This is a genomic window from Pseudoalteromonas sp. 2CM28B (assembly GCF_023161935.1).
The window spans coordinates 1-115,343 of sequence record NZ_JALNTH010000023.1; the positions used below are offsets into that span (position 1 = coordinate 1).

The following is a 115,343-nucleotide window of genomic DNA, read 5'->3' on the forward strand; positions in this document are numbered from 1 at the left end:
TGATGTATAGCGATTTGATTTTTTCATAGTTCCAGTTTCTCAAGTTATTGAGTCTCTGGCAAACACGGGGCGATTCAACTCGCCCACCACGCTGTATCACGACTATGCAATCAGCCCTACCCTGTTTCATTGGCAAACGCAAAACAGCGCCCGCCCAGAACACGGCCGCGGCCTAAGTTATATTCAGCACCAACAAACTGGCAAAACCATCCTGTTATTTGTGCGCGAACAAGGCAAAGACGAAAACGGCCGAACCATGGGGTTTGTAAACTATGGCGAGGTTAAATACCAAAGCCACAATGGCAGCCAGCCGATGAATATAATGTGGGAGTTAACCAACCCCATGCCAAGTGAAATGTGGCATGAGGCTGGGAAATTAGCGGTTGGGTGATAGATTTAATGGACTAATAGAATCATTATTTGGTGATTAAAATTTACCTAATTTGCACATGACTGATAATGTTTGAAGTCAAGATTTACCTTTTAATTACCCTTAATTGATAAAATTACACATCAACTGATGTCCTTTCATTATATGCTGATGCGTATATCACTCAAATCAAACTTGTTGATCAAACTCTCTATCTCTATTGGGTTCGTGGTAGAAGCTCTATATTCAGCATCTTCTAGATAAGAGTTATTTAAAAGGATACTTATATATTTGGATAAATTCACTAAATTTTCATCTTTTTCCAAGAGTAAAAAATCAAAGTTAACATCTTTTAATTTTTTAAAAATTGCTGATAGTATCATTGAAATAGAAACTTGAAATTTCTTGCCCCTCTCAGAAACGCCATAAACTTCTCTTGAGAATGGATATTCGGTTATTTTAGTTAATTTGGTAATAAACTCATTAAATTCTAATAGGCTTGACTTAGATATCTCATAAGATTCATTGGATTTATCCTCCGATTTTATCTTCATATAAGTTTCAGCAAACTGTGGTGATTTACTAACCTTTTGAGTTTTACCTTGGTCGTTTATAAATTCTTGGTTTATGCCAAACTCAATAATACTCAGAATTACAAAAATATTTTCCTGTATGGCTTTTTTCTGAAAGCGATCTTTTGATATCGCATAAGCTTTTGCTAATGGTGACTTAAGATCTTTCACAAGTTTAGAGCAAAATAAATTTACTAAATCGTTAGTTTTAGAATCATAAACTGCATGCCTAATTTCCTGAGGAGTTAATGGCTTTGTTCCCTTGTTATAGCGACTAAAAATTTCAAGCTCAAACTCTTTTCCTGGAAAATCACGAAATGTAATACAGGTTATACCTTTACTCATTAATGAGGTTTTGTGATCCATATCTAGATCGCTAAATGACTTATCCATGAAGTCAGGTAATAATTTCAACCCTTTAAGTGAGTACATATTATTTATATACCGATAAAATGCTCTTAATCTATGTTGACCATCAACAACATTTAAAACTTGCACTCCGCGGTACTTTTGAGTTGCTAAAAATATAGGAGGAATAGGTATTTCCAGTAAAGCAGATTCTATTAAAGAGCTTTCATCAGCAATTGAAGATCTATATTCGCGTTGATAATCCGGATCAATAACTATCGCATCATTAAACTCAAGAATATTCTCAGATGTTAATTCACCTTCAATTTCTTGTAGCTTGAATCCCAACTTAATTCTTTGTGTTACTGTTTGCCATGTTAGAGTTTCATCTTTCCTATTAATATTGAAATTACCAGCCATTACTCTTCCTCCCTTAGAAAGTCATCAATATCTTGTTGTAATAAAATATCCTTAGAAACAGAGGATAATTCAGGGTATATATGAGAAAAGCTTATACCCATAGAAAAAAGAGAAGAAAGAATTTCTTTAGTCGCGTCCCCGGGGATTAATATTTTTCTTAATATACTTTCATCTGCTGTTATATCTAAAGGTTCATCGTCATCTTGAAAAAGAACAAAAAGCCCCTTTTGAGCATTTATCCTCGAATTTATTTTTCGCCCTTGTACAGCTATGGGACCATCGTACCCTTCTGCACTAACACTATCTGAACCAGACACATTCACGACAGTAGATTGCTCCATATTTTTTTTATTTAATTCTGTTGGGTTTAAAAAGTAAACAACTGCATCTTTATCAGTATCTGTTTGAAATGCTTTTTCAACCGCAAACAAAAGTGATGTTATATGTGAAATCGTAAAATCCATTAGTTTTGTTGGAAGCCCATAATGTTGAGCGTACAACATCCATTCCACATCATTTTTAATATCCCAGGGCGCATCCATATATTGATAGGAATTTATTTTAAATTGCGTAAGAAAATTTCTAATTGCTCGCTTGGGGAATTTACGAGTTTTAGTCTCATTATCTTTTCTCAGGGCGCTAGGAAGAAGAGGATAATCCCCTGACTGGCCTCTTGACAGGCAGAAATCCTTAGGTAATTCTTCTACAAAAGAAGTGTATTCACTCAGTTTACTAATTTCCATCAATTATCAATCCTAACTTTCTATATTTTTAGTAAAAAATTATTTAGCATATTGCCTCAGATGCTTGCTAAACCTGTGTGGTCATATGTTCTTCTTTCAATTATTGCTTAGACTTCTTTAAATTTCTAAACACTAATTTGAGAAGTGGTTATTATCTTTGTAATTAAATTTTTAGCATCAATCATATAAGTATTAGTCAGGTTGTATCAGTGATACTTTCGCCTCAAGTAAAAGCTGTTACCTAATATATTTTCTTTTGATTAACACCCATAATCACTTATTTGAATATCATAAAAGGTAAATCCTATCTTTTATCGCTAGCAAACTTCGAACTTAGAGCAACTTAAAGCACGAGATAAAATCCCGCCACACTCATAAACACCAATCTACCAACACACTCCAACTCCCCGTGATCACACCCGAAAGGTATAAATTGATGAGTAATCACTTGCATGGATGCAAGTAAAGCCGTGACTTCGCCATGGACGGCGAATACACGGCGTTTACGTTCACATCAATTTGTAGCTTGAGGACATAGTGTGATCCTCGGGTGCGCCGTGGGATTCCAAAGGGCGGTCGGCGGCAGCCGCCCTTTGGTTGCCATCGCCAACGCGATAAAACCTCGAATAGAGGTTATTAAATCCCTAAACTCTCACGTAAAACCTATTCAAAAAGCGGTGCTTTTCGCGCCAGCAAGCTCTGCGCCTATAAGTAATAGCGCGATATAAAATCGCGACTACAAAACCACTTGTTTAAACCGTGCGAACGTTCGCATGCTTTCATCAGCAATCATTACTTCGTAATCGGGGTTTTGAGCGATTAGCTCATATTGCCCGTTTGGTAATTTATTTACTTTGCGCAGTAAATACTGTCCATCTCCGCTTATATCATCTCGCTCTATCGCGACTATTTGGCCGCGAAGTGATCCGGCTCTATCGGAAGTTATAAGCTCAAGTAACAATAAGTCGCCATCAAGTATTGGGTGTTTACCGCCGTTCATAGAGTTACCCGATGCGCGTGCTAAAAAATGTATTTGCGGGTCGAGCTTGCCCGCGCCAAATGGCGCGTCCATTAATTCCATATCGCTTTCATCCCCAGTTTTAAAATGCCCACAGGCAATTTTAATATTGGGAAAGTACGGCAGTTTTAATGCGCTATTTTGCTCGTTTGCTGTATCGGCAAGATCTTTGAACGCTAATTGAGTTACATTGTCAGCTTTTTGCTCTGTATTTTGTTTCGTAGTTGGCGTTTTTACTTTTAGGCGCTGGTTGTATTTGGCTAAGGTGTACTCAACCAGTTCTAACACGGCGCTGTTTAGTAATTCGCGTTTTTCTGCGGGTACGTCAAACGTGGCTTTTACGGTGTTGTTTTGTAAGGTAAACCATTGTGTGCCGTCTTTATTTTTATTGGTATAGGCTTTAATTGGATTTTTACACCAGTAGCTTTGCCATGTTTGGGAATCTGCAGCTGCTTGCTGTTCTTTAATAGGTAAATCATGTTGCTTTAAATTTGGATGGCGCGCTAAAACCTTTGCGCTCATGGCTGCAAGTTCTGCAACTGTTGGGGGGTTAGCAAAACCGTTTAAAGCGACATACGCCTCAAGCAAAATAGCTTTGAAGCATTTGTTCATACTGGTTGTTTGTATGCCTTTGTATAAAAAGTCGTAAAACGGTGCTAATTGCTTGGCACTTTGTTGTGCTTCATCATCAATATTTTGTGTTTTAGCAATTAGCTCAAACCAGCTTGTGTAATTAGTGTTTACTTTTTTTATATCGCCATAGTGGTAGTAAAACTCACTTAACGTGGGTAAGTGCCCAAGTTGCTCAGCCAGCTGCGTTATATCTTCTAACGCCGTAGTACGCTGTATTTTGGCTAGCTGCTGCCAAAAATCGGTAACTTTTAAATCAATATTTATAAAGCAGCCATCTGCAAGGTTGGGCTTTTTAAGCTTTTTAACTACACCACTTGGCGTGGTTTCATGTAGTAGTGCATAGGGTTTATTTAAAAAGCTGTGGTGGTTACCAATAAAATCGAGCACCACTAAATGTGTTTTACCTTCGAGGGTGCGTAAACCACGGCCTAATTGCTGTAAAAATAGTATTTTAGAGTCGCTTGGGCGCAGCATTAATATGGTATCAATACTTGGTAAATCAGTGCCTTCGTTAAATAGGTCAACAGTAAATAATACTTCAACTTGGCGCTGTTCTAATTGTTTAAGCGCCTCATTGCGGCGTACTTTTGATTGGCTATGCACTGATAGCGCTTTTACACCCGCTTTATTAAATGCAGCTGCCATATAATCAGCATGTTTGGTAGATATGCAAAAGCCTAATGTGCGCTGCTGCTTGTATTGCTGCCACTGTAAAAGTGCGTGGTCTGCTCGTTTTTGGGTCGCAAATTTGTTTTCTAGTGCTGTTGGGTCAAATCGACCATTACGCCACGGAATAGCTTGATAGTTTACGTTTTCATCCCAAATCCCGTAGTAATGAAATGGCACTAACGTTTTTTGATCTATCCCCTGTGTTAAATTTCGTTCAAACACTAAATTGTTGTCGCATAGCCCTAAAATATCAGCTTGGTCGGTACGTTCTGGTGTAGCTGTTAAACCAAGTAAAAACTGGGGTTCAAAGTAGTTTAAAAGCTGACGATATACACGCGCACTTGCATGGTGAAATTCGTCAACAATAATGTAATCAAACGCTGTTGGCGCAAATTGTTTTAAGTGATTACTACGACCAATGGTTTGAATAGAGGCAAATAAACACTCAGCGTTTTTGTCTCGCTGTTTACCATTATAAAACCCAGTTGATAAAGTAAGTAATTCAGAAAATGTACGCTGTGCTTGCAAAAGTATTTCTTCTCGATGTGCTACAAATAAAACACGATTAGCTTTGAATTGTTTTACATCAAATGCACTTAACCATGTTTTACCCATGCCTGTTGCCAATACCACTAAGCCACGTTTGAAACCCTCAGTACGGGTTTGTGCTAGGGCATTTAGCGCTTCAACTTGAGCTGGCCTTGGTGTTTTAGCTTCATTTTTTTCAATAACTTGCTCAGCTGTATCGGTATGGTTTACCGCTACAAACTGCTGTACTTTACGCCTAGCAATGTAGCTATTAATCCACTCATGGCTTAAATGAGTAACAAATTTGTGATTAAAAATATTTTCAAAAGCTGTGCGTATACTTAAAAACTGCTTCGCTGCTTGGCTTGTTTTTGGCTGTGTATAATCATGTCTAAAATTCCACTCGTGCCCTTTGGTCAATGCGCTGGCACTAATATTACTCGAGCCAATAAAGGCGCAGCCACCAGTAATCTCGTTTTGGTCGTTTGTTTTAACAAAAATATACGACTTCATATGAAAACTTTGATTACTGTGCGTTTGATAAATACGCACATCGGCGCCCCGATCTACTAATGCCATGAGTTCTCTCAATGCATTAGGATGAGTAATATCGAGGTAGTCTGAGGTAAGTAGCTTAAGCGTTGCGCCGCTTTGTAACGCTTCGCTTAGTGGGTCGAACAAGAGTGCTAAGCCACTTGGCTGAATAAATGAAACTGTAATTTCAATCTCAGTCGCGTTGTTTATGGCATGCACAAGATTAGGTAATAACGGGTCATTATCACCCGTAATAAGTTGTTGGTTATTATTTTGCAGGTGTTGATGTTCGCTAAAACTATTCACTTATAATTTCGCTTTGCTATGCGTTATCAATGCATTTAGCCACACTTCGCTTTCACGCCCTGGGCGCTGATCAACACTTTGCCAGTGCTTAATTATGCTTAATTGCGTGTGTTGATTTAATAAATTACTTAATAACTGCTCGGTTAAATCGGTGAACTCACGGCCATTATGTACACGCTCTTGCGTGCCATATTTAAACGATACATATAAAACGCCATTGGGTTTAAGCGCATTTTGTAGGTTTAAAAATACTTGAGGAAGCTCGGCCTTTGGCACATGTAACAAACTAGCGCAGCACCAAATGCCGTCGTATTTATTAACACACTCAAGCTCTTGAAAGGTTTTAACCTCTACTGGTTGTTGTAAGTAATTACTGGCTAACTTTGCAAGCGCTGGGCTTGCATCAAAAGCCGACACACTAAACCCTTGGCTTTTAAAATAGGCAGCATCGCGAGCTGAGCCACAACCTGCATCTAGCACATGGCCATTTTGGACAACATAAGGTAAAAACTCACGGTAAAGCGCCGACATATCAACATTAAGTGTTGAGTCGCTAAAGGTTTGTGCATGTTGGTTATAATAATTTAGTGTGGTATTGGGCACTGCTTATACCGCTCCTTGGCTTTTGCGAGTTTGCAACGTTAATGCTGCATTTATGTTTGTTTAATCTACAGGAACAAGCCGATAAATTAAAGAACTTATAAGTAGGTTTTTTTAGCTTAATACGCTGTTTGTATTGAATTTAGCAATAATTATCTCCTTAAAGCCTTAACCCTCTCCTTTTTAGATACATTTTTTTACAACTTTAATGATTCCTTCACCATTATATTATTTTGCTAGGTTATACTGTTTTAATAACGTACAAAAAAAGCTTACCTCAGAGTCTTAATGAATAAATTAATAACCTTATTATTGTGTGTGTTGTTTAGTACCTCTTGGGGTGTGTTTGCCTGCGATAGAACGCTTAGCGTTGCCTCGCATGATGCTTTTTGGCCGCCGTATGTAATGGGCATTAGCGGCCAGTTACAGGGTAAAGAGGTAGATGCATTAAATATAATTTTTAAAGACTCGCCTTTTTGTTTTGAAGTAAAAATGCTGCCTAATTCTAAACGGGCTTTTACCGAGCTGCGCCATGGCCGAATAGATATAGGCTGGGCGGCAAGTTACACCAATGAGCGGGCTAAATACGTTCACTATACAAAGGCCTACCGCACTGAGGTAATGCGTTTATACGAAAACAAAAACAATCAACACAAGGTTAAAGACTTAGCTGATATTTTTAACCAAGGTTTAACCATAGGCGCTAACTTTGGTAGTTATTATGGCGAAGAGTTTGAGCAGTATAAAAAAAGCCATAAAAAACAAATAGAATACACCAGCGCAACCAGTAAGCGCTTTGAATTACTTAATAAGCAGCGTATAGATTACGCAATAGAAGACGAGCTAGTAGGCAATTACTTTAGTAAGCGTGGTAAAAATTTAATGGAGGCGCCTACCATACCCGCTATTAATAAAGACCAAATACACCTAATGCTAAGCAAAAGAACAGTTACGCCTGATGAGGTTAAAATTATTAACGCGCATATAACTAAAAATAAAGCGGCCCTTAAGGCGCTGTTTGAATGAATGTTTTGAGCTGTACACGTGTATTTTTATTGGTGTGGGTAACGTGTTTGGGGTTATTTAGCGTTAAAGCCCAAGCATGCGATAAAACAATTAATGTAAGCACCAACGAGCGCTACTGGCCGCCGTATGTGGTACTAAAAAACAATACGTTAACGGGTGTTGAAATAGATATAATTAAAACCATTTTTAAAGACTCCCCTTTTTGTGTAAATTTTACGTTATTACCTAACTCCTTACGCGCCTTAGAAGAGCTAAAACACGGCCGTGTAGATTTAATGTTTGCAGCAAGTAAAACCCGCGAGCGCCAAGCTTATGCCCATTTTAGTTTGCCTTATCGCGAAGAAGTAATGTTGTTGTATAAACATGCAGGCTCGGCAAATATTAGTTCGTTAGAGCAGTTATTTAAAAAGGGCTTAACAGCCGGCGTTAATCGCGGCAGCTTTTTAGGGCACACGTTTAAAGCGTTAAGCGATAAATATAGCAAGCAAATAGTACTTACCAGCGATGCCGATAAACGCTTTGCTTTATTAAATAAAAAGCGGGTAGATTTTGTAGTAGACGATTCGTTAGTGGCGCACCATTTTGCTAAAAAATACACGGCTATTTTACCCGTTGAGCAAGTAGCGCCTATTAACGTAAATAATGTGCATTTTATGATGAGCAAAAAAACGATTACTTTAGAAGAAGTTAACACTATTAATGCGCATATTGTAAAAAATAAAGCGGCGCTTAAGGCGTTATTTAAGTAATAATACCAACCCACATTAATACCTAATCATTTTCAGGGGCTAAATGTGTCGCTATCTGCGTTAAAAAATTCTCATTTAGAATAACTAAATAGCGAATTTTTTGCCTTGCTATCAACACGTTTATCCATCCTCAAAATAGATCACTTAATTATGCGGATTGGTATAAAAGGACGTTTTATGAAGATGTTTCTGTTAGCGCTTATATTTTTAGTTGCGCAATTTAATGTGCTGGCATGCACTAAAACGTTAAAAATGGGCACCAACGAAACCAACTGGGTGCCCTATTTAATTAAACAAGGTAATGCCTTTGTAGGCGCAGAGGTAGATACGGTTAACGCTGTTTTTAAAAATTCGCCTTTTTGTATTGAGTGGGTTTATTTTCCGAGCTTATTGCGGGTTCAGCAAGAGCTAAAAACAGGCCATATTGATATTACCTTTGCGGCAAGTTATACAAAAGAACGCGCCGAGTACTCTTATTTTACTGATGTTTATCGCGATGAAGTTATGCTGCTTTATAAGCATAAAAACGCCAAAGATGTAATTAATTTGACGGCGCTTTTTGAACGTGGCTTTATTGTTGGCGTTAACAGAGGCAGCTTTTTTGGCGCTGAGTTTGAAAAAATAAGAAAACACTACCCCAACCAAATAGTACTTACCGCAGATGCAAATACGCGCTTTGGTATGCTTAACAAAAAACGAGTTGATTACGTGATTGACGACTCTGTTGTCGCAAAATATTTTGCTAAGCGATACAGCACCATTTTGCCGGTAAAAACGGCGCCAGCTATTAATGTTAATGGCGTACATTTTATGATGAGTAAACAGTCGGTCACGCTTGACGAAGTAGCTGTAATTAATCGCCTTATTAAAAATAATAAAGCGGCCATAGAGCGTATTTACAAACCCTATTAACCCGCGGCTTTACACTTATATAGATTCATAGCCCAACGTGCTGCCAGTTTAGGTATGTATCTTTTACCTTTCATTACCATGGGGGGATCTGTATAATTCGCCAGCTAATTTACCCTATTGCTTGGTCTTGTTTGTGGCGTTTTGCTGCAGTTGGCCCCTGTCAGTACTCATTCTAGGACTAACTTTTTGATCTCCACCGCAAATATTACGATGCAGTTTGGCGCAGAGCCGTTGTTTGAAAACATTTCAGCTAAATTTGGTAACGGTAACCGTTACGGTTTAATTGGCGCTAACGGCTGTGGTAAGTCGACCTTCATGAAAATTTTAAGCGGTGCGCTTGTGCCAAGTGCGGGTAATGTGTCGATTACGCCAGGGCTTAAAGTAGGTAACCTAAGCCAAGACCAGTTTGCGTTTGAACAATACAGCGTTGTAGATGCCGTAATTATGGGCGACGTAGAGCTTTGGAAAGTAAAGCAAGAGCGCGACCGTATTTACTCATTACCCGAAATGAGCGAAGAAGACGGCATGAAAGTAGCCGACCTTGAAAGCGTTTTTGCCGAAATGGATGGTTACACAGCCGAAAGCCGCGCTGAAGAAATACTATTAGAAGCGGGTATAGATAAAGAGTTTCATTATGGGTTAATGGCAAACGTTGCCCCAGGTTGGAAATTACGTGTGCTTTTAGCGCAGGCGCTGTTTGCAAACCCAGACATACTGCTACTTGATGAGCCTACCAATAACTTGGATATTCATACCATTACGTGGTTAGCTAATGAGCTTAATAAACGTAAATGCACCATGATTATTATTTCGCATGACCGCCACTTTTTAAATTCGGTATGTACTCACATGGCCGACATTGATTACGGTGAGCTGCGTATTTACCCAGGTAACTACGAAAAGTTTTTAGAAGCCGCAGGCTTACAGCGCGAGCAATTATTAGCCGAAAATGCTAAAAAGAGCGCCGAGATTGACGAGCTTCAAGACTTTGTTAACCGTTTTGGTGCTAACGCCTCTAAAGCTAAACAAGCCAGTTCGCGTGCTAAAAAAATGGATAAAATTAAGCTTGATGAAGTTAAAGCGTCAAGCCGTATGAGCCCATCGTTAAGTTTTGACGAAGGCAAAAAAATGTACCGCCAAGCGCTTGAAGTTAATAAACTTGGCCACGGTTTTGATGGTGAAACATTATTTAGCGGCGGCGACTTTTTACTAGAAGCGGGCGCAAAGCTTGCGGTTATTGGCGAAAACGGTGTGGGTAAAACCACCTTTTTACGCTGTTTAGTAAACGAGCTTAAAAGTAATGAAGGCGAAATTAAGTGGTCTGAAAATGCGACCTTTGGCTACTGCCCGCAAGACAGCACAAAAGATTTTGATAACGATTTAACGTTATTTGATTGGATGTCGCAATGGCGTACAGCCAAGCATAACGATTTAATGGTTCGCGGCATGTTAGGGCGTTTGTTGTTTACCGCCGACGATTCAAACAAAAAAGCGCGTAACTGTTCTGGTGGTGAAAAAAACCGTTTGTTGTTTGGTAAGCTAATGATGCAAGACGTAAACGTACTTGTAATGGACGAGCCAACCAACCACATGGATATGGAAGCCATTGAAGCGCTAAACAATGCACTTAAAGACTTTGCGGGTACGCTTATTTTTGTAAGCCACGACCGCGAGTTTGTATCGTCTTTAGCAACACGTATTATTGATATTAAAGACAAGCAGGTCATTGATTTTCAGGGTACGTTTGACGAATACCTAGCAAGCATAGAAGAGAAAAAGATCGCTTAAGTTGTAGCTGCGATTTTATATCGCGTTTGTTTTAGGTTTAAGTTATTAGGTTTAAGTTTTTAGGTTTCAAAAACTAAAAATAGAGCCTAAATCATTTTAAAAAGGTGCTGTTTAGCGCTTTTTTTTGTGGGTGTTTAAATAGGTGGGTGCGCATTGTTTTAGCCATAATAAGCTAAACCCTGCTCTGTAGACGCACAGCTTGCTGGCGTTTTAAAAGCAACGCTTTTACCTAAGTGTAACCACCTTTTCCAAAGCCATGAGAAGCTACGTTTCTAACGTGAGCAAGCTCAACGTCTACAAGTCAAACTAACGCCGGAGCTAACCTCTACCTTGTAGACGCACAGCTTGCTGGCGTTTAAAAGCAACGCTTTTACCTAAGTGTTACCACCTTTGCTAAGGCCATGAGAAGCTGCGCTTCTAACGTGAGCAAGCTCAACGTCTACAAGTCAAATTAACGCCAGAGCTAAGCCCAATCCTGTAGACGCGCAGCTTGTTGGCGTTTAAAAGCAGCGCTTTTACATAAGTGTAACCACCTTTGCTAAGGCCATGAGAAGCTACGTTTCTAACGTGAGCAAGCTCAACGTCTACAAGTCAAACTAACGCCGGAGCTAACCTCTACCTTGTAGACGCACAGCTTGCTGGCGTTTAAAAGCAACGCTTTTACCTAAGTGTTACCACCTTTGCTAAGGCCATGAGAAGCTGCGCTTCTAACGTGAGCAGGCTCAACGTCTAAAAGTTAAACTAATAACGCCGGAGCTAAACCTTGCTCTGTAGACGCGCAGCTTGCTGGCGTCTTAAAAGCAACGCTTTTACCTAAGTGTAACAACCTTTGCTAAAGCCATGAGAAGCTGCGCTTCTAACGTGAGCAAGCTCAACGTCTACAAGTCAAATTAACGCCAGAGCTAAGCCCAATCCTGTAGACGCGCAGCTTGTTGGCGTTTAAAAGCAGCGCTTTTACATAAGTGTAACCACCTTTGCTAAGGCCATGAGAAGCTACGTTTCTAACGTGAGCAAGCTCAACGTCTACAAGTCAAACTAACGCCGGAGCTAACCTCTACCTTGTAGACGCACAGCTTGCTGGCGTTTAAAAGCAACGCTTTACCCTGATGTTAAACCCCTTCGCTAAAGCCATGAGAAGCTACGCTTCTAACGTGAGCAAGCTCAACGTCTACAAGTCAGATTAACTACTGTTTTAAAAACTTGCCTTGTGTAATAAACAGGTTTTCCTATATTTATTAAAATATATTAAGAAATGGCTCTCATGGTTTCTTCAACAAAACTATTAAAAGGTCGCTGCTCGTCTGCAAATAAATATTATTCAGTCACCATATGCTGCGTGCAAAGAGCCGATTTATTTGAAAACTTTGAGAATGCCTGTATAGCCGCTCGCGCGATCTTTTATATGCAAAAAAATGTTAATACTATTTGCTATACCGTAATGCCAGATCACCTTCATTGGCTTTTTCAGGTTAAGGCGCTCTCACTATCTGAGGTAGTTAGGCAGTTTAAAAGCTTAACAACCGTGAAGATTAATGCGCTTAGTGGTGATAAAGGTCCAATTTGGCAACAAAATTATTTTGATCATCAAATCCGCAATGAAAGAGATTTAATAATTCAGGCTCGTTATATTGTTGCAAACCCATTAAGAGCTGGGATTGTGCAAAAGATTGAACAATACCCTTTTTGGGATTGTATATATTTGAACGGCGGCGGTTGAGGGTATTATTTTTCGTGAACAAGCAACGCATACCAACGCTGGAGCTTAGCCCTACTCTGTAAACGCGCAGCTTGCTGGCGTTTAAAAGCAAGGCATTTACCTAAGTGTAAACCCCTTTGCTAAAGCCATGAGAAGCTGCGCTTCTAACGTGAGCAAGCTCAACGTCTACAAGTCAAATTAACCCCGGAGCTAAGCCCTGTTCTGTAAACGCGCAGCTTGCTGGCGTTTAAAAGCAGCGCTTTTACCTAAGTGTAAGCCCCTTTGCTAAAACCATGAGAAGCTACGCTTCTAACGTGAGCAAGCTCTACGTCTACAAGACAAACTAACGCCGAAGCTAAGCTCTGTGCCTACAGGCCACGAACTAAAATTTAGACAATAAAAAAGGGAGCTATGTTGCTCCCCTTTGTGCCTATAATTTTGATTTATTTAAGGTCAAATCTGTCGGCGTTCATTACTTTTACCCATGCATTTACGAAATCATTTACAAAACGTTCGTTGTTGTCGTCTTGTGCGTAAAATTCGCTTAGTGCACGTAATATAGAGTTTGAACCAAACACTAAATCTATACGTGTTGCGGTCCATTTTATGGTGCCTGTTTTACGTTCAACAATGTTGTAAACACCTGGCTCAGACGGTTTCCAGTTATTGGCCATGTCGGTTAAGTTTACAAAAAAGTCGGTAGAAAGCGCACCTACGTTGTCGGTAAATACGCCGTGTTTGCTGCCTGCGTAGTTTGTGCCTAAAACACGCATTCCGCCAAACAGTACGGTCATTTCTGGTGCTGTTAGGCCCATTAACTGGCTACGCTCTAAAAGTAGCTCTTCTGGCGATACGCTAAAATCGCCTTTAAGGTAGTTTCTAAAGCCGTCGTGTACTGGCTCTAACGGTTCGAACGACTCGGCATCGGTCATTTCGTCGGTTGCATCGCCGCGCCCTGGCGCAAACGGTACTGTTACATCAACACCAGCTTGTTTTGCAGCTTGCTCTACAGCTGCTGTGCCACCTAATACGATTAAATCTGCAATACTGATAGGCTTAGCTAAACCTGCTTTAAATTTTTCAAGGGCGCTAAGTACGCTTGCTAAGCGCTCTGGCTCATTGCCTTGCCAATCTTTTTGCGGAGCTAAGCGAATACGCGCGCCATTTGCACCACCACGGCGGTCTGAGCCACGGTACGTACGTGCGCTATCCCACGCTGTAGTAATTAAATCAGTTGCGCTTACGCCACAATCAAGAATTTGTGCTTTTAGCTCGCTAATTTCATCATCAGATAGGGTGTAGTCAACCGCTGGAATTGGGTCTTGCCAAATTAGGTCTTCGCTTGGTACATCTTTACCTAAGTAACACGCTTTAGGGCCTAAGTCGCGGTGCGTAAGTTTAAACCACGCGCGGGCAAACACATCAGAAAAATACTCAAAGTCGTTGTTAAAACGTTCAATAATTTTACGGTAGATTGGGTCTACCTTCATGGCCATATCGGCGTCGGTCATCATTGGGTTTAAACGAATTGATGGGTCTTCTACATCTACCGGCTTGTCTTCTTCTTTAATGTTTACAGGCTCCCATTGGTGCGCGCCTGCTGGGCTTTTAGTTAGTTCCCACTCGTAGTTTAATAGTAAGTGGCAGTAGCCGTTATCCCATTTTGTTGGATGGGTAGTCCACGCGCCTTCTAGCCCCGACGTTACGGTATTGCGACCAAAGCCGCCTTCTTTAGTGCTGTTCCAGCCTAGGCCTTGCTCGTGTACGTCGGCCGCTTCTGGCTCTGGGCCTAAGTGCTCAGCTTTACCGTTACCGTGGGTTTTACCTACCGTGTGACCGCCTACAGTAAGCGCTGCGGTTTCTTCGTCGTTCATTGCCATGCGAGCAAATGTTTCACGTACGTGCTGCGCGGTTTTTTGCGGATCGGGTATCCCATTAACGCCTTCTGGGTTTACGTAAATTAAGCCCATTTGTACCGCAGCTAATGGGTTTTCCATGGTGTCGGGTTTTTCTACGTTGTCGTAACGCTCATCACTCGGTGCTAGCCATTCTTTTTCTGCGCCCCAGTAAATGTCTTTTTCTGGATGCCAAATGTCTTCACGGCCACCGGCAAAGCCATAAATTTTTAAGCCCATTGATTCGTATGCCATGTTACCGGCTAAAATAAATAGGTCGGCCCACGATAGTTTGTTACCGTATTTTTTCTTGATTGGCCACAATAGGCGGCGCGCTTTATCTAGGCTTGCGTTGTCTGGCCACGAATTTAGCGGCGAAAAACGCTGGTTACCGGTACTTGCGCCACCACGACCGTCTGATAATCGGTACGTACCCGCAGAGTGCCATGCCATGCGGATCATTAAGCCGCCGTAATGGCCCCAATCGGCAGGCCACCAATCTTGGCTATCGGTCATAAAGGCTTTTAGGTCTGCTTTTACTGCGTCTAAATCGAGAGATTTGAATGCTTCGGCGTAGTCAAAGTCTGTGCCGTAGGGGTTTGATTTTGTGTCGTGCTGATGAAGAATGTCTAAATTTAGAGTATTTGGCCACCAATCTGTGTTTACTTTAGAAATAACTGAGTTACTACCGTGCATTACGGGACATTGACCCGATTTAGTGCTGCTCATTTTCAGCTCCTTACTTTAAATGAAGAGTTTAACTATTTTACTCAAGCCCCAGCGCTTACATTTAAAGTAACACGCTAAGGTTTATTAATTTTGTGCATAATTTTTATTTACTGCTCAAACAATATAGACCCCTAATATTACATTCGCCAGCGTATTAACTTGAATTAAATCGATTGAAACCATTGGTTTAATGAATACAGTTTAAACTCCACAATTAGTGTGATCGGATTAAATAAATAACGCGTAATGGTATGTGAAGGGTTTGAAAGTGGCTTTTAATTGACCGCACATTGGAATACCCCCCTTCACCATGAAATTAAAGTTGTTTATAAAGGTGCATTACTAAGCCCAATGCACCTTTACTTTATAACTTATTGAAATCTATTTTGAATAATTAAGTAAATGTTCAGATTAACTTGATTATTATGACCACTCACTCCTGTTATTTCCCTGCGACAATTTATTGTTGTTTTAAGCAGTTTTGCCAGCCCACATTGGGCTGGCTTTTTTTTGCCTAAAATTTAGAATCCTTTAAGGCTGTGTGAACAGTTGTATGATTTTGTTAACTTGTTTAATGTTCAAAGCCAACACGCCCTAGTGCCAATAAGCCTTGCATGTTAAAGTGCGATTAGTCACTAATAATTAACTAGGCGTACCCATGCGTTTTTATATAACTATTTTATTTGTTTGTTTTGTTTCGCTTTTAAATACTGTTAATGCCCAAGAATCTGCTGCACCAACAGAAGAGCAACAGCAACAAGCGTTAGCGCAATTAAATGAGCCCATGTATAAACCGCTTTTAGAACGCTATATTCTTGATGAGTTAAAAGCCGTTCGCCAAGACCAACAACAATTACGCGAAGATGTAACAAAACAAGTTACACACGCCCAGTTAGATACCGCAGACAGAGCGCTTATTTACACCACCGACACTATTAATAACGTGTTTTTTATTATTACTGCTACGGCCTCTATTTTGGTTTTAGTAGGCTGGAACTCGCTGCGCGATGTTAAAAATAAAGTAGAAGACATTGTAAATACGCGTGTCAGTGTGATCACTGACGAGTACGAAGATCGCTTAAAAATTCTTGAAGAAAAACTGCGTGTACGCTCAGAAGAAATACTCAGTAACCAAGAGCGTATATCGGTCACTAACGAGGTGCACTCGTTATGGATGCGCGCAAACCTAGAAAGCGACTTTGCAAACAAAATAGAAATATTTGACGAAATTTTAAAACGTAAGCCAGAGGATGTAGAGGCCATTGCCTATAAAGCCGATGCATTATTAGAGCTAAACGAAACCGCCAAAGCCATTGAGTTATGTAACCAAGCCATTGATATAGATAGCGACTACGGCTATGCCTACTGGCAGCGTGCGTGTGCGTATGCACTTACACACAAACATGCCGATGCATTAGCCGATATAAAAATGGCCCTTGAATACTCGCCAAACTTACGTAATGAGCTACTACACGAAAGTGCATTTGCTAGCCTACACGACAACGACAGCTTTAATACCATAGTAGCGGGTAGCTAGAGTTTTGTGGGCGCGTTATTGGCGTAAAGTGCGAAGCCCACAATAGAAGTAGCAGCGGCTTTATGCCGCGAAAAAATTCAATATAAAACGCGAGGTAAACTCGCTGCTACGTAGTTAGCTCATGCTTTCGTTTAAAAGTGATTATGGCACCACCGAGAAGTGAAGGAGGAGAGCAGGAGAAAAACTGAAGAAATAAATCACCAATACCTGTGTTTTCTCTGTGTAGCGCGAAGCGCCTCTGTGCCCTCTGTGGTGCAATTAATGAGTAGCAGCGGCTTTATGCCGCGAAAAAAATTCAATATAAAACGCGAGGTAAACTCGCTGCTACACGATAAACCCTATTCTGTAGACACGTCTTAAAAGTGATTATGTCTCCACAGAGAAGAGAAGCAGGAGAACAGAAGAAATTACTCACCAACCCCCATTGTTTCCTCTGTATCTCTGTGCCCTCTGTGGTGAAATTAATGAGTAGCAGCGGCTTTATGCCGCGAAAAAATTCAATATAAAACGCGAGGTAAACTCGCTGCTACGTAGTTAGCTCATGCTTTCGTTTAAAAGTGATTATGTCTCCACCGAGAAGTGAAGGAGGAGAGCAGGAGAAAAACTGAAGAAATAAATCACCAATACCTGTGCTTTCTCTGTGTAGCGCGAAGCGCCTCTGTGCCCTCTGTGGTGCAATTAATGAGTAGCAGCGGCTTTATGCCGCGAAAAAGTTTAATATAAAACGCGAGGTAAACTCACTGCTACGTGGTTAGCTCATGCTTTCGTTTGAAAGTGATTATGTCACCACCGAAAAATGAAGGAGGAGAGCAGGAGAAATTACTCACCAACCCCAATTGTTTCCTCTGTGTCTCTGTTTCCTCTGTGGTGAAATTAATGAGTAGCAGCGGCTTTATGCCGCGAAAAAGTTTAATATAAAACGCGAGGTAAACTCGCTGCTACGTAGTTAGCTCATGCTTTCGTTTAAAAGTGATTATGTCACCACCGAGAAGTGAAGGAGGAGAGTAGGAGAAAAACTGGAGAAATAAATCACCAATACCTGTGTTTTCTCTGTGTAGCGCGAAGCGCCTCTGTGGTGCAATTAATGAGTAGCAGCGGCTTTATGCCGCGAAAAAGTTTAAAATAAAACGCGAGGTAAACTCGCTGCTACACGATAAACCCTATTCTGTAGACACGTCTTAAAAGTGATTATCTCACCACAAAGAAGTAACTCACCAATGCCTATTTTCTCTGTGTAGCGCAAAATGCCCTCTGTGGGGCAATTAATGAGAAAATACGCATCTCCCTGAGCAAACTAGGCGTCTACAGGCAAAATTAGCTACAGGGTAAAACTTGTATTCAGGCGTTTATAATTATCGTTTAAAGTATAAATCGATGGCTTTGGTGAGGAGTTCGTCGAGTTGCTCTTCGAAGGTATCTATATCAATTTCAAAATGGTTTAAATAGGCTTTGGCTTGCACTCGCGATAGGTTGCGGTTTTTTACGCTGTATTGACGCTCATCTTTTTGTTTGTCAAAACGTGGTAAAAACAAAAATTGCCCGTAATAAGGTGATTTAATATGCTTATTAGCATAACGACAAAAGTCTTCTATGTGATCTGCGCCCTGCGGCCCTAAACACCCTGGCTCAACGCGATACATTAAGCGAATTTTTTTGTCGTCTGCTAACTGCATAGTGTGCCTTTTATAATTATCTAAAAAATAATACGCGGATTATTTTTCCGTCTTTTATTTGGTAGCTCGATACTAACTCAGAGCGTTTATCTACCACGTTTTCGTCTGTTGAACAGGTTTCTGATAGCTCATGGTCTATTACTATGTCGCCGTGCACGATACGCTTTATTGGCGAGCTATTAATGCACTTTAATTTTTTAAACATTAAGCCATAACGGGCTATTAGTTTTTCTTTTCCTTTAAATAATAGCTCATTAGGAAAAATATAAAACTCTACACCTTCATCGTACATACGAATAAATTGTTCAATATTACGTGCGTTATAGGCTTCTACTAGTTGCTCTACAACAGCAAGCGACTCGCGAGATTGTTTAGCTTTAGCTTGCTGCTTAGCGGTTAATGCCTCTTTGGCTTGCGTTACCGCTTTTTCTGCCTCGGCCACAGCTGCTGCTTTTTCTACTTTGTTTTTTGGTTTTTCTACCGGTTTGGGGGTTTCGCTACCCAGTACTTTTGAGTCGTCAGGTTTAGTAGTATCTACTGTTGGCGTTTTAAGCTCTGGGGCTTGGTACTCAAGCGTGTTTAACTTTTCATCTTTTGCTTTTGTTGGTGAATTGCTGGCTTGAGTAGAGCTTGACGCTTGCTCGGTACTTTTTTGCTCTTCTTGAGTCTCTTCGGTTTGCTCTGCTGCATAACTGATCAGGGCAACAGTGGCAATAAGCGAGGCAAAAATAATAGATAACGATTTCATAACTTTCCTAATATGAACATATAACGCTGTTAATGCTGCAACATAACAAATTTGAGCGTTTTCGGGTAGCAATTAAATGATTGTTATACACTTTACCAATACTGCTCAACCGTTATGTGCCCTGGGTCTCTGCGACGATTTCGTTTAAAGTTTTTGTCTAAAAGTAACTGTGTGGTGTCTTTTACCATTTGTGGGTTACCGCAAATCATAAATTGCGAATTACTCGGGCTTGGGGTTTTAGAGGCTTTGCTAAATAGCTCGCCGTTTTGAATTACTGTAGTTATACGCCCTTTTAGGCCTTGTTGTGGCTCCTCACGGCTTACAACCGGAATGTAGTTAAGTTGTGTAGGGTGTGCGTTTATTAGGGCGTGTATTAGATTTTGATAGCTTAAATCGGCATTAAAACGTACGCCGTGCACTAAATTAATCTGTGTGTATTTTTGCCATACCTCTTGTTGCTGCAAAATAGATAAAAACGGCCCTATTGCAGTGCCTGTACTTAGCATCCATAACTGCTCGCTTGGCGGTATTTCGTCTAAGGTAAAAAAGCCCGTGGCACGTTGCTCTATTAATACAGTGTCGCCTGGTTTTAATTGCGCCAACCTAGGCGATAATAAGCCGTCCTCTACATTGATAAGGTAAAATTCTAAATCGGGGTTATTAGGCGCGTTTACATAAGAGTATGCCCGAGCAATACGTTTATCGCCCTCCATAATCGAGAGCTTAGTAAACTGCCCTGCTTTAAATGGCTCTACGCTTGCGTTTACTACCAGGCTGAAAAGTGTATCGCTCCACCATGTTACTTTTTTTACGGTTGCATCTACCCAGTTAGACATAGTCAACTCCATAGCTTAACGGTTAAACAACAAAAACAATAAATGGTTGTAATTTATACACTAGCATTAACTTAATAAGAGTGACACTGGGTGTAGTGACTTTTTAAACGTAGTGCTTTTACTTTGGGTAACATTGGTTTGATTAAAAAGATGAGTAGCAGCGGCTTTATGCCACGATGAAATTAATACCCCACGCGAGGTGAACTCCAGCTACGTGGTTAGCTCGTGCTGTACAGACGCGCGTTGTTTTCGTTCATGAGTGATTTTTTCACCACAGAGGAGTGAAGGAGAAGAGCAGGAGAAATGACTTACCAACCCCCATTGTTTCCTTTGTGTCTCTGTGCCCTCTGCGGTGCAATTAATGAGTAGCAGCGGCTTTATGCCGCGAAAAAATTAATACCAAACGCGAGGTGAACTCCAGCTACGCGGTTAGCTCGTGCTTTGTAGACGCGCGTTGTTTTCGTTCATGAGTGATTTTGTTACCACAGAGAAGTGAAGGAGAAGAGCAGGAGAAATGTTACCACCCCCCATTGTTTCTTCTGTGTAGCGCTAAGCGCCTCTGTGTCCTCTGTGGTGAAAAACAAGTTAAGCCAATTATTCACAAAGAGGTTAAGACACGCTGCGCTTTTAGAGGTAGAGAATAAGTGATTTAAAAAGTGATGAGCCAATCCCCGTGCTCTCTGTGTAACGCTAAGCGCCTCTGTGTACTTTGTAGTGGAATTCATGAGTAGCAGCGGCTTTATGCCGCGAAAAAAATTAATACCAAACGCGAGGTGAACTCCAGCTACGCGGTTAACTCATGCTTTGAATGCGCGCATTGCTTTTGTTTAAAAGTGATTATGTCACCACCGAGGAGTGAAGGAAAAGAACAGGAAAAATGCCCCCCATTGTTTCCTCTGTGTCCTCTGTGGTGTAATCAATGAGTAGCAGCGGCTTTATGCCGCGAAAAAATTTAATACCATACGCGAGGTAAACTCGCTGCTACACGATAAACCCTATTCTCTAAACACGTCTTAAAAGTGGTTATGTCACCACCGAGAAACCATAAGAAGTAATATAACCAGCCCCCATGTTTCTCTGCGTAGCGCAGAATGCTTTCTGTGGTTAAATTAATGAGAAAATACGCATCAACCCTCAGCAACCTAGGCATCTGCAATGTTTACATTAATCTTAGAGCTAACCCAACTCTATACAGCTTGCTGGCATTTTAAAAGCAACGCTTTTACCTAGGGGTTACATAATTCTTATTAAACTTTAATTAAACGAAGTAAATTTCTGTAAACTTATTTAGCTTTAACTATAAACAATAGATTAGGATTAATATTTCTCAAATGCATTAAACATTAGGTGAATATAAAATTTAAACGCTTAAAGACTTAAAATATTTGGTTCTGTTCGTAATACGATTTTGGAGAAGACAATAAGAATGGAGTTATTATAGAATGAGAGGGGCCATACGCTGTTAAATTATAACTCTAACTCCTGAAAAGTGTAAAACTTAAATAATCACTACAAGCACTATATAAACTAAATAAACATTATATAAATTAATTTATACTCACTTAAACAATAAAATTAAAATTACTTTTATTAATATAAAAAGCAAAAAAAGAAGTGATAAATAGAGTTTATAAAGACTATTTTGTAGACAACTCAACTTCTACGTTTATATGCTCGCCTAGGCTAGAAAGATCTTTACTTACTAAATATTTAACTAATAGAAGAGTATTTTTGAAGTCTATCTCACGAAATTTTAGCATATGTTTTACCATTAATTTAAAATAAACATAGCAATGAGAGTTGAAAGTTTTCTTTAAAATTTTTCTTTGCTCTGAATCTAATGGAATATTCTCTAAAATCATCGCTGTTGCCAGAGCTTTACTTCCCATAATGTTACATGAACCTACAAGGTCCCAGCTTATGTTCGAAAAAAACATATTTACACCCTTGCCGCATTTTGTGATGTCACAAGGGTAGTACGCAACTTTATCAGCATTAGAACACAACAATAGCCACATTAGTTCATCTTCACCTGCAAACCTTAGTTGGTCGCAAAATAATACCTCAGGAAATTTACTCAGCCTGTACATAACTGTCGATGTTTGCGATAAATATTTATTGTACATTGACTGGATAATAACAGGTGAATCTATTAAAAATTTAGACTCGCCTACTAAAAAGTGGCTTAAATCGCGCTCCATTTCAGGAATATCAGTATTCCAATTAGAATCATAGAAGCCATCTCGATCTGTATTGCCAAAATAAAAGCTAGCACCTAAGTCGAAGGCCTCTAATGCTAAAGTGCTATGGCTTACACCCCATTGATCATCCGAGTCTAAAAATGCAACATAATCAACTATATTGCAAAGCTTAGTTTGAATATATTTTAATGCTGTATTTCTAGCTATAGCTGGTCCAGAATTAGTTTTGTGGTAAAGGCTAATTAAATGTATATTTTTTGGTAAAGTAGGCAGGAGTGCCAATTCTTCAGAAAGTGAAAGAGGAGAACAATCATCAACAATAACAACATAGTAAGTTATTTTACTTAAGCTTTCTTGCTCAATTATAGACTTGAGAGATTTTAACAATATTCCTTTATCTCGTTGATAAAATGGTATTACGACCCCTATACTATGCATAATAATTCCTATAAATCATCCATGTATTTAATCAATTCACTTAATTATTTGCACAAAGCCAAATTAATTATTTTTGTATGAACTAATTAATATTTTTATATTAAGTTTGTTATTTAAACCTTTAACGATTAAAAATAATACTAATTTTTAACCGTTGAAGCAATAAAACATTGCTAAAATAGCGATAGTTTTTAATTTATTGCTAGCAATCAGTAAAAAATGATTAGCTTAATAAGAATAAAAATTATTTTATATTTATTCTTATTAACTTTAATTTCGGTACAGCCACCCAATAAAGTAAGCAACTAAACTGAAAACTTACGAATAAAAGCTATTGTTCCCTATACTAACTACTAGCTAATTTATCCATTGCAGTTAACGGCATAATAGTAAAACCGTGGGGACTAAATACCTATAAATTATTTTCCCATTCTTACAAAGGGACACCATCATGAGCTTAGTGGTTATTTGGGGTATAATTTTAACCCACAGCCCCCTGCTGCTTGTAAATTTATAAAGATTATTAATAATACCTAGAATCAAATGGTCTATCAAAGAACTTCTTGGATAATTTTTTATAGGTTGCTCAAATTCCTTACTGTCAATAAGTATCTATTAGCTTAGTTGCTTGTATCCCCTCTTCTTTCCTCCTACAAACGTATATTAGAAGCTGCAAAGTTTTATTGTTACGCTTCAGCGAGTGTTAGGCATGACTGTGACAGACCTGAAGCGATACTTTTTACTATTAGTGGGCTTATACGATATAAATTTGTTGTGATGCTTACAATGCAATCATTGAAAAAGTGAAGATGCTCAGACAAATGGTAGTAGTGCAAATCAACTCTGAGCAAGCTCTACGTTTACAATATCAACATTAACACCTAAGCTGAGCCTTCCCCAATATCCGCAAAGCTTGCTGGCGTTTTAAAAGCAACGCTTTTACCCTAGTGTAAGCCCCTTTGCTAAAGCCATGAGGGACTACCCTTCTAGCGTGAGCAAGCTCAACGACTTGTATCTCTCATTGATAAATGATTAGCTATCATTTATCACATCGAGTTCAGTGAGCTTGCCTCGACGTCTACAAGTCAAGTTAACGTCGAAGCTACCCCCTGTAGACGTGCATTGCTTTTGTTTAAAAGTGATTATGTCACCACTGAGAACACCGAGAAGATAATGAGAAGTGATGAACCAAACCCCGAATTTTCTAATATGTAGCGCAAATCGCCTCTGTGTACTTTATGGTGGAGTTAATGAGTAGCAGCCGGCTCTATGCCGCGAAAAAAAAAATTAATACCAAACGCGAGGTGAACTCGCTGCTAAGCGGTTAGCTCGTGCTGTGCAGACGCGCAGCTTGCTGGCGCTTTAAAAGTAGCGCTTTTATAGGCATAAAAAAAGCCGCATAAAATGCGGCTTTGGGGGTTTAGTCTCACTTCACTTTGGGCGTGTCTCCAAAACTTAGTGAATACGTTACCAAGGAACTGTTTGCAAATTTAATAAAATTTCGTTTATTAAATAGACTCTAAAGCGATTTTAACCATTTCGTTAAATGTGCTTTGGCGCTCATCTGCAGGTGTTGCTTCACCGGTGATCACGTGGTCACTTACGGTAAATAGTGCCATTGCGTTAGCACCATACTCTGCAGCTACACCGTATAAACCTGCTGTTTCCATATCTACAGCTAGTACACCTAGTTTATCTAGGTCTTTGTAGAATGTGTCGTCAGCTTGGTAGAAGGTATCGGTAGTAAATACGTTACCTACTTTTGCTTTAATGCCTAGGTCTTTAGCGGCGTTAACACCGTTTAAAAGTAGGTCAAAGTTAGCAATTGCTGAAAAATCGTAACCACGAACGCGTGCACGGTTTACGTTTGAGTCGGTGCTTGCGCCTTGTGCAAAAATTACGTCGCGAATTTTAATATCTGTACCAATACCACCACAGGTACCAATGCGAATAATATTTTTAACGCCAAAGCTTACAATTAACTCACGCGCATAAATAGACATAGATGGTATGCCCATGCCCGAACCCATAATACTGACAGGTTTACCTTTATATGTGCCTGTAAAGCCGTACATGTTACGTACGCCTGTTACTTGTACTGCATCATCTAAAAAGTTTTCAGCAATGTATTGTGCACGAAGCGGATCGCCCGGCATTAATACTGTTTCAGCGAAGTCACCAACGTTTGCACTAATATGCGGAGTACTCATTAATTGTTTTCCTTTTTATTTAGGCGCGTTTAGCTTATTTAAAAAGCCGTCACCGTATTCAAGTGCAGGTAAGTTAAACCACTGTGCAAGGGTTTGGCCTATATCTGCAAAGCTATTGCGCTCGCCAAGCGGGGTATTTTGCATGCCCGGTTGATAAGCTATAACTGGTACATATTCGCGGGTGTGCTCTGAACCTGGAAAGGTTGGGTCACAGCCGTGATCTGCAGTGATCATTAACACGTCATCTGCATTTAATTGGTTTAGTATAGTTGGTAAGTAATCGTCAAATTCTTTTAACGCTTTTGCATAACCAACTGGGTTGCGACGGTGGCCAAACTTTTCGTCAAAATCTACTAAATTAGTAAAAATTAAGCTGTTATCTGGCGCACTTGCTAATACTTCGCTGCTTTTTTCAAGCAAATTCATCAGCCCTGGGGCTTTGTGCTTTTGGGTAATGCCTTGGTGTGCATATATATCTGCAATTTTACCAATGCTTATTACTTCACCGCCGTGTTTAGATAGCACATCTAATAGGGTCGGTGCTGGCGGCAATACTGAATAATCGCGACGATTACCAGTACGGGCGAAATCTGCGTTGCTTGTGCCTAAAAATGGCCTAGCAATAACACGGCCTATATTTAGTTTATCAAGTAATTCGCGGGCAATTTCGCACACTTCGTAAAGGCGCTCGAGGCCAAAAGACTCTTCGTGTGCGGCAATTTGAAACACGCTATCTGCTGAGGTGTAACAAATTGGTTTGCCTGATTTTACATGCTCTTCGCCTAGCTGCTCTAATATGGTGGTGCCTGATGCATGGCAGTTGCCTAAAATGCCAGGTATACCGGTAGCGGCTATAAATTCGTCTACAAATTCTTGTGGAAAACTCGGCTGTGTTTTAGGGAAGTAGCCCCAATCAAATAACACAGGTACGCCGGCCATTTCCCAGTGCCCTGATGGCGTATCTTTACCGCTTGAAAGCTCTTTTGCATAACCCCATGCACCTTGTGATGCTTGACGCTCAGAAACTAAACACGTTTCACCGCCCGCGGCTTCACAGGCATCGATTAAACCTAATTTAGATAAATTAGGTAACGATAACGCTTTACCCGTTTCGTCGTGGTATGCTTTTAATAAGTGGGCGAGTGTATTTGCTCCAACATCACCAAATTTGTCTGCATCGGGTGCTGCGCCTATACCTAGGCTGTCTGCCATTAAGATGATTGCTCTTGCCATGTTGACCTCACTTTGCTTCTAGATGGTTACTTTATCCGCTGATCGAATTTTCCGTACAGGACATAAGTCCTGTTTCATAAAAGCTAAACATTATAAATTTGCGTTCTTAAGCAAAGCAAAAGAGATTATTCGTGTCTTTTTTGCTATTGTGATCAACCAAACAACTTTTCCTTTCTGTGTGGGTGAGAACTTTAGTGACACGAACTATTATAGCTATTGCTGGCGCATCAGCGTCGGGCAAATCTCTTTTTAGCCAAACTATTTACAATGAGTTGGTTAATGAGCTTGAACCAGGCGCTATCGCCATTATTGAAGAAGATGCTTATTACAAGGATCAGTCGCATTTGCCTATGGAACACCGTACGCAAACTAACTACGACCATCCTGATGCATTTGAACATGAGTTAATGCTTGAACATTTAACTCAACTTCGTAGTGGTAACTCTGTCGAAGTACCTACTTATGATTATGCACAACACACACGAAGCGATGAAACTCGTCGCGTTGCTGCAGCTAAAATTTTAATAGTAGAAGGTATTTTATTATTAAGTGATAAAGCACTTAATAAAGAATTTGATATTAAGGTATTTATAGATACACCCCTTGATATTTGCTTAATGCGTCGTATGCAACGAGACATGGAAAAAAGAGGCAGAACATTACAATCTGTTGTTGAGCAATATCAAGCAACTGTTAGACCGATGTTTTATCAATTTATTGAGCCTTCAAAGCATAACGCTGATTTGGTTGTGACTCGAGGCGGAATGAACCGCGTTGCGATTGATATTATTAAAAGTAAAATTAAGTATTTACTACAAGAATAATAACGGGAAACATCTGTATGACAACATTTATGAGCTTAGTAGGCATGTTTGTACTACTAAGTATTGCTTTTGCGGCTTCGACTAATCGTAAAGCAATAAACTTACGCACCGTAGCGATAGCCTTTGCTATGCAAGTAGTTATTGGTGGGTTTGTACTGTTTTTTGAAGCAGGTAAAAATGTGTTAGCAAGTATGTCTAGTGCCGTCTCTTCGGTAATTAGCTTTGCAAACGACGGGATTGGGTTTTTATTTGGCCCACTTGCTTCGCAAGATACACTCGGTTTTATTTTTGCTATTCAAGTTTTACCGGTCATTGTGTTTTTCTCAGCACTTGTTGCTGTGCTTTACCACATTGGCATTATGGATTGGATAATTAAAATTCTGGGCGGCGGTTTACAAAAACTATTGAAAACCTCTCGCACAGAGTCGCTCTCAGCAACGGCTAATATATTTGTAGGCCAAACTGAAGCACCCTTAATTGTTAAGCCGTTTATAGCAACCATGACTAAGTCTGAGTTGTTTGCAGTAATGGTAGGTGGCTTAGCCACGGTAGCAGGCTCTGTAATGGCAGGTTACGTAATTATTGGTGTAGAGCTTAAGTATTTAATTGCCGCTAGCTTTATGGCTGCACCAGGTGGGTTTTTAATGGCCAAAATGATTGTGCCAGAGACCGAAACACCTAAAGATACGCTTGCTGATTTAGACACCGATGAAGACAAGCCAGTTAATGTTATTGATGCAGCAGCATCAGGCGCAGCTAACGGCATGCATTTAGCGCTAAATGTAGGCGCAATGCTATTAGCTTTCGTAGCATTAATAGCGTTATTAAACGGTTTACTAGGCGGTATTGGTGGGTGGTTTGATTACCCTACTTTAACGCTACAAGAAATTTTAGGTTATGTATTTGCTCCTGTTGCATGGTTACTTGGCGTACCGTGGGATGAGGCAATCATAGCAGGTAGTTTTATTGGTCAAAAGTTAGTAGTAAATGAATTTGTTGCTTACTTAGACTTTATAAATTATCGCGATACGTTAAGTGCGCACACTCAAGCAATTGTAACATTTGCGTTATGTGGGTTTGCTAATCTATCGTCGATAGCTATTTTACTAGGTGGATTAGGCGGTATGGCGCCTAGTCGGCGAAAGGATATCGCACGCTTAGGGCTCAGAGCAGTGTTAGCAGGATCTATGGCTAACCTTATGAGCGCAGCAATTGCTGGGTTTTTCCTCTCGCTAGCTTAGAAACTTAATGAGATGAACACCGGTGTTGCAAAACAAGAAGATAGTACTTTAAGGGGTTAAAGCACTATCTGACTTGAACGATACTTCACCAAGGGCCGCAAGGCCCTTTTATCGTTTTAGGGCCCTTATAAATATATTCTTCCTGTTAAAAACAACTTTCTCTTTCTTACCTTTAAGTACATATACGCACATGGTTTTTTATATTTTTGCGATAAATTTGCATTATTGAAAAGTGGTAAATTATAAATTTTAGGCCACACTTAAGTTTATCCTAATGTAACCTACTGTTTTATTGATGCTCTACCTTTAAGCACACTCATAAAATAGCCGCTGTTGATAAGTCGATTTATATAAATGCGTAAACTTTTATTAGTATTGTTGTTTGTTTTTTTTAATAGCTACGCAAGCTCAGACCCTCTTTTAGTTGTCACGGAACTCTCGCCGCCCGATCAAATACTCGTTGATGGAAAAGTGACAGGCAAAGGCACTGAGTTTATAAGGGCTATTTTTGCAAAGGCGAACCTAACGCCCGATATACAAATGTACCCATGGGCGCGAGCATTTAGACTTGCCAGTACTATTCAAAACACCTTTATTTACACCATAGCGCGCACCAAAGGGCGAGAAAACAACTTTCATTGGATAGGCCCAGTTTCGCATTTTGAGCTTGCTTTTGTTGCGCTTAAAGAGCGTGACGACATAATTATTAACAATACTGAGGAAGCAAAAAAATACAAAATAGCGATGCAACGTAACGACTTTTCTACTGATATATTAACCAACTTGGGGTTTGAAGTTGTGCTAACCACCGATATACAAAAATCGTATGCGTTATTGGTTGCCAAAAAAGTAGACTTAATTGTTGATGACCCCGAACTAATACATCAAATAAGTCAGTATTTGCCCACCCCTGACGCTGAATTTAAAGCCATATATAATGTAGAAGAACTCAAGGTAGATGCCTATTTGGCAGCAAATAAAAACACCGATATGCGCTATATAAACGCGCTACAAAAAGCCTTTTACACACTTAAAAATACCCAAGGGCTACCCTAGCACCTAAGCTAAACCTTGCTTATTTAAGCGCAATTTTAACGCTTAGTTACGTTAATTAGTGCCTAAGTAATAAAGTCTAAAATAGGGGCTTAGTGATTAATTATTGCTATATGGCGCTATGAACGAATCGAGACTGCGCTCTTGTTTTAGCGCTTTAAAGGCACGTTGAAAGCGATCTACTATGTGCTGCGGCACCGCTTTATTAAACGCTAAATAATTATCTTTAAGGTCGTTACTTACAGGTAGCTCAGTAAGTTGCTCTACATCAAGTAAGCTCACGTTATAAGGCTTTAATTGGTTATAAATAACGTGTTCGGAGCCTAAAATAAGATCTATTTTATTGTTTATAAAAAGCTGAATATATTGTTGCTCTTCACCAAACGTCATTAAGTTTTGCCCATTTACAAACCCTATTTTTTTGACCAATGATTGATATATATCTCCCCTTACCATGCCTAACGAATAAAGAGTGGTGTCGTTAAGGGTATTTACAGTGACATCAGGACGGCTTTTTAACTTATAAAAATAAGTTCGTGCAGTAGTTAACGGACCAAGCCAATTAAATAAAGGAATTCGGTTAGTATGTTGCGCCATTGAAAAAATGGCTGAATAAGGCTTTTTATGCACAAGCATTGCGGCACGCTTCCAAGGCATGACTTTAAAGTCGCACTCTACTTCTGCTTTAATACACAGTGCGTTGACTATATCGTAGTTAGCGCCAACAAGTTGACCGTGCTCGTTTATAAAATTATAAGGTGCAAACTGATCTGTATAAATAACTAACTTAAAATGGTTTGCATAAGTAAACGTGCTAAAGAAGAAACAAGCAATAAAAGGAAAGAGTTTTAGAATAACCGCACCACTACATTAATTTATATTATTAAATGATAGATGGCGCTATTTTACAGTCAAATTTTAGACACAAAAAAAGCGCCTTAAGCGCTTTTTTTTATTTTTACTTTAAAAGTAAAAATTATAACGGAGTGATGTTATCCGCTTGAGGACCTTTTTGACCTTGTGAAAGAGTGAACTCTACACGTTGGCCTTCAGCTAAAGTTTTGAAACCTTCGCTTTTGATTGCTGAGAAATGTGCGAAAACGTCTGGGCCGTTTTCTTGCTCGATGAAACCAAAACCTTTAGACTCGTTGAACCACTTAACTGTACCTGATACGATGTTAGACATTGTAATATCCTGATATAAAAATAAAAAATATGCTCATAAGAGCGGGTGTAGCAAAAAATGAGATGGTACTTAAAAACTTCAGGACGGTACTACAAGTATTACTTATACAACAACGAAATAAAGATTTATAAATTACATGCTTTCTTTCTAGCTGCGGCCTACTATATAGAGTTAACTATTTATGTCAAGCCTTTATAGTAATGCAGGCAATAAATAGTGTTTGTGCTTAGCCTTTAATAACTCCCGTGGCTAGCCTATAGCTTAACCCCTGCGCGGCTTTAATAGTTAACTGGCCAATTAAAACAATGAACTATTTAATCTTTAGTTTTTAAAACGGCGGCAATGAGTACAGCTAATTTAACACCTACTCACCATTTAGATAAAACGTATTCAGCCATGATACACGCCTTACAATTTACCCTGTGTGTACAAACAGCTGCACTTTGCAGTTGTACACAAAAATAGATAAGCTACTGCCACTTATCTATTTAGCGTTGGAGTGTGTTTTGCTAAATAAATGCTTTATTTCGTCTGTTGTTTTTTTATCTGGGTGTTTAATGCCATTACAATCTTCCTTTGCTAAGCCTACACTGTCTCTTGAACAACAATTGGGGCAAAAACTAATACTCGATTTACGCTATTTTTGTCAGCAAGGGTCAAGCAAACAATGCAGAACACCGGTTACTACCCTACCTGATGAACTAGCAGCGGCCATTGCTAAGCATAATATTGGTGGTGTAATTTTATTTTCTGAAAACACCCAATCTATAGAGCAAACCATTACCCTTAATAGCCAATTACAAGCTGCGGCGAGTAAATCAAGCTCAAAGCTGCCGTTATTTATTTCGATAGACCAAGAAGGCGGCCGAGTAGCGCGTTTACCTCGCGATGTTGCCACTTCATTTACTGGTAATATGTCTATTGGTGCAACCTATAAAAAGTATGCCACTCAATACGCAACCCAAACTGCCACTGTTATAGCTAAAGAGCTAAATTCGTTAGGTATTAATGTTAACTATGCCCCTACGGTAGATGTAAACATGAACCCCGACAATCCAGTAATTAATGTGCGCTCGTTTGGTGAAAACCCAGCGCTTGTCAGTAAGCTAGGCGCAGCACAAGTGGCAGGATTTGAGAGCAACGGCGTTATTACATCGTTAAAGCATTTCCCAGGGCACGGCGATACCAACGTAGACAGCCACACAGGGTTACCACAAGTAAATCACTCCAAAGAAGACATATATCAACAAGATTTAGCTCCCTTTAAACACATAATTGCCACGCAAAACCCAGGCATGATTATGACGGCGCATATTCAATACCCACAACTCGATAATAGTACGTTTGTAAGTGTTGATGGCAAAAGCATGATAAAACCCGCCACTATGTCGCGTACTATAATTACTGACATTTTAAGAGGGGAGTTAAATTATCAAGGTGTGGTGGTAACCGACGCTTTAGATATGGCTGGCATTAGTCACTTTTTCACCCCAACCCAAGCGGTAATCAATACCTTTGCAGCAGGCGTTGACCTAGCGCTTATGCCAATAGAGATCAGAACACCGGCTGATTTAAACGCACTCGACAAACTTATGGATGAATTAGTCGCATCTGTTAATAATAAGCAGCTCAGTAAAGACGAAGTGGCTCAATCGGCTGCACGTATAACCGCTTTAAAAAATAAATTTAAATTAACCACACAGCTAGACCCATTAAGCACTTTGGCTAAAGCAAAAGATATTATTGGCTCTCAAGCACATCGCAAAATAGAAGCTGAGCTTGCCGTAAATGCTATTACTGAGGTTAAAAATAACAATAATGCATTGCCTCTTAATTTAAGAAAAGGGCAACACATCCATATTATTATGCCCGATACCCGAAAATGCATGGCCATGCAGCAAGCGCTTAGCGCTATAAGTACTGCGGCGCTTAAATATAGTTGCAGTAGTTTACAAGGGTTTGACCCTGTAAAGGCGCATAGCTTAATTAAAAATGCAGATGTTGTTATTGCAGGCAACGCTACGCCTAATCAAAGCGCTGTAGAGATTGGCGGAATGGATGATTTAAAAGACGACCCTCGCTTTGCACTCAATACCGCTGAGCAACCAAAAGCGCTGTCATCATTACTGGATATTGCTGCATCAGTGAATAAAAAAACAATATTTATAAGTTTACGTGCCCCCTACGACATAGCGCAGTTTGGCAGCAGAGCTAATGCAGTTCTTGCTTCTTATGCGTATAATATAGATACAGATAAAAACAATGCTGTTGCGGGGCCTGCATTTACAGCGCTTGCTAAGGTATTGTTAGGCAGTGCACACGCTCATGGCGTACTGCCGGTGACCATAAAATAATAATAACAAGGGATAAAAAATGAAACTTAATTGCGATTTAGGCGAAAGCTTTGGCGCATGGAAAATGGGATTAGATGATGAGGTAATGCCTCATATTGATATGGCAAATATTGCGTGTGGTTTTCATGGTGGAGACCCAGATGTAATAGCCGATACGTTGTATTTAGCAAAGCAGCACAATGTACAAATAGGTGCGCACCCAAGTTACCCCGACCAACAAGGTTTTGGCAGGCGCTCTATGGCCCTTAGCGCGCAAGAACTGACCAATTGCTTACATTACCAAATTGCTGCCCTTGATGGCATGGCTAAAGTACAAGGCTTAACACTTAGCTATGTTAAGCCACATGGTGCTTTATATAACGACATGATGAAAAACGATCATATTTTACAAACAGTTATTACTGCCATAGCGCACTACCCTGCACCATTAAAGCTTATGCTGTTAGCCACAAAAGACTCTGCAAAACACACCTTTGCCGCCAATAGTTTAGGTGTAGATCTTATTTTAGAAGCCTTTGCTGATAGGCAATATACAGACGAAGGGCATTTAGTATCTCGCCACCTTGATGGCAGCGTTCACGACAAGCCAGCGCTTTTAGCACAAGTAAAACAGCTATTAACCGACGGCTGTGTAACCACTCGCTCAGGAAACACCCTAAACTTAAATGCCAACAGTTTGTGCGTACATGGCGATAACGCAGCCGGTATTGCTCTTATTAAAGAAATTAAATCACTGTGTGCATCAGCAAGCTAACCTTGCTTTTAGCTCGTTATTAAGCCTCAAGCTACAAAACGCGTGTTTGTTTCACTTTAAAAAATTTTAGCTGTAAAGGGGCTTTACAGCTTTAACCTCCATTAAGTTCAATCACGTAAAACCTAATATCACTTTAAAAAAAGCGCAACAAAACAGCACAAGTCCCATTGCATAAGTAACACAGCGCTGAAATACATGGCGCTGCATATAAAAAATTTAACGCAGTAAGCCCGCTATTTATTACTCTAAAGTAACCATGTTTTACTTAAACAGGTATTAAATTATAGTTTCACCGCATCGCGCTTTTCATCCCTTCCCTACTGACATATAACTACATATACAAAAACCAAACAGGGAATACAAATGAAGACGCTTTTAGCACTTAGTTTAAGTAGCAGTTTATTACTTGGTAGTAGCCAATTAGCTTTTGCAAAGGACAACACATTACAGCTACAAGATGTGTTTAATCTTGAATACGCCAATCAAATTGATATAACAGACGATGGTAAAACGGTGTACTTTGTACGTAACCGTATGGATATAAAAACGGACCGTAAAGTCAGTAACATTTGGTCAGTTGATTATAAAACTAAACAACTGCAACCGCTTACCTCGGGCGTGCATATGGATCACTCCCCGGTACTATCGCCAGATGGGCAACGCCTTGCGTTTATATCTAACCGCGATGGCAGCAGCCAAATTTATATGAAGTGGCTTAAAACAGGTGCTGTAGCAAAAATTAGTAACCTAACCAGCAGCCCACGCGCAATTACCTGGCATCCCGACTCTAAGCAGCTTATTTTTAGTATGTTTGTACCAAGTAGCAGTGCACCACCTGTTAACTTACCTGGCAAGCCTAAAGGCGCTACATGGGCCGAACCTGCTAAATTTATAGACGATGTATACTACCGCGCCGACGGAGGCGGTTATAGCCAAAAAGGCTTTAGCCAATTATTTGCAATAGATGCAAATGGCGGCAATGCAAAGCAGCTCACACACGATGAGTTTAATAACGCCGGCGAAGTAAGCTTTAGTAAAAACGGCAATAGCCTTTATTTTTCGGCTAATCGGCATGAGCAAAATCAACTAAAGCCCACTAATAGTGAAATATACCAGCTTAATTTAAGCACCTTAAAAATTGCTGCCATTACCAATAGAAACGGCCCTGACCAACAACCCAAAGTATCTCCCGATGGGCGTTACCTAGCCTTTACAGGGTATGATGATAAACGCACCAATTACGAAAACACGCAGCTTTATATTCGTGATTTAAAAACGGGCGATACAAAAAGCCTAACCCCTAATTTTGATAGAAGTGTGGGGCAAATAAAATGGAGTGCTAATTCAAAAGGGGTTTACTTTAGCTACGCAGACGAAGGCCAAACCGCCCTTGCCTACCAACTACGCAGTGGTAAGCGTAAAGTGCTCACCGAGCAAATAGGTAGCGTTGCGTTTGGTCGTCCTTATTCGGGCGGCGATTTTGATGTAAGCGAAGATGGCGATATTGCTTTTACACTTGCCGATACTCAGCGCCCTGCAGATATAGCCACTATAAAACGAGGCAAAGCTCGTCGCCTCACTACACTCAATGCCGATGCGTTAGACGATAAAGAACTTGCCAACGTAGAAGAGATTTGGCTTAAATCGAGCCACGACCAGCTGCCAATTCAAGGTTGGATTGCATACCCTCCAGGGTTTGATAAATCAAAAAAATACCCACTTGTTTTAGAAATTCATGGCGGCCCTGTGGCCAATTATGGCCCTCACTTTAGTACCGAGGTGCAATTGTTTGCAGCCAAAGGGAACGTGGTTTTATACATGAACCCACGAGGCAGTGACTCATACGGTAAAACGTTTGCCCAAACAATTCATCATAATTATCCAAGTAACGATTTTGACGATTTAATAACCGGCGTTGATGCATTAATAGCGAAAGGCTTTATTGATGAGTCTAAACTATTTGTAACAGGTGGCTCGGGCGGTGGTGTATTAACCGCATGGATTATAGGGCACACCGACAGGTTTGCAGCAGCGGTGGTGGCTAAACCCGTTATTAATTGGATCAGCTTTGTACTAACTGCCGACTTTTATCCATTTTTTGCCGATTACTGGTTCCCAGGTAAACCTTGGGATCATATTGAGCACTATATGAAACGCTCACCTATTAGCTATGTTGGTAACGTAACAACGCCCACTATGCTTTTAACAGGGGAGGCAGATTACCGTACCCCTATTTCTGAAACCGAGCAGTTTTATCAAGCCCTTAAGCTGCAAGGTGTTGACACCGCCATGGTGCGTATTCCTAATGCTTCACACGGTATTACGGCGCGCCCTTCTAATTTAATGACCAAGGTGGCTTACATTCAATGGTGGTTTGATAAACACTCAAACAAAAAATAAGCTCCGTGCTTAGGTTTAAAAATAGCCACATCTAAGTGGCTTTTTTTGTAATTACCCACGCTTAGGTTAATTAATGCCAAACTGTAAACCCCCTTTACAGTTTTGTTCTTATCCATATCGGACTTAGGCGTTTTTCAGTTAGTAAAATTTCGGTTTATTGTAAATTTAATCGCTTGAGTTGGTAAAAAATCGGTTTGAGCCACTGTTTATAAGCACTCAGTTAGTAAAAAAATGTTTTATAAAGGCACCAGGTTAGTAAAATTTCGGTTTATTATTTTACTTATACTTAGTAAAACAGCTAAAAACAGCCTTTTAATAGGGGGATTTTGCACTTTAAAGCGGCTTTACAGTAAAAAAGCAGCCATATAGCTGTACTTAATATCTACCTAGTTAAATTGTGATCCAGACTAAATTTAGCCGAGTCCGATTTATATTAATACAATAAAAAAAGGGCCTTACGGCCCTTGAGTAACACTATCTAGAAAAGTTAAAACTGGTTCATGGTGTTATCTTCACCACCGGCTTTAAGTGCGTTTTCACCAGAGAAGTACTCTTTGTGGGTATCGCCAATATTAGACCCAGCTAAATCTTGGTGCTTAACTGAGGCTTGCTCGCGGCGAATTTCTTGACGTTGTACATCACGTACATAAGCAAGCATGCCCATATCACCAAAGTAACCTTCTGATAAAATATCGGTGCTTAGTGCAGCCGTATGGTATGTAGGCAGTGTAATTAAGTGATGGAAAATACCCGCTTCACGTGCACCATCGCGCTGGAAGTTTTGCACTAATACATCCGCTTCAGCAGCAAGCTCTGTATCGTCCATTTCTGGCGCCATTAGGCCTTTATTATCACCAAGGCTTGGGTAAGCGCTCAAATCGCGACCCGCTTCTTGCCACTCTTGGTACACTTGCTCGCGGAACTTAAGCGTCCAGTTGAATGACGGTGAATTGTTATAAACAAGTTTAGCATCAGGCACTTGCTCTTTAACGCGGTTAACTAGCTCTGCAATTTGCTTAACGTGTGGTTTTTCGGTTTCAATCCACAATAAATCAGCGCCCGATTGTAAGCTTGTTACACAATCTAGTACCACGCGGTCTTTTTCAGTGCCTTCGCGGAACTGGTATAATCCGTTTTCTAAACGCGTTGGCTTACATAATTGGCCATTAATTTTCATTGCCGTATCACCTTCGTTTAAATCATCTACACCGTTAATAGGTGTGGTTTCTAAAAACGCGTTGTACTGGCTAGCTAAGTCTCCTGGCGTTTGTGACACAGGTACTTTTTGCGTAAGGCTTGCACCTAATGAGTCGGTACGCGCAACAATAATACCGTTATCAATGCCGAGTTCTAAAAACGCGTAACGTACAGCGTTAATTTTTGCTAAAAAATCTTCGTGCGGTACAGTTACTTTACCTGCTTGGTGACCACATTGTTTAGCGTCAGACACTTGGTTTTCTATTTGAATGGCACACGCACCTGCTTCAATCATCTTTTTAGCAAGTAGGTAGGTTGCTTCTTCGTTACCAAAACCAGCATCAATATCGGCAATAATAGGCACTACATGTGTCTCAAAATTATCAATTTTATCAAGCACCGCTTGCACATCGCCGCCATTGGCTTTCGCTTCGTCTAGATCATTAAATAAGTGGTCTAGTTCACGGGCATCGGCTTGTTTTAAAAACGTATAAATCTCTTCAATAAGCGCAGGCACTGAGGTTTTTTCGTGCATGCTTTGATCCGGTAACGGGCCAAATGCAGAGCGAAGTGCAGCAACCATCCAACCACTTAAGTAAACATAACTGCGCTTAGTTGTTTTTTGATGACGCTTTATTGCCATCATCATTTGTTGCGCAGTAAAACCATGCCAACAACCTAAAGACTGTGTGTATTGGCTGGTGTCTTTATCGTAAGCGGCCATATCTTCACGCATTACATCTGCCGTGTATTGTGCAATTTCAATCCCCGTACGAAAACGGTTTTGTAAACGCATGCGGCTTGCATATTCAGGGTTAATGGCTTTCCATGCGCTACCTTGAGATTGGCAAAGTGTTGCTAGAGTATCGGTTTCACGTGTGTATGTTGTCATAATAAAATCCTTCGAACGGGTCTATAAATTATTTAAATTATTGTGAGAGTGGCTAGGAGTGTGTGCTCCGTATCGCTTAATTCAACATTAGGCTTATTTTTTAGATTTAGTAAATTTATAGTTGTTATTACCGCTATATTTTTTGTGAATGGCTAAAAAGCACGCACTGAGCCTTTTTTGCGTTATTGTTGCTTTAACGCACACAACAACACCGCGACCGTTTAAGGAAGGTAAACATGGCACACACTCTCACACACTCAGGGCTAAGCGTAGATACACAGCTGGCCAACTTTGTAAAAACACAGCTACTCCCAGGCACTCATTTATCTGAGCAGCAATTTTGGCAAAGCTTTGCAAACATAGTACAAACGCTTACCCCGAAAAATAACGCTCTTTTAGCTAAGCGCGAGCAGCTACAACAACAAATAGATGACTACCATAAAACAAATAAAACGTGGGATAGCGCGCAGTACCAAGCGTTTTTAACAGACATTGGCTACCTAGTACCAGAGCCTGCAGACTTTGCCATTGAAACGCAAAATGTAGAGCCCGAAATAGCACTCAGCGCAGGCCCTCAGCTTGTTGTGCCTGTTAGCAACGCACGTTTTGCGCTTAATGCGGCTAACGCGCGCTGGGGTTCGTTATACGATGCGCTGTACGGCACCGACGTATTAAGTGAAGACGACGGCGCTGAAAAAGGCACTACGTATAATCCAGTTCGTGGTTTTAAAGTAATGGCGTATGCGCGCCAGTTTTTAGATAAGGCCCTGCCCCTTAAAAATGGCTCACACATAGAAAGCACCAACTACTCAATTGTTGAAGGCGCCCTGTCTATCACCCTAAGAGACAGCTCGCATACTCAGTTAAAAAACCCTGAGCAACTTATTGGCTACCAAGGCGAAGCGCAAAACCCAAGTGCTATTTTATTAAAAAACAATGGCCTGCATGTCGAGCTGCAAATAGACCATCACCACCCTATTGGCCAAGCCGACAAAGCAGGATTAAAAGATGTTTTGCTTGAAGCTGCACTAACAACCATTATGGATTGCGAAGACTCTGTTGCCGCAGTAGATGCCGAGGATAAGGTACAAGTTTACAAAAACTGGCTGGGTTTAATGCAAGGTAACTTGGTTGAATCGTTTAAAAAAGGCGATAAAACCATAGAGCGTACTTTACAAAGCGATAGGCAATATACAGCCCTTGATGGCAGTAGCCTTACGCTTAAAGGCCGCAGCATGATGTTTGTCCGTAATGTAGGCCACTTAATGACAAACCCTGCTATTACCGACATTTACGGCCAACCCGTATTTGAAGGCATTATGGATGCGATGTTTAGCGCAACCGCAGCCCTGCACGATTTAAATAAAAAAACAGGCATTAAAAACACCAGTGCTCAAAGCATCAATATTGTAAAACCCAAAATGCATGGCCCTGAAGAAGTTGCTTTTACAAATACGCTTTTTAGCATGGTAGAAGAAGCACTTAGCTTGCCAAAAAACACCCTAAAAATGGGGATTATGGATGAAGAGCGTCGTACTTCAGTCAATTTAAAAGCCTGTATACACGCAGCCAAAACGCGCGCGGTGTTTATAAATACTGGCTTTTTAGACCGCACGGGCGATGAAATTCATACCTCTATGCACGCAGGGGTCGCTTTGCCAAAGGCCGCAATTAAAGCTCAGCCGTGGATCAAAGCATACGAAGACCGTAACGTTGATACAGGCCTTGCCTGCGGCCTTAGCGGTAAAGCACAAATAGGTAAAGGTATGTGGCCAATGCCAGATAAAATGGCACTTATGATGGAGCAAAAGCTTGCTCATGTGCAATCTGGCGCTAATACCGCGTGGGTGCCCTCGCCTACCGCAGCCACTTTGCACGCTATGCATTATCACGATGTAGATGTATTTACCGAGCAAAAAGAAATTGCCAAACGAGGCATGGCAAGCCTTACTGATTTACTTACACCGCCTTTAATGGCTCAGCCGCAAACGCTCAGTAAAGAAGATATTCAAAGTGAGCTTGAGAACAATGCACAAGGCATTTTAGGCTACGTAGTACGCTGGATAGACCAAGGTATTGGCTGCTCAAAAGTGCCTGATATTAACCACATAGGCTTAATGGAAGACAGAGCAACCTTGCGTATTTCAAGTCAACATATGGCAAATTGGCTACAGCATGGGGTGTGTACTCAACAACAAATAGAGTCGATCATGGCTAAAATGGCTAAAGTGGTTGATGGCCAAAATGAGCACGACAGCGCGTACAAGCCAATGGCACAAAGCGAAGAGTCACTAAAAAATAGTATTGCTTATCAAGCCGCTTTAGCACTTGTATTAGAAGGTGCTAAGCAGCCAAGTGGCTACACCGAGCCCCTATTACACAGTTACCGCTTAAAATATAAAGCAAAACACCATAACCTAGCTGAATAGTTAACATTAGTTTAACAGCAAAAAAGCGCGTTTTGCCTTCACAAAACGCGCTTTTTGTTTATTAGGGCGTGTTAATCTTTGCAGATTGAAATTTGTTCAACCTAGGCAGAAACCAAAAGGGCAGCGTATGTTTGGCATTTATACTACGTTATCGCCTATTTATGGGGAATAACCACACTTCATAGGCTCTGCCTTGCCTAAAAACCAAACATACTGCTGCAAATTCAAGCGCCAAAGGTCAACACGCCCTAGTACCGTTATTTATTTAGTGCTCACTGTACCTAGCGCTAAATTAATTTTTAATTATTGCATTGTGATACACGTTTTGAACGTCATCACAGTCTTCAAGCATATTGATGAACTTGTCAAAATTAGCAATAACTTCTTCATCTTCAATTTCTACATGCACTTGCGGAACAAACGTAATTTCATCAACTTCAAAGTTAATCCCTTCAAAGTTTTCCTCAAGCGCTGTTTTCGCTTTATAGTACTCAGTATGGGGTGCAAATACCGACACTTTACCATTTTCAACTTCAACGTCGGTTACATCAACGTCGGCCATCATTAGTGCTTCAAGGACCACTTCGTCATCGTCACCGGCAAAACCAAGTACGGCAAGGTGATCGAACATATGTGCAACACAGCCCGGTGTACCAATTTTTGAATCTGTTTTGGTAAACGGTAAACGTACATCTTTAATTGTACGGTTTGGGTTGTCGGTTAAGCAATCAACAATAACCATGCAGTTACCTGGGCCATAGCCTTCGTAACGTGCGGGAGAATAATCTTCCCCTGCCCCACCGGCTGCTTTTTCAATTGCTTTTTCTATTACGTGAGCAGGAACCTGGTCTTTTTTTGCTTTTTCTATTAGACGACGCAGTGATTGATTGACATCGGGGTCTGGTTCGCCATTTTTAGCGGCAACATAAATTTCTTTACCGTACTTTGAGTTAACTTTAGTTTTTGCGTTGGCTGTCTTAGCCATCGAGCTCTTACGGACTTCAAATGCTCTGCCCATCTTGTGCCTCTAATCAATACGTTAATTTTGCCATATTTTACCAATTCAAACCCTATTGGGCTAGGGTCTGTTGAACTTTACAAACTGAATTTAAAACAACCTATTTGCTAAATAAATAAGGCCGAGCCTATGCAAATAATACAGGAGTAATTACGCAACAATAAAAGTTATGCGCTATTTAACATAACTCCACTTTTTGTGAGTAACTTTCGACTAAAGTAACTAACTCTGTAAATTCACGTAAAACGTAATCAGCTTGGTCGGCATAAATAGGCACCGCGTTTGGCGCGTACAAACAAGCGCGCATATTTGCATTATGTGCTGCTTGAATGTCGTATAAAAAATCCCCTACGTATAACAAGTTGCTGGCGTTTATATTCCAAAGCGTGGCAATTGCATTTAAGGCACTGGGATCGGGTTTGGCTGGGGCATCGCTACGGGTTAATACCGTTTCGATAGGTAGCGGGTTATTTTGTAGCTTTATTGCTGCCGCTTTATCAAAATTGCGGGTAACAATAGCCATAGGAATATTTTTAACTTTAAGGGCGTTAACGGCTTCGGTTACGCCTGGCAATATAGTGGCAAACTGAGCGTCTTGCAGCTCGTGCTGATGCACTATATTCATCGCTTCTTCACGCATGTAGGGCGATGGAAGCTGGGCAATATAATCAAGTAGGTCTTGCTCGCATGGGCAACCTATTTGTGCTTTTATAAGAGAGAAATCTAACTCAGACGATACTAAAGTGCCATCTAAATCAAATATAACTCCTTGAATAGCCTCTACTTGAGCTTTCATATCATTCCTTGAATGGGGTAAAAATCAATACAACATGTGTACACATAATGACTCTACTTCATGAGAATAATTTAGCAAATGTTTATCAAACAAATTATTAGAAAAGTATTCACTTATCTATTACTTAGCCTTATAAACACCAATTAATTACTAAAATTCTACGAACAGCTAGTAATAACAGATCAAAAATGAACACAGCATAAACAAAAGGAGAATACGCGCACATAAACTGCAGTGCGCGTAGGTTGGGGAAGTACTTATTGCTCGAACTTAGCCTCGAGCCAGGTATCGTTTTGGGTAAAGTGAAGGGTTTTAATCTTGCCTTTACCTTCTACGTTTACCATATTTACTTGAGAAGGCCATAAGTCACGCAGTGCGCCGTTACTCATTTTTATGCCTTCAATCCCTTTTGGGATAGGAGCTTCTTGATACACCCAAAAAAACTTTCCATCAATTTGCGCACCGACTTGGCTAAGCGTTAATGGCTTACCCTTTAAGGTTTGCAGCGCAACATGCGACTCAACATACTCTACAAAACGTTGTTGGTCGGCCTTGTTGCTAATGATATCGGCTTTTCCGTTAAATAAATGCGCTACAGCATGCTCAGTATCATGTAAATAAAAGCGATGCATAAGCTCAATATTGTTAGTGCGTTTATTAAAAAGCACCGTAGTAACCGATGACTTTAGTTGATGCGCCATACTTGGCGCAGCAACTAAAAGGCAAACAATAATAAGCAAAAAGCGCATTATTGTTGCTCCTCACCATCTTTTTTCTCGTCTTTTTTAAGCTCAGTTTTAATGTCTTGCATAATATCTCGACTTACTTTCGCTTTACTCTTTTTCTTTTTATACACTTCAATACGTGAAGGAATAATACGACGAGGGTAGTTGTTGTTCTCAACATCTACATCAGCTGTTTCCCAGCGAGGGTCAACGCTCACCGATACCAATGGCTTATTTTTATCTGTAACAATAAGCTTTTGTACATTTTTGTGATTACGGCGCCAAATTTCAGCCGGAATGTAACGCTCTTCGGTTGTGCCATCTTCATAAGTTAGCTCTAATAAAATAGGCATTACCAAGCCACCTAGATTTGAAAACTCCATAACATAGTAGTTTTTATCTTCTTCAAGCGCGCGATCTAGCGTTTTACGCTCCCACGGCTCTAAGCCTTTTAAAAACTTGTTGTACGCGTTACGTTCTTTATTAGTAACAGTAAAGCGGTCGTTTTCATCGTAAAAGTCGGTAATATCTGGATTTTTTTCAACCCAAGTTTGCTTACCTTCTTCACGGTTGCGCTTAACAAATAGTGATGTTGGTTTGTCTGCTTCTATATCGCGTAAGCGTTTAAAGTCAATATCAGGGTTTTTAGTATCTAAACGTAATTGATACACTTTATCTAACGAGATATCTACATGGTCGGTGCTGTAAAACCAGCCGCGCCAAAACCAATCTAAATCAACACCCGAGGCTTCTTCCATGGTACGGAAAAAATCTGCTGGAGTAGGGCGCTTGTATTTCCAGCGCTGTGCGTACTCTTTAAACGCAAAATCGAATAAGTCACGGCCTAAAATAACTTCACGTAATATATTAAGTGCCGCAGCTGGTTTAGTATAAGCATTAGGGCCTAAACGAAGTACGCTGTCTGACTGCGTCATAATAGGTACTTGGTTTTGCGATTTCATGTAGCTTACAATATCGCGCGGCTCAACACCCCACGGTATAGTTGGGTCCCATTCACGCCCTGCAACGCCATCTAAAAAGCTATTTAAACCTTCATCCATCCAGGTCCATTGGCGCTCATCAGAGTTTACAATCATAGGGAAGTAAATATGGCCAACTTCATGAATAACCACACCAATTAAAAAGCGTTTTTCAGCTTGAGAATAAGTGCGTGAGCCATCATCTTGCAGCTCTGTACGTGGGCCATTAAAAGTGATCATTGGGTATTCCATACCACCTACAGGGCCATTTACCGATTGCGCTACAGGGTATGGGTAGTCAAATGAATAGCGAGAGTACACTTCCATCGTATGTACTACAGATTCAGTTGAATACTTTTTCCATAAATCGCCACCCTCTTTAGGGTAAAACGACATAGCCATCACTAAAGGTTGTTCATCGCCACCTTGCTGATAGCCCTTTGCATCCCACATAAATTTACGCGACGACGCCCACGCAAAGTCACGCACATTTTCTGCTTTAAAGTGCCATGTTTTTGTTTTATCGGTACCTTGTTTTTCGTTTTCTAACGCTTCTTCTTCAGTAACAATAAATACAGGGCGTTTTGCTGTTTCAGCTTTTTCTAAGCGGTTACGCTGCATGCGAGTAAGCACTTTGCTTGCGTTATCTAACTTACCTGTTGCCGATACAATATGATCAGCAGGTACAGTAATTTCTACATCGTAATCACCAAACTCAAGCGTAAACTCACCACGGCCTAAAAACGGCTTGTTTGTCCATGCTTCGTAATCGGTGTAAGCAGCTAAACGCGGAAACCACTGCGCAAGTAAAAATATATCGTTGCCATCTTCTTCAAAGTGCTCGTAACCAGAACGCGCACCTACGGCATCTTCTTCAACAATGTTAAAAGCAAAGTTCATACTAAACTCAGCTTCTTTGCCTGGTTTTAGCGGCTCGTTTAAATCTATACGCATTAGCGTATCAACAACAGTTACGCGCAGTTCATCGCCATTGTCATCTTTTACATTGCTAATTGTATAGCCTAACTCGTTGTCGCTCATAAATTGTTGACGACGTAGCTCACCTAAACTTAATTTAGCCGGCTTTTGCGCAGGTAAACTATTTAGCGTGCTTTTAAACGTTTTTGTGGTTTCGGCAATTGAGTCGCTTTTAAAAATATTTTGATCTAACTGTAACCACAAATATTTAAGTGTATGCGGCGAGTTATTTTTATACTCAATGCTTTGGCTTGCTGTTAAGCGGCGCTTTTTTTCATCAAGCTTTACATCTATGTCGTAATTAACACGTTGCTGCCAGTATTTTTCGCCAGGCTCACCGGCGGCACTACGATAAACATTTGGGGTAGGAAGCGCTTCGTCTAACTGGCGAAACTTATCAACGAATGAGCCTTTAGTTTGCTCAACGGATGACGCTAACACAGCGCTCGACATTGCCAAAGGCAACACAAACGCGCTTAGCGTAAGAACTGTTTTTTTCATTATGAGTCCTAGTGGAATTTTGTGAGCGTACTTTGACAAAGTTACTATTTTTGTTCAATTAATTAGCGACCAACCGCCCATTAAACACGGTAATATTCACGTTGTTTTAACATGGTTTTTGAATCAGTAAATTAAGCCACTTTTAAAACTGTAAAGGGGGTTTACACTTTACAGCTAGTTGATGTGTATTAATTAAGGTACAAACACAGTATTTATAAGGGTTCAGGCCTAATTCATGCCATTAGCTTAGGATTAAATTAAGGTGCAAAAATATGTTGTTCAAGTTGAGCTTAAATTTATAGCGTTAGCAGTGTTTACACGGTTTTAATGCGCTCAGGTTCAATACAAATTAAGCAGCATATTTAAACTAAAGGAGCCCGATATGAAATTTTACATTGTAAAAAAAGATCATCAGCTCGAAGCTATCCCTGCTGATAAAGACTTACTAGAGCGCTACGAATCAAACCAATATTCGTATGTTAATGTGGTGTCGGCATGCAATAAGCAAGATGCACTAAAACGCCTATCTACTGAACAAAAACACAGTAAAAAGTGGCTAATAATTGGCGCAAATATTGCCGTGATCTCACTAATATTAACTATTTATACGATAAATTAAAAATAGTGAAATTTTAGGTTGATATTTAGTGCATTTTATATTTAAAATCGCCCACTTTTTTTATTTGAGCATAATAAAATCGTTACAATTATTCTCAAATATGTACTTATTACCAGTAAGCAATGTGGTGGGTGTATGGATTTTTATATCCTAAAAAAACAACAAGAGCTAATAGCCATTCCAGCAAATCAGCAAAGTTGTAAGCAGTATCTAGACTCAGGTTATTTTTATATTGATAAAGTAGCCGCCTGTAACGAAACAAATGCCATAAAAGCATTGCAAGCAAAGCAAACTAAAAGTTTAAAAATGCCGCTAGGTATGGCTTTGTTAGCGCTTCCTGTCATTATTATTGCTATATATAGTTTTACCTAAACTAAAGCCCTCCCGAGGCTTGCATCTTTACTTGCCTTGGGTATATTGGCGCTCTTATGGTTTTTTAAGAGCGCGATATGAAAGTTCTCCACACCTCAGATTGGCACCTAGGCCAACAATTTTATGAACATGACCGCCGTGATGAGCACGCTGCATTTTTTACTTGGCTACTTAGCACCCTAGTAGAGCAACACATAGATTTACTTTTAGTTGCAGGCGACATTTATCATACAGCCACACCCAGTGCCAGCGCCGAAAACCAACTCTACCAATTTATAAAAGATGCTAAAAAGCGTTGCCCGCAATTGCATGTTGTTATTATTGCCGGCAACCACGACTCAGCAAATCGTATATTAGCGGCGCAGCCCTTACTTGCTCAGTTTGACACCCATGTAGTGGGGCGCTTTGAAGTAACCGACCCAGCCAATACCGTGATTGAAATAAATACGCAAAATAAACACGCTGTAATCGTCGCTATGCCTTTTTTACGTACCAGCGACATAAGCTCACTTAGTCATACTAAAAACGGCCCTAGTTACGCACAAGGCGTTGAAAAAGCCTATAAGCTTGCCCTTGATCACGCTTATAGCATTAACGGGCAAAACTCGCCGTTAATTGTAATGGGGCACTTACATGCCAAAGGCGGTGATATTTCAAGTGACTCAGAACGTAATTTAGTGATTGGTGGGGAGGAGTCTATTTCGGCCAATGTATTTGGTAACAAGGCAGACTACGTAGCACTGGGGCATTTACACAAAGCGCAGCAAGTCGCTAAAAAAGACGTTATTCGTTACAGCGGTACGCCTATTCCTATGTCGTTTTCAGAGCGTAATTACACGCACCAAGTTAATATAGTAGAATTTAAAAGTGATGAAAAACAAAGTATTAGCACATCTGTAAACCCCCTTTACATTCCTCGCTCTGCTGAAGTGATTATCTTACCAAAAGGGGAGTGTGTGCCATTAAGCGACTTATGCGAGCAAATTAAAGCGCTCGATACATCACAACATACTATTGCCCCTTATTTACGCGTAAAACTTAAATCAAGTGATACCGACACCACCTTTAGAGAACAAATAGAGCAAGCACTTGAGGGTAAACACGTAAAATTTTGCGGCATTGAGCGGGTACGAGAACAAACCACATCAAGCGATAACAGCGCCGTATTTGAAGATTTAAGCGAAATTGAAATGCTCAACCCATTAAACTTATTAGAACAAGCCTTTGCAAACGACAAAGATATGGCCGGCCAAGCTGTACCAGATGAGCTAAAAACACTGTTAAACGATGTAATAAGTGAGCTGACGGAGCAAGAGCAACTATGAAAATAACCGCAGTTCGTATTCATAATTTAGCCTCAATAGTCGATGCCGAAATCGACTTTACTCAAGCTCCACTAAAAGATGCGGGCTTGTTTGCTATAACCGGCGACACAGGCGCAGGTAAAAGCACCTTTTTAGATGCTATTTGTTTAGCGCTTTATACTAAAACAGCACGCTTAAAAGGCGATAAAGGCAACTTAATTGATTTTAACGGCGACAGCATAAAGCTAAACGATGCGCGTAACTTACTGCGCAGAGGCAAATGGGAAGGCTTTGCTGAAGTTGATTTTGTTGGCCAAGACAAACAATTATACCGCGCACGCTACGTTATTACCCGCACCCACAAAAAAGCAACAGGCAAGTTAAAAGTAGCTGAGCATACGTTACTAACCTTGCCCGATGAAACCCTAATAGCCGATAAAAGCCAAACCATAAAAGAAGTAGAAAACAAAATAGGGCTAAGCTTTGAGCAGTTTTCCCGTGCGGTATTATTAGCACAGCACGAGTTTGCAGCCTTTTTAAAAGCCACAGGCGATGAACGCGCACAACTTTTAGAGTGTTTAACCGGCACCGATAAATTTAGCTTAATAGGTAAACGTATTTTTGAGCGTAATAAAGCGCTAAAAGATCAATATGAATTACTTAATGCAAGCCTTGCAAGCTACACCTTGTTGAGCGATGACGAATTAAGTGCTAAAAAAACCCTGCGCGATGAGTTACTTAAAAAAATTGAGCAAACTAAAAAAACGCATGCAGCAACAGAGCAAGACTTAAATTGGTATAAACAAGCAGCTAGCTTATCGCAGACACTAGAACACGCAGTAGAGCAGCAACAACACGCGCAACAACAGCTTGATGCAATAGCAAAGCAAAGTGAGCAAGCTAAACAAGCACAAAGCGCCCTTGAAATAAAAGACAACCGCAAACGTCATGAGTACTTAACGGCGCAAAACAAAGCACTTAGTACGCAAATAAGCGATTTAAAAGCGATTGACCATGCTGCGCTTATAAAAGAGCAGGCCGCAACACTTACAACAAAGCAAAGCGAGTTAAAAACAGCGCAAGAGCAAAAGCAAACGGCAGAGCCAATTATTGCAAAAGCCCGCGAGCTCGACAGCCAACTTGCTATACACGCACAAACTATTACAAGCCTGACTCAGCAAAGCGAAAAAGAGCAGCAGCAACTTAGCGAATTACAAACGCAGTACACGCAAAGCCAACATGCACTTGATGAGGAAAACAAACTCAGCACTGGGCATCAAACGTGGCTAAACGAGCACTCGCAGCTTAAACCATTAGCTAATGATTGGAATTATTACCAACACAGCTTTAATACGTATTTAAGTGCCAATGAGCAAATAAAGGCAACCGCTTCGCAAAACCAACAGCTGTTAGAAGAGCAAACTAAACAAGCGGCACTGTTGGCTGAACAAACTAAAAAAGTAGAGTTGCAAGAGCAACAACTTGCGCATCAACAAAAAGATCTTAACCAGCTAAGTGAGCAACAACGCCAATTTAATATTGAACAATGCGATAGCAAACTTAAAAATATTGAATATTTAAAAGATCAGCGTTTGCGCTACCAGCAGTTTAATCAAGAAATAAAACACAGCACACAACAACAAACGGCGGTTGCGGCCAAGCTTGTACACAGTGAGCAAACGCAAACAGCATTGCAACAAAGCTTAGCCTCGTGCGAGCAAGCACTTAAACACAGTGAATACGCATTAAACCAAGCTCGCCTGCGTGCCAGCGAAAACGTAGAGCATTTACGCACGCAGCTTACCCCTAACGAGCCATGTGTAGTGTGCGGGGCAAAAGAGCACCCGTATGCAAGCAGCCAAAACCCGCAATTAAATAACCTAATAGCCGATTTTGAAACAAGTTATAACCAAGCTAAGCAGCAACACGATAGCGCCCAAGCTAAGCTGCACCAGCACCAAACTCAACATGCTGTACTTGTCACTGAGCACGCCCAATACAGCCAAGCCATACAAAACGCACAGGCAAAGCAGCTAGAAATTAAAACAACAATGCAAGGGGCACGTACAGAGCTTAACGACTTAACAGCACAGCAGCTTGATGAAACATACGCCCAGCTCAGCACTCAAAAGTCGCACTATTTTGAATCGCAAAAACAGCAAACAGCCCTGCAAGAAAAAGTAAATCAGCTAATAAATAACTTAAAAGCCGAGCAACATACACAGCAGCAATTGCATAATCAGCATGTTGAATTAACCAATAAGCTTGGCCAAATAAACACTAAACATGCAGAGTTAAATACGCAAGTTAACGAGCTTACCAGCACCCTTAATGCACAGTTTGAGCACAGTGACTTTTGGCAGCAATTGCAAAACAACACGCTTAATATGAGCGATTTAAGCCAGCAGGTTGAGCAATACCAGCAAACACAAGTTCAGCTTGAACAAAGTCAAAAACAAATAGACAGCGCTAATCAGCAATTACAGCAACTCACACCGTTAATAGCTAAAAGCGAGCAAGCGCTTAAAGTTTTAAACGACGATTTAGCCAAAGCGCAACAACTGCAAAACACCACGCGCACAGAGCGCCTTGCTTTATTTAACAACGAGCCACTAAGTGCTGATGATTACCAAGCAAAACTTAATACGCAGCTTGAGCAATGCCAAAAGGCATTACATACAAGCCAACAAGCCCACGACAGCGCAATTAAAAAACGCGATGAGCACGCTATAACACTCAAAAACATTGAGCAGCGCTTGGCAGAGCAAATTCAAGAGCAAAGTACACTTGAAGAGCGCTACAATGACTGGTTTAGCGACTTTAAAGCGCAATATAGCGAGGCAAATCACGAACAGATCGCTATTTTACTAACTCTGACTAGTGAGCAAATAAAAGAGCAATTAATGCAGTTTGAGCAGCGTTTAGCAGCACTTACAGACGCAAATGCAGCGCTTAAGCAACAGCAAAAGGCGCAAACAGATCACCAAAATACTAACAAGCCCGAAAAAAGCGAAAGCCAATTAGCAGAACAAGAAACGTCCTTAGCCAATAAACAAACTGAGCTACAAAATAGTTTGCTTGGCACTAATACCGCGCTTGAGCAACACAATCAAAACGCCAAAGCACTTAAAGGCAAACACGCTGAACTTGCTACCCTTAAAAAGCAGGTAGAGCAGTGGCACGTGCTTAATAAAGTATTAGGGGATGCAACCGGTAAAACCATGCGTAATTTAGCGCAAACACAAACCCTTAAAATATTGCTGCATTATGCTAATAGCCATTTAAAAACCCTCAATAAACGCTACGAGCTCACTGCCATTGCGCAATCGCTCGATATAGCCATTATTGACCGCGATATGGCCGACGAACAACGCTCGGTTAATACGCTCTCTGGTGGTGAATCATTTTTAGTATCACTAGCACTGGCATTAGGGCTTGCATCGCTTTCTTCAAACAAAGTGCAAATCAACTCTTTGTTTATTGACGAAGGGTTTGGTACGTTAGATAGCGAAACACTCAGCGTTGCTATGGACGCACTCGACTCATTACAAGCACAAGGCCGTAAAGTAGGGGTTATATCGCATGTGAGTGAAATGAGTGAACGCGTAGCCACGCAAGTACATGTAAGTAAAAAAAGTGGTGGATACTCCACTGTTGAAGTCTTATAAAGGAGTTAAAAAATGCCAACATTCACAGGCGAGCAAGCAACGCATTACAACGACCGCATTACCCGTTTAGTCCCTGGTTATGAGCTATTGCACCAACTTACTAATGCTCAACTTAAAGCAACCCTTAAAGATAACGCACATATTTTAGTCGTGGGCGCAGGCACAGGCAAAGAAATACTCGCCCTTGCCGCGCTTAACCCTACTTGGCAATTTACCGCACAAGATACCTCTAGTGATATGCTCGCAATTGCTAAACAAGCGTTTGAAGAGCACGGCATAGCAAAGCGCGTTAATGTTATTGAAGGCGAGCTTGATAAGCTATCTACTAAGGCCGATGCGGCGCTATGCCTACTCGTAATGCACTTTTTAAAAGACGACGGCAGCAAAAAGCAGCTATTAAAAAATATTAAAGCTAATTTAAATAAAGGCGCAAACTTATTTATTAGCGATTTAATGAAACCCGAAACCGACTTTGAGCGCGAAGCACAAATTACTGTGTGTGCCGATTTAGGCTTAAGTGATGCAGGGCAAGCCTACACAGCTCAAAACTTAGACAGTGAATTTTACCCACTTGATAGAATGCGCTTTAGCGAGTTACTTAATGAATGCAAATACGGTATTCCTAAGCTTTATTTTAAAGCGCTTGGTTTTAGCGGATACGTTGTTTAACTTATCTTGAAGGATGCGGCCTGCACCATTTAACCGTATGTTTATGGCGCGGTATGGTTTTACATTCTTTATTAGAATCGGCACCTGGCTCGCTAACATATTGCGAGCTTGGTGCTACACTGGCACAGCCTGCGGCCAATAATATCGCAAATACGGGTATTAATTTTTTCATTTCATCACCTATTAAAATCTGTATTTAAGCGCTTTGCAGTTACTGTTAATGCAGAGCGCTTATTTGTTTAATTTGCCACGTCACTCACCAATATGGCGGGTAGTTATGCATCTACAAAAATAACTTCGCCAGTAATAAAGCCATCAACCGAGCGCTCAAACGCTTTACCTACAAGCTTGCTTGGTACGGGTTGAAAACCTGGCATCATTTCGCCATATACGTCCCACGCTTCTTCAAGCACAGTAGGGTTAACCACATTAATACGCGTGCCACGTGGCATTTCCAGTGATACGCATTTTGCAAATGTATCAATTGCGCCGCTTGTTGTTGCATCGGCAATCGCAAAAGGAATCGGTTTAACGTTTAAAATACCGCTAATGAGCGTAAATGAGCCCTCATCTGCAATGTACTTTTGACCAATACGTACAAGGTTAATTTGCCCCATCATTTTGCTCATAATGGTTGTCATCCACTGCTCTTCACTCATATCAGCAAAGGTTTCGTATTCGCATAAACCCACTGTATTTACTAGGGCATCAAAGTGGCCTACTTTTTCGTACAAAGCAGTAATTGACGCTTCACTCGTAATATCAACAATATGATCTACATCGCCCGAGCGACCCGCTGTAATTACTTTATGCTTAGATAAACCGGTCAATGCCGCTTGACCCATTTTGCCCAGTGCACCGATTAAAATTACTGTTTTCATTGTTTGCTCCAATTATCCAATTTAGTGTGTAGGGGCATAGTAAGGGGGTAGCTCGACAATTAGAAACAACCACTTCATGTAAGTGATACAAAAATAAATGGTAATGTGATACGTTAATAATGCTAAAACAACAAAGGCATTGGCATGAGTAAGTTAGACAGGCTAGATATAAAGCAGCTGCGTATTTTCCAGGCGCTCATTCGCGAAAAAAACGCATCAAAAGCGGCGAGTAAATTAGGCTTAACCCAACAAGCTGTGAGTGAGCAACTCAAAAAGCTGCGTGATGTATTTAACGACCAGCTGTTTTTAAGAAAAACCACCGGCTTTGTGCCAACGCCTTATGCAGAAGAGTTATCGGTAGATATAGACAAGCTGCTAAACGATTTTCAGGCATTATTAGCGCCTAAAATATTTGACCCAAAAACAGTTGATGGTGCGTTTGTAATAGCCGCTACCGACTACGCACAGCAAGTTGTTTTGCCAGCGCTTGTAAAAGAGTTAAGAGAGCAAGCACCTAATTTAAAATTAATAATAAGAGACTTTGAACTCGACAGCCTGCACGATTTAATGGAAAACGGTAAAGTTGATTTAGCCATTGCCTTCCCTGACTACATCCCAAGTACTTACCCCATTATTAAGTTATTTGAAGAGCAACATATTTGCGTTACTTCAGCTAACTCATCAATAGCAGGCACAAAACCAACCCTTGCACAAATAGCCAGTTACCCAAGTATTATAGCCTCGCCTTCGCGCCCAAATTTTAAAGGCTCTATTGACGATTGGTTTAAAAGCTTTGATTTAACGCGCAATGTTGTTGTATCGGCACCGTGTTTTTCAATTGTGCCTATGTACCTAGAAACCACCGACTCCATCGCGTTTTTACCCTCACGCGCGATAAGCTCCGAACTGGTAAAAATAGAGCTACAGCAGCTGCCAGCTCCGTTTGATGTAATAGCGGCGTGGCATCCACGCTACAATAAAAACCCACTGCATAAATGGGTGGTATCAAAGTTAGTGGTTGAGTAATTTGGATATATTAATTCTGATCAAACGCTTAAGACAAGCTCATTCTAAAACGTAGGTCGGTTAAGCGAAGCGCCACCCGATGCGCTAATATCCACATCACCTAACATGTTGCTGTGCCCGCAAACTCAAGAAATCTCACCAAGTGCTTTCATCGCGGCCTGCGCTTTATCGGTTTGTACAAAAATATGGTCGTGATAAAACGCAGCTACTACGTTAGCGCTTATATTATGCTCGGTTAATTTGGCCGATACCGCAGCGGTTAACCCAACAGCCTCAAGGCTTGAATGCACATTAAGGGTAATTAAATTATATTTAGCTTCATAAGTAATACCGGCTTTATTGGCGGTATCTGCATTTAAAATAAGGGTTAGGCCTTCTTCTTCAACGTAACTGGCAAGCGGGTTTAAATGAACGTAGTCAGCAAGGTTGCCTGCTAAACAACAAAATATATATTCACCTTGTTTAAGCTCGGGGTTCATTGATTTTAATAACGTATTTAGCTCTAAAATTCCCGCCATGTTGAGTCCTTACATTTTTAATTAGATGTTTTAAGCTTGGCAACTAGCTCGCTTAATCGGGCTATTTTAATATTACTTAACTGCCGGTAATCAAAGTACGGGCACACAATAATGTTATTCGTTGTATCAATTGCAAACTCATCGTCTAACCAATTAAATTGCGCATTAAGCTTACCTTGCTGTAATAAGTTTTTAGCATGGGTTCGCCCAGCAATAATATGCAGTTGGTTTTTATTTGTGCCGTTAATGATGGGCGCACTAAATAACAGCGCTGTTTTACTGTTTTTTTGCAGTAAAAGTGTATCGCGATACGCTTGCCAGCTAGCGGCTTGTTTAGCAAAGCTGTAATGCTCACTCGGTAGCGCAAACAACACTTTAGCGTATACGTTAAACACTTTACGCCAGCCATTACCACAGTGCTGGTTTATGGTATTTATTTGCTCGTTTATTACAGGCTCAACACTTTGTAGGGTTTCAAAGTAGGGCATAGGCGGCGCTTTTGCCACATAAACGGCTACGCTAAAGGCTTGCTCACCTAAGCCAATTAGTTGCTCACTCACACTAGCTCGCCTTTTTTTGCGCTAAAATACGGTCGAGGTTATTGGCAAAATTTTGGCGGTCGGTTTGGCTAAGCGGTGGTGGCCCGCCACTCATTTCTACGCCGCTTGAGCGCATGGTATCCATAAAGTCGCGCACGTTTAATAACGAGCGAATATTCTCTGGCGTGTAAAGCTCACCACGCGGGTTAAGTGCTTGGCCACCGTTATCTATAACTTCACTGGCAAGGGGTATGTCGCCAGTAATAACTAAATCGCCTTTTTCTACGCGTTTTACTATTTCGTCATCGGCCACATCAAACCCGCTCGAAACCTGTACGCGGCTTATAAATTTTGAAGGCGGAATGCGCATTGCATGGTTAGCTACTAAAATGGTTGGTGTTTGCGTGCGCTCAGCGGCTCTAAAAAGTATTTCTTTTATTACCACAGGGCATGCGTCGGCATCTACCCATATTTTCATGCTTAAATCTTTTAATTGCTCTAGTATTTAGCTGATCCTATAGCAATTTATTTTAATCGGCTAGCAAACTTTATTGGCTTAGAGCCGTACAAACAACATCACTTTTAAAAAGGAGCTTTCATGAAGGCCATTACGACTATTTTACTCATTACAGGGTTATTTTTACTCACCGCCTGTACAAGCGCACCAGAGGGCATTACTCCGGTTAAAAACTTTGACTTAGAGCAATACAAAGGTAAGTGGTACGAAATTGCCCGCCTTGATCACTCATTCGAAGAGGGTATGGAGCAAGTAACCGCGACTTACACCGTAAATGACGATGGCACAGTAAAAGTGCTCAACAAAGGTTTTATAACTAAAGAGCAAAAGTGGGATGAAGCACAGGGCTTAGCTAAATTTGTAGAAGGGACTGACACAGGCCATTTTAAAGTCTCGTTTTTTGGCCCATTTTATGGTGCTTACGTTATTTTTGAATTAGACCAAGACGACTACCAATATGCGTTTATTACAAGTTATAACCGCGACTTTTTATGGTTTTTATCGCGTACACCTACCGTTAGTGACGAGCTTAAACAACATTTTATAGCTAAAGCAAACAAACTAGGCTTTGCTACAGAGCAAGTTATTTGGGTTAAACAGTAGGTTATTTAGCTATGTAAAGGGGCTTTACAGTTGTTGAGCAAATGATTGTTACAGCTGTAATAAAACGATCATCTCACTGTAAGGTAAGTTAAATATGTTAGGGCTATATTAGCTGCACTTGCAACGAGACATGCAAGTGTTGGACATACTGAATATCCCCCTATTGTTGGCAAGCTTTATAGCTTGCCATTTTTTTGTCTAAAATTAATGGCTTTCTTTGGATCAGGTTTTTACTAACTAAAGTGAATTTACTGCCAGTAATAGCCCTGATAAGCCAATCAGTAACATATTTAAAAAGCTAAATGGCTTAATCAACTTTTCTATAAAATTATAAAAAATCGTTATAATTAATACACTTAGACCCATAAAGCCACAAAACAGTAAAGCACCGTATCCCTGCTGCGTAACCACGCAGAACAATAAACTTAGTAAAATACTGATCCAGGCAACTATTAGTAGCAAATTACTTTGCAGCTTAGAGGGACGCGTTGTAAACACCGTTTTAAAATGCGCTGGTTTTGCCAAAGCGAAACCATTAAAAGCAAACAAACAGAGGCTAAAGCTAAGTAAATCAATCATGCTTTTTGCCCCTTTTTATTATCGGCTAGGTTATTAGCTGCTTTTTTAGATGCACTAGAAGCAGTACGTAATTTTTCGGTTTGTACTAAAAACAGTATGCTAAACAGTAAAAATACCGCATCGAAAATAAACAAGGCCCATTGTTTATTAAGTAAGTAGCTCACTATATTACCCTGTGTGGTAAGCGCATTTATTGCCGGTACACTCAAACACGCGAGGGCATTTATGGCAGCCATTACACGCCATTGCAGCCTATCGCGTTTTAAAAGTGCCATAACGGCAACCACTAACCATGCTAAAAAGAACGCTGTAACTTCTTTTTCACCACGCCCTGCTACGGTTGGACTAAGTAATCTATTGGCAATAAAAAAGGCGCAAGTAGCCAGTGGTAAACCCATAATGGTGGCAAGGTTTAAACCTTCGACTAACTGTAAGCCAAATGAGGCTTTTCCCTTATTACGCTCGCGTATGCGTTTAGCCCACATTATGCAGCCAGAGCCAATCATTACGCAGCCTGCAATTCCGCCAAGTACGTATAACCAGCGCAGTAAAGGCGTAGCAAAGCGCCCTGTATGCATAGAGTTAAGTGATTCATAAAGTGCTTTACTACTGCTAAGTTCGTCATCAGTTTGTGCTACTAACTCGCCCGTAGCACCACTAAACAAAAGCCGTGGAGATTGATCGCGAAGCGCCTTTGCAGGGCTTACCAATACCGTTACTGTTGAAGCGGCCATATTCGGTTTACTAACCTGAACACGCGTAATATCTGCACTAGGCCACTTGGTATAAACTTGATCCAAAATAGTTTTTATAGGGAGCAATTCTGCACTGCCTTGGGCGTTATTAGTCACGTTATTGCTAGGTGTTACATCGTTAAAAAAGCCACGCATACCCTTGTCGTAAGTCGTTAACGCAGGGTAGGGGAACAACATAAATATAAGCGTAATGATGCCTGTGTAGGTAATCATTAAATGAAACGGTAGGGCAAGTACCGAGCTTAAATTATGTGCATCTAACCAGCTACGAGTCCCTTTATTGCGCCTAAAAGTAAACATATCTTTAAATATGCGCTTATGAATAACCACGCCGGAAATTATTGCCAGCAGCATAAAAAAGCTGGCAAAACACACTACCCAGCGCCCTGTTATGGCATCTAAATAATAAAGCTGATAATGCAACCGGTAAAAAAAGTTACCACCTTTACTTTCAACAAAAGGAGGCAGCGCTTGCATGGTGTTTGGGTTTAATTGGGTATTTACAAACTGGCTGCGGCGCTGCCCCGGCTCTTTAGGTTTTGCATAGCCATATACCAAATACGGTATTCGCTCTTCGGGCAAGGTAATACGCCAACTAGGGGAATTTGCAGCGTGCTGATTCAAATAATCAAAGCCCTTTATAATTTGCTGCCTTTGCGCGGCCACTCTGTCGGTTTGGGCTTGCACATTGTGTATAGCCGGCTGATTCCACAGATTTATTTCGTCTCTAAAAAAGCTCGCTGTGCCTGCAAAAAATATTACGTAAATAATCCAACAGGTAAGTAAGCCCACCCAGGTATGTAGCCAGGTCATCGACCTAAAAAAACTGTCTTTCATAGCCAACCCTTCAGTAATGCCAATACAGCAACAAAAATACTTGTACTTAGTAAAATACTGATCCAAACAGTTTTTAACGACTTAACCGAAAACGCATAAATAAACACCGCGGCGTAAATTAAAATACTGATAGACACACACAGTAATACGGCATCTTGCTTAGGAATGGGCAGCAGCACACTTAATAATGAAATACACGCTGAGGTAAATGCATAGCCGCCCACTATGGCAATAATAAAACGCAAAAATACTAACACTCTATAGCTTTGGGCCACCTTTAGAAGCGCAGCTAGGTTAGTTTTGGTAAAAGGTGCTATGTGCAGAGGTGCCTGCATAATTAACAAATCCCTTATTCAAATACGAGGATAAAAATAAGGCGTTATTATAAAGCTTACAAATACAAAAGATAGCGATTCTCATTTGTATATTCTAGTTAATTTAACATTCGTGCCTAGCATGTTAGTAAAATACTGATCTCTGCCGTTTTAGGGTTATTGCTTAGCTAATAACGAAGGTTTACAGTGGTCAATACTGGCAAGCCAATGAGTAAATTTAAAATGAGCAACCACGAAAAACTAAATTATGTAGAATTTCCCGCGTGCGATTTAACAGCTACAAAAAGCTTTTTTACTAACGTGTTTAACTGGCAATTTACCGACTATGGCCCAGAGTATACGGCATTTAGCGGCCAAGGGCTTGATGGTGGCTTTTTTAAAGCACCGCTTAAATCGCTTACTCAACATGGGGCCGCACTGCTGGTGTTTTACAGTAACGACATTCACGCAACCTTTAAAAAAGTAGCGCAATATGGCGGCAAAATAGTAAAACCTATTTTTGAGTTCCCCGGTGGCTGCCGCTTTCATTTTACCGAGCCCAGTGGTAACGAATTTGCCGTATGGTCAGAAAAACAATAAATATATCAAATAATTAGTTATTATTTTCAAGTGAGATCACGATTTTACCAACTAATAACTAATTTGAGTAAAATAAACCGATTTTTTACCAACTCATTAGGTCTAAATGGCCATTTAGAACAAAATTTAAGCATTTAAGGCCAGATTTATATGGATCCAATCAATTTAATTGAGCAAGTTAGTAAATGCGTGATCTGTGAACCTCATTTACCGTTAGGTGCTCGCCCCGTTATACAATTTAATGCCAATGCGCGTATTTTAATTGCCGGCCAAGCACCGGGCATAAAAGTACACGAAACTGGCAAGCCCTTTAACGACGCCAGCGGAAACCGCCTACGCGAATGGCTTGGGCTAAGTGTTGATGAGTTTTATGATCCGCAAAAAATAGCTATTTTACCTATGGGCTTTTGTTACCCTGGTAAAGGTAAGTCGGGCGACTTACCCCCGCGTAAAGAATGTGCACCTGCTTGGAGAGCGCAATTACTGGCCGCTCTGCCAAATTTAGAGCTTACAATCGTGCTCGGTAAATACGCGCAGGCTTATCATTTACCGCATACTAAAAACAGGCCCTTAACCGAGTTAGTAAAATCGTGGCGTGAGTATTGGCCGGAGCATTTGGTGCTACCACACCCAAGTCCACGCAATAATATTTGGCTTAAAAAAAATCCATGGTTTGCACAAGATGTACTGCCAGAACTTGCTGAGCGCGTTGCTGCAATATTAAATAAAGAACCACAATGAACAACTATAAATCAAACGGTTATATGCTTGTAAAGGGGCTTTACAGCACCGAAGAGCTAAATAAAATTAAGCCAGCAATTAATGCATTTCATACAAAGTGGAAGGCTAATAACCATGAGTTTTATCAATCCCGTGCAATTAATAGCTCGGGCATAACAAATAGTGAGTATTTAACGGCGCAGCAAAACGAAGCCTTATTTAGTTTAATAGCTGATAACAAATTAATTAAGCGTGTAAAACAGGCGATTAGTGAGCCACTGTTTTTAAATACTCAGTTATTTTTTAATCCCGTTAATGTTACACAAAAAAATTATTGGCATCGCGATATGCAATACCATTTAAATGTGCAAGAGCAACAAGCTGCGTTAAACGGGCCCGACGTAGTGCACTGCCGGTTAGCCCTTGAAGACGAACCAGGTATAGAGCTTGTGCCCCACTCGCATAAAAATTGGGATACACCAGAGGAGCTAAATGTACGTTTTGCAAAAAATAATAAGCTGCCAAGCGATAACTTAACTACAGGCAAAGTTATTAAACTTAATGCGGGTGACTTACTGTTGTTTTCAGCCAATATGATTCACCGAGGCTTATACGGCAAAAACCGTTTAGCACTGGATATTATTTTTTGCGAAAATGCACCACAGCTTACTGCCTTTATCAATGCAGCAAACACCCCAAGCTCGGCAGTAGCAAATAAAACCGCTAATCCACAAGTATTTTTTAATCTACTTTAAACCCGCTATAACCCCATTTAAAACAACACTTTTTCGCTTAACTATAAATATTACTAATAGTGTTGAATAAATAAACATCACTGTTATTTATTTTAAGACTCGTCAGTATGAAATAGACGCAAAATTATCCAATAAAAATAACCTCTATAATGGAGTTGCAGCTATGACAACTGAACACACACAATCACACACACGTTTAAAACCTGCTTTTTTAAAACAAAAAACACTGACTTTATTTACGCTCAGCGCATTAAGCGTGGGTATGGCACAAGCTGGCGAGCAAAAAATAAATAAAAGTGAGCTTGAAACCATTACCGTCACCTCGCAAAAGCGGGTGCAATCGCTACAAGATATTCCTACCTCTATTCAAGCGCTTTCTGGCGACTACCTCGAGCAAAACAGTGTTGATGATTTACTCGCCCTAAGCGAAAACCTACCTAACGTGCATATAACCGAAACCTCAAGCAGCAAACGTATTTTTGTACGCGGCATTGGCTCGGGTACTAACTCAGGCTTTGAGCAATCGGTTGCTATGTATAAAGATGGCGTGTATTTAGGACGCGGGCATCAGGCTAAATTTCCATTTTTAGATATGCAGCGCCTTGAACTTATAAAAGGTCCGCAGTCGGTTATGTTTGGTAAAAACGCCACAGCAGGTGCCTTTAGTATGGTTTCAAATTCGCCAACCGATGTACTTGAAGGTAACGTATCGGCAGAGTTTGGCTCTGATAACGAAAAGCGTTTTACCGGCGTTATAAATATTCCTATTAGCGATGATTTAGCCATTCGTATTGCCGCATTTGACCATTCTGTTGATGGCTTTTTATATAACCAAGCGCGCCAAAGTGATGAGCAATCTAACGACTCATCAGGTGCACGTTTATCAATAGATTGGCAAATAAACGATGATATAAACGCATTGTTTAAGTGGGAACACGGTGAGTTTGAATCGCATGGCTCGCGCTACCAATACATTATTGATACTCCCAACCGAGATTTACAAATAGCAAATGACCCTACTAACCCAGGCAATGTAGGGTATCGTTCACTTTTATTAAGCGACAACTCGGGTCTTGATTACACAAGTTCGGTATCGGGCGATGATCACCCAGGTGGGCTTAATGAGCAAAGTAAAACCACGCTTGATAACGCATCACTTAAATTAACCTATAACCATGGCGAATACGAATTTACCTCTGTAACCACGTATAGCGAGTACGATTGGGACTCAACATTTGACGCGGACTTTTCAGAAATCCCGCTTATAAAACAAGACTACTTAGAAACCTATAACCAGTTTACGCAAGAGTTTAGAGTAAGCTCGCCAACAGGGCGCACGCTTGAATACGTAGCGGGCATTTTTTACATGAGCAGTGAGCTTGAGCACCCAAACGATATATTATTTGGCGCATCGTTACTTATTCCTGATTTAGTGGGTACATCATTGGGCGTAAATGCGCTGTTTGATCAAGACCAACAAAGCTACTCCGCATTTACCGCCCTTACTTGGAATGTAAACGCGCAATGGCGCGCTAATTTTGGCCTGCGTTATCAAAAAGAAGAAAAAGAAGTAAGCAGCGTACAAAGTGTGTATAGCGTATTTGAGCCAAACACACCGCAAGCCGTACAACAATTTGCTAATGCCGCTGCGCCCACTATTGCAGGGCAGCTTTCGGGCGCGGGGGTACATAACCTTAACGCTAAGCGTGATGAATCGCACTTATCACCCAATATTAGTGTGCAATATTTAGGGTTTAACAACACCATGTTATTTGCAAGCGCTGGCATAGGCTACAAAGCCGGTGGTTTTGATGGCTCTGGCTTAAATGGCTCACAAGGTAACACGGTTGATGAAAACTCAGGCTTTGAGTTTGACGACGAAAAAGCCACAAACTTTGAATTTGGCATAAAAGCCGAGCCAATTAAAAATACTCTACAAGTAAATGCTACACTGTTTTACACCCTGTACGATGACCTACAAGTATCTGAATTTAATGGTAATGCATTTGTAGTTAAAAATGCCGCCGAAACCAAAGTAAAAGGGATTGAGCTCGATTCGCGCTGGGCAATAAATCAAAGTTGGCAGCTATCGGCAAACCTTGCGGTGCTTGATTTTGAATACGAACAATACGCCAGTGCATCGCCAACGGTTATGCAAAGCGAGCTACTTGGCCAAGCGTTTCAAGATTTAACCGGGCAAACTGGCGCGTTTGCTCCCGATTACTCAGGCAATATAGCGATTGATTACAATACCGAGGTGTTTTCAAACCTTACCTTAAGTAGCAATTTAGCGCTTAACTTTAGTGACGATTACTTTTTAGAGCAAGATCTTGACCCAATAGCCAAGCAAAGCGCTTTTGAAAAGCTAAATTTACGCATAGAGCTAGGTAGCAGTGAAGGAGATTGGTCGGTGGCGTTATTAGCTAAAAACCTAACCGATAAACAAACTTTTTCGCAGGCCAACGATGTGCCAGTTATTAGCTACGCACACCGTTTTTTATCAGAGCGTGGGCGCAGTTATCACGCACAATTTAATTACCGCTTTTAAGTTTGTCAGCAGGGATGAGTTGCTGGGCTAAACCTAGCAGCTTTTCTCGCATCCAACTATTTACTAAATCGTCATCAGCTTGTTCGTGCCAATACATGTGCACGGGCATTAACGGCACATCAAACGGCAAGCTAGTTACATGCACAGGCATTTGCTCTTTTAATACCTGCGCGTACGCGTTTGGCATTGTCATTATCATGTCGCTTTGGCTAATCACTTTAGTCGCCGCAAAATAATGTTCACATTTAAGCACTACATTACGGGCAAGTGCATGCTTTGCCAACGCCATATCAATAATATCTACCTGCGCACCTTTTAACGACACCAACGCGTGCGATGCCTTTGCGTAATTTTGTACGGTTAAGTCATTTAATATTGGGTGATCGTGCCTACAAATTAGCGAAAAATGCTCATTACAAATAAAGGTGTTTTTTATGTGGTTACTGGTAGGGGTAAGTACATCAATGACTATATCGAGCTCTTGGTTTTCGAGTGATTTTTCCATATCAACATGCGACACCTGACGGCTGTTAATCGTGATATTGGGGGTGTTTGTGAGTAGGTCGCTCATTAGCGGCGGAAAAAATATCGATTCTAAAATATCTCTAAAGCCAAATTTAATTTCGCGCTTAAAGGCGGCTATATCAAAAAGCCGTTCGTTATTTAAGGTTGACTCTAATACCTGCACCGACTCAATAACTTGCGCTATTATTTTTTGGCAAAAAGGTGAGGGCACCATACGCCGACCGTGGCGAATAAATAATGGGTCGTCAAACTTTTCTCTAAGGCGAGAAAGCGCATGGCTAACAGCAGGTTGCGTTAAATGCAGTTTATCCGCTGCAGTGGTAATACTGCCCTCTTGATATACCGTTTTAAGTATTACAAACAGGTTTAAATCTATCTTTCCATGCATAGTATTTATGTTTAACCATTAATTAACATCACTTCTATTTATCTTAAGCGAGACTAAACTAAAGTCAACAGAGTTTAATTTAGGATTATTATGAGCAATACACTAAAGCAGCAAGCCGCAAAAATGACCATAGGCAGCGACAAATTTAAACTTATTATGCCGCCTAAATTTAGCACCCTAAACGAGCAACGCAGCTACGAAAAACAACGCCTAGCCGCTGGGTTTCGAGTATTTGCCATGTACGGTTTTGATGAAGGACTTGCTGGGCACATAACACTTCGCGACTGCATTGAGCCCGATACATTTTGGGTAAACCCTGTGGGTATGCATTTTTCGCATATTAAAGCGTCAGATCTCATTCGGGTTGATCATAAAGGTAATATTATTGAAGGCAGCACACCGATTAATAATGCCGCGTTTGCTATTCATTCACGCATACATATGGCGCGACCCGACGTAAACGCAGTAGCCCATGCCCATACACGTTATGGCCGTGCGTTTTCGGCATTAGGTGAGCTACTTAAACCTATTTCGCAAGATGCCTGCGTATTTTACGAAAACCATAGCGTATTTGATGTATTTAGCGGCGTAGTAGCCGACAGCGAAGAGGGCGACATGATAGCTAAATCACTGGCTGATCACTGCGCTGTTATTTTGCAAAACCATGGTTTACTTACCGTTGGTTCGTCGGTTGATGCCGCAGTTGCCAATTTTGTATTGCTAGATAGCTGCTGCCAAAGCCAATTATTAGCGCAAGCCGCAGGCGAGCCCAAGCTTATTTCTCACGATGTTGCGCTACACACTAAACAAGCCAATGGCTCAGAGCTAGTTACATGGGGGAACTTTCAGCCCATGTATCAGGTTGTTGCCGCAAAAGATAACAGCTTTTTAGATTAAAACACTGGCAATAGCTTAATTTTGATAGACTAAAATTTGCGCGGTAATGGCCCACACACCCAAAGCCGCGTTTAAATACTATGCACTCACACGCAAACACACACATTATAAAGATACGTTGAGGGTTTTATGAATATAACAACAATTAAAAACCACGCCGATGTTGGCAATTTAAACCTTGCGGAAATATCACCAGAGCAACTTCCTCGCTCTACTTATCATGCCATTTTACAATCGGCAAAAAACTTTGGTGATGCAACCGCTATTGAATACATTTTAGATGGCGACTGCATTAGCGAAGCGCAAATTCCGTTTGCAAAAAAGCTTATTCACCGCATTTTAATGACCTTTAAAGGTAAAAGCTTTGCTAATCCGCACCGTAAAATGAGCTACAAAGCGCTTGCCAATAACGTAACAGGGCTTGGCAATGCATTGCACTCATTAGGTATAACAAAAACCGATGTAACCTCGCTGGTATTACCTAACTTCCCTGAAACCTATGTATCGCTTTGGGCAGCAGAGGCCGCTGGCATTGCAAACCCTATAAACCCCTTGCTTGATGAGTCCATAATGAAAGAAATTATGATCTCAGCCAATACCAAAGTAATCATTGCCCTAGGCCCTGTCCCTGGTAGCGATATTTGGCAAAAAGTAATGGCAATTAAAGAGCATATACCCGGCCTAAAAGCGGTCATTAGCTTATTTGGTGACGACATAGCGTGCTCGCAAAATAATAAAGTACCCGTGTATGGGTTTAAAAAATTACTCGCGGCGCAAAGTACGCAAGCAGCTAATTTTACTTTGCCTGAGCAAAGCGATGTGTGCGCGTATTTTCATACGGGTGGTACCACCGGCCTACCAAAACTTGCCAAGCACTTACACTTAAACCAGCTCACCAATGCAGGGCAGGTTAATTTGCTTTCGCCAGTAAACGCAGGCGATACCATGCTAGTAGGTTTGCCCATATTTCATGTAAATGCGGCGGTAGCCACAGGCATAGCCTCAGTTATGAAAGGCTGTAAAATTTTACTCGCAAGCCCTTCTGGCTTTAGAGGTAAAAACATCATTCCAAACTTACTCACCCTAATTAATAATTACGATGTAGCCGTTATGACCGCCGTACCTACGGTTTACGCTGCTATGGTTGAGCAAATTACCTCGCAAAAAATATCGGTGCCACCGCTTAAAATGAAGTTTGCCATTTGTGGGGCCGCGCCGCTTTCATCAGATTTACAAGCCCTGTTTACTAAACTCACAAACACCCCACTGGTAGAGGGTTATGGCTCAACTGAGGGCAGCTCAGTAAGTACGTTAATGCCTGTAAACCCAATTAATAAAGAGGCTTCTGTAGGGCTGCCAATACCTGGTATTACGCTTAAAATTGCCGATATAAACGAGCAAGGTACGCTTGTTAAAATTTGCGATACACTCGATGTTGGCGAAATAATAATAACCGGTAATAACGTATTTCCGGGTTATGTAGAAGATGCGCATAACCAAGGCGCATGGGTAGTTGATGAAAACGGCCAACAGTATTTTAGAACCGGCGATTTAGGAAAAATAGATGAGAGCGGGTATGTATCCTTATGTGGTAGGCAAAAAGAGCTAATAATACGAGGCGGACACAATATAGACCCCAAAATGATAGAAGATGCCGCAACCAGCCACCCCGAAGTAACACTTGCAGCCGCCGTGCCACGCCCCGACAGCTACGCAGGCGAAGTACCCGTACTTTACGTAACGCTAAGCCCAAATAGCACGCTTAAACTTGACGATCTCACCGCGTATGTTAGCGCCAACATACCTGAGCGGGCAGCAATACCAAAAGCTATTTATATAATTGATGAAATACCGCTTACTGCCGTAGGTAAAATTTATAAGCCCGAATTGGTTTGCCTAGAAATAAAACAAACCATTACAGAGGCTCTTAGCGAGCAATTAATCAACAAAACCGTGCAAATAAATGTGTTTGCTGATAAAAAGTTAGGCATAAAAGCCACAATTTTAGTTAATGAAGATGAGTTAAACGCGCTGCAACAACAGATAAAAACGCTGCTAACCCCGTACTCATTTAACTACGAAGTGCTGGCATTAAAAACAACAGAGGCCGCCTAATTTGAACGCATCATTTTTAACAGAAATCATACTCCCACTCGCTCTTGCCCTTATTATGTTTGGCATGGGGCTTGGGCTTACAGTTGGCGACTTTACGCGGCTTTTTAAAAAGCCCTTAGCAATTGCTATGGGCTTACTAGGCCAAATTATTGCCATGCCGCTACTGGCTTTAGGTTTGTGTTATTTACTTAATTTACCCACGCCTATAGCAATAGGGTTAATGATTTTAGCCGCGTGCCCAGGTGGTGCTATGTCAAACGTAGTGAGCCAGCTGGCAAAGGCTAATTTAGCGCTTTCGGTAAGCTTAACCGCTGCCTCAACCGCTATTAGCATTATTACCACCCCGTTTATTATTGGCTTTGCCATGCACCAATTTGCGCCGCAAGACGATGCTAACTTTTCTATATTAACTACATCGCTTGGGCTATTTGTAATCACCTTAGTGCCTGTAGCCATAGGCATAAGCCTGCGCCATTTTAAAAGCGAATTTGCGATTAAAAGCGAGCCGTTTTTTAGGCGTTTTTCGTTATTTTTTATGCTCGCCATGATAGCCGCGCTAGTAATAAAAGAACGCGCCTTACTGGCAAGCTCGTTTGATGCTGTATTTTGGGCCTGCCTTGCATTAAATATTGGCTCAATGGTCATTGGCTTGCTCATAGCTAAGCTTTCAAATCTTAACCTGACCGATTCGCTTACACTTGGGATTGAGGTGGGTATTCAAAACGCATCGTTGGCTATTTTAATTGCTATAAGCTTTTTAAATAAGCCCGAATACGCAGTAACGGGCGGTGTATATGGCCTTGCCATGTTTATTGGGCCGCTATTATTAATTGCTGGGCTTAAGTTTAAAAACAAACGCTTTGTAAACGCTTAAAAAAACAACGCGAAGCGTCAAATTTAGTTCACTAAGTTTGGCGCTTTTTTTATAGCTATTAACGTTTAAAAATAGGCTGTACTTGCCCGCGTAACCATATTAAAGCGTCGTCTTTATCTGTACTTTGATGCCAGTATAAATGCTGATAAATAGCAGGCATAGTAGTGGGCACGGGGCGTGCTATTAGCGTGTCGTCTAGCAATTGACTGGCAACCATTGAAGGTAAAGTAAGTAAAAATGGCGCGTCTTTTATTACCTCTTTCGCGGCAAAATAATTTTGACAACGTATAGCCACCTGCCTATTAAAACTCAATTGCAATAACGCAATATCTTCAATAACAGTGCCGGTTGCTCGATTAGATACCGCAACATGCTTAGCCGCTAAATAATTGTCTATATTGAGTTGGTTTTTAAGCGGGTGGTTTTTTTTCATGAGTACACAAAAGTGATCACTTGAGAGAACAGCGTGGCTAATGGGCGCTTTTATTGGCCGTGCTACATCAATTGCCATATCTATTTGATGATTAGCTAATTGCTTATGCATATCTTCACGGCTTAATTTTACGCTCGCTAAGCTTGAATTGGGAGCATGTTTTGCCAGTGCAAGTTGCAATTTAGGCAAAACAATAGGCTCTATTGCATCGTGCAGGGCTATTTTAAAGGTTTGTGCAGTGGTCGCTAAATTAAAGTCACCGCAGGCTTGTAGCACTTGGCGTAATTTTTCGAGTAAATCTATTAGCTCAGGTGCCATACGTTGGCACGCAGGGGTGGGGAGCATTAATTGCCCTTGGCGCTCAAATAACGGATCGTTTAATACACTGCGCAAACGTTTTATAGCATGGCTGACTGCTGAGGGCGTTATGTATAGCACCTTTGCGGTTTCGCTCATGTTTTTTTCACGGTATAGGCATTCAAATATTTTAAGTAAATTTAAATCCAACTGTTGAATATTTTTAGCTTCAATCATTATTACCCGCTCACACTATGAATGTAATTCACACTTAACTGGTAATATATTTCATTTAATTCATTGGGGCGAATGTTTTATGCTGGGTTAACTAAAAAATAAACAGGCAACCCTAATGAACTTTGAGCCAAGCCAAAAAAGCCAAGACTACCTAAAGCGTGTAACCGCCTTTATGGATGAACACGTATTGCCTATTGAGCAAGCAGTAGTTGCGCATAACCATGCTAAAAATAATTCAAACAATTGGACCACTTGGCAACTAAGTGAGCACATTGAGCCATTAAAAGCGAAAGCAAAAGCCGCTGGCCTGTGGAACTTATTTTTACCCGATGCAGAACTAGCACAAGGCTTAACCTGCTTAGAGTACGCCCCTATTGCAGAGCAAATGGGTAAATGTTTATTTGCATCAGAAATATTTAATTGTAATGCCCCCGACACCGGCAATATGGAAGTGCTTTATCATTTTGCAAATGATGAGCAAAAACAGCAGTGGTTAACCCCATTATTAAATGGCGATATTCGCTCAGTATTTGCCATGACCGAGCCCGATGTCGCTTCATCAGATGCGACAAACATGCAAGCAACCATAGATGTTGATGGCGACGAGCTTATTTTAAATGGCAAAAAATGGTGGACCACCGGCCTCGGTCATCCTAATGCCCAGGTGGCTATTTTTATGGGGCTTTCTAACCCCGAAAACGATAAACACAGCCAGCATTCAATGGTACTTGTGCCGCTAAACACACCCGGTGTAAACATTAAGCGTATGCTAAGTGCCTGTGGCGATTTTGATGCCCCCTACGGCCACGGCGAAATGGAATTTAATAACGTACGCGTACCAAAACAAAATCTTATTTTAGGGTTAGGCAAAGGCTTTGCCATTGCACAAGGGCGCCTGGGGCCTGGGCGAATTCATCATTGTATGCGCGCAATTGGCGCAGCAGAGCGCTGTTTAGAGCTCATGATTAAACGCGGGCTGTCGCGCAGCGCTTTTGGTAAACCCTTACTTAAATTAGGCGGTAATTTAGAACGCGTAGCGCAAGCGCGTATGGCAATAGATCAAGCCCGTTTATTAACCCTGCACGCGGCATGGAAAATAGACACCAAAGGCGTTAAACACGCCATGACCGAAATATCGAGCATAAAAGTAGTAGTGCCTAATATGCTGCAAATGGTCTCAGATATGGCAATACAAGTGTTTGGTGGCGCTGGGGTGTCGAGCGACTTTCCTATTGCCTCGTTTCATGCAATGGGGCGTATTTTACGCCTTGCAGATGGCCCAGACGAAGTACATATGGGCATGGTTTCGCGCCTCGAACTTAACAAATACCGCTAAGGCAACACCATGAAAACACGACTAATAATAACAGGTGGAGCCACAGGGCTGGGTAAAGCATTAGCCCTGAGTTACGCAAGTAATTTGGGCGCCAATTTACAAATTTGTATTGCCGATATAAACGCCGAGCGTGCAGCTACAACCATTCGTGAGCTGCAAGCACTAAAAAGCGATGCTTTTTTTTACGCCTGCGATGTAACCAAGCAAGCAGATGTAAAGGGGCTTTACGATATTATCCAAACCAAGTGGCAGGGCGTAGATATTGTTATAAATAACGCAGGCGTTGCCACAGGCGGCTCGCTTGAGGGCGAATCGCTTGAGCAATGGCAGTGGATTATGGATATTAATTTGCTCTCTATGGTGCGGGTGTGCCAAACGTTTTACCCCGCCTTTGTGCAACAAGGCGGTGGCTACTTTATTAATATAGCCTCACAAGCAGGGCTTACCCCTATTCCGTTTATGAGCAGTTATAACGCTGTAAAAGCGGCGGTTATAGGCTTTAGCGAAACCCTAAAGCTCGAACTCGCCCACGATAATATAGATGTAAGTGTTGTGTGCCCGAGCTTTTTTAAAACCAATCTTGATGAATCCATGCGAACCAGCGAGCCGGCCATGAAAACCATGCTTAACCGTGCCTTTGAGCGCTCTCCCATAAACGCAGAGCAAGTTGCCGATATTATTTATCAGCAGTCGCTTAACCGCCCATTTTTAATTTTGACCCATAAATTAGGTAAACAGGCCTTTTTAATGAAAAAACTACTCCCCGTTGAGTGGTACATTAAAAACATGCTGAAAAAAACACGCTCTATGCAACGTTTAAAATCAAAATAATAAAGGCTAGCAATGAACACACAATTATTAGATCAAGCCAAAAACGTACGCCAAGGCGAAGAGCTCGACACACAAAAAGTAGATGCCTGGCTTAAACAGCACCTTACACAGCTAACTGGCGAGCCAAGTGTTACTCAATACGCAGGGGGGGCATCAAACTGGACCTACTGCCTAGAGTACCCAGAGCAATCGCTTATTTTACGCCGTGCGCCCAAAGGCACCAAAGCCAAAGGCGCACACGATATGGCCCGTGAATATAAGCTGCAGCAAGCGCTAAAACCAGTTTACAGCTATGTGCCAAATATGGAGGCGTTTTGCGACGATGAAAACATACTCGGCACCGACTTTTACGTTATGGAAAAGCTTACGGGGATAATTCCGCGTAAAAATTTACCACGCGGATTAACCCCCACGCCCGAGCGCACCAAAAAGCTGTGCGAAAACGTACTCGACTGCCTAGTAGAGTTACACAAAGTAGATTACAAACAGGCCAATTTAAGCCATGTAGGCAAAGGCGAAGGCTACACCCAGCGTCAAATTAGCGGCTGGAGCGAGCGCTTTACTAAAGCCAAAACCTGGAATGTACCCAGCGGTAAAAAAGTCATTAAGTGGCTTGAAAACAACATGCCAAGTAACGAGCGTATTTGCATAACACATAACGATTTTAGGTTTGATAACGTTGTGCTTGATGCAAACGACTACACCAACGTACTGGGTATTTTAGATTGGGAACTTGCCACCCTTGGCGACCCACTTATGGATTTGGGCAATACATTGGCTTACTGGGTAGAGCCAGGAGATGACTTTTTAGCCCAAGCCACGCGCCGCCAGCCCACTCACTTAGAGGGTATGCTAACGCGCAAAGAAGTAGTGGCCTACTACTGTAAAAAAATGAATATAACCGTAGATGACTTTACCTTTTACGAAGTGTACGGGCTATTTAGGCTTGCCGGCATTGTGCAGCAAATTTATTACCGCTATCACCATAGGCAAACTAAAAACCCCGCCTTTAAACACTTTTGGGTGTTTGTACATTACCTTTTATGGCGCTGTAAAAAAGCCATAAACAACCAAGGTAAAGTCTAATGTGCATTTTATATTTAGTACGCCATGGGCAGGCCAGCTTTTCGGCTGATAATTACGATACGCTCTCAACAAAAGGACAACAGCAAGCCACACTACTGGGTGAATATTTAGCACAAAAGCAGCTAACACCCGATGCTGTATTTGCAGGCAGTATGCTGCGCCATAATCAAACCGCAGAGCTGAGTTTAGCAAGTGCTAATAATGCGCCGGTATTAATAAACGATGCGCGATTAAACGAGTACGATCACGAACATATTTTAGCGGTTTATAACCCACAGCTTGCCACCCCAAGCCAAGTTCGCGCGGCACTTAGCAAGCAAGCCGAGCCTATGGAATACTTTAAAACGGTATTTATTAGCGCCATACAGCAATGGGTGCTCAATCCCGACAGCACTCAATATAACGAAAGCTTTAATGCATTTACTGCGCGTGTACTTGGCGCGCTTGAACAAATAGCCAATGAAAACCACGGTAAAAAGGTACTTATTTATACCTCTGGCGGGCCTATTAGCATTATAACCAGCCATTTAATGGGGCTAAAGCTCGAGCGCTTTATTGATATTAATTGGAGCTTAGTAAACGCAGGCGTAACCAAAGTAGTGGCGCGCGGCAAAGGAAAAAATCAAAAATTAACGATAAGTAGTTTAAACGAGCATCACTTTTTAGAGTGCCACCCACAACAAAAATTAATTACATACACCTAAGGATCTAATTATGCGCAAAAACATACTAATAACAGGTGCAAGTTCAGGCTTAGGCAAAGGCATGGCAAAAGAGTTTGCAAAACAAGGTTGTAATCTTGCTTTATGTGCTCGGCGCTTTGAGCTATTAGAGCAGCTAAAAAGTGAGCTTGAACAAATAAACCCAAATATAACCATTAGCATAAAAGTGCTTGATGTTAACGACCACGAGCAAGTATTTAGCGTATTTAACGCCTTTAAAGATGAGCTTAACGGCCTTGATAGAGTGATTATAAATGCTGGTATGGGCAAAGGGGCTTCTATTGGTACGGGTTATTTTAATGCCAACAAACAAACCGCACAAACTAACTTTGTGGCCGCACTTGCGCAAGCTGAGGCCGCAATGGAAATTTTTAGAGCGCAAAACCATGGTCATTTAGTGACTATTTCATCTATTAGTGCTGTACGTGGTTTTAGGCGCGCCATGACTGTTTACGCCGCCACTAAAGCGGCTATTACCTCATTAAGTGAAGGCATACGCATAGATGTAATGCACACGCCTATAAAAGTAAGCTGCGTACATCCAGGTTTTATAAGAAGCGAAATAAACGAAAAAGTAAAAACAGTGCCGTTTATTGTTGATACCGAAACTGGCTGCAAAGCACTGGTAAAAGCAATAAATAAAGAAAAAGCCAACAGCTTTGTGCCAAGCTGGCCGTGGGCATTCCTGCATTGGATTTTACGAATAGCACCGCTGAGTACAATTCGTAAAATGTCGTAAGGTTTTTAAATTTTAGGCATTAAAAAAGGTGGCAAATGCCACCTTTTATGTACGTGTTTACTTAACCTGGGTTTAGGTTATTTGTAAAATTATAGTAGTGCAAAAATCTTTTGCAGCTGTGGCATGTACTCGCTCACAAGTTCAAGGTTGTTTTCGCTTACTAGTGGGTCTGTAGATTCTTCAGCCGCGCTTGAAGCCTTACCAAACGAGCCCATTAACGAGCTAGCGTCACTGCTTTTAGCACTTTTAAGGCTTTGAAGGCCACCCATTACTTTATTTGCTGTTTCTTGGTTTTCTGCTGAAAGACCCGATTTAAGGTTTTCGATGTAAGCCATAGATACTTCTGAGCCAACAGATACTAATTCTTCAGGCGAAAAACCGTAACGGTTAGTAATATCGGCAAAGCTTTTATATAAGCCTTGCTCTTTAATCATGCTTAATGCGCTATTAGCAAGAGAGCTTTGCTCTTCAACATTTTGATCAGCAGAGCCACCTAGCATGCTTGCTAAATCTAGGTTTTTTAACGAATCTTGGCTGCTAGCCCAGCTAGAAACAGCCGGCAGTGCTTTCATGTAGCTTTGTAATTGACCTTCGCTAATATCTTCTGCAAGGCTTGAAAAACTCATTGCTAATAAGCTAAGTGATAAAATTATTTTTTTCATTGGGCGTTTCCTATTATTTAATTAAAGCCATTAAAAACTAAATGTAAGCGCTTGCCAATACATAACTAAAGTATTAGGTGTATTTAGGCTATAAAGTAGTATAAATACTTTAAAGTTCTATAACTTAAGCTGATTCAGCACAAATATAGTTACAAATGTTATACTGCATTTTTGTCGATAAGAGCTGAACGTAATGTTAACTATTTCAAATACTGTCACTATAGATGAATGGGAACTAGAGCTAACTGCTATACGTTCGCAAGGTGCCGGTGGCCAAAACGTTAACAAAGTAGCCAGCGCCATTCATTTACGCTTTGATATTAACCGCTCAAAGTTACCCGATTTTTACAAAGAACGTTTATTAAAGCTAAACGACTCTCGGATCACCAAAGAGGGCGTGGTGGTAATTAAAGCCCAAAGCTTTCGCACCCAAGAGCTTAACCGAGAAGATGCACTAAAACGTTTAAAAGATTTAATTTTAAGTGCAACCAAGGTAAATAAAGCCCGCCGCGCAACCAAGCCAAGCCGTAACTCGCAGCGCAAGCGCATGGATAAAAAAACCAAACATGGGCAAACCAAAGCCCTGCGCGGAAATATTAAGTTATAACTCACTAAGTTTATATGGCTTTACAGTAAAGTATGCTTAATTTACGCCTACAGCTAATAGTTAACCGTAGGCGTGAGTGGGTTATTCGTAGGTATGATGGCGGGTGGCACTAAAGCGGTTTAATATATGGTGCATTACATACACCGCAGATAAACTTGCCACAATAGCCACCGCAACAGAGCTAAAGCGATACATGGCGCTATAAACAAGGTCTTGCCCGGGGCCTAGTGAGTTGCCAAACAAAATACCAAACGTGGTTAACACACCAAACCCTATGCCCGGAGCGCCGCCGCCAATAATATGAAAACGGCTAAATACAAACGATAACGTCCACAGTATAAGCACCGGAAACAATAAAAAGTCAGAGTGATTATACAATAACACTTGCGCCAACAACGCAGCATTACAGCCAATTAATGTACCAATAGCGCGCTGCCAACCTGCCATACCTGCGGCTTTCCAGCACAGCGAAAACAAAATTAATACCGATGAGGCTTGCGCCGATATTGAATCTTGTAAATCGAGGACTTGAAACGCCACAAACGAAAGCGTAGCAACCGTTGCGCATAATAATACCTCATGGCGAATGCTTTCTTTAGCTTTAGCGGGTACCGCCCTCACGGCACGCGCGGTTACATCAGGAAAAACACCATGCATAACAAACGCTATAACAATAGAGAGAACAGTAGCCAAACCATTACTTAAAATAAGCGGGTATACACTACTTGTACCGGTTACATAGCTTGAAAAGTGCAGTTGAATTGACAACCCAACCACGCCTAGTGCGCCAAATAAAAAAGCCGCACCTGAGCTCATTTGATAAAACAAAAAGCAAAACGCTAAAAATACGATAATGGTCATCAGTACCGGAAGGTGCGAAAACAAGCCCTGCATTATTAAAACCATTGGAATACTAATGGCGGCACTGGCTAAAAACTGGCGCACAATGCTTTTATTTAACACCGGCACTAAACCAAGTAGCAACATAGGGTAAACAGTAAAAAATATACCGTATGGCCAGTTCATTAATTTACTAATAGTAAACCCTATAGTGCAACCACCGGCTATGCGCAGCGCTTGGCGTAAACCGTTTGAGTCTAATTGCGGTGCTTGGCTAACAGCTTGAGTCATACAGCCTCCATTAATAAATGTAGTGTAGCCAGCTAATAAACCTAATTTGAGCCGACGCTAACCATTGCCCAATTGTTGACTCTGGCAATAGTTGCACAGTGGCACGCGCACCACTTGGCATATTAGCAATTAATTTAGCGTTATCTGGCATCACTAAATGAATACGCTGGCGCTGAGCATCGCGCACCCAACGATTACTGGTTTCGGTACTACTAAGCGAGCCATTTGCACTGAGTTGTCCATCGCTTACGCCTGCCTCAAACGTGCTTATATGCGCGTTGTAAACCTCACCTGGGCGGCTATCAAATACCACTCGCGCCAAACTACCTGGTTTCATATTTAGTAATGATTTTTCTCTAAAATCGGCAACAAGGTCGGCCTTATTAGCCACAATAGCTAAAAGCGGGCTACCCGTTACCGCATATGCGCCATCAAGTAGTTGTAAGTTAGAAACCACACCAGCGCTTAGCGCACGCACTTGGGTGTACGATAAGTTAAGCTCGGCTTGTGCTAATTGGTTTGCAGCATGGCGAAGCGCTAAGTTTTGCGCGCCGCTTTCGCCGCGGGCAAGTACTGCTTCTGCCAATTGCGCTTCTAATGAGGCGACATTTGATTTACTTGCTTCAAAGTTAGCTTTAATGCTTTCAAGCTCTTGCTCTGAAATAGAGCGCTGCTTAAATAATGCTTCGCCACGGTTATTAAGTAATTGCTGTTCGTGCAGCTTTGCCTTGGCCGCCGAAATTTGCGCCTCCAGTGCTTTTACATTGGTATCTAAACGTTTGTTTTGTAATTTAGCGTCGTCAAGGGCAAGCTGTGCTTGTTCGAGCGCTAATTTATAAGGGCCTGAGTCTATTTCAAACAATACATCGCCAGCTTTTACGGTTTGATTATTATTAACCAATACCTTAGTAACACGGCCACTTATTTGCGGGGCAATTTGCACCACAGGATGATAAACCCGCGCTTGCGGCGTTACCGGCATAAACATGTCGGCAATTAAATAGTAAATAAATATAACAACAAAACCCGCTAACGAAAGCCTGACATAACGAGTAAATTTTTGATCTGGTGTCATTGTCTCTCTTACTCTTTACTTTGATTTTTAATACAGTTTAGTGCGTTTTTTTCCATATTGACGATGCCATAAGCAAGCGCATCGAGTTGCTGTGTGCTTAGCCCGCTGTATAGCTGGCTTTTAATATCAATGAGTTTTTCGTTTAGCGACTGTAAAATTGCCCCACCTTGCTCGGTAAAGTAGATTTTTTTACTGCGTTTATCGTGCTCATCAACTTTACGGGTAATTAATAGCTGCTCTTCTAATTGCTTTAATGTGCGAGTAAGCGAGGGCATTTCTATTCCTAAACTCTGCGCAAGCTCAAGCTGTGTTATGCCCTCGCCCAACATATTTATATGGGTTAGCGCCGTCCAACGCGATTGCGTAAGCCCTAAAGGTTCTACAGCTAAAGTGATGGCCTCACGGCACAGCCTATGAACCCGCCCCATGTTACCAATAATGGTTAAATCGAGCGTTTCGTGAAAAGGTTTTTGAGTAGTCATAACCACCTCAAATTAGTTAGCATGCTAAGTATTTTAGCATTAGTTAGCGTGCTAAGTAAATATTGAGGGGGGTTGCAAATAAAAAAGCCCCAATACTGGGGCTAAATAAACTTGTGGATTTAAAAATTAAGGAGGTTAGCAGGGGAGTACTGATCGGTAAGCACTTTTGTATTGGCAGGCCAATCTTGCTTGTTTTTGGTGCTTTGCATATAGGTACTAATTGCTTTTAAATCTACATCGTATTTTTTTAAACGCGGGTTAAGTGCTTTAATACGCTGATTAATTTGCGCCTCAGTAGGCATAGAGTTTACACCCGCTAAAATAATACGGTTAGAGCGATTAGCACGGCTTACGTTAATAAAATCGCCAAACACGGCGTGGTAAGTTGCCGACTCATGTTCGTATAATTTACTGCTCGAAAACGTATTAGCGGCAATCACACCGCCCTCGGCCAATACGCTTTTTACCTCTTCAAAAAACTCTTTGGTGAGTAAGTGCTCAGGAATATAATCGCCGTTAAACGCATCAAGAATAATCCAATCGTACTTTTGCTTTTTAATGGCTGCGCGCTTTATAAATATACGCCCGTCTTGCACGCTTGAGGTGACCGCATCGTTTTCTATAAAGTTAAAATAGTTACGGGCTACTTTTAAAACGGCGGGATCTATTTCAACATTATGAATTTTAGCTGCAGGGTAAAGCTCATGAATGACATTAGAAAGCGTACCGCCACCTAGGCCAATAATAAGCACATTTTTAGGGTTGTCGGTTACTAAAAGGCTGGCAAACGTAAGTTTAGTATAGTTAAAAACCAGTTTGTCGGGGTTGTTTTTGTACATACAGCTTTGGCTGGTTTGGCTACTTTTTGTATTAAACTTTAAGCAGCGTAGGTCATGTGTTTCATCAACAATAATATTGCGATATAAAGAACGCTCCTCATGCACTACATTACTGTGCGCCGCAACCGAAAACAGTACCGCTAAAAATAATAAACAGTTACGCATGGGCAAGCTCCTTATTACCAGCAAGGCTATTAACAGTAATTGCCAGCACACCTAACAGGCCCAAGGTTAACGCAAAGGCACTTATAATGGTGTTTACATCAAACGCCAGTACAAAGTAAAACGAGGTAATAATAGTCCCTAAGGCGCTACCCAACGTGCTTACAAAATATAAAATACCCGCAACTTGGCCACTTTTATGGCTGTCGGTGACTAATAAACGCACTGAGTAAGGCGAGATCATGCCTAAAATAACGGTAGGAATAAAAAACAAAGCCGTAGAGGCAAGTAACGAGCCGTAGCGTGTATCTTCAATGTGGGTAAAAATAAATTCCATTATTGGCTGCGAAAAAAGCGCAATAGGCACCACCATAATACTGGCGGTTAAAAATATTAAGCCATATTTTGTAAGCGATGCATTTTTAGTACTTAGCTTACCGCCGAGTAAATACCCAAAAGAAAGGCTAAGCATAAATACGGTAATTATGCTGCCCCAAATGTGCACACTACTGCCAAAAAAAGGCGCTAAAATACGCCCGCCTAATAGCTCAATACCCATAATGCAAAAGCCACTGCAAAAGGCTAAAAAATAAATTAACGCGTTTGTTTTTATACTCATGTAATTATCGTTATGTAACCTAAAGAGATCTCCATACTAACGTGATGACTCGGCAGTCGCTAGTGCATTAATTAATCGCTCTGTGATTTTTTAAAAAGTTGTTTTGTTATAAAGTAACACATGTTAAACTTGTTGTTATAATATAACACCTTCGATTTCCCTATTATCATGAAGTATTCTTTAATTTATTTAGCCTGCTTAGGCATAAGTGCGCAAACAGTGGCGCAAGAGCAAAACGACGAAATTGAAAAAATATCGGTTACTTATAAACAAGCATACCGTGGCGATATTCCTCAAAAGCAAATGCCGCAATCTATTGTAAGTGTTAGCAGTGCTGCGCTTGATAAAAAAGGCATTACTAAATTACAAGACGCGCTCGATTTTTCGGCCAGTATTTCGCGTAAAAATAACAGTGGCGCATTATGGGATAGCTTTTCTATTCGGGGCCTTTCGGGTAACGAAAACATGCCATCGGGCTATTTAATTAATGGCTTTAGCGGTGGGCGTGGTTTTAGCGGCCCGCGTGATGTATCTAACATTGATTACATTGAAGTACTAAAAGGCCCTGGCTCAGCACTTTATGGGCGCTCAGAGCCCGGCGGTACTGTAAATATAGTGACTAAAAAGCCACAGTTTGAGCCGCAAGGTGAGCTAAAACTAAGCTTAGGCAGCAACAGTTTTAATCGCGTTGAAGGCGATTACACAAACGGCATTAACGACACCACCGCGTTTAGAATAAATGGCGCGTGGCAAGATAGCGACAGCTACCGCGATGAGGTGTACACCAATAAAAAGGTAGTTACGCCGTCTATTTATCATCAAATAAACGCATCAACCAGTGTGACTTATGAGTTTGAATACGTAGATTTAGCGCAGTTATTTGACCGTGGTGTTGTCGTACTCGATAACGATTTTGACACCGTACCAAGCTCGCGTTATTTAGGTAACCCAAACGATGGCGACACGCAGGTGTATTCACGCGGGCACCAAATTACTTTAAATCACGATATTAACGATGAATGGTCGTTAGTGGCCGGTGCAAACTACCGCAGCTCTACGTTAACGGGGTTTTCGTCAGATGCTGAGCTTTCGCCATCGCGCCAATCGCTATTTGATGATGGCCGCACACTTACTCGCCAGCAGCGTTATCGCGACTACGAAGTAGAAGATTTAAGTGTAAAGTTTGAGCTAAGCGGCAGTGTAGACACAGCCGGTATTACGCATCATTTATTAATAGGTGCCGATGCATACAAGTACGATTTACGTACAGCGCTTTCTCGCTATCGAGGCGGTAACGGCACTTATACCGTTGATATTTTTGAGCCAAATTACGATGTAGAACGCCCAACAGTAAGCCTGCTTTACGAAAACGACGAAGAGCAAAAGGCGTACGGTATTTATGTTCAAGACCAAATGGATATTACCGACAAATTTAAGCTATTAGTGGGCCTAAGGTTTGACAGCGTAGACCAAGATATTTTAGAAACCAACAGCGGCGTGTTTTCGACCAGCTCTGAAAGCCAAGTAAGCCCTCGTGTTGGCGTAGTGTACGAGCTAAATAACGCAATCACTTTTTACAGCAGTTACTCAGAAGGCTTTTTACCACTGAGCGGCACAGATGCAAGCGGCGACCCCTTTGGCTTTGAATACAGTGACTCGTTTGAGGTTGGCGCTAAGTTTGAATACTTAGGCATAAACGGTACTGTGGCATTTTTTGATGCGTCTAAAAGTAACATGTTAGTGGCAGACCCTGTAAACGTTGGTTTTTCAGCGCCTATTGGTAAAGCCGATAGTAAAGGGTTTGAGCTTGATTTAAACACCTATATTACTGATGCAACGGCGTTTAACTTATCGTACGCCTACATAGACGCCACCACTGCAAACGACATTATAAATGCAGATTGGGGCGTGCCAATTGAAAAAGGCAGCCCGCTGGTTAATGTACCAAAAAATAACTTAAACCTTACGCTTAGCCACCAAACAGCGTTAATGGGTAAAGAGCTTGAGTTTGGTGCAAGCTACCAATACACCAACAGCCGTTTAGGTGATGCCGCCGATTTAAGCTTTAGGTTACCGAGCTACCAATTAGTAGGCGTGTTTGGCAACGTTAACTTAACCGAGCAAACCGAGCTTAATATAAGTGTTAATAACATTTTTGATGAAGATTACGCCGAAAGCAGCTACAACGCTTTATGGGTTTACCCAGGTGCGCCAACTCAATTTAAAATGTCGTTAGCGTATAATTTTTAATAGCTAGCAAATTAAAGTTTTCATCCTAAAGCGTCTTAATGTAGTGGTTAAGGCGCTTTATATTTTTAAGCCCTTTTTTATAAAGAATGCATAAGTTTATTAAGCCAACCATCGGCCTTTGAAGGTTTGTATATCATTACAATGCTTTCACTGTAGTGACTGTTAACCCCCTTTACAGTTAATTTTGTAAGCCCTAAATCATCAATCACAAAGTTAGGTAAATACGCCAACGCCAAGCCACTTTGAACCACCTCTATTAATGCACTGTAATCGCTACATCTAAATACAATATTACGCGGTGCAATATCATCTTGCCAGCCGTCGGAGCCTATACCTTGCTCGAGGCCGCACAGTGGTGAAAACAAAGGGCATGCAAAAGCAAGCTCTAGTAATTGGTTTTTATTAAGCGTTAAAGAGCCAGTTTGTACTAGCTGATGCCCAGCGGCCGCAGCCACACTAAACCCAGTATTAAATACATCAACCGCCACTAAATTAGTATGTGAGCTGTTATTTAATGCCTCGCGAGTTACTAGCGCAATATGCGCCGCGCCTGATGCAACTTGGCTTATGGCTTCACCTTCAAATACATTATTAATACGTACCGAACAGGGCAGGTTGCTCAGGGGGGTAAGTAACTTTTTAAGGCCACTTTTAAGTAAAATTGCAGGGCCTGCAATAACTGCATTAAATTTATGATTATCGCTTTTAAAGCGGCTAGTAAGCTGCTGGTAATTATGAACTAAATCGCTACTGTGCTTAACAAACTCTTTGCCTTTATCATTAAGTACTAAGGTTTTGCCCACACGATTAAACAGCTCTGTGGCTAAGTTTGCCTCAACCTTTTTTAGCGTTTTAGACAGCGCCCCTGGGGTAATATTAAAATGCTTAGCGGTTGTGTGCAGGTTTTGCGAACCCGCCATATGAATTACTTTTTCAATGTCATCTAAATGCATAGCGCCAAACCGTATTGATTAAAAGGAAACAACTAACAACTTATTATCGATTATTTATATATATAAATCAGCTTATAGTGACGTTATATTTATTTTTGAGCATTAACATGAAACACATACTGCTAATTTTTATTTTATTATCGAGTGCAGCGCACTCAAATACACCTCAACACAAATCACACAAAACCCACAGCTATAATGGCTTTCATGGCATGGCGCTTATATTAGCCGGCGATAAAGTACTTGCCAGCCACATGCCTTTATACGCCCCCCCACACAACTACCAAATAGTGTACGAAGTAACTACCAATGACACCCACCTTAAAATAATCAAAAAAGCACTAAACGAGTCACTAAAAAAACAAAGTCAGATCACCATTTTACCAACCAAATTTGATTTGAATTTATTAATAAATAAGCTGACACCCACTTTAAATACTACTGTGTTTAATGGCCATTTTGAGCGCGGAGGTAGGGCTTTGTTTTCGACAAAGCTGACCTTTAAAAATCCGTTATATGTAAAAAAGATCGCTATAACACAACCTGAAAAAGAAGAGTTTGATTTAATAAAGGTTTCAGCAGAGCAGGGGTTGGTGATTCATAAAATACAAAGTAAACCTAGCTATGACTCACTCAGTTTAGTAGCACTAACTAACGGAAAATATAATGGCAAATTAAAATGTGATGCGCCAGTAACCACAGCGCTTGCAAGTAAGCTAAAGGCCTGTTTTAAAAGCGCCCCAAGCTATTTAGAAACTCGCGATTTTGCAGTTAATTAAAAAATTTTAGCAGCGCTTTAGCTTAAAAAGCGCTGCTATATAGATTACTTAACGTTAAGAGCATATACATTTGCCAGAACGTATTCGCCGTTTAACAATTTTATTTGCGTTAAAATGCGTGAGTACGCATCGCCTTCAAATTCATCGAGCACATGCCAGTGATCTTTTAAATTAGTTGAGCTAAACACATAGCCATTTATCTCTTGGCCTGTTTCGTCTAATACCAGTGCAGGAAAGCCCATTTTGGCGCCCCAGCCCTCGTTAATTAAATTGCCAACCACACTGCCTTGCTCAAATGTACCGCCAATATTGGCAAGAATATGCTCGTTCGGGTGCCCTGGGCATAAGGTGCCATATACAAATAACGCTTCTAACACGTAAACTCCTAAATTAAGGCTAATGATTATGTTTAACTAAGCTAAAGCTTAACTAAATATGAAAAAAATCCCGAGTGAAACTTTACTTTTATAATGACACCCACCTTTATTTTTGCACTTTACGCAATAAGCATCTACTTTTTTAATTGGTTCATCAAAAGCTAGGTGCTAAATGGCTATTGCAAGAAAACGCCAAATCAGTTTGGCAGATACAAAATATTATCACTGTATTTCGCGCTGTGTACGTCATGCTTATTTATGCGGCGAGGATTCATTAACGGGTAAATCCTACGAACATCGAAGGGGCTGGGTAGAACAAAAACTATTTAGTCTCGCTAAAATATTTTGTATTGATATATGTGCTTATGCAGTTATGAGTAATCACACCCATATTGTGCTTTATGTTGATGATAAAAAAGCAAATAGGTTAAATGACAAAGCCATAGTGCTGCGCTGGCATAAGCTTTGTAAAGGCACACCCCTTACACAAAAATTTTTACAAGGTGAGGCGCTTAGCAATACAGAGCGATACTTTTTAAGCCAAACTATTATTCAATACAGAGAAAGGTTATCTAGCATTAGCTGGTTTATGCGCGTTTTAAACGAACACATTGCCCGAAAAGCTAATAAAGAAGATAAATGCACTGGCCGATTTTGGGAAGGGCGATTTAAATCACAAGCTCTTCTTGATGAGGCAGCCCTTGCAGCTTGCATGGCTTACGTTGATTTAAACCCAATAAGAGCAAAAGTAGCTAAAACCCCCGAGTGCTCAAACTTCACCAGCGTGCAAAAGCGTATTCAGGGCGCTAAAAATGCAAAGCAACCCAAACAACTTTTAAAATTTGCAGGTAAGCCCCGTAAATTTATGCCAAAAGGTTTACCGTTCGAGCTTAAATATTACCTCGAATTAGTTGAGCTCACAGGGCGCATTATTCGCGATAACAAACCAGGTTTTATTGAAAACACACAGCTCCCTTTATTAGAAAGAGTAAACATAGCACCAGAGAACTGGTTAAAACTCACTAAAGACTTTACCCGCGTATTTCACGGCGCTGTAGGTAAGCCGCAATCACATGTAAGTTACTGCGAGCATTTAAATAAAAAGCGACGAGTTAATTTTAGTAATTGCGAAAAGCTATTAGCCTAAAACCTCCTTAATAGTTTTAAAACTGCCTAGATGCAGGTTTAAGCATGCCTAAAATTAATAAATCATAAATATGCCAACCCAATAAATCTTAAATTTATCCATATTCCTGCACTTTTTATAATTACAGCTAATAAATCCTCATTAAAAGCTCTTAATTTAACTACTAATTACATATTTGAAGTGGGTATCATGTTAATTTTTTGAACTGCCAACTCAAAATTTATAGTGGGTGTCATTATAATTTTTTTTAAGCGGCGATCATGTCAGTAGCACCAGTACAAAAGAGCTTGGTTTTATCAAGCAAGGGAATATTTTAGGCCGTGTTATATTTCATATAAAACAGCCTCGCTACATAAAATAAAAGTAAGGCAATTTTGCCAGCAGCTTAATAAACTTTAGCTTGCTAATAAAAGCGGCTTGTAGGGCGGTTAGTGTGTTTAAGCTTGCTCGCTAAAATTGGCTTGGTATTTTTTGGTTAATATCAAAACAATAACGACCAGTAATAAAGGCACAAACGACGCCCATAAAACGGTGTGCCAACCGTACGCACTTAATAACCCACCTGATGAAAAAGAGCCTACCGCCATTAAGCCAAACACTATAAAGTCACTAAACGATTGAGCACGGTTTTTTTCTTCTGGCTTGTGCGTTTCTAGCACTAATGCGGATGCCCCTAAAAAGCCAAAGTTCCAACCTATGCCTAACAAAATTAATAGCGCGTAAAAGTGATATACACCTTCACCTAAAAAGCCTATAGCTGCTGAAATTGCAGTTAAAATAATACCAAAAACAGAAATACGAGCAGCCCCAAAACGTGCAATGAGCTTACCGGTAAAAAAGCTAGGTGCATACATAGCAATAACATGCCACTGCATTCCTAAGTTTGCTGACTCTTGGCTATGCCCGTGCATATGCATTGCCAAAGGTGCCGATGTCATTAAAAAGTTCATCACCATATACGATGCTGCACCACAAATAACCGCGCTTATAAATCGTGGTTGCAAAGCAATTGTTCTCAATGGTCTTCCTGAATATGCTTGATTTGCTAAAGGCTTAGCCAATTTAACGCCAAACAAAATAACACCAGCGAGAGCCGCGACAATGGCTTGCGTAATAAATGTGGCAGCAAACATTTTGTCTGACCACAGGTGCATGGTATGCGTAACTAACTGCGAGCCAATAACACCTGCAGCTACGCCACCGGCCATTACCATAGAAAGCGCTTGCGGGCGTTTATTTTCGGGCACGCCATCGGTTGCAGCAAACCGAAATGACAAAGCCACTGCCGCATAAGCGCCGCCCAATAGCGCAGACAAACAGTACAGCCAAAAGCTGTCTATATACAACGCAATAGTCGCTAATAGTCCGGTTAAAACACCCGCGCCAGTGCCTGCCATAAAGGCTGCACGCCGGCCATATTTTCGTGCTAATTCACCGGCGGGTAAAACACACAACGCCATTCCTAAAACAAAAATAGAAACAGGTAAAGTGGCTAAAAGTGCAGTAGGAGCAAGCAAGCTGCCCACTACCGCACCTGTTGCATATAGCACAACGCTATTAGCCCCAGAAAGTGCCTGGGCTAACATTAAACGCCATAAGTTAGCTGTTTGAACTTGAGGGTCGCTTTGCTCAAGCCTATCTGAGTCTATAGCGTTTAATTTTTCCATGATTTCACTTTCCTAAAAGTATTCAAGGCGCTTAAAAGCAATTTATGGTTGAGGTATTTAAATGTCTAACGCCACTAAAAAGCGCGATACCATGTTGTAAGCAGCAACCGTTGCTACCGCTTCTACTGTTTGCGTTTCGCCAAATAGTGCTTTTAAACGTTCAATAACGTCGCCATCAACATTTACTTTAGTGGTTGATTGCTCAGTAAGCTCAAGCAAAGCCAGCTCCTGCTCAGAGAATAACTCAGCATTTACTACCACACTTTTAAGAGCCGTTGCTTTTTCATCGCTACCGCCAGCCTGTATGTATGCAGGGTAGTGCACATTCCATTCAAAATCGGCTTTGTTTAATACCGCTACACGCAGCATAATAAGTTCGCGATACTCAAGCGATAAGCCAAAGTTTGCTCTAACGCACCCTAACAGCTCATTCCAGCCTTTAGCTAAAGGAAAGCTTTTTAGTAGTACTCTATCTATGCCTATTAGTTCACCGTTTGGACGACGACCTTGCATTTCGGCTAGTAGTTCGCCTGGGGCTTGCTCGCCATCTTGCCATGGCGTTACTCTTACTTGTGACATAATGTTTACTCCTAATTAAACGCCACTTTAGTCATTAAAGTGGCTAACATGGAGCGAAAGCTTACGGGGAATGAACGTACTTAACCACAGAGATTATCTTTTACCATGGTAAATATTTTCTTTACTGCTGTATTTTATCAAAGTACTCCTGAGCTTTAATCTCTTTTAGCCCGCGGGTTTTCTACCTCTTTAAACAGCCATTCTTTAAATGCGTGTATTCTTGGCAGTTCAGCACATTCGGGGCGGTAAATAACGTAATACGCCAAAGGCGATTCAAAATAAATATCAGGGAACAACCTGACTAATCGCCCTGCGGCTAGGTCATCTTTAGCCATTACACTGCGCGCTAAAGCCACACCGTGACCATCAATAGCTGATTGCAATACAGCCGCGGAGTTATTTATTTGAATGCTTTTAGTGGTTAAAGGGCCTGTTACTCCGGCTTTTTTTAACCACGCCGACCAAGACGGAAACCCCGTATGGTCGTCCATTGATTGATCGTGTATTAGGGTTTCGTTCAATAATTTATCTATGGTGTTTAAGCGGTTTGAGTCTTCTAAAAACTTAGGTGAGCATACCGGGTATACCTCTTCATCCATTAGTTTTTCTGCGCTCAAGCCTTGCCAAGTGCCTACACCAAAGCGTATGCCTATATCTATACGCTGCTCAATAAAATCAACAGGTTTTAAATTAGTATTTAAATTTACACTGGTTTGCGAGCATATCTCTTGAAAGAAATGCAACCTAGGTAATAACCACTTGGCGGCAAATGCGGGGCTTACTGCCACTGTTAACGCGCCACTTATGGCGTTGTCTTTTAAAATGTCTAGCCCTTGGGCAAGTTTATCAAAGCCTTCGCGTATTAGTGGCAGGGCACTTTGCGCGGTTTCGGTGGTTACTAGCCGTGTTTTACCTGAGCTCATTCTGTGAAACAGCGGCGTATCGAGCCACTCTTCTAATGTTTTTACCAGCTGCCCAACGGCTGCAGGCGTTACATTTAGCTCTTCAGCTGCCGCTGAAAAACTTTGGTGCCTTGCGCTTGCTTCAAACGCTTTTAATGCATTGAGGTGTATAGGTGATTTCATACGATAAACTTTTTCTTTATTGATGATTCAGATTATCTCGTTTGTTAAAGCAAGTAAATAAGTAAAAAATACCTCCCAAGCCAAACAGCAAGTTACTTGTTATTAGGCAACTCAATACTTTTTATTTATATAACAAATACAGCGCATAGTGGCGCTTGGAGAATTAATCATGACTAAGCAATTTTCAGGTAAAAAATTACTCGTTATTGGTGGTACTAGCGGAATGGGTTTTGAAACGGCTCGATTAATTTTAGAGCAAGGCGGCCAAGCTGTCATTGTTGGGCACCGTAAAGAAAAAGCCCAAGCAGCAAAAGAGCAGCTATCAGCTTTAGGCACTGTTGAGGTGTTAACCGCTGATTTAACCAGCGACGAAGGCGTGAAAAACTTAATTAACACACTTTCACAAGACCACGCAGATGTCGATTTACTGGTAAACGCCGCCGGTGTGTTTTTCCCTAAACCATTTTTAGAGCACGAAGCGGCTGATTACGATCAGTACATGCAAATTAACCGCGCACTATTTTTTATTACACAAAAAGTAGCCGCTAATTTAGTGGCAGCAAAACGCGCAGGCGCCATTGTAAATGTGGGTTCTATGTGGGGTAAGCAAGCTATTGCCGCTACACCATCGTCAGCGTATTCAATGGCTAAAGCGGGCTTACATGCGCTAACTCAACATTTAGCAATGGAATTAGCCGCGCACAACATTCGCGTTAATGCAGTATCGCCAGCGGTTGTACAAACGCCAATTTACGAAGGTTTTATTCCTAAAGCACAAGTAAACGATGCCCTACAAGGCTTTAACAGTTTCCACCCAATTGGCCGTGTAGGTACAAGCGAAGATGTCGCCAACACCATTGCGTTTTTACTCAGCGACAAAGCCGCTTGGGTCACAGGTGCTGTATGGGATGTTGACGGCGGTGTAATGGCTGGTCGTAATTAATACGTAATTTTAAAGCCCTCGATGGGCGCAAATTTATAGAGCAATAATGTATGTTATTGCTCTTGTTTAATTTAGGTTGGATAAATGCGAGTCAATTCAGATTTTTCACAACACGCTTTAATGCTGCCAACTCAATATAGTTGGCAAACATCGCCTCAGGCGGGTGTTGAGCGGGTAATGCTCGACAGAATAGGCGCTGAAAAAGCCAGAGCAACTAGCGTAGTACGCTACGCGCCTGAGTCTACTTTTCCAAGCCATGCTCACCCAGGTGGTGAAGAAATAATGGTACTTTCAGGCACCTTTTCAGATGAGTCGGGCGACTACCCACAAGGCTTTTATTTACGAAACCCGCCAGGGTCTTCACATGCACCTAAAAGTAAAAGTGGCGCAACCATTTTTGTAAAACTGTGGCAAATGTGCGTAACAGAAGCCACCTCTGTGCGCATAAATACACACGATCCGGCTACGTGGATAACCCAAAATAACCGCCTAATATGCCCGCTTTATCAAGATGATAACGAAGTAACTAAACTGGTAAAGTTAACCCCGCAACAGCCCCTATTTGATAACCTAAAAGCACATAATGCCTTAGAGCTATTTGTACTGGGCGGCAGCGTAATACACAACGAGGTAGAATATTCAAAAGGAAGCTGGCTAAGGCTGCCAAGCACGAATAAAGCGTTAATATCTGCGGGAAATAACAGCGCTACAATTTACCTAAAAGTAGGTAATTTTAAAAACATAGGCTGTGGAGGCTAAATAATGCGTACAAAAATTGCGATTATAGGCGGTGGGCTAAGCGGCGTGTATGCAGCTTACCAGTTAGAGCAATGCGGCATTACCGATTACATATTGCTTGAAGCCAGAGACCAATTAGGTGGCCGTATTATGGACTTTACAAGCCTGTCGCAAGCGACAACAAATAGCTTTGATCTTGGCCCAACATGGTTTTGGCCAGAGTTTCAGCCGCAATTAAATGCCATTATTAAAACCCTAAACCTAGAAACATTTGCCCAGTACGAGCAAGGCAATACGTTAGTAGAGCGCTCACATACACAACCGCCCACAGCAATGCCCGGTTATACGCATGCGCCTACGTCTATGCGGTTAAAAGGTGGCATGGGCACCCTTATTAATGCCTTACATGCAAAGCTTAGCAACAAACACATAGTGACCGGCGCTTTGGTTAAAACAATTACCCACCAACACGGTAATATTGAAGTTAACTTTAGCACCTCAAACACAACCGATAATAAAGTAAACGTTGAGCACGTAATGCTTGCGCTACCACCACGCTTAGCTGCAAGCCAAATAACATTTACCCCCGCATTGCCAAGCGATTTAGTAACGCAGTGGCAAAATACCGCAACCTGGATGGCACCCCACGCTAAGTATATTGCAGTGTACGATACGCCATTTTGGCGTAAGCAAACGCTCTCGGGCAGCGCCCGCAGCAGTGTTGGGCCAATGGCAGAAATACACGATGCATCAAATCCACAAGGCCAAGCCGCATTATTTGGCTTTATTGGCATACCCGCTGATGATCGAAAACGCATTAGTAATGAAGATTTAATCACACATTGCAGAGCGCAATTAGTCAGGCTTTTTGGCGCACAAGCCGCCACACCCAAAGCCGATATTATTAAAGACTGGGCACAAGACCCACTCACAGCAACACATTTAGATACACATGCTGCGTATACGCATACACCAGCACCTTACATAACCGCGCAAAATGGCCCATGGCATCAAAATTTAGTCGGTATTGGCAGCGAATGGTCGGTGCAATTTCCGGGCTATGTAGCTGGTGCGGTTGATGCAGCAAACATAGGCGTTGAGCTGTATTTAAAAAATGTTAACGCATGATGTGTAGAGGCTGAGGTTTGAGCTTAGCGTTTTAATGAGTTGCTCATAACTGCAGGTGATGGGCGGTTATGAGCGTTCAAGAAACAGCCATCATTATAGTGATTTAAACAGATTAACTTATTCGTTTTTAAACTTCCTAAATATCCACACATTCAGCCCAATTAGCAACATAACAATTAATGTTAGAATTGGAGGCTTTGATTGTAATGGTAAAAACTCAGCAGTTACCTCTGGAATCATGTGAACATACACTGCGACAAACATAATAGATAGCGCTAATAGTGATGAGCAATAAAATACTTTTCTTATTATATTTTTTGTTAGAACCTTGGATAAAGTAAGCACAATCAAAAACCCTAAACCTGCTGAAATTTCACCTAATTGACCAGCCCACCTAGCTATCTCGGGTAATGGCAGTCCACTCAAAGCTATTTGTTTAGTAAACATAGTATTGAACGGCTCAAAGAACTTTACTGTGCCAGCCATAATTAAAAAAATAGCTAACAAGCCGGTTAATAGCTTTTGCGTGATGGCCGAAGGGTTCATCGCTGAATGGCGTAACGCCAGCCACATTAACCCGACAATAACGAATACACTCGATATTAGTGATACTTCTAGTAATAATTGTTTCCCCATTTCATTTTTCCTATATTTTATGGTGAATTATTTCTCTTCAGATTCTAATAATACTTTGCTAACAAAAAGCCGAACTGTTGGTGCAACTACAGCTAAAAGCAATAGTGCAGAAGGAATAACTTCTCCTATAGAGTATGACCATGCACTCATAAATGAGACATCGTCAGACACCATTTTCCTGGCCATAATAGCCGTCATGCCCAAAAGCATTGAAGGTAAAACCATTGAGGCTATTAGCGGATATTTAAATTTTTGAGGGAATTTTTTCATATTGGTCACACCTTGAATAATTTAGAGGGCATATTTTAAAGCCTTGCCCTTATTTCAAAAATAGCTATTATTGAAATTTATAAATTCATATTTGAATGATTGGATATTATGGATGCAAAAGAGCTCGGCAATTTATATTGGTTTTGCCTGTCAGTAGAGTGTGGTGGTTACGCCCCGGCTAGTCTTTTAGCTACAGCCTCTGCCCCGACGCTTTCTAGGGCTGTGAGTCAGTTAGAAGAAAAAGTAGGTGAGAAACTCATTCATCGACATGCCAAAAAATTCCAACTCACTAATGCAGGTGAAGAATATTACCGACGCTTTGCTCCTATTTTCAAACAAGTTGATGAACAATGGCTCAACCTTTCTAATACACAGGCAACATTAACGGGTGAGATTTATGTATCGTGTCCAGAGCCTTTCGCTGATTATTTTCTTCAGAATCTAGCAATCGAATTTATGACAGAACATCCCGGTGTTAAAATCCACATTAGTTTCTCTTCTGACACTGAAAACTATATTGATGAACGTATTGATCTCGCGATTGTTACTACACCGAGCAATATACCTACATTAATTCAAAAACCCTTATTTCAAACTGAGCTAGTCTTAGCTGCATCACCCAAATACCTTAAAGCTCAAGGTATTCCCAATAATATAGAGTCATTACTTGAACATAATTTACTTGCAGGAAATACTATACCTTTTTGGGAATTTAAGTACCAAGGTGTAACTACAAAGCTACCTGTAATGGCTAAGTATTCAATAAATAGCCTCCGTTTAATGATTAATGCAGTTAAAGCGGGCATAGGGATAGGCTTGATACCGAAAGAAGTGTTAGAATTTGAAAAAGACGCAGTGCTACAGAGGGTATTGCCCGATGTAGAGTGCCCGAAAGGCAAAGCTTATATTGTATGGAGTGATCGTCAGTTGATTGCTAGTAGGGTGGTCGCATTTAGAGAAAAAATAATTCAAAAAATGGATAAACCATCAGACTTATTTAAATCCATAGTGAGTTAGTTTTGCTAGAACAGATTAAGTGTTAAATACATTAAAAAGATAAGTCTAATAGACCGCTATTGGCTATTATAGTATTGATGACGTTGATAAAAATAAGCGCTTAAAGTCAGTACAACTTCTCATTTTGCTTCTGGCTCTAACAATATTTTCGTCACAAGGAGTTTAATCGTTGGTGCGACAACTAATAATAGCATTATTGCAAAAGGGATAATTTGCTCAATAGAGTTAATCCATGCACTGATAAACGAAGCCTCATCAGGCAGGGTTTTATAGGCCATCACCCCAGACGTTCCTAGCAACATTGAAGATGACACCATAGAAACAGTAAGTGGATATTGATACTTACGCGGAATTTTTTTCATGCTTGCTCCAAGGTGTCATTAAAATTCAGCTTACTGAATAGAAAGTAAATAGCTAAGTCCTAATACAGAAATAATACCAAAGCTTGCCATGGTCCATTTTCTTCTATCTTTCTCTGCTATAACGACAAAAAAAAAATAACAGTGCTTGAGAGTAGATAGCCGTATAACCCTTAGCTATTAGCTCAAGATTTACTATGAAAAATCTTTCAAGATAATATTGTCTGCGTAGCTTTGGTAAGCACCTTCAATCATCTTAGCCATATCGTCTGGGAAGAGTAAAAAGTCGCCTTTTTCAAGAGAGTCTATAATGCCTTCAGAGACAGACTCAGCACTTGCTAAGTTATCAAAGCCAGCTCTTTTTCCCATATCTGTTTCAATTGGGCCTGGGTGAACACTAAGTACCTGAACGCCTTTTTCGGCAAATGCGTCTTTCAATCCTTGTGTGATTGAGTAGGATGCAGCTTTAGATGCCGAGTAAGTGGTTTCCTGAAGAAAGTTTTTCATCGATACCACAGAATTCAGTTGGACTAACGCACCTTTATTATGTTCAAGCGCTTTTGCAAAGGCGTTAGCGATACGCACTAAACCATAAACATTAACGTCTATTTCCCTAGCTAAAGACTCAAAAATATTCTCTGCTAAAGGTGTAGTCGACAGCATTATACCTGCGTTGTTAACTACAAGATCGACATCAGTAGCCTCAGCTGCCGCTTTGTTAACTGAGTCGGTGCTTGAAATATCCGTCTGGATAGTTGCTACTTTTTCACCGTATTGCTTTTCTAATGCTTTAGTTGACTCAGGATTGCGCACACCAAGATATACTTTTTTGGCACCGTGTTGCAGAAGTGACTCAACAATGGCTTTACCTATGCCACGATTTGCGCCGGTAACGAAAGCTACTTTGTCTTTAATGATAAAACTCATTTGATATTCCTTTGGTTTAGTATCCGTTGCGATTACTAAAGTTTTATCGCAACGGAAAATTGATTAGGCTGTAATACAGTATTTACTATAACTGTGCAGTTATAACTCGTTACTTTTTAGTCCATTCAAATTTATTAAACATTGAATCTACTGGTGTTTCAGCAATGTGGTTTACATAGTTGCTGATCACTTTTTGTGATAACCCAAGAATGATTTCTAATACTTGTTGCTGCGCGTAACCTGCGGCAAAGAAAGCATCGACTTGTTCAGGTGTTACGTTGCCGCGTTGGCGTACGATAGCTAGCGTGAAATCTTGAAGCGCTTGTAGTTTCTCTGTTGGCATCGCTTCTTGGTTACGTAACGCCTCAGTTAAAGCGGCATCAACTTTCATTGAGTGTGCAATACCAGTATGAGCTGGCACACAATAATGACACTCATGCTCAACGTTAATTGTTTGCCACACTACAGTTAATTCTTCTGCGTTGAATGATGTTGCTGTAAATAACTGATGTAGCTGTGTATAAGCTTTTAATATTTCTGGTGATTCAGCCATTGCTGCATATAAGCCAGGAACAACACCCATTTGCTTTTTAGCGCCCTCTAAAATTGCTTTGCTTTTTTCTGGTGCTGTTTCTACTGTGTGTAATGTAAATTTGCTCATTTTTAATCTCCAATGACATAGGTTGTTTAGGGGTTGTCCCTATATAAAAAGGGAATAAATCTTGAAGCCCCTTAGTTGATGGAGTGAACTATATACCCACCTGAACGATCGTTCAAGTTATATTTGAGCGATCGTTCAATTATTTTAAATATGTAAATATAATCTATTGTATTTAAATGGATATTTGTCTTGAAATATTTTTGCTTTATTAGAAGTCACCTCTGCTGAGTTTAACTTTACCTAAAGATAAAATATAACTATAATTGAACGACTGTTCATTTAATGTTTTTAGGTGAAGTTATGGCAAAGACCACAACATTTGATCGCCAAGAAGTGATAGATAAGGCAACCAATCTTTATTGGAAGAAAGGCTTTCATGCAACATCAATGCGAAACTTGCAAGACGCGGTAGACCTTCGCCCCGGTAGCATATACTCAGCATTTGGTAATAAAGATGGTTTATTTAAGGAAGCCTTAGCTAACTATGCTGATATGAGCCTGTCACTATTACAGCAATGTAAAGACGAACATGATTCGCCACTTCATGCACTAAAAGCCTTTATGAAGTTAATAATAGTAGAGTCACAAAATAGTGCTCCAAATGGCATTTGTATGCTGTCAAAAACTATTTCAGAATTAACAGATGAGAATCAAGATTTAATTGATGTAACGAAAGCACATCTAGTTAATATATCCTCAGCATTGGTCAGATTAATTGAAGAAGCACAGACATTAGGTGAGGTGGATAAAAATAAAAATGCTGAAGATCTTGCTACCCATTTACAAATTCAAATAACAGGTTTACGTACTTTTGCTAAAATTAATAAAGACAAAAATAAGGTTAGTGCCATGATAGACGATATTTTTACGCATTATCCTTTTTAATAGGAGTTAAGGGTTAATCATATAGGTCTAAAGGATCAAACCTTGGCGGCCTACAACATGCTCCTGATCCTCTGAAAATGGCACTCTCTAGCTACTCAACAACATTAAATACTGTAATAATTGGCAAAGTATTTTACTGTGTCGGATGGCGCTTCGCTTATCCGACCTACACTGGCATATACCTAACAGCTCAAGTTAATCCCCCAAATTATTAATTCTCTTCACCGCCTTACATTTAACAGCAAAGCCATTTACACATTTGAGCGGGTTGACTCTATAAACCCTTTTACATAATCAAGCTGTAAGTCGTCATCGCGCACGCCTACATTAACGCTTTTTTGCAGCCCTTTATTACCTATGCGAATGCCTTTTATGCCTAAACGGCTTTCGTGCGAAGATACCAGCCACTCGGGCAATGCTGCCACACCACGATTGGCAGACACTAATTGCAGCATCATTTCGGTGCTTTCTATGGGTACTCTGCGTTTGGGTTGCACGTTAGCGGGGTCTAAAAATCGGGTATATACATCTAAGCGGTTGTAGCCTACGGGCACGGTGTAAAGTATTTGGTTTTCGAGATCTTGTGCTGTAACAAATTCTTTGTTGTATAACGGGTTTTGCTCGCTCACGACAATACATAAATTGTAGTTAAACACAGACCTAAAGTTTAAGCCCTCTGTATTGACGGGGTCGGGGGTTATTAGCACATCAATTTCGTTGGCTTTTAGCGCTGCTATGCCATCAAATCTAAAGGCACTTTTTATTTCTACGTCTACCTCTGGCCATGCTTTTAAAAATTGCTGAATTTTGCCCATTAACCATTGCTCACACGGGTGGCATTCCATGCCTATACGCATGATTCCTCGCCGGCCTTGGGCAAACTCTTGCAGTACGCGCTCGGCGTGCTCAAATTCGGTGACCATTTTGTCTGCAAGCGAGAGTAAATACAGCCCCGCCTGAGAATACACCAGCGTATTGCCTTTACGGTGCCACAGTTTTACGCCAAATCGGCGCTCTAATTTAGCAATAGTATGGCTCACAGCCGACTGGCTTAAGTTTAAACTCTCGGCCGCGGCGGTCACGCTTTTAAGGCGATTAACCTCTTTAATAATGTGTAGATGATTACGTTCAAGCATTATGATTTATATTCATTCCAAAACCAGTTTTTACCATTAGTGTTCATAATGGTGTTTTGGTAATATTATCACATTACATACTCAAGTCTATGCACTTTGCTGTTGTACTATGTATACACACCAGCAAAACACCTAGCATTTAACGTATTACCAGGAGATACAGCCTATGTTTAGCGACTCTATCTATACTTTTATATTAATAGGTATAGGGGGCACACTAGTGTTAGATATTTACGCGGGGTTACTCGCTAAGTTTTTTGATTTACCCGCCACAAATTGGCGATTAGTTGGTCGCTGGGTGGGCCATATGAAATCGGGGCAATTTTATCAGCCTGCACTACCTAAGGCCGAAAAAATACCGGGTGAGCTTGCCATTGGTTGGGTTGTACATTACCTAATTGGCATAGCGTACGGGTTAATATTAATGGTGTGTGTAAACACGCAGTGGCTTGATTTGCCAACCATACTACCTGCATTACTTGTTTCGTGGTTTGGCATAGTTGCCCCTTTTTTTATTATGATGCCAGGCATGGGGGCGGGTATGGCCGGTGCAAAAACACCTAACCCCACCGTTACGCGCATAAAAAGCTTTGTAGGGCACACCATATTTGGCTTAGGTATGTTTTTAACCGCACTGGTTTTAGCATAATTTTAAGTAGGAAAGCAGACTATGAACATTTTAAATTTAAGCACCTATTCTACGCATATTAAAATAGTGGGCTTAATAGCTATTGTTATTTCAATTGCTGCGTGGAGCACTGATTTATTAGGCTTTGTGTATGCCTGCCCCTATTGTAGAGTGCAGCGCTCTGTAATTGGGCTATTAGGTTTATTATTAATAACGCCCGCGGTTACACACTGGATAGGCAAATATTTTGCTTTAGTAATTGGTTTTTTTGGCGCAACAGTGGCCGCCAATCAGCACTTTATGGGCTGGAAAAAAATATCAGCAGGCACCTTTGAATTTAAAGATAACCTGTTAGTTGACCCATTTATTTTATCGGCCTTTGCACTAACAGGTATTATTGGGCTCACTTATTTAGCAGTAACAGCCGCAAAGTTACCTGCTAAAACGGTTTAATATTCCCTAAAATTAGCGGTCTACTTATCAATGAGTTAACGGCTAATTTTAATAACGGCTAACATGTCGTCTTCATCGAGGCCAACTTCCTCAAACCCAAAGCTTGTATAAATGTTTTTAGCTATTGGGTTTTGCGGGTTGTAACAAATTTCGATTTTTTCAAGCTTAGAAGTCGTTTTAATCTCTTCAATTGCCATGGACAGTGCTTTGCGCCCAACGCCTTTATTTTGATACTACCAACTCCATTAAGTATGTGTTCTAAATTTTACGCCGAAAAAACAATTCAGTTCTAGGCGTAAATTGATGTAAATGGTTGTTCCCTTTTACGAAATTTAAAACAAAGAAATGGGTTGTTTTAGCAAGTAAAATAGAGCAGCTATTTATTGGAGTTGGTATAAGTTTGATCAACCATAAAGCGCCAAATAGAAACCTTTGTAGGGGTTTCTTGTACCCACATAAAAAAGCCAACTGGCAGAGCATTTAGGAAAACGCTTTACAGGTATACCCGCTATTATAGTGCCCCTCAACTAACGACCACATATTACACGCTACGTATTCTTCTTGCGTTTTAGCAACCTCTAAATCGCATATGGCTTCATAGTTATCGGCGGTGATGTCTTCCAGTGACAGATTCATGTTTTTCCTTTAGAGCAACTTTGTGCAATTAGTAAGCTATCAGTGTATGTACCTATAATCAATCAAATGAAGATGTTGATTTTTATACACCCAATATTAGCCAAATTAATAATCTACAAGTCTATTTAAAACAAAAAGGCCGCAGTAAATAAATACTGCGGCCTTTGTTTTTAGCTAAGTACTTTTTAAGCTAAGTACTTTTTAAGCTAAGTGCTATTTAGTAAGCGCCTGCGCTGTAAATAAGCTCGTAGCTGTGGCTGTAAATCTCAAGGATGTTACCAAACGGGTCTTCCATGTAGATCATGCGGTACGGCTTTTCGCCAGGGTAGTAGTAACGTGGCTCTGGCATACGTTTTTTACCACCTGCAGCAACAATACGCTCCGCTAAGCCTTCAACATCTGGGTCTTGTACACAAAAATGGAAGATACCGGTTTTCCAGTATTCAAAGTTGTCTTTAGGGTTTTCTTGGTCTTTAAATTCAAAAATTTCTACACCAATACGGTCGCCTGTTGAAAGGTGCGCTATTTTAAATTTTTCCCAATTTGGACCAAATACATCGGTGCACATTTCGCCAATGGGGCTGTTATCTTCAGTGATCACGGTAGGCTCCATTATGATGTACCAGCCCATCACCTTAGTGTAAAACTCTACGGCTTTTTCAACATCTGGTACTGAAATACCAATGTGCGAAAAACTACGTGGATATGTATGACTCATAATGCTTCCTCTTTAACGTGTGACTTATCTTGTGACTAGTTGATGGAGTTAGTTTACGAACCCGTGTTTATTAAGTAAAATTATCATTAATCATCATTTTGAGTACGTTTTGTAATGATAAACCCGACATGGTTAAACACGTTTTGTACGTTGGTTGAGGTAAATCATTTTACCCAAACAGCCGAGCGCTTATTTATGACCCAATCGGGCGTAAGCCAGCATATTAAAAAGCTAGAGCAGCAAGTAAACTGCGCGCTATTAGAGCGCCACGGCAAACAATTTACCCTTACCGTGCATGGGCAAAATTTGTATCAGCAAGGCAGTTTGTTATTAAAAGAATGGCAATTTTTAGAACAACAATTAAAAGATGACTCGCCTTACAGCGGCCTAGTAAAAATACAATCGCCAGGTAGCTGTGGGCTACAATTTTATAGCCAATTATTAGCATTACAGGCTGAGCATACCGAGCTTAATATTGATTATCGCTTTGCACCTAATACCAGTGTAGAGCAAGCGGTGGCAAACCACAGTGCCGACATAGGCTTTTTAACCCAAGCCCCCACGCTTAGCGAAGTTACCAGCCACAAAATTGGCCAAGAAGCTTTATTATTAGTAACTCCAGCACATATTAAAAACCCAACATGGGAGGTTTTATGTGAGCTTGGCTTTATTGGCCACCCCGATGCAAAACACCACGCGCAGCTATTACTTAGCGAAAACTACAATGAGTTTGAACATGTTGATCAAATTAAGCGTACGGGGTTTTCTAACCAAATAAGTTTAATACTCGAACCAGTAAGTTTAGGGCTAGGTTTTACTGTTTTACCTGCCTATGCGGTGGGCGCATTTAATAAACCAGCGCTTATAAAAACGCACCATTTAGCTAATCCAATCAGCGAAAATATTTATGTGTGTCATCATCGTAACAGGCCAATGGCAAAGCGCATGCACACGGTAATTGAGGCGATAAAAGCGGGGGAATAATTTTTTAAAAAGGCAGTACAGCCAGCTTTAATTTACTGTACTGCCTTTTTGGGTTTTAGCGTGTTTAAACCTTAGACATATAGGCGCTTACATATGCCTTATTTTTAAATACCAACCATAAAGTAAGCGCTATAAGGCCAATACTTAGCTGAATAACACCTAAGTTTTTAATTAATGTTTCTGCGTTAAGCGATACAAGCGCCATGCCTATTGCGCCTGCAATCATAGAGCAAAACTGAATAACGGCCACAGCAGAGCCCGTGTCCGTTGTTTGTTGCTCTAACATTAAATTAGTACCGGGCACGCGGGTAATAATAACGGTTAGGGTAGCTATTGCTGCTAATGCACCAAATACCCAAGGCGATAAGCCGCCTATAAAAATGGTACTTATACCGCATGCTGTTAGGGTTAAAAAACTCGCAGTAATTATTTTTTTTACCGATACACGTTTAGAAAGCCGCATATAAATTGTTGGCCCAAACGAGGCGCACACAGCATTCGCTGCAAAGGCGTAACTAAAGGTTTGTTCCGACAAACCAAACCCGTTGATATATACATAAGAGCCCGCCGCTAAAAACGACATTAACGCCATAGGCACAATAGTAAAAACAGCCAATAGCGATAAAAATGGCGGGTTTTTAACTACTACAGCTAATCGCCCCCACGACTGAAAAACAGAGCCGGCGTAGCGTGTATGTAAGGTTTCGCGGTAAAAAAAGGTAAATAACATAGCCACAGAGCCAAACACGGCTAAAGCAGCAAACATCATATGCCAATTAGCAATTTTTAGTAGCAATGCGCCCAGCACAGGCGCCACCATAGGGGCAATAATAACCAGCGACATAATAGTGGCGATAATTTTTTCTCGCTCGCGGCCATCGTACAAATCTTTTACTATTGCCGTGGCTACAACCGTTACTGCACTTCCGCCAAAGGCTTGTAATAAACGCGCGCCTATAAGCATTTCTACAAAATTAGATAACGCACAAAGCACACTGCCTATTACGTATATTCCAAGGCCCATAAGCAAAATAGGTTTACGGCCAAATTTTTCACTTAATGGGCCCCAAAACAATAATCCTATGGCGTAGGCTGCAAAATATACGCTAAGTGTTAAGTTAACCATGGCTTGGTTAGTATTTAGTTTCTCTACCATAGTAGGTAAAGCAGGAAGATATAAATCGGTAGTTAAAGGGGGAAATGCACTAATAATTACTAAAAAAATTAACGTGCCAGTTTTGCCTAATACAGGCTGCTCTACTTTCAAACTAAACTCCAAAAAAAAACAAAATAACTGACTAATACACAATCTTGCTTATAAATAACGTGGTAAATGCAAAGCACGACTGCACTCATTACCTACTTAATAGACTCCTTTTGTATGCTCCACGTTATAAGTAGATTTTATATACTCTTAGCCCATGTGTATATTGCTCATTTTTTATGTTCGTTTTTTATGGCTGGCTATTACTTTACCAGTAATAGCCAGAGTGTTTAATTTATGCTGTGCGCTTAGGCTTTTGCTTAATAGCGAGTATGGTTTGCTTAGCTTGCAAATACACTTTGTGCACTGCAAAGATTAATAAGCTCATAAGTACCATTAAGCACAACGTTGGCCAAAGCGACTGGGTATGATAACCAAACACGCCCATAAGCCAGCAAATTAGCACCCATTGAATAATGTAAAGGGCCGTTACATGTTTGCTCGCATATAAAAGAGCGCGTGTAATAGGGCCATTAAATTTATTGGCAATGGCATATTCTATTAAGGCTAATGCACATAAATTTAAACCCACTAAATAAATAATACCGCCGCCATTTAAGTGAAAAAAGTTACCAAACTGGCCTTTAAAATCAATAAATAACCACACTGAACCAATCACTAATAATGCGGCCCCTAACTTTGCACACACATTAAATAAATACGCTGCATTATGCTGGCTATTTATATATACACGCCCAAGCACGTAGCCGGTTAATATAGCGCTTACCCATGGAAATACCGGAAAATAAACTTGGTAGTTATTAGCAAAAAACAAATCGCTAATATAAGGCGAAAGCGCAAACTGCTGCCCCCTAACAAACTGGCTTACAAGTGCAATAGCCACGGCTAAACATGCAATCCATGTGGTTTTCCAGCGGGCAATATTAAGCGCACCAAACAGCACTAAGCTCACCCCAGCAAGTTGTAAAATATCACCGGTTAACACCATAAATTGTAACTGCCCAGCACTGAGCGGGCTTTGCCAGCCATAGGCATTTATAAATGCCTCGGGCATGGTATTAAATACCTCAATGGGTAGCCAAAATTTTGCCACATTCATTAAATAGGCAAGTAGTAAAAGCTGTATACCACGCTTAATTAATAACATGGGGGTTTGCCTGCGCGAAAGCGCCATAGACAGCCCCATTGCCACTAAAAACGAGGCCGTGCCTTTGCCAAGTATATGAATAACAGCGCCAAATAGGCTCTCACTTTGAAGCGTTGTGCTCGAGTACATCCATAGGGTGTGTACCAAAATCATAATAAAAACGCTCGCACCTCGGGCAAGGTCTATCGTTTTAAGACGTGTGTTCATTGGTTCTAATATCCTTTTTAGGGCAGGTTTGGCATTTTTTATAACCTGCTAAATAATAACGACAGCACGTTAAGCGATCGGCCGTTAATTTAAATGGGGTGTTTAAATTAAAGTGATTGCTGATTAAATTGTGTAGCTGCTGATGGCAATGTGTAGTGTGATCAGCGCTTGCTAAATTTAAGCTATGGGCGCGCTCAAATGCGCTGTTAAGGGTGTCGATTAATAAGCGTCCTTGCTCTTTTTTACCCAGCGCATAATCGCTATTTATCCACTTACCTACACAGCTAAAAAACTCAATAAGTGCAGTGTTTTGCTCGGCTTTACTTAATATAGGCGCACCGCTGAGGTTAAACCCTCGGCTATAAGCGCCATTAATTTTAAGCTGTAATTGCATGGGGTTATGTGCATTTTGTTTAGAAGTATGCCAAAAACAATAGGCATAAATAGTTTGCCAACAAAGCTGCAAATACAAATGGCGGCTAATAAATTGCCCAGGCGCATGTGGGTAATGCGCCTTGCAATGAATCGCTAATGTGCGCACTAAATCTAAGCTTGGGTGAGCCGCAGTAGCTGGCTCACTTGGGCAAAATAAAAAGTGCGCAAGGGTTACTGGCTTAGCCATACAACTTTGCCGATACCGGGTTATTTAAACTTCCGGCAAACTGTAAGCTGCCTGCTGGGTCGGTTAAATCAACCATTTGCTTATTATTGCCAAGCTGTAAGCGGTTTAAGCAAGAGTGTGCAAATTCATCACTAAAAAAGTCATATTCTTTAAAACGCGCATTTAAGGCAGGGTTAGCCTGTTGATACGCTTTAACACTTTGCGCAACGCCGTGCCAAAAGTCGTGCTCGGTAATACGCTCTTCTCTTACTAAAATAGCCACTAGGTATCTAAAAAAGCAGTCAAATACATCGGTAAATATGCTCAGTAACTCAAGCTCTTTTGGCATAGCAATATGAATACGCGACACTTCCTCAGGTAAAGGTTCAGTGCTATTAAGCAGCGCGACTTCTTCGCCTATGTCTTTCATGTAAGCGCCCACAGGGACTGAATTTTTAAGTTTTAAAATAAGGTTTTCGCCGTGCGGCATAAACACTAATTTATGGGCATAAAAACAATGCACTAACGGGATAAGATAGGCGTTAAAATAGTGTTGCAGCCAAGCATGTGTACTTAAACCGCTTTGATCTATTAATGCACCTGCCATACTTTTACCGTTGTTATCTAGGTGCAGCAATGCGGCCATGGTGGTGAGTTGCTCATTATTTTGTAAGTTATGGTTTGGGTTTTCGCGCCATAAACAGGCAAACATTTTACGATACGGTGTATCGCCCAATGCGCTTTGCTCAAAGGTATGATGCGCATACCCTAAGGTGGCGTACTCTCTTAGTGCAGTAAAATTGCACGCGCTAAGCGTGGGGTCGTAGTTTACTTTATTAAATACCCAATCATTTATAGCCGGGGTTACCGCCATATAAGCGCGCGAAAGCCCGCGCATAAAGCCCATATTTAAAATAGACAGCGCTACTTTTAAATAAGGTTTATGCGGATGTGAGCAGTTATATAATGTGCGAATAGATTGCTGCGCTTGATATAAATCGTCGCCTTCACCTAAATAAACTAAGCGGTTATTGGCAAACTCGTTGGCAAACACCACACTTAATTTATGTTGGTATTGCCACGGGTGGGCAGGCATAAATAGGTAGTCGTCAGGGTTTAGGTTTTGCGTTTTTAGCGCTTTGTTAAATGCATCACGGGTAGTTAAATCAAGCTCACCACTAATATGGCTTGGGTAATCACTAAAGTATTCACTATAAGCAAAATCACATACTGTTTTATGCGCCGCTAACCACAATACTTTAAACGGTTTACCCACCTCTGGCGCATAGCGTAAAAAGTCGGTTTTGCTAAAACCAATACGGCCATTATTAGCCACAAACGCGGGATGGCCTTCGCTCATTGCGGCCTCTATTTGTTGTAGCCCTAATTGCGCAAGTTCGGCTGCGCTAAGAGTGTTGTTTTCGCGTTTATAACAGGCACTCGCAAGTGTGGCGTTAAGCTCTTCAAGGTAGGTGGCTAAACGCTCGCCAGTTAAACCCAGCGCAGGGCCTTGCACGCTAAAAAAGTGCAGTACATCAAGCTCTGCTTGCTCATTATTAAGGTTATAAAAGCATAAGCTTGGCTCGTCTATATCTATGTGATTAAGCGCCATAGCACGGCCATTAAATATAAAATAACCCCCTTCAATATTTACTTTAAAACCTTGTGGGGTTTGCTCTGCAACCAATAAGCGCTCGTGTACCAGTTCGCTAATGGCTTTACTTTGTAAGTGCCTGTTAGCCCACTGCCAGTGGTCAAACTTTACATAGTCGGTGTTTATTGGCGTTTGCGCTTTGTGATGTAAATTAACATGCGTTTCAAATGCAGCTTTATTACAAAACCCAAGGTAGGCGTTTTTATCACCAAGGGTTATTTGCTTAGTATGCACAAAGCCTAAACGCTTATTTAAGGTATGAATTTTACTATTGCCAATATCGGGCTCTACTACTACGCGTGCATCGGCATTATGAGTAAAAATACTGTGCAATACGCACTGCATTATTTCAAAACTAAAATGGCGTTTAGGCTGTGTATTTGGGGCAAGTAAAATATGCATGCCGGTATCGTTTGGCATTACCTCATAGGCAGCTGCGAGTAGCTTGTCGTGCTTTAGGCTGTAAAGCTCAACTAAAGCAAGTAGCTCATTATTTTGCTCAATAACATAGGCATGATGGTGCGGGTTGTTAAGTATATCTTGGTAGGCGCTGCACATTTGCTCGGGGGTGTGTTTGCTCATACCCCAAAAATGGGCGTAAGGCAGTGTAAGCCACTGGCAAATTATGGGCATATCGCTTTGCTGTAGTAACCGCATAGTCACATTACCTGTGTGTTGTAACGTGGTTACAAAAGATGAAAAATACATAAAAACTCCTAAATCTTTTTAATTATTAAGTGGCTGTGTGTGCAGCTTGACCAACAAATTTAACGCGCCATAGCAAAATAGCGCCAAGGCTTGCAAAGCCAATGGCAGCAAAGTAAAAAGGCACGGTGGTATTAAAATATTCCACACTCATACCCACTAATAACGACGCTAAAATAACGCCAATATTTTGCGCAACATGCACTTTGGCAAAATCACTGCCGTAGTGAGCAGGCTCGCTTTTAGCAAATAGCATCACTTCTAATAAAACCATGACCTGAAATAGCGCTATACCGTATAAAACGCGAGAGCTGACAACTAACCACACCGACTCTTGCGCCTGTAAATAAAGCCCAATAGCGCCAAAAATAAGAGCACACAACAATGTACTGGTGCGGCTAAGCGTAGGAAAAGGTAAGTGCTGCCGAAAGTGGTTAAACAACAGCATAAGTAGGGCTGCAAAAGCAGGAATGGCGTACACAAGCGCACTTTGGAATGCACTGCTTTGTGCGCTCATTCCTTGCCAATGGGTAGTAAAAAACGGCCTAATTAAAAACGCACTAAAGTAAACAACCACGCTTATAAAGCAAAATTGCCAAATAAAATACGGTGTACGAGTACGTGGTTTTTCGCTTTCAATCGCTTGCTGATAAATACCTAACTTTAAGCTCACCATTAAATAGGCACACAACAGCACTTGTATAACATCGCCCGCAGCACTTAATAACAATGCATAACGCGGTGCATTTATACTAAAAAAGTACCCGCCCACTAACGCGCCGCCAATAGCACCAAAGTGCATAAGTACCGAAAACAAGCCAATAATAGAAAGATGCTTACTTTGCTGCTCTAAACGCAGTGCAAACGGGTAAATAAGCAGGTAACTGGCTTTGAGCACCAACATAAGCTGATAATAAAACCAAAATTCCCACACGTTAGTTGCAAAATAACAAAGCAAACCAAAGCAGGCGGCAATCACTTGCGTTACAAGCCAAAGAGCCAGCTCGTGGTATTTTTTGGCAACCTTTGCCCACAGGGGCAGCGCGAGCATAACGGTAATACAACAGTTAGCTACAAACACGCCAATAAGTGTGGGGTTACTTACAGAAAATTCGCTGACAAAAAATTGCGGATAAAACGGCAGTAATAAGGTGTCGCACACTACCGAAATAACCGTAAGCAAAATAAGCGCTAAACGTAAACTCATGCGGCGTTACTCTTTTGCTGTGAATGGGTTTCTACATCGCTTAAATCAAAACACTGAAAAGCAATTTTTTGTTCAACCTGATACGGCGCATAACCGAGTATTTCGCGCAAAATTATACTGTTGCGATAACACGCCATGCCTAAATCGGGAGTTACAAAACCATGGGTGTGCTGCTCTGCATTTTGTACAAATATACGTTTTTGGTCGGTGTCTACCGCATACTCGCGGCTAACTAAATAGCGGCCTTGTTCATCTTCTGGGAGTTGCTGTGCAATGGGGTTTAAAAAAGCAGGGCGCTTGTATTTAAAGCCTGTGGCACAAATTAAGTAATCGGTTTTTATTTCAAAGGCTTCATTTAGCTCTTGATGATAAAACTCAGTGACTAAGCGACCAGCACTTTTACGTGTATTAGTAAGCTTGCTGTTAGTTTTAAATGTGGTAGAAATGGGCCCATCTAGGCTTTGCGCGTAAAGGGTGTCAAAAATGTCATTAATTAAATCGCCATTAATGCCTTTAAATAAGTTTTTTTGATTTTGATTAAGCCAATCTCGTTGCTCGGTTTTTAAATTATAAAAGTAATCAACATACTCAGGAGAGGTCATCTCAAGGGTGAGTTTAGTGTATTCCAGCGGAAAATAACGCGGCGAACGCGCTATCCAATCTAGTTGTAAACCTTGTGGCACGGCTTGTTGTAATAAGGTGTGATAAATTTCAGCCGCACTTTGCCCAGCTCCTACAACCGTAACGCGTTTAGCTGCTTTTAGCTCATCAAGGCGGTGGCAAAAATCGCTACTGTGCAGTACGTTATTAGAATTACTTTGCACTGCGCAATCAGGAATGTATGGGGCAGGGCCAGTGCCAAGCACTAAGTGGCGTGTAACATAGTGTTGCTCTCCATTTGGGGTTTTACAGGTAACGGTATAGCACTCACTTTGCTGGCAAAATTCAACCTGAGTTACACTTTGCTCAAAGCTTACGTTGCTAAGCTGCGAGCACACCCACTGGCAATAGAGGTTGTATTCTTTACGCAGTAAAAAAAAGCTCTCGCGAATATAAAATGGGTATAAGCGATTATTAAGCTTGGCATAATTTAAAAAACTGTACTTGCTGGTAGGGTCTGCAAGGGTCACCAAGTCAGACATAAACGGGGTTTGCAAGGTAACACCTTCTAGCATCATTCCAGGGTGCCAATCAAATTGGCTACGCTGCTCTAAAAATAAGCTTTTAACGCCCTCTAGCGGCTCACTTAAACACGCTAACGATAAATTAAATGGGCCAAGGCCAATGGCTATAAAGTCATAAGGTTGGTTACTCATTATTTTTGCTCCTTGTACGTTTGCCACGCAATAGTGCTAATTTGTTCAAGCACGGCGCGCACATCGCTCAATTGGCACTGGGCATTAAGTAACGTAAATTTAAGGTAATGACGGCCGTTAATTTTGGTGCGCGCAATCATGGCTTCACCAGTATTTAAGAATGTTTGGCGTACGTGCAGGTTTAGGGTGTCGAGTAAATCGGGGTTATGTTTTAGCTCCTCTGGCGCAAAGCGAAATACCAATGCGCTAAGTTCTGGGTAATTTATAACTTCAAAATCTGGGTGGTCGTTAAGTACAATGTGGGTTTGACGAGCAAGGCCAATTACTTTATCAAACGCTCGCCCTAGTGGCGCTTCGCCCATGGTGCGCAGTGTTAACCACAGTTTTAAGGCATCAAAACGGCGTGTGGTTTGTAAGCTTTTATCAACTAAATTTGGTGTGCCATTGCCGGCCTCAGCAAGCGGGTTTAGATAGTCGGCGTAAAGGGTAATATGGCTAAAGTGGCGTTTGTCACTTAATAAAAAAGCACTGCAGCTAACCGGTTGCATAAACGATTTATGGTAATCAATGGTAATTGAATCTACTTGTTCTATGCCGTTTAAAGCACTTCGGTGATGCTCACTCACCAATAAACCACCGCCGTATGCGCCGTCAACATGGCACCAAAGCTGCTCTTTTTTAGCAAGTTTTGCTATGTCTTCAACAGGGTCAATTGAGCCAAAATCGGTTGTACCTGCGGTAATTACCACAGCGATAGGTAAATCGCCCTTAGCTTTAGAATCCGCAATTGCGTGGTTAAGTGCGTCCATATCCATTTGCATTTTATTGTTTGTAGCCACGGGCACTACCGCGTTATAACCAAGGCCCAGTAATGCCGCAGCCTTTTGAATACTAAAATGCGCAACCTCAGAGCAATAAATACGAAAACGTGAGGCCACTTCAGGCAAGCCTTGCAGTTTTACTTCATGATTAGGTGCATAGCGGCTCACTGCGACTTCGCGAGCAACAAGCATGGCCATTAAGTTCGATTGCGTACCACCACTGGTAAAAACACCATCGGCAGTGCTAGGTAACTTTGCTTTTTCACAGCTCCAATCAATTAATTTTTGTTCAATAAGGGTCGCGCCAGCGCTTTGATCCCAGGTGTCTACCGAGGTATTGATTGCGCCAATGATATGCTCTGCTACAACTGCAGGGTAAGTAACGGGGCAATTTAAATGCGCCATATAACGCGGATGATGAAAATACACAGCGTGATCTAAATACACACTTTTAAGCTCGTTTAATACTGCAGGAAAATCAGCAAGAGGTTTGGCTAAATCTACATCATTTACAGTCGCGGCAAGCGTATTAACAGACACGCCAGAAAACGGCTTTTGCGCTTTAGCCATAGCTTGTTGTACAGCCGAAAGCCCCTGCAACGACGCTATTTGGTAGTTAATAAACTGATCGAGATTAAATTGAGGAGGTAACCCGCTTTGCTCAAATAATGCTTTATTTTTGACAGGGCTGAGCTGCGCCGATTGTAATTGTGACATATTCGCTCCTTGGTTGTACTTGTATTGGGGTTGAGGATCTTAATAGTAACAATTTGCATTTACAATAATAATTAAGGGTTAGATATAGGTTTATTTTCACAATTAGGAGTGACTGATTAGTTATAAGGAATTACTTTTAAAACTAACAAAGTGTATAAAATGAGCTATGAGAAGGTGCCAAGATGCGTACTAAATAATGACAGTTTGTAAAATAGTGCGATGGTTTAAATATAAGAGTTGAGAAATGGGGGGTAGCTAAAAGCTAACGTATTATAAGTGGGCAGTACCACTATAAGAAGTAAGCCCCCTTTACAACTCGGTTAAACCTTAAGTGCTAAAGAGGGATATAACAGTAAAAATGCAGCTTAATTGATATCTTCAAGCTTATTTTTTAAATCCACTAGATCGGTGGCTACGGTGGTTGGCTGAATTTCCCACGGATCAAAAATAGAATCCTCAGAGCGTTTTATCCATGCTCCGCGCATACCATGTGAAATAGCGCCGGTAATATCAAACGGGTTACTCGAAATAAGCCACGTGTTTGCGCCCGTTGAATTTGTTTCGCGTAAGAAATGGCTGTAAACACCTGGGTTTGGCTTAAATGTTTTCATATCGTCGGCACTTACAACGCCTTCAAAAAGCTCACTAATACCTGCAGTTTCGAGCAATTTATTTACCGCATCAGCAGCGCCATTAGAAAATGCAAACAATCGGTAATTTTGCGCTTTAAGTTGCTCAAGGCCTTTTTTAACATCGTCAAAGGCGGGTAAAATTTTATACTGCTCAAGCAGTTGCTGCTTTTGATCATCACTAAGCTGCGTTTTGTGCGCTAAACACGCGTAATCGAGAGCATGTTTGGTACATAACGAAAACGGTATATAGTTTTGCATTAACCCACGCCTAAACGAATACTCTAATTGTTTTTCGCGCCATGTATTTGAAAAGTTTTGCGCGGTATCGCCTATCATATCTTCAAGTAAAGACAGCACGCCGTGAGTGTTTATAAGCGTACCGTATACGTCAAATGCGAGTGTGGTTGCCATTTTTGCTCCCAATAATTTTAAGATGCTTGTAAGTTAATCGTTTTGAGCTTAACTTACTTTGAACGGTTGCTCAAATTAACAAAGCTTATCTGTTTTAAAAGTTAGAGCATTAAAATCATAATAATTGAAAGGATTTTATCTATATGGATGATCATTTTAGTAGCCGCCCATAATTAATTTTGGGTAAGAGGACACAAATTAAGGCAGGTCTAACTCAATCTAAGAGCTAAAAACTAATACCTTTTAAATTAAAGTTCGCAATTGTTGTAAATTTAGCGGTGGAATAAAGTCATAATAAAACTATTAGAGTTATTGTAAAAATCAACAAGCATTAATTAGGGATTTAAAGTTTAACAAACGCTTGGAACTCCAAAATTATAACTATAAGATAGTTACGAAAATGCTGACCTTCAATAAGTTCGAGCAACTAGCTTTTGTATAAATACAAATGCCAATATTTAAAACACATGGAGTCTCAAATGGATGCTGTTGAGTATGGTTTAATATGCGACCGTAGTGATGAAAAAGATATAGTTAAAAACGTTAATACTTATTTAGCTGAAAAGGGCTACAGAAAATTATACAAATGGAAGGATAAAGGTGGGATCAAAAATATTGATGATCCATCGAGCGATCCGCAACTTGAGTACACATATGGGCAATTTATAAAAGAGTCTCCTAGATGGTATTTTGATATACTACCTAATACAGATCTCAGAGGTGTATACAGGTTTGCTGAGCAGAAAGATTGCGCATGGACTCTATTTTTTTCAAAGACAAACCCAGTATCAAATACAGAAGCTGACAATATATATCTTGATAACTTTCTAAAAGACCTTCTCACAGGCTCTGGTTATAAAAGTAGATTACTTCATAAGTACTCAGATGACGACTATCGAAGGTAATTACGACTCATCTAGCTCCCCTATTTTATAGCCAAATAAACCAGAGGCTAGATACAAAGATCCTAAAACAGTGGTAAAAATTAATTGATCACTTGTACCTACAACGACATGACTTTTTAAAGCTATGTGGAATCACAAATTAAGTGAAAGTAGATTGTTTATAACCAAATCTAACAACTAATTAGAGTACCCGTAATGAACAAACAAGAGTTAACCGAAACCTTTCGAAAGTTTGGAGCTTCTAACCCTGAGCAGTGGGCAGAGAGCGAAATAGAAGAAGGTATCCCTCAGCTGGCTAGGTTTTTATTTTTAAAGGGTGCGTGGAGTAATGTCGTTCCAGACAACGATGAATGGATTCAGCACATCTTAAAAAATTATGATCCAACTGATAATGGCCCATACAGCGGAATGATGCACTCCATCAAAGAAATGATAGACGCAGGTGTTAGCAAAAATGCGATTACAGAGTTCGCTCGATGTATTGGTGCAGAAATGATATTTAGTATGACTTACCTAATGGATGACCCAGAAGTTGTTGAAGATAACGAATATGTAAATTGGGGGTTATTTATAACCGATGATGAAGGCCGGCCGATTAAAGAATTAAGTGGCCTTTATGAGAGTGTTTTAGGCACAGACCCAACAGGAAGAGAAATGTGCCCAAAAAAATAAAATTGACCCAAGTAATGATTTAATAAACGCATAAAATTCTGGCTCTATAGCTTAAATAAAAAGGCTCCCTCAGTTATGTGAAAGCCCTGTTAGGGAAATTATTTAAAAATGATACAAATTAAAGGACTAAATAACATAGTATGAAAATATATTTTTTAATTTATGACAAAGTTGAAGAGCTGGATTTAGTTGGTTCATGGGAACTAATAGGTCTGCTGGCAGAAAAGGGGCTATGTGAAAAACCCAAATTAATATCGCTAAATTCTATGACTCCCTCAGGTGAGCACGGCATGCGTTTTAGTGCCGATTATCATTTTACTGACCCAGTGCAGCCCGATGTATTATTTGTACCTGGCGGTAGTGGTGCACGTATAGCAATGGAAGATATTGACGTTATTAATTACCTTAAAAAAACAGCTGAAAACTGCCACAGTGTTTTATCTATTTGCACTGGTATGTATTTAATGCAAAAAGCGGGGCTATTTAAGCATAAAAAAGTAACCACCCACTGGGCTTTTTTAGAGCACCTTAAAAAAGATAACACTGTAACCGTAGTTGAAGATCGCTTTGTAAAAGATGGCAATATTTGGTCTTGTGCGGGTGTTTCAGCAGGTATGGATATGTGCCTTGCTTTTATTGCCAATTATTTTGATGATGATGTTGCCTCCACCATACAGTTAGACGCAGAATACTATCCGTCACCAATTATTTATGGTGACGCGCATAAAGATAGCGCCAGACCTAATTACATTAAAAAGCTGCGTTAAAGCCCACTTTATAACTTTATGTTGGGCTTTGCTGCTCTTAACCCAACACCTCTTTGTAAACCCCCATTACACTTTGATTAAAAAACCAAAGGCGCTTGCACTGGACTGATTAAAATTAATAAAACTCATAGGTATCAAGCGCTAAAATATCCATTTCAATATCACTAAAAAGTTTTTCAACTTGCTTGCCGCCTGCGCCCATAGCAGCAAAGAGTGGTAAAAAATGCTCTTGGGTAGGGTGGTTAAATAACACATGGGGTGCATCGGTTAAGTAATTTAAAAGTGCGGGTGTGTCTTGCGCTAAAAGCGCGTGCTCAACCCATTGGGTAAACGCTTTTACCATTTGTACACGGTTAGGTGTAGCAGGGGTTTTAAACACTTCTCGTAGGTTGTGGCTAATGCCGCCAGAGCCAATAATTAATATATTATCGTCACGAAGTGGGGCAAGTAACTGCCCATATTCATACATGGCTTTTGCGCCTAGTTGAGTATTTATAGATACTTGTACAATAGGAATATTTGCCTGCGGGTACATTAAGCGCAGTGGTATCCATACACCATGATCCCAGCCTTGGCGTTCATCGAGTATTGCTGTAATGCCTTTATTTTTAAATAGCGTTGCAATATTACCCGCAAGTTCAGGATGTCCTGGAGCTGGGTATTTAATGTTATACATATGCGCAGGAAAATTATAAAAGTCATGAATGGTTTCAGGCGCTTGCCCTGCGGTTATTACAATATTTTGAGCCGCTTCATCGTTAGCCATATCAAAGTGCGCCGAAAATATAACAATAGCGCGTGGCGTGTTGAGTGACTTGCCAAGCGCTTTTAAAAAGTCGGACGTTGGCGATTGCTGTACGGCCATAATAGGTGAACCGTGAGAGATAAATAGTGCAGGTTGAGCCATGGTAATACCTAAGGGTTTTATTAATATACCCTTATTTTATTGGCTTTTATTTTGTTAATAAATAAAGCGCCCATTGAGATATTATAAATACAGTATTGTTAAACTGATTTTTATTTGCTCCCTCGTTAAAAAGCCGATGCGTAAACATCGGCTTTTAAATTAACACTAAATAAGCAATAAAGGCGTGTTAGTAGTTAATTGCGCCACCATCAACGTTAATACATTGTCCGGTCATAAAATCGCTGTCTTCGCTGGCTAAAAAGTAAATAGGGCCAAGTAAGTCTTCAGGCTCCATTGCACGTTTAATTACTCGTGAGCCTAGTGTGCTATTTTTAGCTTTATCAAACTGTGCGTTATTTTTAACGCCTTCGCTTTCGGTTAAGCCAACTAATAGGCAGTTAACTAAAATATTATCGTTAGCAAGCTCAGTGGCCAACGCACGTGTTTGCCCAACAACCGCGCCTTTAGATGCCACATAATGGCAAAACATAGGTGCACCGCGTAAAAATGTACCCGATGCAATGTTAATGATTTTACCACGACCTAATTTACGCATGCTAGGCAACACTGCTTTGGTACACTGAAAAGGCCCACGTGCATTTACGCGCATAACTAAATCCCATTCGTCTTCAGATATTTCCCAAAATGGTTTAAGCTCAAGCGCAGCAAATATAGCAGCATTGTTAACTAATATTTCAACCGGGCCAAATTCAGCTTCGGTTTGTTTTACCATGGCATCTAACGATTCACTATTCGTTACATCTACTTTGCAGCCTATTGCTTGGCCGCCAGCGGCAATAATTTCAGCTACAGCTGCGCTTGGGTCGGCTAAATCAGCAAGCACAACTTTAGCGCCTTGTTGAGCTAAACCT

General features: G+C 40.9%; 103 protein-coding genes and 3 pseudogenes (1 of these 106 running past the window's edge). 48 read left to right on the top strand and 58 right to left on the bottom strand.

The window, feature by feature from the left end; all coding sequences use genetic code 11:
• Positions 1-79: 79 nt before the first annotated feature.
• A pseudogene (locus MTN96_RS23630) lies at positions 80-391 on the top strand (DUF3427 domain-containing protein); the annotation flags it as partial.
• Between the two features lie 140 nt (positions 392-531).
• On the opposite strand, the gene MTN96_RS23635 reads toward MTN96_RS23630, so the two are convergent.
• The 4 genes from MTN96_RS23635 to MTN96_RS23650 all read right to left on the bottom strand — a co-directional run bounded on the left by MTN96_RS23635 (position 532) and on the right by MTN96_RS23650 (position 6,744).
• Positions 532-1,710 (bottom strand): DUF262 domain-containing protein, encoded by a 1,179-nt coding sequence (locus MTN96_RS23635; RefSeq protein ID WP_248532876.1) that lies wholly within the window; start codon positions 1,708-1,710, stop codon positions 532-534.
• Positions 1,710-2,453: an FRG domain-containing protein gene (locus MTN96_RS23640; RefSeq protein ID WP_248532877.1), complete on the bottom strand. Its 744-nt coding sequence runs from the start codon at positions 2,451-2,453 to the stop codon at positions 1,710-1,712. The genes MTN96_RS23635 and MTN96_RS23640 overlap by 1 nt, the downstream gene beginning before the upstream one ends.
• Positions 2,454-3,189: 736 nt before the next feature.
• Positions 3,190-6,141 (bottom strand): DEAD/DEAH box helicase family protein, encoded by a 2,952-nt coding sequence (locus MTN96_RS23645; protein WP_248532878.1) that lies wholly within the window; start codon positions 6,139-6,141, stop codon positions 3,190-3,192.
• Complete coding sequence (locus MTN96_RS23650; RefSeq protein ID WP_248532879.1) at positions 6,142-6,744, bottom strand: class I SAM-dependent methyltransferase; 603 nt, start codon at positions 6,742-6,744, stop codon at positions 6,142-6,144.
• A gap of 285 nt (positions 6,745-7,029) precedes the next feature.
• On the opposite strand from MTN96_RS23650, the gene MTN96_RS23655 reads away from it, so the two are divergent.
• The 5 genes from MTN96_RS23655 (at position 7,030) to MTN96_RS23675 (ending at position 12,933) form a co-directional block, all read left to right on the top strand.
• Positions 7,030-7,767: an ABC transporter substrate-binding protein gene (locus MTN96_RS23655; protein WP_248532880.1), complete on the top strand. Its 738-nt coding sequence runs from the start codon at positions 7,030-7,032 to the stop codon at positions 7,765-7,767.
• Positions 7,764-8,516, top strand: coding sequence for an ABC transporter substrate-binding protein (locus tag MTN96_RS23660; protein WP_248532881.1), 753 nt, complete (start codon positions 7,764-7,766; stop codon positions 8,514-8,516). Before MTN96_RS23655 ends, MTN96_RS23660 begins: the two co-directional genes overlap by 4 nt.
• A gap of 177 nt (positions 8,517-8,693) precedes the next feature.
• Positions 8,694-9,428 carry an ABC transporter substrate-binding protein gene (locus MTN96_RS23665; protein ID WP_248532882.1) on the top strand — a complete coding sequence of 245 codons (735 nt, stop codon included), beginning with the start codon at positions 8,694-8,696 and terminating at the stop codon, positions 9,426-9,428.
• 186 nt (positions 9,429-9,614) lie between these two features.
• Positions 9,615-11,216: an ABC-F family ATPase gene (locus MTN96_RS23670; RefSeq protein WP_083901829.1), complete on the top strand. Its 1,602-nt coding sequence runs from the start codon at positions 9,615-9,617 to the stop codon at positions 11,214-11,216.
• A 1,261-nt stretch (positions 11,217-12,477) separates the two neighbouring features.
• Positions 12,478-12,933 carry a transposase gene (locus MTN96_RS23675; RefSeq protein ID WP_095206753.1) on the top strand — a complete coding sequence of 152 codons (456 nt, stop codon included), beginning with the start codon at positions 12,478-12,480 and terminating at the stop codon, positions 12,931-12,933.
• A gap of 422 nt (positions 12,934-13,355) precedes the next feature.
• Here the strand turns inward: MTN96_RS23675 and katG are convergent, their stop codons facing one another.
• On the bottom strand, positions 13,356-15,536 hold the full coding sequence (katG, locus tag MTN96_RS23680; protein ID WP_248532883.1) for a catalase/peroxidase HPI: 2,181 nt from the start codon (positions 15,534-15,536) through the stop codon (positions 13,356-13,358).
• Between the two features lie 658 nt (positions 15,537-16,194).
• Here katG and MTN96_RS23685 point away from each other — a divergent pair.
• The gene (locus MTN96_RS23685; RefSeq protein WP_024032988.1) at positions 16,195-17,073 is read left to right on the top strand and encodes a tetratricopeptide repeat protein; all 879 of its coding nucleotides are present in this window, start codon (positions 16,195-16,197) and stop codon (positions 17,071-17,073) included.
• A 1,352-nt stretch (positions 17,074-18,425) separates the two neighbouring features.
• Here MTN96_RS23685 and MTN96_RS23690 read toward each other — a convergent pair.
• The 6 genes from MTN96_RS23690 to MTN96_RS23715 form a co-directional block, all read right to left on the bottom strand.
• Positions 18,426-18,746, bottom strand: a complete 321-nt coding sequence (locus MTN96_RS23690) for a hypothetical protein (protein WP_004589283.1) — start codon at positions 18,744-18,746, stop codon at positions 18,426-18,428.
• Positions 18,747-18,762: 16 nt separating this feature from the next.
• Complete coding sequence (locus MTN96_RS23695; protein ID WP_248532884.1) at positions 18,763-19,494, bottom strand: nuclear transport factor 2 family protein; 732 nt, start codon at positions 19,492-19,494, stop codon at positions 18,763-18,765.
• 92 nt (positions 19,495-19,586) lie between these two features.
• On the bottom strand, positions 19,587-20,330 hold the full coding sequence (locus tag MTN96_RS23700; RefSeq protein ID WP_248532885.1) for a ferredoxin--NADP reductase: 744 nt from the start codon (positions 20,328-20,330) through the stop codon (positions 19,587-19,589).
• 1,637 nt (positions 20,331-21,967) lie between these two features.
• On the bottom strand, positions 21,968-22,969 hold the full coding sequence (locus tag MTN96_RS23705; protein WP_248444210.1) for a glycosyltransferase family 2 protein: 1,002 nt from the start codon (positions 22,967-22,969) through the stop codon (positions 21,968-21,970).
• A gap of 1,508 nt (positions 22,970-24,477) precedes the next feature.
• On the bottom strand, positions 24,478-25,179 hold the full coding sequence (gene deoD, locus MTN96_RS23710; RefSeq protein WP_004587192.1) for a purine-nucleoside phosphorylase: 702 nt from the start codon (positions 25,177-25,179) through the stop codon (positions 24,478-24,480).
• A gap of 15 nt (positions 25,180-25,194) precedes the next feature.
• Positions 25,195-26,412 (bottom strand): phosphopentomutase, encoded by a 1,218-nt coding sequence (locus MTN96_RS23715; RefSeq protein ID WP_096042662.1) that lies wholly within the window; start codon positions 26,410-26,412, stop codon positions 25,195-25,197.
• Positions 26,413-26,606: 194 nt separating this feature from the next.
• On the opposite strand from MTN96_RS23715, the gene udk reads away from it, so the two are divergent.
• The 3 genes from udk (at position 26,607) to MTN96_RS23730 (ending at position 29,533) form a co-directional block, all read left to right on the top strand.
• Positions 26,607-27,236, top strand: a complete 630-nt coding sequence (udk, locus tag MTN96_RS23720; protein ID WP_004587190.1) for a uridine kinase — start codon at positions 26,607-26,609, stop codon at positions 27,234-27,236.
• Positions 27,237-27,253: 17 nt separating this feature from the next.
• Positions 27,254-28,477, top strand: a complete 1,224-nt coding sequence (locus MTN96_RS23725) for a NupC/NupG family nucleoside CNT transporter (protein ID WP_004587189.1) — start codon at positions 27,254-27,256, stop codon at positions 28,475-28,477.
• A 354-nt stretch (positions 28,478-28,831) separates the two neighbouring features.
• Positions 28,832-29,533, top strand: coding sequence for an ABC transporter substrate-binding protein (locus MTN96_RS23730; protein WP_055254351.1), 702 nt, complete (start codon positions 28,832-28,834; stop codon positions 29,531-29,533).
• Between the two features lie 96 nt (positions 29,534-29,629).
• Here the strand turns inward: MTN96_RS23730 and MTN96_RS23735 are convergent, their stop codons facing one another.
• Complete coding sequence (locus MTN96_RS23735) at positions 29,630-30,385, bottom strand: transporter substrate-binding domain-containing protein (protein ID WP_308200732.1); 756 nt, start codon at positions 30,383-30,385, stop codon at positions 29,630-29,632.
• Positions 30,386-30,506: 121 nt separating this feature from the next.
• A complete protein-coding gene (locus tag MTN96_RS23740; protein WP_004587186.1) occupies positions 30,507-30,716 on the bottom strand; it encodes a cold-shock protein in 210 nt (69 codons plus the stop codon).
• Positions 30,717-31,273: 557 nt separating this feature from the next.
• On the opposite strand from MTN96_RS23740, the gene MTN96_RS23745 reads away from it, so the two are divergent.
• The 3 genes from MTN96_RS23745 to MTN96_RS23755 all read left to right on the top strand — a co-directional run bounded on the left by MTN96_RS23745 (position 31,274) and on the right by MTN96_RS23755 (position 36,224).
• The gene (locus MTN96_RS23745; protein ID WP_248532886.1) at positions 31,274-33,070 is read left to right on the top strand and encodes a glycoside hydrolase family 3 protein; all 1,797 of its coding nucleotides are present in this window, start codon (positions 31,274-31,276) and stop codon (positions 33,068-33,070) included.
• Between the two features lie 19 nt (positions 33,071-33,089).
• Entirely contained in the window at positions 33,090-33,824 is a 735-nt protein-coding gene (locus MTN96_RS23750; RefSeq protein ID WP_248532887.1) for a 5-oxoprolinase subunit PxpA, read from the top strand.
• A gap of 363 nt (positions 33,825-34,187) precedes the next feature.
• Positions 34,188-36,224 carry a S9 family peptidase gene (locus MTN96_RS23755; RefSeq protein WP_248532888.1) on the top strand — a complete coding sequence of 679 codons (2,037 nt, stop codon included), beginning with the start codon at positions 34,188-34,190 and terminating at the stop codon, positions 36,222-36,224.
• A gap of 487 nt (positions 36,225-36,711) precedes the next feature.
• On the opposite strand, the gene MTN96_RS23760 is transcribed toward MTN96_RS23755, so the two are convergent.
• Positions 36,712-38,313 (bottom strand): isocitrate lyase, encoded by a 1,602-nt coding sequence (locus MTN96_RS23760; RefSeq protein WP_004587182.1) that lies wholly within the window; start codon positions 38,311-38,313, stop codon positions 36,712-36,714.
• Positions 38,314-38,549: 236 nt separating this feature from the next.
• Here MTN96_RS23760 and MTN96_RS23765 point away from each other — a divergent pair, with 236 nt between their 5' ends.
• Entirely contained in the window at positions 38,550-40,742 is a 2,193-nt protein-coding gene (locus tag MTN96_RS23765) for a malate synthase G (protein ID WP_248532889.1), read from the top strand.
• A 292-nt stretch (positions 40,743-41,034) separates the two neighbouring features.
• Here the strand turns inward: MTN96_RS23765 and MTN96_RS23770 are convergent, their stop codons facing one another.
• The 4 genes from MTN96_RS23770 to MTN96_RS23785 all read right to left on the bottom strand — a co-directional run bounded on the left by MTN96_RS23770 (position 41,035) and on the right by MTN96_RS23785 (position 45,740).
• Positions 41,035-41,760 carry a YebC/PmpR family DNA-binding transcriptional regulator gene (locus MTN96_RS23770; protein ID WP_024032996.1) on the bottom strand — a complete coding sequence of 242 codons (726 nt, stop codon included), beginning with the start codon at positions 41,758-41,760 and terminating at the stop codon, positions 41,035-41,037.
• Between the two features lie 178 nt (positions 41,761-41,938).
• A complete protein-coding gene (locus MTN96_RS23775; protein WP_004588262.1) occupies positions 41,939-42,556 on the bottom strand; it encodes an HAD family hydrolase in 618 nt (205 codons plus the stop codon).
• A gap of 257 nt (positions 42,557-42,813) precedes the next feature.
• Positions 42,814-43,305 (bottom strand): DUF6702 family protein, encoded by a 492-nt coding sequence (locus MTN96_RS23780; protein WP_004588263.1) that lies wholly within the window; start codon positions 43,303-43,305, stop codon positions 42,814-42,816.
• Positions 43,305-45,740: a M1 family metallopeptidase gene (locus MTN96_RS23785; protein WP_248532890.1), complete on the bottom strand. Its 2,436-nt coding sequence runs from the start codon at positions 45,738-45,740 to the stop codon at positions 43,305-43,307. Before MTN96_RS23785 ends, MTN96_RS23780 begins: the two co-directional genes overlap by 1 nt.
• A gap of 382 nt (positions 45,741-46,122) precedes the next feature.
• On the opposite strand from MTN96_RS23785, the gene MTN96_RS23790 reads away from it, so the two are divergent.
• The 5 genes from MTN96_RS23790 (at position 46,123) to MTN96_RS23810 (ending at position 52,372) form a co-directional block, all read left to right on the top strand.
• Positions 46,123-46,359: a hypothetical protein gene (locus MTN96_RS23790; protein ID WP_004588265.1), complete on the top strand. Its 237-nt coding sequence runs from the start codon at positions 46,123-46,125 to the stop codon at positions 46,357-46,359.
• 135 nt (positions 46,360-46,494) lie between these two features.
• A complete protein-coding gene (locus tag MTN96_RS23795) occupies positions 46,495-46,731 on the top strand; it encodes a hypothetical protein (protein ID WP_004588266.1) in 237 nt (78 codons plus the stop codon).
• 77 nt (positions 46,732-46,808) lie between these two features.
• Positions 46,809-48,056, top strand: a complete 1,248-nt coding sequence (locus tag MTN96_RS23800; protein ID WP_248532891.1) for an exonuclease SbcCD subunit D C-terminal domain-containing protein — start codon at positions 46,809-46,811, stop codon at positions 48,054-48,056.
• Positions 48,053-51,703 carry an SbcC/MukB-like Walker B domain-containing protein gene (locus tag MTN96_RS23805; protein ID WP_248532892.1) on the top strand — a complete coding sequence of 1,217 codons (3,651 nt, stop codon included), beginning with the start codon at positions 48,053-48,055 and terminating at the stop codon, positions 51,701-51,703. The genes MTN96_RS23800 and MTN96_RS23805 overlap by 4 nt, the downstream gene beginning before the upstream one ends.
• A 12-nt stretch (positions 51,704-51,715) precedes the next feature.
• Entirely contained in the window at positions 51,716-52,372 is a 657-nt protein-coding gene (locus tag MTN96_RS23810) for a class I SAM-dependent methyltransferase (RefSeq protein ID WP_024033000.1), read from the top strand.
• A gap of 1 nt (position 52,373) precedes the next feature.
• Here MTN96_RS23810 and MTN96_RS23815 read toward each other — a convergent pair whose 3' ends face one another.
• Both MTN96_RS23815 and MTN96_RS23820 read right to left on the bottom strand, forming a co-directional pair.
• On the bottom strand, positions 52,374-52,544 hold the full coding sequence (locus MTN96_RS23815) for a hypothetical protein (RefSeq protein WP_157683944.1): 171 nt from the start codon (positions 52,542-52,544) through the stop codon (positions 52,374-52,376).
• A 103-nt stretch (positions 52,545-52,647) separates the two neighbouring features.
• The gene (locus MTN96_RS23820; RefSeq protein WP_064385849.1) at positions 52,648-53,253 is read right to left on the bottom strand and encodes a short chain dehydrogenase; all 606 of its coding nucleotides are present in this window, start codon (positions 53,251-53,253) and stop codon (positions 52,648-52,650) included.
• Between the two features lie 144 nt (positions 53,254-53,397).
• Between MTN96_RS23820 and MTN96_RS23825 the strand changes: the two genes are divergently transcribed.
• Positions 53,398-54,279: a LysR family transcriptional regulator gene (locus MTN96_RS23825; RefSeq protein ID WP_248532893.1), complete on the top strand. Its 882-nt coding sequence runs from the start codon at positions 53,398-53,400 to the stop codon at positions 54,277-54,279.
• 125 nt (positions 54,280-54,404) lie between these two features.
• Here the strand turns inward: MTN96_RS23825 and MTN96_RS23830 are convergent, their stop codons facing one another.
• Genes MTN96_RS23830 through MTN96_RS23840 form a run of 3 tightly spaced genes read right to left on the bottom strand, consistent with a single transcriptional unit; the run spans position 54,405 to position 55,814 of the window.
• Positions 54,405-54,797: an ACT domain-containing protein gene (locus MTN96_RS23830; RefSeq protein ID WP_096042650.1), complete on the bottom strand. Its 393-nt coding sequence runs from the start codon at positions 54,795-54,797 to the stop codon at positions 54,405-54,407.
• 17 nt (positions 54,798-54,814) lie between these two features.
• The gene (locus tag MTN96_RS23835; RefSeq protein WP_096042649.1) at positions 54,815-55,357 is read right to left on the bottom strand and encodes a hypothetical protein; all 543 of its coding nucleotides are present in this window, start codon (positions 55,355-55,357) and stop codon (positions 54,815-54,817) included.
• 1 nt (position 55,358) lies between these two features.
• Complete coding sequence (locus MTN96_RS23840) at positions 55,359-55,814, bottom strand: YaiI/YqxD family protein (RefSeq protein ID WP_004588273.1); 456 nt, start codon at positions 55,812-55,814, stop codon at positions 55,359-55,361.
• Positions 55,815-55,934: 120 nt separating this feature from the next.
• Here MTN96_RS23840 and MTN96_RS23845 point away from each other — a divergent pair, with 120 nt between their 5' ends.
• Positions 55,935-56,456 (top strand): lipocalin family protein, encoded by a 522-nt coding sequence (locus MTN96_RS23845; protein ID WP_096042648.1) that lies wholly within the window; start codon positions 55,935-55,937, stop codon positions 56,454-56,456.
• 237 nt (positions 56,457-56,693) lie between these two features.
• On the opposite strand, the gene MTN96_RS23850 is transcribed toward MTN96_RS23845, so the two are convergent.
• The 3 genes from MTN96_RS23850 to MTN96_RS23860 are packed head-to-tail and all read right to left on the bottom strand — an operon-like array spanning position 56,694 to position 58,962.
• Positions 56,694-57,035: a DUF3325 domain-containing protein gene (locus MTN96_RS23850; protein WP_055254328.1), complete on the bottom strand. Its 342-nt coding sequence runs from the start codon at positions 57,033-57,035 to the stop codon at positions 56,694-56,696.
• Positions 57,032-58,627: a PepSY domain-containing protein gene (locus MTN96_RS23855; protein ID WP_248532894.1), complete on the bottom strand. Its 1,596-nt coding sequence runs from the start codon at positions 58,625-58,627 to the stop codon at positions 57,032-57,034. Before MTN96_RS23855 ends, MTN96_RS23850 begins: the two co-directional genes overlap by 4 nt.
• Positions 58,624-58,962, bottom strand: coding sequence for a hypothetical protein (locus MTN96_RS23860; RefSeq protein WP_248532895.1), 339 nt, complete (start codon positions 58,960-58,962; stop codon positions 58,624-58,626). The genes MTN96_RS23855 and MTN96_RS23860 overlap by 4 nt, the downstream gene beginning before the upstream one ends.
• A gap of 222 nt (positions 58,963-59,184) precedes the next feature.
• Between MTN96_RS23860 and MTN96_RS23865 the strand changes: the two genes are divergently transcribed.
• The 4 genes from MTN96_RS23865 to MTN96_RS23880 all read left to right on the top strand — a co-directional run bounded on the left by MTN96_RS23865 (position 59,185) and on the right by MTN96_RS23880 (position 63,564).
• Positions 59,185-59,541 carry a VOC family protein gene (locus MTN96_RS23865; protein ID WP_004588278.1) on the top strand — a complete coding sequence of 119 codons (357 nt, stop codon included), beginning with the start codon at positions 59,185-59,187 and terminating at the stop codon, positions 59,539-59,541.
• 150 nt (positions 59,542-59,691) lie between these two features.
• Complete coding sequence (locus MTN96_RS23870) at positions 59,692-60,282, top strand: uracil-DNA glycosylase family protein (RefSeq protein WP_024033006.1); 591 nt, start codon at positions 59,692-59,694, stop codon at positions 60,280-60,282.
• Positions 60,279-61,016, top strand: coding sequence for a phytanoyl-CoA dioxygenase family protein (locus tag MTN96_RS23875; RefSeq protein WP_096042645.1), 738 nt, complete (start codon positions 60,279-60,281; stop codon positions 61,014-61,016). The genes MTN96_RS23870 and MTN96_RS23875 overlap by 4 nt, the downstream gene beginning before the upstream one ends.
• Before the next feature lie 163 nt (positions 61,017-61,179).
• The gene (locus MTN96_RS23880) at positions 61,180-63,564 is read left to right on the top strand and encodes a TonB-dependent receptor (protein ID WP_096042644.1); all 2,385 of its coding nucleotides are present in this window, start codon (positions 61,180-61,182) and stop codon (positions 63,562-63,564) included.
• On the opposite strand, the gene MTN96_RS23885 is transcribed toward MTN96_RS23880, so the two are convergent.
• Positions 63,548-64,477, bottom strand: a complete 930-nt coding sequence (locus MTN96_RS23885; RefSeq protein ID WP_024033009.1) for a LysR family transcriptional regulator — start codon at positions 64,475-64,477, stop codon at positions 63,548-63,550. The genes MTN96_RS23880 and MTN96_RS23885 overlap by 17 nt on opposite strands.
• Positions 64,478-64,567: 90 nt before the next feature.
• Between MTN96_RS23885 and MTN96_RS23890 the strand changes: the two genes are divergently transcribed.
• From MTN96_RS23890 to MTN96_RS23900, 3 genes are all read left to right on the top strand, one after another.
• Positions 64,568-65,374: a class II aldolase/adducin family protein gene (locus MTN96_RS23890; protein ID WP_248532896.1), complete on the top strand. Its 807-nt coding sequence runs from the start codon at positions 64,568-64,570 to the stop codon at positions 65,372-65,374.
• Positions 65,375-65,503: 129 nt separating this feature from the next.
• Positions 65,504-67,489 (top strand): AMP-binding protein, encoded by a 1,986-nt coding sequence (locus MTN96_RS23895; protein WP_248532897.1) that lies wholly within the window; start codon positions 65,504-65,506, stop codon positions 67,487-67,489.
• A gap of 1 nt (position 67,490) precedes the next feature.
• Positions 67,491-68,363, top strand: a complete 873-nt coding sequence (locus tag MTN96_RS23900) for a bile acid:sodium symporter family protein (protein WP_248532898.1) — start codon at positions 67,491-67,493, stop codon at positions 68,361-68,363.
• Between the two features lie 58 nt (positions 68,364-68,421).
• On the opposite strand, the gene MTN96_RS23905 is transcribed toward MTN96_RS23900, so the two are convergent.
• Positions 68,422-69,330, bottom strand: coding sequence for a LysR family transcriptional regulator (locus MTN96_RS23905; RefSeq protein WP_248532899.1), 909 nt, complete (start codon positions 69,328-69,330; stop codon positions 68,422-68,424).
• Between the two features lie 115 nt (positions 69,331-69,445).
• On the opposite strand from MTN96_RS23905, the gene MTN96_RS23910 reads away from it, so the two are divergent.
• The 5 genes from MTN96_RS23910 to MTN96_RS23930 are packed head-to-tail and all read left to right on the top strand — an operon-like array spanning position 69,446 to position 74,044.
• Positions 69,446-70,666: an acyl-CoA dehydrogenase family protein gene (locus MTN96_RS23910; protein ID WP_248532900.1), complete on the top strand. Its 1,221-nt coding sequence runs from the start codon at positions 69,446-69,448 to the stop codon at positions 70,664-70,666.
• 9 nt (positions 70,667-70,675) lie between these two features.
• Complete coding sequence (locus MTN96_RS23915; RefSeq protein ID WP_248532901.1) at positions 70,676-71,497, top strand: SDR family oxidoreductase; 822 nt, start codon at positions 70,676-70,678, stop codon at positions 71,495-71,497.
• A 12-nt stretch (positions 71,498-71,509) separates the two neighbouring features.
• Entirely contained in the window at positions 71,510-72,583 is a 1,074-nt protein-coding gene (locus tag MTN96_RS23920) for a phosphotransferase family protein (protein WP_248532902.1), read from the top strand.
• Positions 72,583-73,287 carry a histidine phosphatase family protein gene (locus MTN96_RS23925; RefSeq protein ID WP_248532903.1) on the top strand — a complete coding sequence of 235 codons (705 nt, stop codon included), beginning with the start codon at positions 72,583-72,585 and terminating at the stop codon, positions 73,285-73,287. Before MTN96_RS23920 ends, MTN96_RS23925 begins: the two co-directional genes overlap by 1 nt.
• Positions 73,288-73,297: 10 nt before the next feature.
• Positions 73,298-74,044, top strand: a complete 747-nt coding sequence (locus MTN96_RS23930) for an SDR family oxidoreductase (protein WP_171036111.1) — start codon at positions 73,298-73,300, stop codon at positions 74,042-74,044.
• A gap of 89 nt (positions 74,045-74,133) precedes the next feature.
• Here MTN96_RS23930 and MTN96_RS23935 read toward each other — a convergent pair whose 3' ends face one another.
• Complete coding sequence (locus tag MTN96_RS23935) at positions 74,134-74,706, bottom strand: hypothetical protein (RefSeq protein ID WP_004586261.1); 573 nt, start codon at positions 74,704-74,706, stop codon at positions 74,134-74,136.
• 193 nt (positions 74,707-74,899) lie between these two features.
• Between MTN96_RS23935 and arfB the strand changes: the two genes are divergently transcribed.
• Entirely contained in the window at positions 74,900-75,313 is a 414-nt protein-coding gene (gene arfB / locus MTN96_RS23940; RefSeq protein ID WP_024033019.1) for an alternative ribosome rescue aminoacyl-tRNA hydrolase ArfB, read from the top strand.
• A gap of 81 nt (positions 75,314-75,394) precedes the next feature.
• Here arfB and MTN96_RS23945 read toward each other — a convergent pair whose 3' ends face one another.
• The 5 genes from MTN96_RS23945 to MTN96_RS23965 form a co-directional block, all read right to left on the bottom strand.
• Positions 75,395-76,444, bottom strand: a complete 1,050-nt coding sequence (locus tag MTN96_RS23945; protein WP_004586263.1) for a DUF2955 domain-containing protein — start codon at positions 76,442-76,444, stop codon at positions 75,395-75,397.
• Between the two features lie 10 nt (positions 76,445-76,454).
• On the bottom strand, positions 76,455-77,519 hold the full coding sequence (locus MTN96_RS23950; RefSeq protein ID WP_055254297.1) for an HlyD family secretion protein: 1,065 nt from the start codon (positions 77,517-77,519) through the stop codon (positions 76,455-76,457).
• Between the two features lie 8 nt (positions 77,520-77,527).
• Positions 77,528-78,001 (bottom strand): MarR family transcriptional regulator, encoded by a 474-nt coding sequence (locus MTN96_RS23955; protein WP_054982034.1) that lies wholly within the window; start codon positions 77,999-78,001, stop codon positions 77,528-77,530.
• A gap of 119 nt (positions 78,002-78,120) precedes the next feature.
• The gene (locus MTN96_RS23960) at positions 78,121-79,005 is read right to left on the bottom strand and encodes a spermidine synthase (RefSeq protein ID WP_248532904.1); all 885 of its coding nucleotides are present in this window, start codon (positions 79,003-79,005) and stop codon (positions 78,121-78,123) included.
• On the bottom strand, positions 78,998-79,621 hold the full coding sequence (locus tag MTN96_RS23965; protein WP_004586267.1) for a fused MFS/spermidine synthase: 624 nt from the start codon (positions 79,619-79,621) through the stop codon (positions 78,998-79,000). The genes MTN96_RS23960 and MTN96_RS23965 overlap by 8 nt, the downstream gene beginning before the upstream one ends.
• A 168-nt stretch (positions 79,622-79,789) precedes the next feature.
• On the opposite strand from MTN96_RS23965, the gene MTN96_RS23970 reads away from it, so the two are divergent.
• Positions 79,790-81,871 (top strand): TonB-dependent siderophore receptor, encoded by a 2,082-nt coding sequence (locus tag MTN96_RS23970; protein WP_248532905.1) that lies wholly within the window; start codon positions 79,790-79,792, stop codon positions 81,869-81,871.
• Between the two features lie 77 nt (positions 81,872-81,948).
• Here the strand turns inward: MTN96_RS23970 and MTN96_RS23975 are convergent, their stop codons facing one another.
• A complete protein-coding gene (locus tag MTN96_RS23975) occupies positions 81,949-82,824 on the bottom strand; it encodes a LysR family transcriptional regulator (RefSeq protein ID WP_096042634.1) in 876 nt (291 codons plus the stop codon).
• 107 nt (positions 82,825-82,931) lie between these two features.
• Between MTN96_RS23975 and MTN96_RS23980 the strand changes: the two genes are divergently transcribed.
• Entirely contained in the window at positions 82,932-83,603 is a 672-nt protein-coding gene (locus tag MTN96_RS23980) for a hypothetical protein (RefSeq protein WP_248532906.1), read from the top strand.
• A gap of 44 nt (positions 83,604-83,647) precedes the next feature.
• Here the strand turns inward: MTN96_RS23980 and MTN96_RS23985 are convergent, their stop codons facing one another.
• Positions 83,648-83,980, bottom strand: a complete 333-nt coding sequence (locus MTN96_RS23985) for a gamma-glutamylcyclotransferase (protein ID WP_248532907.1) — start codon at positions 83,978-83,980, stop codon at positions 83,648-83,650.
• A 172-nt stretch (positions 83,981-84,152) separates the two neighbouring features.
• Here MTN96_RS23985 and MTN96_RS23990 point away from each other — a divergent pair, with 172 nt between their 5' ends.
• Positions 84,153-85,127, top strand: coding sequence for a transposase (locus MTN96_RS23990; RefSeq protein WP_248532908.1), 975 nt, complete (start codon positions 84,153-84,155; stop codon positions 85,125-85,127).
• Between the two features lie 437 nt (positions 85,128-85,564).
• Here the strand turns inward: MTN96_RS23990 and MTN96_RS23995 are convergent, their stop codons facing one another.
• From MTN96_RS23995 to gcvA, 3 genes are all read right to left on the bottom strand, one after another.
• Positions 85,565-86,794, bottom strand: a complete 1,230-nt coding sequence (locus MTN96_RS23995) for an MFS transporter (RefSeq protein ID WP_248532909.1) — start codon at positions 86,792-86,794, stop codon at positions 85,565-85,567.
• A gap of 57 nt (positions 86,795-86,851) precedes the next feature.
• Positions 86,852-87,373: a carboxymuconolactone decarboxylase family protein gene (locus MTN96_RS24000; RefSeq protein ID WP_248532910.1), complete on the bottom strand. Its 522-nt coding sequence runs from the start codon at positions 87,371-87,373 to the stop codon at positions 86,852-86,854.
• 155 nt (positions 87,374-87,528) lie between these two features.
• Positions 87,529-88,458, bottom strand: coding sequence for a transcriptional regulator GcvA (gene gcvA, locus MTN96_RS24005; RefSeq protein WP_248532911.1), 930 nt, complete (start codon positions 88,456-88,458; stop codon positions 87,529-87,531).
• Positions 88,459-88,627: 169 nt separating this feature from the next.
• Between gcvA and MTN96_RS24010 the strand changes: the two genes are divergently transcribed.
• From MTN96_RS24010 to MTN96_RS24020, 3 genes are all read left to right on the top strand, one after another.
• A complete protein-coding gene (locus MTN96_RS24010) occupies positions 88,628-89,401 on the top strand; it encodes an SDR family NAD(P)-dependent oxidoreductase (protein ID WP_248532912.1) in 774 nt (257 codons plus the stop codon).
• An 84-nt stretch (positions 89,402-89,485) separates the two neighbouring features.
• A complete protein-coding gene (locus MTN96_RS24015) occupies positions 89,486-90,160 on the top strand; it encodes a cupin domain-containing protein (RefSeq protein ID WP_248532913.1) in 675 nt (224 codons plus the stop codon).
• A gap of 3 nt (positions 90,161-90,163) precedes the next feature.
• Positions 90,164-91,267, top strand: a complete 1,104-nt coding sequence (locus MTN96_RS24020) for an FAD-dependent oxidoreductase (RefSeq protein WP_248532914.1) — start codon at positions 90,164-90,166, stop codon at positions 91,265-91,267.
• A 117-nt stretch (positions 91,268-91,384) separates the two neighbouring features.
• Here the strand turns inward: MTN96_RS24020 and MTN96_RS24025 are convergent, their stop codons facing one another.
• Both MTN96_RS24025 and MTN96_RS24030 read right to left on the bottom strand, forming a co-directional pair.
• Positions 91,385-91,903, bottom strand: a complete 519-nt coding sequence (locus MTN96_RS24025) for a hypothetical protein (RefSeq protein WP_248532915.1) — start codon at positions 91,901-91,903, stop codon at positions 91,385-91,387.
• A 27-nt stretch (positions 91,904-91,930) separates the two neighbouring features.
• Positions 91,931-92,173, bottom strand: a complete 243-nt coding sequence (locus MTN96_RS24030) for a hypothetical protein (protein WP_054982020.1) — start codon at positions 92,171-92,173, stop codon at positions 91,931-91,933.
• Between the two features lie 108 nt (positions 92,174-92,281).
• On the opposite strand from MTN96_RS24030, the gene MTN96_RS24035 reads away from it, so the two are divergent.
• Positions 92,282-93,190 (top strand): LysR family transcriptional regulator, encoded by a 909-nt coding sequence (locus MTN96_RS24035; RefSeq protein WP_054982019.1) that lies wholly within the window; start codon positions 92,282-92,284, stop codon positions 93,188-93,190.
• A 119-nt stretch (positions 93,191-93,309) separates the two neighbouring features.
• Here the strand turns inward: MTN96_RS24035 and MTN96_RS24040 are convergent, their stop codons facing one another.
• From MTN96_RS24040 to MTN96_RS24050, 3 genes are all read right to left on the bottom strand, one after another.
• Positions 93,310-93,552: a hypothetical protein gene (locus MTN96_RS24040; RefSeq protein ID WP_054982018.1), complete on the bottom strand. Its 243-nt coding sequence runs from the start codon at positions 93,550-93,552 to the stop codon at positions 93,310-93,312.
• A 192-nt stretch (positions 93,553-93,744) separates the two neighbouring features.
• On the bottom strand, positions 93,745-94,476 hold the full coding sequence (locus MTN96_RS24045) for an SDR family oxidoreductase (RefSeq protein WP_248532916.1): 732 nt from the start codon (positions 94,474-94,476) through the stop codon (positions 93,745-93,747).
• A gap of 109 nt (positions 94,477-94,585) precedes the next feature.
• The gene (locus MTN96_RS24050; protein WP_054982016.1) at positions 94,586-95,137 is read right to left on the bottom strand and encodes a carboxymuconolactone decarboxylase family protein; all 552 of its coding nucleotides are present in this window, start codon (positions 95,135-95,137) and stop codon (positions 94,586-94,588) included.
• 300 nt (positions 95,138-95,437) lie between these two features.
• Between MTN96_RS24050 and MTN96_RS24055 the strand changes: the two genes are divergently transcribed.
• Entirely contained in the window at positions 95,438-96,022 is a 585-nt protein-coding gene (locus MTN96_RS24055) for a TetR/AcrR family transcriptional regulator (RefSeq protein WP_248532917.1), read from the top strand.
• 251 nt (positions 96,023-96,273) lie between these two features.
• On the opposite strand, the gene MTN96_RS24060 is transcribed toward MTN96_RS24055, so the two are convergent.
• Positions 96,274-97,158: a LysR family transcriptional regulator gene (locus tag MTN96_RS24060; protein ID WP_248532918.1), complete on the bottom strand. Its 885-nt coding sequence runs from the start codon at positions 97,156-97,158 to the stop codon at positions 96,274-96,276.
• Between the two features lie 166 nt (positions 97,159-97,324).
• Between MTN96_RS24060 and MTN96_RS24065 the strand changes: the two genes are divergently transcribed.
• Both MTN96_RS24065 and MTN96_RS24070 read left to right on the top strand, forming a co-directional pair.
• Complete coding sequence (locus tag MTN96_RS24065) at positions 97,325-97,807, top strand: DUF2938 domain-containing protein (RefSeq protein WP_282452101.1); 483 nt, start codon at positions 97,325-97,327, stop codon at positions 97,805-97,807.
• 21 nt (positions 97,808-97,828) lie between these two features.
• The gene (locus MTN96_RS24070) at positions 97,829-98,239 is read left to right on the top strand and encodes a hypothetical protein (RefSeq protein ID WP_248532920.1); all 411 of its coding nucleotides are present in this window, start codon (positions 97,829-97,831) and stop codon (positions 98,237-98,239) included.
• 35 nt (positions 98,240-98,274) lie between these two features.
• On the opposite strand, the pseudogene MTN96_RS24075 reads toward MTN96_RS24070, so the two are convergent.
• From MTN96_RS24075 to MTN96_RS24085, 3 genes and pseudogenes are all read right to left on the bottom strand, one after another.
• Positions 98,275-98,472 (bottom strand): annotated as a pseudogene (locus MTN96_RS24075) (GNAT family N-acetyltransferase); the annotation flags it as partial.
• Positions 98,473-98,636: 164 nt separating this feature from the next.
• A pseudogene (locus MTN96_RS24080) lies at positions 98,637-98,875 on the bottom strand (GNAT family N-acetyltransferase); the annotation flags it as partial.
• 217 nt (positions 98,876-99,092) lie between these two features.
• On the bottom strand, positions 99,093-99,593 hold the full coding sequence (locus tag MTN96_RS24085; RefSeq protein WP_248532921.1) for a lactoylglutathione lyase family protein: 501 nt from the start codon (positions 99,591-99,593) through the stop codon (positions 99,093-99,095).
• A gap of 114 nt (positions 99,594-99,707) precedes the next feature.
• On the opposite strand from MTN96_RS24085, the gene MTN96_RS24090 reads away from it, so the two are divergent.
• Complete coding sequence (locus MTN96_RS24090; RefSeq protein WP_248532922.1) at positions 99,708-100,577, top strand: LysR family transcriptional regulator; 870 nt, start codon at positions 99,708-99,710, stop codon at positions 100,575-100,577.
• A 64-nt stretch (positions 100,578-100,641) separates the two neighbouring features.
• Here the strand turns inward: MTN96_RS24090 and MTN96_RS24095 are convergent, their stop codons facing one another.
• The 8 genes from MTN96_RS24095 to MTN96_RS24130 form a co-directional block, all read right to left on the bottom strand.
• Positions 100,642-101,844 carry a multidrug effflux MFS transporter gene (locus MTN96_RS24095; RefSeq protein ID WP_054982121.1) on the bottom strand — a complete coding sequence of 401 codons (1,203 nt, stop codon included), beginning with the start codon at positions 101,842-101,844 and terminating at the stop codon, positions 100,642-100,644.
• A 232-nt stretch (positions 101,845-102,076) separates the two neighbouring features.
• The gene (locus tag MTN96_RS24100) at positions 102,077-103,156 is read right to left on the bottom strand and encodes a heparan-alpha-glucosaminide N-acetyltransferase domain-containing protein (RefSeq protein ID WP_248532923.1); all 1,080 of its coding nucleotides are present in this window, start codon (positions 103,154-103,156) and stop codon (positions 102,077-102,079) included.
• Entirely contained in the window at positions 103,140-103,778 is a 639-nt protein-coding gene (locus tag MTN96_RS24105) for a hypothetical protein (RefSeq protein ID WP_248532924.1), read from the bottom strand. The genes MTN96_RS24100 and MTN96_RS24105 overlap by 17 nt, the downstream gene beginning before the upstream one ends.
• Positions 103,771-106,119: a GNAT family N-acetyltransferase gene (locus tag MTN96_RS24110; protein WP_248532925.1), complete on the bottom strand. Its 2,349-nt coding sequence runs from the start codon at positions 106,117-106,119 to the stop codon at positions 103,771-103,773. The genes MTN96_RS24105 and MTN96_RS24110 overlap by 8 nt, the downstream gene beginning before the upstream one ends.
• Before the next feature lie 25 nt (positions 106,120-106,144).
• Positions 106,145-107,323 (bottom strand): MFS transporter, encoded by a 1,179-nt coding sequence (locus MTN96_RS24115; protein WP_248532926.1) that lies wholly within the window; start codon positions 107,321-107,323, stop codon positions 106,145-106,147.
• On the bottom strand, positions 107,320-108,639 hold the full coding sequence (locus MTN96_RS24120; protein ID WP_248532927.1) for a lysine N(6)-hydroxylase/L-ornithine N(5)-oxygenase family protein: 1,320 nt from the start codon (positions 108,637-108,639) through the stop codon (positions 107,320-107,322). The genes MTN96_RS24115 and MTN96_RS24120 overlap by 4 nt, the downstream gene beginning before the upstream one ends.
• Positions 108,639-110,177: an aspartate aminotransferase family protein gene (locus MTN96_RS24125; RefSeq protein ID WP_248532928.1), complete on the bottom strand. Its 1,539-nt coding sequence runs from the start codon at positions 110,175-110,177 to the stop codon at positions 108,639-108,641. The genes MTN96_RS24120 and MTN96_RS24125 overlap by 1 nt, the downstream gene beginning before the upstream one ends.
• Positions 110,178-110,542: 365 nt before the next feature.
• Positions 110,543-111,220, bottom strand: a complete 678-nt coding sequence (locus MTN96_RS24130) for a haloacid dehalogenase type II (RefSeq protein WP_248532929.1) — start codon at positions 111,218-111,220, stop codon at positions 110,543-110,545.
• 479 nt (positions 111,221-111,699) lie between these two features.
• Between MTN96_RS24130 and MTN96_RS24135 the strand changes: the two genes are divergently transcribed.
• The 3 genes from MTN96_RS24135 to MTN96_RS24145 all read left to right on the top strand — a co-directional run bounded on the left by MTN96_RS24135 (position 111,700) and on the right by MTN96_RS24145 (position 113,564).
• Positions 111,700-112,125 (top strand): hypothetical protein, encoded by a 426-nt coding sequence (locus MTN96_RS24135; RefSeq protein ID WP_248532930.1) that lies wholly within the window; start codon positions 111,700-111,702, stop codon positions 112,123-112,125.
• Positions 112,126-112,320: 195 nt separating this feature from the next.
• A complete protein-coding gene (locus MTN96_RS24140) occupies positions 112,321-112,797 on the top strand; it encodes a hypothetical protein (protein ID WP_138685417.1) in 477 nt (158 codons plus the stop codon).
• 140 nt (positions 112,798-112,937) lie between these two features.
• The gene (locus tag MTN96_RS24145; RefSeq protein ID WP_248532931.1) at positions 112,938-113,564 is read left to right on the top strand and encodes a DJ-1/PfpI family protein; all 627 of its coding nucleotides are present in this window, start codon (positions 112,938-112,940) and stop codon (positions 113,562-113,564) included.
• 115 nt (positions 113,565-113,679) lie between these two features.
• Here the strand turns inward: MTN96_RS24145 and MTN96_RS24150 are convergent, their stop codons facing one another.
• Both MTN96_RS24150 and MTN96_RS24155 read right to left on the bottom strand, forming a co-directional pair.
• On the bottom strand, positions 113,680-114,471 hold the full coding sequence (locus MTN96_RS24150) for a class III extradiol ring-cleavage dioxygenase (protein WP_248532932.1): 792 nt from the start codon (positions 114,469-114,471) through the stop codon (positions 113,680-113,682).
• A 187-nt stretch (positions 114,472-114,658) separates the two neighbouring features.
• Positions 114,659-115,343, bottom strand: the 3' portion of a protein-coding gene (locus MTN96_RS24155; RefSeq protein ID WP_004586289.1) for an SDR family NAD(P)-dependent oxidoreductase. 71 nt of this gene lie beyond the right edge of the window; only the last 685 of its 756 coding nucleotides appear in the window; its start codon lies off the right edge, out of view — the gene reads right to left on this strand; the stop codon is at positions 114,659-114,661.

Excerpts from the sequence above, each read along its gene's own strand:
- MTN96_RS23635 (WP_248532876.1), bottom strand. The coding sequence starts at position 1,710 with ATGGCTGGTAATTTCAATATTAATAGGAAAGATGAAACTCTAACATGG.
- MTN96_RS23640 (WP_248532877.1), bottom strand. The coding sequence starts at position 2,453 with ATGGAAATTAGTAAACTGAGTGAATACACTTCTTTTGTAGAAGAATTA.
- MTN96_RS23655 (WP_248532880.1), top strand. The coding sequence starts at position 7,030 with ATGAATAAATTAATAACCTTATTATTGTGTGTGTTGTTTAGTACCTCT.
- MTN96_RS23660 (WP_248532881.1), top strand. The coding sequence starts at position 7,764 with ATGAATGTTTTGAGCTGTACACGTGTATTTTTATTGGTGTGGGTAACG.
- MTN96_RS23665 (WP_248532882.1), top strand. The coding sequence starts at position 8,694 with ATGAAGATGTTTCTGTTAGCGCTTATATTTTTAGTTGCGCAATTTAAT.
- MTN96_RS23675 (WP_095206753.1), top strand. The coding sequence starts at position 12,478 with ATGGTTTCTTCAACAAAACTATTAAAAGGTCGCTGCTCGTCTGCAAAT.
- katG (WP_248532883.1), bottom strand. The coding sequence starts at position 15,536 with ATGAGCAGCACTAAATCGGGTCAATGTCCCGTAATGCACGGTAGTAAC.
- MTN96_RS23685 (WP_024032988.1), top strand. The coding sequence starts at position 16,195 with ATGCGTTTTTATATAACTATTTTATTTGTTTGTTTTGTTTCGCTTTTA.
- MTN96_RS23690 (WP_004589283.1), bottom strand. The coding sequence starts at position 18,746 with ATGCAGTTAGCAGACGACAAAAAAATTCGCTTAATGTATCGCGTTGAG.
- MTN96_RS23695 (WP_248532884.1), bottom strand. The coding sequence starts at position 19,494 with ATGAAATCGTTATCTATTATTTTTGCCTCGCTTATTGCCACTGTTGCC.
- MTN96_RS23700 (WP_248532885.1), bottom strand. The coding sequence starts at position 20,330 with ATGTCTAACTGGGTAGATGCAACCGTAAAAAAAGTAACATGGTGGAGC.
- MTN96_RS23705 (WP_248444210.1), bottom strand. The coding sequence starts at position 22,969 with ATGCATAGTATAGGGGTCGTAATACCATTTTATCAACGAGATAAAGGA.
- deoD (WP_004587192.1), bottom strand. The coding sequence starts at position 25,179 with ATGAGTACTCCGCATATTAGTGCAAACGTTGGTGACTTCGCTGAAACA.
- MTN96_RS23715 (WP_096042662.1), bottom strand. The coding sequence starts at position 26,412 with ATGGCAAGAGCAATCATCTTAATGGCAGACAGCCTAGGTATAGGCGCA.
- MTN96_RS23725 (WP_004587189.1), top strand. The coding sequence starts at position 27,254 with ATGACAACATTTATGAGCTTAGTAGGCATGTTTGTACTACTAAGTATT.
- MTN96_RS23730 (WP_055254351.1), top strand. The coding sequence starts at position 28,832 with ATGCGTAAACTTTTATTAGTATTGTTGTTTGTTTTTTTTAATAGCTAC.
- MTN96_RS23740 (WP_004587186.1), bottom strand. The coding sequence starts at position 30,716 with ATGTCTAACATCGTATCAGGTACAGTTAAGTGGTTCAACGAGTCTAAA.
- MTN96_RS23745 (WP_248532886.1), top strand. The coding sequence starts at position 31,274 with ATGCCATTACAATCTTCCTTTGCTAAGCCTACACTGTCTCTTGAACAA.
- MTN96_RS23750 (WP_248532887.1), top strand. The coding sequence starts at position 33,090 with ATGAAACTTAATTGCGATTTAGGCGAAAGCTTTGGCGCATGGAAAATG.
- MTN96_RS23755 (WP_248532888.1), top strand. The coding sequence starts at position 34,188 with ATGAAGACGCTTTTAGCACTTAGTTTAAGTAGCAGTTTATTACTTGGT.
- MTN96_RS23760 (WP_004587182.1), bottom strand. The coding sequence starts at position 38,313 with ATGACAACATACACACGTGAAACCGATACTCTAGCAACACTTTGCCAA.
- MTN96_RS23765 (WP_248532889.1), top strand. The coding sequence starts at position 38,550 with ATGGCACACACTCTCACACACTCAGGGCTAAGCGTAGATACACAGCTG.
- MTN96_RS23770 (WP_024032996.1), bottom strand. The coding sequence starts at position 41,760 with ATGGGCAGAGCATTTGAAGTCCGTAAGAGCTCGATGGCTAAGACAGCC.
- MTN96_RS23775 (WP_004588262.1), bottom strand. The coding sequence starts at position 42,556 with ATGAAAGCTCAAGTAGAGGCTATTCAAGGAGTTATATTTGATTTAGAT.
- MTN96_RS23780 (WP_004588263.1), bottom strand. The coding sequence starts at position 43,305 with ATGCGCTTTTTGCTTATTATTGTTTGCCTTTTAGTTGCTGCGCCAAGT.
- MTN96_RS23785 (WP_248532890.1), bottom strand. The coding sequence starts at position 45,740 with ATGAAAAAAACAGTTCTTACGCTAAGCGCGTTTGTGTTGCCTTTGGCA.
- MTN96_RS23790 (WP_004588265.1), top strand. The coding sequence starts at position 46,123 with ATGAAATTTTACATTGTAAAAAAAGATCATCAGCTCGAAGCTATCCCT.
- MTN96_RS23795 (WP_004588266.1), top strand. The coding sequence starts at position 46,495 with ATGGATTTTTATATCCTAAAAAAACAACAAGAGCTAATAGCCATTCCA.
- MTN96_RS23800 (WP_248532891.1), top strand. The coding sequence starts at position 46,809 with ATGAAAGTTCTCCACACCTCAGATTGGCACCTAGGCCAACAATTTTAT.
- MTN96_RS23805 (WP_248532892.1), top strand. The coding sequence starts at position 48,053 with ATGAAAATAACCGCAGTTCGTATTCATAATTTAGCCTCAATAGTCGAT.
- MTN96_RS23810 (WP_024033000.1), top strand. The coding sequence starts at position 51,716 with ATGCCAACATTCACAGGCGAGCAAGCAACGCATTACAACGACCGCATT.
- MTN96_RS23815 (WP_157683944.1), bottom strand. The coding sequence starts at position 52,544 with ATGAAAAAATTAATACCCGTATTTGCGATATTATTGGCCGCAGGCTGT.
- MTN96_RS23820 (WP_064385849.1), bottom strand. The coding sequence starts at position 53,253 with ATGAAAACAGTAATTTTAATCGGTGCACTGGGCAAAATGGGTCAAGCG.
- MTN96_RS23825 (WP_248532893.1), top strand. The coding sequence starts at position 53,398 with ATGAGTAAGTTAGACAGGCTAGATATAAAGCAGCTGCGTATTTTCCAG.
- MTN96_RS23830 (WP_096042650.1), bottom strand. The coding sequence starts at position 54,797 with ATGGCGGGAATTTTAGAGCTAAATACGTTATTAAAATCAATGAACCCC.
- MTN96_RS23840 (WP_004588273.1), bottom strand. The coding sequence starts at position 55,814 with ATGAAAATATGGGTAGATGCCGACGCATGCCCTGTGGTAATAAAAGAA.
- MTN96_RS23845 (WP_096042648.1), top strand. The coding sequence starts at position 55,935 with ATGAAGGCCATTACGACTATTTTACTCATTACAGGGTTATTTTTACTC.
- MTN96_RS23850 (WP_055254328.1), bottom strand. The coding sequence starts at position 57,035 with ATGATTGATTTACTTAGCTTTAGCCTCTGTTTGTTTGCTTTTAATGGT.
- MTN96_RS23855 (WP_248532894.1), bottom strand. The coding sequence starts at position 58,627 with ATGAAAGACAGTTTTTTTAGGTCGATGACCTGGCTACATACCTGGGTG.
- MTN96_RS23860 (WP_248532895.1), bottom strand. The coding sequence starts at position 58,962 with ATGCAGGCACCTCTGCACATAGCACCTTTTACCAAAACTAACCTAGCT.
- MTN96_RS23865 (WP_004588278.1), top strand. The coding sequence starts at position 59,185 with ATGAGCAACCACGAAAAACTAAATTATGTAGAATTTCCCGCGTGCGAT.
- MTN96_RS23870 (WP_024033006.1), top strand. The coding sequence starts at position 59,692 with ATGGATCCAATCAATTTAATTGAGCAAGTTAGTAAATGCGTGATCTGT.
- MTN96_RS23875 (WP_096042645.1), top strand. The coding sequence starts at position 60,279 with ATGAACAACTATAAATCAAACGGTTATATGCTTGTAAAGGGGCTTTAC.
- MTN96_RS23880 (WP_096042644.1), top strand. The coding sequence starts at position 61,180 with ATGACAACTGAACACACACAATCACACACACGTTTAAAACCTGCTTTT.
- MTN96_RS23885 (WP_024033009.1), bottom strand. The coding sequence starts at position 64,477 with ATGCATGGAAAGATAGATTTAAACCTGTTTGTAATACTTAAAACGGTA.
- MTN96_RS23890 (WP_248532896.1), top strand. The coding sequence starts at position 64,568 with ATGAGCAATACACTAAAGCAGCAAGCCGCAAAAATGACCATAGGCAGC.
- MTN96_RS23895 (WP_248532897.1), top strand. The coding sequence starts at position 65,504 with ATGAATATAACAACAATTAAAAACCACGCCGATGTTGGCAATTTAAAC.
- MTN96_RS23905 (WP_248532899.1), bottom strand. The coding sequence starts at position 69,330 with ATGATTGAAGCTAAAAATATTCAACAGTTGGATTTAAATTTACTTAAA.
- MTN96_RS23910 (WP_248532900.1), top strand. The coding sequence starts at position 69,446 with ATGAACTTTGAGCCAAGCCAAAAAAGCCAAGACTACCTAAAGCGTGTA.
- MTN96_RS23915 (WP_248532901.1), top strand. The coding sequence starts at position 70,676 with ATGAAAACACGACTAATAATAACAGGTGGAGCCACAGGGCTGGGTAAA.
- MTN96_RS23920 (WP_248532902.1), top strand. The coding sequence starts at position 71,510 with ATGAACACACAATTATTAGATCAAGCCAAAAACGTACGCCAAGGCGAA.
- MTN96_RS23925 (WP_248532903.1), top strand. The coding sequence starts at position 72,583 with ATGTGCATTTTATATTTAGTACGCCATGGGCAGGCCAGCTTTTCGGCT.
- MTN96_RS23930 (WP_171036111.1), top strand. The coding sequence starts at position 73,298 with ATGCGCAAAAACATACTAATAACAGGTGCAAGTTCAGGCTTAGGCAAA.
- MTN96_RS23935 (WP_004586261.1), bottom strand. The coding sequence starts at position 74,706 with ATGAAAAAAATAATTTTATCACTTAGCTTATTAGCAATGAGTTTTTCA.
- arfB (WP_024033019.1), top strand. The coding sequence starts at position 74,900 with ATGTTAACTATTTCAAATACTGTCACTATAGATGAATGGGAACTAGAG.
- MTN96_RS23945 (WP_004586263.1), bottom strand. The coding sequence starts at position 76,444 with ATGACTCAAGCTGTTAGCCAAGCACCGCAATTAGACTCAAACGGTTTA.
- MTN96_RS23950 (WP_055254297.1), bottom strand. The coding sequence starts at position 77,519 with ATGACACCAGATCAAAAATTTACTCGTTATGTCAGGCTTTCGTTAGCG.
- MTN96_RS23955 (WP_054982034.1), bottom strand. The coding sequence starts at position 78,001 with ATGACTACTCAAAAACCTTTTCACGAAACGCTCGATTTAACCATTATT.
- MTN96_RS23960 (WP_248532904.1), bottom strand. The coding sequence starts at position 79,005 with ATGCGTAACTGTTTATTATTTTTAGCGGTACTGTTTTCGGTTGCGGCG.
- MTN96_RS23965 (WP_004586267.1), bottom strand. The coding sequence starts at position 79,621 with ATGAGTATAAAAACAAACGCGTTAATTTATTTTTTAGCCTTTTGCAGT.
- MTN96_RS23970 (WP_248532905.1), top strand. The coding sequence starts at position 79,790 with ATGAAGTATTCTTTAATTTATTTAGCCTGCTTAGGCATAAGTGCGCAA.
- MTN96_RS23975 (WP_096042634.1), bottom strand. The coding sequence starts at position 82,824 with ATGCATTTAGATGACATTGAAAAAGTAATTCATATGGCGGGTTCGCAA.
- MTN96_RS23980 (WP_248532906.1), top strand. The coding sequence starts at position 82,932 with ATGAAACACATACTGCTAATTTTTATTTTATTATCGAGTGCAGCGCAC.
- MTN96_RS23990 (WP_248532908.1), top strand. The coding sequence starts at position 84,153 with ATGGCTATTGCAAGAAAACGCCAAATCAGTTTGGCAGATACAAAATAT.
- MTN96_RS23995 (WP_248532909.1), bottom strand. The coding sequence starts at position 86,794 with ATGGAAAAATTAAACGCTATAGACTCAGATAGGCTTGAGCAAAGCGAC.
- MTN96_RS24000 (WP_248532910.1), bottom strand. The coding sequence starts at position 87,373 with ATGTCACAAGTAAGAGTAACGCCATGGCAAGATGGCGAGCAAGCCCCA.
- gcvA (WP_248532911.1), bottom strand. The coding sequence starts at position 88,458 with ATGAAATCACCTATACACCTCAATGCATTAAAAGCGTTTGAAGCAAGC.
- MTN96_RS24010 (WP_248532912.1), top strand. The coding sequence starts at position 88,628 with ATGACTAAGCAATTTTCAGGTAAAAAATTACTCGTTATTGGTGGTACT.
- MTN96_RS24015 (WP_248532913.1), top strand. The coding sequence starts at position 89,486 with ATGCGAGTCAATTCAGATTTTTCACAACACGCTTTAATGCTGCCAACT.
- MTN96_RS24020 (WP_248532914.1), top strand. The coding sequence starts at position 90,164 with ATGCGTACAAAAATTGCGATTATAGGCGGTGGGCTAAGCGGCGTGTAT.
- MTN96_RS24025 (WP_248532915.1), bottom strand. The coding sequence starts at position 91,903 with ATGGGGAAACAATTATTACTAGAAGTATCACTAATATCGAGTGTATTC.
- MTN96_RS24030 (WP_054982020.1), bottom strand. The coding sequence starts at position 92,173 with ATGAAAAAATTCCCTCAAAAATTTAAATATCCGCTAATAGCCTCAATG.
- MTN96_RS24035 (WP_054982019.1), top strand. The coding sequence starts at position 92,282 with ATGGATGCAAAAGAGCTCGGCAATTTATATTGGTTTTGCCTGTCAGTA.
- MTN96_RS24040 (WP_054982018.1), bottom strand. The coding sequence starts at position 93,552 with ATGAAAAAAATTCCGCGTAAGTATCAATATCCACTTACTGTTTCTATG.
- MTN96_RS24045 (WP_248532916.1), bottom strand. The coding sequence starts at position 94,476 with ATGAGTTTTATCATTAAAGACAAAGTAGCTTTCGTTACCGGCGCAAAT.
- MTN96_RS24050 (WP_054982016.1), bottom strand. The coding sequence starts at position 95,137 with ATGAGCAAATTTACATTACACACAGTAGAAACAGCACCAGAAAAAAGC.
- MTN96_RS24055 (WP_248532917.1), top strand. The coding sequence starts at position 95,438 with ATGGCAAAGACCACAACATTTGATCGCCAAGAAGTGATAGATAAGGCA.
- MTN96_RS24060 (WP_248532918.1), bottom strand. The coding sequence starts at position 97,158 with ATGCTTGAACGTAATCATCTACACATTATTAAAGAGGTTAATCGCCTT.
- MTN96_RS24065 (WP_282452101.1), top strand. The coding sequence starts at position 97,325 with ATGTTTAGCGACTCTATCTATACTTTTATATTAATAGGTATAGGGGGC.
- MTN96_RS24070 (WP_248532920.1), top strand. The coding sequence starts at position 97,829 with ATGAACATTTTAAATTTAAGCACCTATTCTACGCATATTAAAATAGTG.
- MTN96_RS24085 (WP_248532921.1), bottom strand. The coding sequence starts at position 99,593 with ATGAGTCATACATATCCACGTAGTTTTTCGCACATTGGTATTTCAGTA.
- MTN96_RS24090 (WP_248532922.1), top strand. The coding sequence starts at position 99,708 with ATGATAAACCCGACATGGTTAAACACGTTTTGTACGTTGGTTGAGGTA.
- MTN96_RS24100 (WP_248532923.1), bottom strand. The coding sequence starts at position 103,156 with ATGAACACACGTCTTAAAACGATAGACCTTGCCCGAGGTGCGAGCGTT.
- MTN96_RS24105 (WP_248532924.1), bottom strand. The coding sequence starts at position 103,778 with ATGGCTAAGCCAGTAACCCTTGCGCACTTTTTATTTTGCCCAAGTGAG.
- MTN96_RS24110 (WP_248532925.1), bottom strand. The coding sequence starts at position 106,119 with ATGTATTTTTCATCTTTTGTAACCACGTTACAACACACAGGTAATGTG.
- MTN96_RS24115 (WP_248532926.1), bottom strand. The coding sequence starts at position 107,323 with ATGAGTTTACGTTTAGCGCTTATTTTGCTTACGGTTATTTCGGTAGTG.
- MTN96_RS24120 (WP_248532927.1), bottom strand. The coding sequence starts at position 108,639 with ATGAGTAACCAACCTTATGACTTTATAGCCATTGGCCTTGGCCCATTT.
- MTN96_RS24125 (WP_248532928.1), bottom strand. The coding sequence starts at position 110,177 with ATGTCACAATTACAATCGGCGCAGCTCAGCCCTGTCAAAAATAAAGCA.
- MTN96_RS24130 (WP_248532929.1), bottom strand. The coding sequence starts at position 111,220 with ATGGCAACCACACTCGCATTTGACGTATACGGTACGCTTATAAACACT.
- MTN96_RS24135 (WP_248532930.1), top strand. The coding sequence starts at position 111,700 with ATGGATGCTGTTGAGTATGGTTTAATATGCGACCGTAGTGATGAAAAA.
- MTN96_RS24140 (WP_138685417.1), top strand. The coding sequence starts at position 112,321 with ATGAACAAACAAGAGTTAACCGAAACCTTTCGAAAGTTTGGAGCTTCT.
- MTN96_RS24145 (WP_248532931.1), top strand. The coding sequence starts at position 112,938 with ATGAAAATATATTTTTTAATTTATGACAAAGTTGAAGAGCTGGATTTA.
- MTN96_RS24150 (WP_248532932.1), bottom strand. The coding sequence starts at position 114,471 with ATGGCTCAACCTGCACTATTTATCTCTCACGGTTCACCTATTATGGCC.